General features: G+C 69.0%; 102 protein-coding genes, 3 tRNA genes, 2 pseudogenes and 1 riboswitch (1 of these 108 running past the window's edge). Of the genes and pseudogenes, 61 read left to right on the plus strand and 46 right to left on the minus strand.

The window, feature by feature from the left end; all coding sequences use genetic code 11:
- On the plus strand, positions 1-627 hold a 627-nt coding region (locus RF637_RS00005), incomplete at its 5' end, for a transposase (RefSeq protein ID WP_368843832.1).
- A 76-nt stretch (positions 628-703) separates the two neighbouring features.
- Positions 704-955, plus strand: a pseudogene (locus RF637_RS00010) (HEPN domain-containing protein); the annotation flags it as partial.
- Positions 956-1,159: 204 nt separating this feature from the next.
- Here RF637_RS00010 and idi read toward each other — a convergent pair.
- Entirely contained in the window at positions 1,160-1,702 is a 543-nt protein-coding gene (gene idi / locus RF637_RS00015) for an isopentenyl-diphosphate Delta-isomerase (RefSeq protein ID WP_144997136.1), read from the minus strand.
- A gap of 62 nt (positions 1,703-1,764) precedes the next feature.
- Between idi and RF637_RS00020 the strand changes: the two genes are divergently transcribed.
- Together RF637_RS00020 and RF637_RS00025 are read left to right on the plus strand one after the other, a co-directional pair.
- Entirely contained in the window at positions 1,765-2,763 is a 999-nt protein-coding gene (locus RF637_RS00020; protein ID WP_260850454.1) for a pseudouridine synthase, read from the plus strand.
- A 274-nt stretch (positions 2,764-3,037) separates the two neighbouring features.
- Positions 3,038-4,066 carry a CAP domain-containing protein gene (locus RF637_RS00025; RefSeq protein ID WP_368843833.1) on the plus strand — a complete coding sequence of 343 codons (1,029 nt, stop codon included), beginning with the start codon at positions 3,038-3,040 and terminating at the stop codon, positions 4,064-4,066.
- 110 nt (positions 4,067-4,176) lie between these two features.
- Here RF637_RS00025 and RF637_RS00030 read toward each other — a convergent pair whose 3' ends face one another.
- The 9 genes from RF637_RS00030 to RF637_RS00070 form a co-directional block, all read right to left on the minus strand.
- The gene (locus tag RF637_RS00030) at positions 4,177-5,283 is read right to left on the minus strand and encodes a DNA-formamidopyrimidine glycosylase family protein (protein WP_144997139.1); all 1,107 of its coding nucleotides are present in this window, start codon (positions 5,281-5,283) and stop codon (positions 4,177-4,179) included.
- A gap of 220 nt (positions 5,284-5,503) precedes the next feature.
- Complete coding sequence (locus RF637_RS00035) at positions 5,504-5,707, minus strand: hypothetical protein (RefSeq protein WP_064846562.1); 204 nt, start codon at positions 5,705-5,707, stop codon at positions 5,504-5,506.
- Between the two features lie 24 nt (positions 5,708-5,731).
- Complete coding sequence (locus tag RF637_RS00040) at positions 5,732-10,732, minus strand: DEAD/DEAH box helicase (protein ID WP_368843834.1); 5,001 nt, start codon at positions 10,730-10,732, stop codon at positions 5,732-5,734.
- Entirely contained in the window at positions 10,722-11,543 is an 822-nt protein-coding gene (locus RF637_RS00045) for a DUF4232 domain-containing protein (RefSeq protein ID WP_368843835.1), read from the minus strand. Before RF637_RS00045 ends, RF637_RS00040 begins: the two co-directional genes overlap by 11 nt.
- A 12-nt stretch (positions 11,544-11,555) precedes the next feature.
- Positions 11,556-14,432, minus strand: coding sequence for an FAD-binding and (Fe-S)-binding domain-containing protein (locus RF637_RS00050; protein ID WP_368843836.1), 2,877 nt, complete (start codon positions 14,430-14,432; stop codon positions 11,556-11,558).
- Between the two features lie 124 nt (positions 14,433-14,556).
- Positions 14,557-14,883 (minus strand): 2Fe-2S iron-sulfur cluster-binding protein, encoded by a 327-nt coding sequence (locus RF637_RS00055; protein WP_085106094.1) that lies wholly within the window; start codon positions 14,881-14,883, stop codon positions 14,557-14,559.
- A gap of 200 nt (positions 14,884-15,083) precedes the next feature.
- The gene (locus tag RF637_RS00060; RefSeq protein WP_368843837.1) at positions 15,084-15,905 is read right to left on the minus strand and encodes a thioesterase family protein; all 822 of its coding nucleotides are present in this window, start codon (positions 15,903-15,905) and stop codon (positions 15,084-15,086) included.
- Between the two features lie 331 nt (positions 15,906-16,236).
- Positions 16,237-17,355 carry a fatty acid desaturase gene (locus RF637_RS00065; protein ID WP_368835161.1) on the minus strand — a complete coding sequence of 373 codons (1,119 nt, stop codon included), beginning with the start codon at positions 17,353-17,355 and terminating at the stop codon, positions 16,237-16,239.
- Between the two features lie 78 nt (positions 17,356-17,433).
- A complete protein-coding gene (locus tag RF637_RS00070; protein ID WP_368843838.1) occupies positions 17,434-18,486 on the minus strand; it encodes a flavin reductase family protein in 1,053 nt (350 codons plus the stop codon).
- A 282-nt stretch (positions 18,487-18,768) separates the two neighbouring features.
- Between RF637_RS00070 and RF637_RS00075 the strand changes: the two genes are divergently transcribed.
- Together RF637_RS00075 and RF637_RS00080 are read left to right on the plus strand one after the other, a co-directional pair.
- Positions 18,769-20,373: a fatty acyl-CoA synthetase gene (locus tag RF637_RS00075; RefSeq protein ID WP_368843839.1), complete on the plus strand. Its 1,605-nt coding sequence runs from the start codon at positions 18,769-18,771 to the stop codon at positions 20,371-20,373.
- A gap of 14 nt (positions 20,374-20,387) precedes the next feature.
- Complete coding sequence (locus RF637_RS00080) at positions 20,388-21,161, plus strand: enoyl-CoA hydratase/isomerase family protein (protein WP_368843840.1); 774 nt, start codon at positions 20,388-20,390, stop codon at positions 21,159-21,161.
- A gap of 67 nt (positions 21,162-21,228) precedes the next feature.
- Here the strand turns inward: RF637_RS00080 and RF637_RS00085 are convergent.
- From RF637_RS00085 to RF637_RS00105, 5 genes are all read right to left on the minus strand, one after another.
- Positions 21,229-21,318: transfer RNA gene (locus RF637_RS00085), tRNA-Ser, on the minus strand.
- Positions 21,319-21,381: 63 nt separating this feature from the next.
- Entirely contained in the window at positions 21,382-21,819 is a 438-nt protein-coding gene (gene tadA, locus RF637_RS00090) for a tRNA adenosine(34) deaminase TadA (RefSeq protein WP_064845140.1), read from the minus strand.
- Positions 21,820-21,870: 51 nt separating this feature from the next.
- Positions 21,871-22,539: a hypothetical protein gene (locus RF637_RS00095; RefSeq protein ID WP_312795040.1), complete on the minus strand. Its 669-nt coding sequence runs from the start codon at positions 22,537-22,539 to the stop codon at positions 21,871-21,873.
- Between the two features lie 54 nt (positions 22,540-22,593).
- Positions 22,594-23,877, minus strand: a complete 1,284-nt coding sequence (locus tag RF637_RS00100; protein ID WP_367402670.1) for an FtsX-like permease family protein — start codon at positions 23,875-23,877, stop codon at positions 22,594-22,596.
- Positions 23,874-24,803, minus strand: a complete 930-nt coding sequence (locus RF637_RS00105; protein WP_368843841.1) for an ABC transporter ATP-binding protein — start codon at positions 24,801-24,803, stop codon at positions 23,874-23,876. The genes RF637_RS00100 and RF637_RS00105 overlap by 4 nt, the downstream gene beginning before the upstream one ends.
- A 156-nt stretch (positions 24,804-24,959) precedes the next feature.
- Between RF637_RS00105 and upp the strand changes: the two genes are divergently transcribed.
- The 3 genes from upp to RF637_RS00120 all read left to right on the plus strand — a co-directional run bounded on the left by upp (position 24,960) and on the right by RF637_RS00120 (position 27,243).
- Positions 24,960-25,595 carry a uracil phosphoribosyltransferase gene (gene upp, locus RF637_RS00110; RefSeq protein ID WP_064845136.1) on the plus strand — a complete coding sequence of 212 codons (636 nt, stop codon included), beginning with the start codon at positions 24,960-24,962 and terminating at the stop codon, positions 25,593-25,595.
- A gap of 232 nt (positions 25,596-25,827) precedes the next feature.
- On the plus strand, positions 25,828-26,628 hold the full coding sequence (locus RF637_RS00115) for a winged helix-turn-helix domain-containing protein (RefSeq protein ID WP_144997161.1): 801 nt from the start codon (positions 25,828-25,830) through the stop codon (positions 26,626-26,628).
- 93 nt (positions 26,629-26,721) lie between these two features.
- Complete coding sequence (locus tag RF637_RS00120) at positions 26,722-27,243, plus strand: histidine phosphatase family protein (protein ID WP_167318033.1); 522 nt, start codon at positions 26,722-26,724, stop codon at positions 27,241-27,243.
- Positions 27,244-27,323: 80 nt separating this feature from the next.
- Here the strand turns inward: RF637_RS00120 and RF637_RS00125 are convergent, their stop codons facing one another.
- Positions 27,324-28,493, minus strand: a complete 1,170-nt coding sequence (locus tag RF637_RS00125) for a DUF1524 domain-containing protein (protein ID WP_144997165.1) — start codon at positions 28,491-28,493, stop codon at positions 27,324-27,326.
- Positions 28,494-28,589: 96 nt separating this feature from the next.
- Positions 28,590-28,662: transfer RNA gene (locus RF637_RS00130), tRNA-Arg, on the minus strand.
- Between the two features lie 314 nt (positions 28,663-28,976).
- On the opposite strand from RF637_RS00130, the gene RF637_RS00135 reads away from it, so the two are divergent.
- From RF637_RS00135 to RF637_RS00145, 3 genes are all read left to right on the plus strand, one after another.
- The gene (locus tag RF637_RS00135) at positions 28,977-30,842 is read left to right on the plus strand and encodes a phosphoenolpyruvate carboxykinase (GTP) (RefSeq protein WP_368844079.1); all 1,866 of its coding nucleotides are present in this window, start codon (positions 28,977-28,979) and stop codon (positions 30,840-30,842) included.
- A 127-nt stretch (positions 30,843-30,969) separates the two neighbouring features.
- Positions 30,970-31,458 carry an Rrf2 family transcriptional regulator gene (locus tag RF637_RS00140; protein ID WP_368835153.1) on the plus strand — a complete coding sequence of 163 codons (489 nt, stop codon included), beginning with the start codon at positions 30,970-30,972 and terminating at the stop codon, positions 31,456-31,458.
- A gap of 56 nt (positions 31,459-31,514) precedes the next feature.
- Positions 31,515-32,705 carry a globin domain-containing protein gene (locus tag RF637_RS00145; RefSeq protein WP_368835152.1) on the plus strand — a complete coding sequence of 397 codons (1,191 nt, stop codon included), beginning with the start codon at positions 31,515-31,517 and terminating at the stop codon, positions 32,703-32,705.
- A gap of 152 nt (positions 32,706-32,857) precedes the next feature.
- Here the strand turns inward: RF637_RS00145 and RF637_RS00150 are convergent, their stop codons facing one another.
- Positions 32,858-34,267: a phosphomannomutase/phosphoglucomutase gene (locus RF637_RS00150; protein ID WP_368843842.1), complete on the minus strand. Its 1,410-nt coding sequence runs from the start codon at positions 34,265-34,267 to the stop codon at positions 32,858-32,860.
- Positions 34,268-34,346: 79 nt separating this feature from the next.
- On the opposite strand from RF637_RS00150, the gene manA reads away from it, so the two are divergent.
- From manA to RF637_RS00175, 5 genes are all read left to right on the plus strand, one after another.
- Positions 34,347-35,546 (plus strand): mannose-6-phosphate isomerase, class I, encoded by a 1,200-nt coding sequence (gene manA, locus RF637_RS00155; RefSeq protein WP_085106259.1) that lies wholly within the window; start codon positions 34,347-34,349, stop codon positions 35,544-35,546.
- A 96-nt stretch (positions 35,547-35,642) separates the two neighbouring features.
- Positions 35,643-36,194 (plus strand): TetR/AcrR family transcriptional regulator, encoded by a 552-nt coding sequence (locus tag RF637_RS00160; protein WP_085106110.1) that lies wholly within the window; start codon positions 35,643-35,645, stop codon positions 36,192-36,194.
- A gap of 199 nt (positions 36,195-36,393) precedes the next feature.
- Positions 36,394-37,056, plus strand: a complete 663-nt coding sequence (locus RF637_RS00165) for an SDR family oxidoreductase (RefSeq protein WP_167318038.1) — start codon at positions 36,394-36,396, stop codon at positions 37,054-37,056.
- A 256-nt stretch (positions 37,057-37,312) separates the two neighbouring features.
- Positions 37,313-37,651 (plus strand): acylphosphatase, encoded by a 339-nt coding sequence (locus tag RF637_RS00170; RefSeq protein ID WP_084118079.1) that lies wholly within the window; start codon positions 37,313-37,315, stop codon positions 37,649-37,651.
- A 38-nt stretch (positions 37,652-37,689) separates the two neighbouring features.
- On the plus strand, positions 37,690-38,853 hold the full coding sequence (locus tag RF637_RS00175) for a hypothetical protein (protein ID WP_368843843.1): 1,164 nt from the start codon (positions 37,690-37,692) through the stop codon (positions 38,851-38,853).
- A 203-nt stretch (positions 38,854-39,056) separates the two neighbouring features.
- Here RF637_RS00175 and purB read toward each other — a convergent pair whose 3' ends face one another.
- A complete protein-coding gene (gene purB, locus RF637_RS00180) occupies positions 39,057-40,499 on the minus strand; it encodes an adenylosuccinate lyase (RefSeq protein WP_368843844.1) in 1,443 nt (480 codons plus the stop codon).
- 173 nt (positions 40,500-40,672) lie between these two features.
- Here purB and RF637_RS00185 point away from each other — a divergent pair, with 173 nt between their 5' ends.
- The 6 genes from RF637_RS00185 (at position 40,673) to RF637_RS00210 (ending at position 48,386) form a co-directional block, all read left to right on the plus strand.
- The gene (locus RF637_RS00185) at positions 40,673-41,092 is read left to right on the plus strand and encodes a hypothetical protein (RefSeq protein WP_144997177.1); all 420 of its coding nucleotides are present in this window, start codon (positions 40,673-40,675) and stop codon (positions 41,090-41,092) included.
- Positions 41,093-41,271: 179 nt separating this feature from the next.
- Positions 41,272-43,305, plus strand: a complete 2,034-nt coding sequence (locus RF637_RS00190) for a hypothetical protein (protein ID WP_368844080.1) — start codon at positions 41,272-41,274, stop codon at positions 43,303-43,305.
- A gap of 44 nt (positions 43,306-43,349) precedes the next feature.
- Positions 43,350-44,510, plus strand: a complete 1,161-nt coding sequence (locus RF637_RS00195) for a histidinol-phosphate transaminase (RefSeq protein WP_085106116.1) — start codon at positions 43,350-43,352, stop codon at positions 44,508-44,510.
- Between the two features lie 94 nt (positions 44,511-44,604).
- Entirely contained in the window at positions 44,605-45,786 is a 1,182-nt protein-coding gene (locus RF637_RS00200; protein ID WP_368835145.1) for a thiamine pyrophosphate-dependent enzyme, read from the plus strand.
- Positions 45,783-46,757 carry an alpha-ketoacid dehydrogenase subunit beta gene (locus RF637_RS00205; protein WP_064847424.1) on the plus strand — a complete coding sequence of 325 codons (975 nt, stop codon included), beginning with the start codon at positions 45,783-45,785 and terminating at the stop codon, positions 46,755-46,757. Before RF637_RS00200 ends, RF637_RS00205 begins: the two co-directional genes overlap by 4 nt.
- 54 nt (positions 46,758-46,811) lie before the next feature.
- A complete protein-coding gene (locus tag RF637_RS00210) occupies positions 46,812-48,386 on the plus strand; it encodes a dihydrolipoamide acetyltransferase family protein (RefSeq protein ID WP_368843845.1) in 1,575 nt (524 codons plus the stop codon).
- Positions 48,387-48,389: 3 nt separating this feature from the next.
- Here the strand turns inward: RF637_RS00210 and RF637_RS00215 are convergent, their stop codons facing one another.
- Positions 48,390-49,055 (minus strand): DNA-3-methyladenine glycosylase I, encoded by a 666-nt coding sequence (locus tag RF637_RS00215; protein ID WP_098055082.1) that lies wholly within the window; start codon positions 49,053-49,055, stop codon positions 48,390-48,392.
- 220 nt (positions 49,056-49,275) lie between these two features.
- On the opposite strand from RF637_RS00215, the gene RF637_RS00220 reads away from it, so the two are divergent.
- Complete coding sequence (locus RF637_RS00220; protein WP_368843846.1) at positions 49,276-49,914, plus strand: hypothetical protein; 639 nt, start codon at positions 49,276-49,278, stop codon at positions 49,912-49,914.
- A gap of 58 nt (positions 49,915-49,972) precedes the next feature.
- Here the strand turns inward: RF637_RS00220 and RF637_RS00225 are convergent, their stop codons facing one another.
- The 4 genes from RF637_RS00225 to RF637_RS00240 all read right to left on the minus strand — a co-directional run bounded on the left by RF637_RS00225 (position 49,973) and on the right by RF637_RS00240 (position 54,067).
- Positions 49,973-50,998 carry a hypothetical protein gene (locus tag RF637_RS00225; protein ID WP_368843847.1) on the minus strand — a complete coding sequence of 342 codons (1,026 nt, stop codon included), beginning with the start codon at positions 50,996-50,998 and terminating at the stop codon, positions 49,973-49,975.
- A complete protein-coding gene (locus RF637_RS00230; RefSeq protein ID WP_368843848.1) occupies positions 50,995-52,302 on the minus strand; it encodes a sensor histidine kinase in 1,308 nt (435 codons plus the stop codon). Before RF637_RS00230 ends, RF637_RS00225 begins: the two co-directional genes overlap by 4 nt.
- A 19-nt stretch (positions 52,303-52,321) precedes the next feature.
- Positions 52,322-53,038: a response regulator transcription factor gene (locus RF637_RS00235; protein ID WP_085106122.1), complete on the minus strand. Its 717-nt coding sequence runs from the start codon at positions 53,036-53,038 to the stop codon at positions 52,322-52,324.
- Positions 53,039-53,101: 63 nt separating this feature from the next.
- The gene (locus tag RF637_RS00240; protein WP_368843849.1) at positions 53,102-54,067 is read right to left on the minus strand and encodes a hypothetical protein; all 966 of its coding nucleotides are present in this window, start codon (positions 54,065-54,067) and stop codon (positions 53,102-53,104) included.
- A gap of 156 nt (positions 54,068-54,223) precedes the next feature.
- Between RF637_RS00240 and RF637_RS00245 the strand changes: the two genes are divergently transcribed.
- The 6 genes and pseudogenes from RF637_RS00245 (at position 54,224) to RF637_RS00270 (ending at position 59,483) form a co-directional block, all read left to right on the plus strand.
- Entirely contained in the window at positions 54,224-55,933 is a 1,710-nt protein-coding gene (locus RF637_RS00245) for a long-chain-fatty-acid--CoA ligase (protein WP_368843850.1), read from the plus strand.
- Between the two features lie 78 nt (positions 55,934-56,011).
- The gene (locus RF637_RS00250; protein WP_368843851.1) at positions 56,012-56,413 is read left to right on the plus strand and encodes an AMP-binding protein; all 402 of its coding nucleotides are present in this window, start codon (positions 56,012-56,014) and stop codon (positions 56,411-56,413) included.
- A 163-nt stretch (positions 56,414-56,576) separates the two neighbouring features.
- The gene (locus tag RF637_RS00255; RefSeq protein WP_368843852.1) at positions 56,577-56,924 is read left to right on the plus strand and encodes a class I adenylate-forming enzyme family protein; all 348 of its coding nucleotides are present in this window, start codon (positions 56,577-56,579) and stop codon (positions 56,922-56,924) included.
- A 15-nt stretch (positions 56,925-56,939) separates the two neighbouring features.
- A pseudogene (locus RF637_RS00260) lies at positions 56,940-57,353 on the plus strand (MFS transporter); the annotation flags it as partial.
- A gap of 116 nt (positions 57,354-57,469) precedes the next feature.
- Positions 57,470-58,351 (plus strand): LysR family transcriptional regulator, encoded by an 882-nt coding sequence (locus RF637_RS00265; RefSeq protein ID WP_368843853.1) that lies wholly within the window; start codon positions 57,470-57,472, stop codon positions 58,349-58,351.
- A gap of 31 nt (positions 58,352-58,382) precedes the next feature.
- A complete protein-coding gene (locus RF637_RS00270; protein ID WP_368843854.1) occupies positions 58,383-59,483 on the plus strand; it encodes a mandelate racemase/muconate lactonizing enzyme family protein in 1,101 nt (366 codons plus the stop codon).
- Positions 59,484-60,185: 702 nt separating this feature from the next.
- Here RF637_RS00270 and RF637_RS00275 read toward each other — a convergent pair.
- Together RF637_RS00275 and RF637_RS00280 are read right to left on the minus strand one after the other, a co-directional pair.
- The gene (locus tag RF637_RS00275; RefSeq protein WP_368843855.1) at positions 60,186-60,794 is read right to left on the minus strand and encodes a Rieske 2Fe-2S domain-containing protein; all 609 of its coding nucleotides are present in this window, start codon (positions 60,792-60,794) and stop codon (positions 60,186-60,188) included.
- Complete coding sequence (locus RF637_RS00280; protein ID WP_368843856.1) at positions 60,791-61,033, minus strand: hypothetical protein; 243 nt, start codon at positions 61,031-61,033, stop codon at positions 60,791-60,793. The genes RF637_RS00275 and RF637_RS00280 overlap by 4 nt, the downstream gene beginning before the upstream one ends.
- A 390-nt stretch (positions 61,034-61,423) precedes the next feature.
- On the opposite strand from RF637_RS00280, the gene catA reads away from it, so the two are divergent.
- A complete protein-coding gene (catA, locus tag RF637_RS00285) occupies positions 61,424-62,308 on the plus strand; it encodes a catechol 1,2-dioxygenase (protein WP_368843857.1) in 885 nt (294 codons plus the stop codon).
- A 571-nt stretch (positions 62,309-62,879) separates the two neighbouring features.
- Here the strand turns inward: catA and RF637_RS00290 are convergent.
- Together RF637_RS00290 and RF637_RS00295 are read right to left on the minus strand one after the other, a co-directional pair.
- Complete coding sequence (locus tag RF637_RS00290) at positions 62,880-63,365, minus strand: MarR family winged helix-turn-helix transcriptional regulator (RefSeq protein WP_085106129.1); 486 nt, start codon at positions 63,363-63,365, stop codon at positions 62,880-62,882.
- 56 nt (positions 63,366-63,421) lie between these two features.
- Positions 63,422-64,297: a hypothetical protein gene (locus tag RF637_RS00295; protein ID WP_368843858.1), complete on the minus strand. Its 876-nt coding sequence runs from the start codon at positions 64,295-64,297 to the stop codon at positions 63,422-63,424.
- Positions 64,298-64,459: 162 nt separating this feature from the next.
- Between RF637_RS00295 and RF637_RS00300 the strand changes: the two genes are divergently transcribed.
- Positions 64,460-65,557: a glutathione S-transferase family protein gene (locus tag RF637_RS00300; protein WP_368843859.1), complete on the plus strand. Its 1,098-nt coding sequence runs from the start codon at positions 64,460-64,462 to the stop codon at positions 65,555-65,557.
- A 427-nt stretch (positions 65,558-65,984) separates the two neighbouring features.
- Positions 65,985-66,830: a CoA ester lyase gene (locus tag RF637_RS00305; RefSeq protein ID WP_167318053.1), complete on the plus strand. Its 846-nt coding sequence runs from the start codon at positions 65,985-65,987 to the stop codon at positions 66,828-66,830.
- A 47-nt stretch (positions 66,831-66,877) separates the two neighbouring features.
- On the opposite strand, the gene RF637_RS00310 is transcribed toward RF637_RS00305, so the two are convergent.
- Positions 66,878-67,588 (minus strand): HAD family phosphatase, encoded by a 711-nt coding sequence (locus RF637_RS00310; RefSeq protein WP_167318054.1) that lies wholly within the window; start codon positions 67,586-67,588, stop codon positions 66,878-66,880.
- Between the two features lie 126 nt (positions 67,589-67,714).
- Here RF637_RS00310 and malQ point away from each other — a divergent pair, with 126 nt between their 5' ends.
- The 11 genes from malQ to RF637_RS00365 all read left to right on the plus strand — a co-directional run bounded on the left by malQ (position 67,715) and on the right by RF637_RS00365 (position 79,913).
- Positions 67,715-69,946: a 4-alpha-glucanotransferase gene (gene malQ, locus RF637_RS00315; protein ID WP_368843860.1), complete on the plus strand. Its 2,232-nt coding sequence runs from the start codon at positions 67,715-67,717 to the stop codon at positions 69,944-69,946.
- 585 nt (positions 69,947-70,531) lie between these two features.
- The gene (gene rpmB / locus RF637_RS00320) at positions 70,532-70,768 is read left to right on the plus strand and encodes a 50S ribosomal protein L28 (protein ID WP_012397434.1); all 237 of its coding nucleotides are present in this window, start codon (positions 70,532-70,534) and stop codon (positions 70,766-70,768) included.
- Position 70,769: 1 nt separating this feature from the next.
- Positions 70,770-70,937, plus strand: a complete 168-nt coding sequence (gene rpmG, locus RF637_RS00325) for a 50S ribosomal protein L33 (RefSeq protein ID WP_012397435.1) — start codon at positions 70,770-70,772, stop codon at positions 70,935-70,937.
- 3 nt (positions 70,938-70,940) lie between these two features.
- A complete protein-coding gene (gene rpsN, locus RF637_RS00330; protein WP_064847405.1) occupies positions 70,941-71,246 on the plus strand; it encodes a 30S ribosomal protein S14 in 306 nt (101 codons plus the stop codon).
- A 76-nt stretch (positions 71,247-71,322) separates the two neighbouring features.
- Positions 71,323-71,607 (plus strand): HU family DNA-binding protein, encoded by a 285-nt coding sequence (locus RF637_RS00335; RefSeq protein ID WP_064847404.1) that lies wholly within the window; start codon positions 71,323-71,325, stop codon positions 71,605-71,607.
- Positions 71,608-71,786: 179 nt separating this feature from the next.
- The gene (locus RF637_RS00340) at positions 71,787-72,380 is read left to right on the plus strand and encodes a hypothetical protein (RefSeq protein WP_368843861.1); all 594 of its coding nucleotides are present in this window, start codon (positions 71,787-71,789) and stop codon (positions 72,378-72,380) included.
- Positions 72,381-72,487: 107 nt separating this feature from the next.
- Entirely contained in the window at positions 72,488-73,174 is a 687-nt protein-coding gene (locus RF637_RS00345) for a copper resistance CopC family protein (protein WP_144931769.1), read from the plus strand.
- Between the two features lie 412 nt (positions 73,175-73,586).
- On the plus strand, positions 73,587-74,294 hold the full coding sequence (locus RF637_RS00350) for a copper chaperone PCu(A)C (RefSeq protein WP_085106138.1): 708 nt from the start codon (positions 73,587-73,589) through the stop codon (positions 74,292-74,294).
- On the plus strand, positions 74,284-75,555 hold the full coding sequence (locus RF637_RS00355; protein ID WP_368843862.1) for a Dyp-type peroxidase: 1,272 nt from the start codon (positions 74,284-74,286) through the stop codon (positions 75,553-75,555). Before RF637_RS00350 ends, RF637_RS00355 begins: the two co-directional genes overlap by 11 nt.
- Positions 75,556-75,610: 55 nt before the next feature.
- The gene (locus RF637_RS00360) at positions 75,611-77,854 is read left to right on the plus strand and encodes a cytochrome c oxidase assembly protein (protein ID WP_368843863.1); all 2,244 of its coding nucleotides are present in this window, start codon (positions 75,611-75,613) and stop codon (positions 77,852-77,854) included.
- A gap of 169 nt (positions 77,855-78,023) precedes the next feature.
- Positions 78,024-79,913, plus strand: a complete 1,890-nt coding sequence (locus RF637_RS00365; RefSeq protein WP_368844081.1) for an NHL domain-containing thioredoxin family protein — start codon at positions 78,024-78,026, stop codon at positions 79,911-79,913.
- Positions 79,914-80,031: 118 nt separating this feature from the next.
- Here RF637_RS00365 and RF637_RS00370 read toward each other — a convergent pair whose 3' ends face one another.
- Positions 80,032-81,012 carry a hypothetical protein gene (locus RF637_RS00370; RefSeq protein WP_368843864.1) on the minus strand — a complete coding sequence of 327 codons (981 nt, stop codon included), beginning with the start codon at positions 81,010-81,012 and terminating at the stop codon, positions 80,032-80,034.
- A 171-nt stretch (positions 81,013-81,183) separates the two neighbouring features.
- Between RF637_RS00370 and RF637_RS00375 the strand changes: the two genes are divergently transcribed.
- Positions 81,184-81,834 carry a hypothetical protein gene (locus RF637_RS00375; RefSeq protein ID WP_144997231.1) on the plus strand — a complete coding sequence of 217 codons (651 nt, stop codon included), beginning with the start codon at positions 81,184-81,186 and terminating at the stop codon, positions 81,832-81,834.
- A 331-nt stretch (positions 81,835-82,165) separates the two neighbouring features.
- Here the strand turns inward: RF637_RS00375 and RF637_RS00380 are convergent, their stop codons facing one another.
- The 7 genes from RF637_RS00380 to RF637_RS00410 form a co-directional block, all read right to left on the minus strand.
- Complete coding sequence (locus tag RF637_RS00380; RefSeq protein WP_368843865.1) at positions 82,166-83,488, minus strand: ABC transporter ATP-binding protein; 1,323 nt, start codon at positions 83,486-83,488, stop codon at positions 82,166-82,168.
- A 48-nt stretch (positions 83,489-83,536) separates the two neighbouring features.
- Complete coding sequence (locus tag RF637_RS00385) at positions 83,537-84,373, minus strand: carbohydrate ABC transporter permease (protein WP_368843866.1); 837 nt, start codon at positions 84,371-84,373, stop codon at positions 83,537-83,539.
- A gap of 5 nt (positions 84,374-84,378) precedes the next feature.
- Positions 84,379-85,347, minus strand: a complete 969-nt coding sequence (locus tag RF637_RS00390) for a carbohydrate ABC transporter permease (protein ID WP_131332297.1) — start codon at positions 85,345-85,347, stop codon at positions 84,379-84,381.
- On the minus strand, positions 85,344-86,660 hold the full coding sequence (locus RF637_RS00395; RefSeq protein WP_186317148.1) for an extracellular solute-binding protein: 1,317 nt from the start codon (positions 86,658-86,660) through the stop codon (positions 85,344-85,346). Before RF637_RS00395 ends, RF637_RS00390 begins: the two co-directional genes overlap by 4 nt.
- Before the next feature lie 158 nt (positions 86,661-86,818).
- The gene (locus RF637_RS00400; protein WP_098053692.1) at positions 86,819-87,739 is read right to left on the minus strand and encodes an AEC family transporter; all 921 of its coding nucleotides are present in this window, start codon (positions 87,737-87,739) and stop codon (positions 86,819-86,821) included.
- A 60-nt stretch (positions 87,740-87,799) separates the two neighbouring features.
- Entirely contained in the window at positions 87,800-88,252 is a 453-nt protein-coding gene (gene panD, locus RF637_RS00405; RefSeq protein WP_085106147.1) for an aspartate 1-decarboxylase, read from the minus strand.
- A 148-nt stretch (positions 88,253-88,400) separates the two neighbouring features.
- Positions 88,401-88,471, minus strand: a tRNA-Gly gene (locus RF637_RS00410).
- Between the two features lie 125 nt (positions 88,472-88,596).
- Here RF637_RS00410 and dcd point away from each other — a divergent pair.
- Entirely contained in the window at positions 88,597-89,175 is a 579-nt protein-coding gene (gene dcd, locus RF637_RS00415; RefSeq protein WP_368843867.1) for a dCTP deaminase, read from the plus strand.
- Positions 89,176-89,211: 36 nt separating this feature from the next.
- On the opposite strand, the gene RF637_RS00420 is transcribed toward dcd, so the two are convergent.
- A complete protein-coding gene (locus tag RF637_RS00420) occupies positions 89,212-90,579 on the minus strand; it encodes an MFS transporter (RefSeq protein WP_206398651.1) in 1,368 nt (455 codons plus the stop codon).
- 218 nt (positions 90,580-90,797) lie between these two features.
- Between RF637_RS00420 and RF637_RS00425 the strand changes: the two genes are divergently transcribed.
- The 10 genes from RF637_RS00425 to RF637_RS00470 all read left to right on the plus strand — a co-directional run bounded on the left by RF637_RS00425 (position 90,798) and on the right by RF637_RS00470 (position 101,186).
- Positions 90,798-93,899 (plus strand): Na+/H+ antiporter subunit A, encoded by a 3,102-nt coding sequence (locus RF637_RS00425; protein ID WP_368843868.1) that lies wholly within the window; start codon positions 90,798-90,800, stop codon positions 93,897-93,899.
- Positions 93,896-94,426: a Na(+)/H(+) antiporter subunit C gene (locus tag RF637_RS00430; protein WP_085106150.1), complete on the plus strand. Its 531-nt coding sequence runs from the start codon at positions 93,896-93,898 to the stop codon at positions 94,424-94,426. The genes RF637_RS00425 and RF637_RS00430 overlap by 4 nt, the downstream gene beginning before the upstream one ends.
- Positions 94,416-96,053, plus strand: a complete 1,638-nt coding sequence (locus tag RF637_RS00435; RefSeq protein WP_144931748.1) for a Na+/H+ antiporter subunit D — start codon at positions 94,416-94,418, stop codon at positions 96,051-96,053. The genes RF637_RS00430 and RF637_RS00435 overlap by 11 nt, the downstream gene beginning before the upstream one ends.
- Positions 96,050-96,688 carry a Na+/H+ antiporter subunit E gene (locus RF637_RS00440; RefSeq protein ID WP_144931747.1) on the plus strand — a complete coding sequence of 213 codons (639 nt, stop codon included), beginning with the start codon at positions 96,050-96,052 and terminating at the stop codon, positions 96,686-96,688. The genes RF637_RS00435 and RF637_RS00440 overlap by 4 nt, the downstream gene beginning before the upstream one ends.
- Positions 96,685-96,954 (plus strand): monovalent cation/H+ antiporter complex subunit F, encoded by a 270-nt coding sequence (locus tag RF637_RS00445; RefSeq protein WP_094067063.1) that lies wholly within the window; start codon positions 96,685-96,687, stop codon positions 96,952-96,954. Before RF637_RS00440 ends, RF637_RS00445 begins: the two co-directional genes overlap by 4 nt.
- Positions 96,951-97,316 (plus strand): monovalent cation/H(+) antiporter subunit G, encoded by a 366-nt coding sequence (gene mnhG / locus RF637_RS00450; RefSeq protein ID WP_085106153.1) that lies wholly within the window; start codon positions 96,951-96,953, stop codon positions 97,314-97,316. Before RF637_RS00445 ends, mnhG begins: the two co-directional genes overlap by 4 nt.
- A gap of 127 nt (positions 97,317-97,443) precedes the next feature.
- Entirely contained in the window at positions 97,444-97,716 is a 273-nt protein-coding gene (locus RF637_RS00455; protein ID WP_098053697.1) for a DUF4235 domain-containing protein, read from the plus strand.
- A 118-nt stretch (positions 97,717-97,834) separates the two neighbouring features.
- A riboswitch (TPP riboswitch) is annotated at positions 97,835-97,941 on the plus strand.
- A 58-nt stretch (positions 97,942-97,999) separates the two neighbouring features.
- On the plus strand, positions 98,000-98,623 hold the full coding sequence (locus tag RF637_RS00460) for an ECF transporter S component (protein WP_144931743.1): 624 nt from the start codon (positions 98,000-98,002) through the stop codon (positions 98,621-98,623).
- Positions 98,620-100,386 (plus strand): ABC transporter ATP-binding protein, encoded by a 1,767-nt coding sequence (locus RF637_RS00465; RefSeq protein WP_368843869.1) that lies wholly within the window; start codon positions 98,620-98,622, stop codon positions 100,384-100,386. The genes RF637_RS00460 and RF637_RS00465 overlap by 4 nt, the downstream gene beginning before the upstream one ends.
- Positions 100,383-101,186: an energy-coupling factor transporter transmembrane protein EcfT gene (locus RF637_RS00470; protein WP_368843870.1), complete on the plus strand. Its 804-nt coding sequence runs from the start codon at positions 100,383-100,385 to the stop codon at positions 101,184-101,186. Before RF637_RS00465 ends, RF637_RS00470 begins: the two co-directional genes overlap by 4 nt.
- An 84-nt stretch (positions 101,187-101,270) precedes the next feature.
- Here the strand turns inward: RF637_RS00470 and RF637_RS00475 are convergent, their stop codons facing one another.
- The 5 genes from RF637_RS00475 to RF637_RS00495 form a co-directional block, all read right to left on the minus strand.
- Positions 101,271-102,221 (minus strand): aminotransferase class IV, encoded by a 951-nt coding sequence (locus tag RF637_RS00475; RefSeq protein ID WP_368844082.1) that lies wholly within the window; start codon positions 102,219-102,221, stop codon positions 101,271-101,273.
- Complete coding sequence (locus RF637_RS00480; protein WP_368843871.1) at positions 102,221-102,847, minus strand: hypothetical protein; 627 nt, start codon at positions 102,845-102,847, stop codon at positions 102,221-102,223. Before RF637_RS00480 ends, RF637_RS00475 begins: the two co-directional genes overlap by 1 nt.
- Positions 102,844-103,335 carry a low molecular weight protein-tyrosine-phosphatase gene (locus tag RF637_RS00485; RefSeq protein ID WP_144997249.1) on the minus strand — a complete coding sequence of 164 codons (492 nt, stop codon included), beginning with the start codon at positions 103,333-103,335 and terminating at the stop codon, positions 102,844-102,846. The genes RF637_RS00480 and RF637_RS00485 overlap by 4 nt, the downstream gene beginning before the upstream one ends.
- Before the next feature lie 40 nt (positions 103,336-103,375).
- A complete protein-coding gene (locus RF637_RS00490) occupies positions 103,376-104,272 on the minus strand; it encodes a TetR/AcrR family transcriptional regulator (protein WP_368843872.1) in 897 nt (298 codons plus the stop codon).
- A gap of 127 nt (positions 104,273-104,399) precedes the next feature.
- Complete coding sequence (locus tag RF637_RS00495) at positions 104,400-106,388, minus strand: BCCT family transporter (RefSeq protein WP_368843873.1); 1,989 nt, start codon at positions 106,386-106,388, stop codon at positions 104,400-104,402.
- 342 nt (positions 106,389-106,730) lie between these two features.
- Here RF637_RS00495 and dnaK point away from each other — a divergent pair, with 342 nt between their 5' ends.
- The 4 genes from dnaK (at position 106,731) to RF637_RS00515 (ending at position 110,920) form a co-directional block, all read left to right on the plus strand.
- Positions 106,731-108,608: a molecular chaperone DnaK gene (gene dnaK, locus RF637_RS00500; RefSeq protein ID WP_312918328.1), complete on the plus strand. Its 1,878-nt coding sequence runs from the start codon at positions 106,731-106,733 to the stop codon at positions 108,606-108,608.
- Positions 108,605-109,255, plus strand: a complete 651-nt coding sequence (locus tag RF637_RS00505) for a nucleotide exchange factor GrpE (protein ID WP_368835113.1) — start codon at positions 108,605-108,607, stop codon at positions 109,253-109,255. The genes dnaK and RF637_RS00505 overlap by 4 nt, the downstream gene beginning before the upstream one ends.
- Positions 109,256-109,338: 83 nt before the next feature.
- Entirely contained in the window at positions 109,339-110,364 is a 1,026-nt protein-coding gene (locus RF637_RS00510) for a DnaJ C-terminal domain-containing protein (protein ID WP_368835112.1), read from the plus strand.
- A 1-nt stretch (position 110,365) separates the two neighbouring features.
- A complete protein-coding gene (locus RF637_RS00515; RefSeq protein ID WP_368843874.1) occupies positions 110,366-110,920 on the plus strand; it encodes a helix-turn-helix transcriptional regulator in 555 nt (184 codons plus the stop codon).
- An 82-nt stretch (positions 110,921-111,002) separates the two neighbouring features.
- Here RF637_RS00515 and catC read toward each other — a convergent pair whose 3' ends face one another.
- The 3 genes from catC to trmB form a co-directional block, all read right to left on the minus strand.
- Positions 111,003-111,314: a muconolactone Delta-isomerase gene (gene catC, locus RF637_RS00520; protein WP_368843875.1), complete on the minus strand. Its 312-nt coding sequence runs from the start codon at positions 111,312-111,314 to the stop codon at positions 111,003-111,005.
- Between the two features lie 6 nt (positions 111,315-111,320).
- Complete coding sequence (locus tag RF637_RS00525) at positions 111,321-113,180, minus strand: BCCT family transporter (protein WP_368844083.1); 1,860 nt, start codon at positions 113,178-113,180, stop codon at positions 111,321-111,323.
- A gap of 223 nt (positions 113,181-113,403) precedes the next feature.
- Complete coding sequence (trmB, locus tag RF637_RS00530; RefSeq protein WP_368843876.1) at positions 113,404-114,396, minus strand: tRNA (guanosine(46)-N7)-methyltransferase TrmB; 993 nt, start codon at positions 114,394-114,396, stop codon at positions 113,404-113,406.
- A 117-nt stretch (positions 114,397-114,513) separates the two neighbouring features.
- Between trmB and RF637_RS00535 the strand changes: the two genes are divergently transcribed.
- Positions 114,514-114,842, plus strand: the beginning of a protein-coding gene (locus tag RF637_RS00535; protein WP_368843877.1) for a multidrug effflux MFS transporter. 919 nt of this gene lie beyond the right edge of the window; 329 of the gene's 1,248 nt are visible here — the first part of the coding sequence; the start codon lies at positions 114,514-114,516; the stop codon falls past the right edge of the window.

Here is a 114,842-nt window from a genome sequence, read left to right on the forward strand (position 1 = left end):
GCGACGCTGGACCCGTTCCACGGCTACGCCAACGCCATCCGCGACGAACTCCCTGAGGCGATCACCGTCCTCGACGCTTTCCATGTGGTCAAGCTCGGCGGGCAGGTCGTCGATGAGGTCCGCCGCCGCGTGCAGCAGGACACTCTGGGCCACCGCGGGAGAGCCGGGGACCCGTTGTACGGGATCCGCCGCACCCTGCAGATCGGCGCCGAGCACCTGACCGAGAGGCAGGTCCGCCGACTCAACGCAAAGCTCGAGGCCGGGGACCCGCATCACGAGGTCACCCTTGCCTGGCATTGCTACCAGAAGCTGCGCGCGGTCTACCACGCCCGCCCCGAGCAGGGGCGCCGGCTCGTCGCCGAGATTCTCGGTGCCTTCCCGTCCTGTCCCATTCCGGAGATCGCCCGGCTCGGACGGACCTTACGCCGGTGGAAGGCCGCGATCCTGGCCTACTTCGATACCGCAGGAGCCTCGAACGGGCCCACGGAAGCGGTCAATGGCGTCATCGAGACCATGCGTCGCGTCGCCCGCGGCTTCCGCAACTTCGACAACTACCGGTTACGGGCTCTGCTCGCCGCAGGCGGTCATCGCCCCTGGCGGAGAACCGCTACCCACACTCAGCTGTGAAGGCCCACAAAAGCTCAAGAAAAAGGCCCGTCGCACCATCGGGGACATCATCGCGAGGGCCAAGGATGAAGGGGAGATAGACGATCTCATAGCCTCCACCCTGAAAAATCGTGTCCTCAATAGCCAGTTGGGAGAACCCACACTTGAGCAGCGTATCCAGGACATCGTGGACGATGTACAGCCACTGGTGCCGATAATCTGTGGGATGGCTGCCGGGGCACATGACCTGTGGAAGAGAGAAGCGAAGAGCCTGCGGAACAACTACGCCCATGGCCTGGAGAAGCAGACCCAGCTCAGGAAAAACCTTGTGCTTTCTACCTCGCTGACCGTCTTGGTGGCCTCCCGTTGCCTCGTGTATGTCGGGTGCTCCCCGGAGAAGCTGGTGGAGTCGATCCCACTCACCGAGGGTGGAGGTAATTTGGTGCACTGGGGAAGAACACTGATGCCAGATTTCTACGTCCCGAATGACCCGAGGGACGATCAACACACAACGGCCAAAGGTGACCCGATCCAGGGTGGTGAACCTGGGCCCTCAGCCCAGCGCCTCCCGCAGCACGGGTTCGCGGATCTGGTCCGCGAGCCACGGGCTGAACGCGAACGGGGCGCTCTCCACCGCGGCCACGAGGTCGTGGGGGGCGGCCCACGAGTACTCGGCGACCTCGGACTCGGCGGGACGGGGATCGTCGTCGGCGACGGCAATGAACACCGGGCAGAACTCATTCTCAACGACCCCGGAGGCGTCCGTGGCCCGGTATCGGAACTCGGGCAGCACCACGGTGAGGTTGCGGATCTCCAGGCCGAGTTCCTGCTGGGCGCGGCGAGCCACGGCGTCCTCGAAGGACTCGTCCGGGCCCGGGTGGCCGCAGAAACTGTTGGACCACACGCCGGGCCACGTGCGCTTACCGAGCGCACGGCGGGTCACCAGGACCTGGCCGCGGGGGTTGAGCACGTGGCACGAGAACGCCAGGTGCAGGGGGGTGTCCTCGGTGTGAACCGTGGATTTCAGGGCCGTTCCGGTGGGTTGGTGCTGATCGTCCAGGAGCACCACGCGCTCCGGGCTGGTGTGCTCGCTCACGAGGCCGCCTCACGGTCATGTGTTAGGTTCCAGGCCATGGTAACCGCCGGATCGGACACGCAGTGAGACGACGCGTAAACCCTCCGCTACCCACGGTGCGCGGCGTGGGGCCCGCGCGGGTCCGGATGCCCGGCCCGGGTTCCCCGGACCCGGTCTTGCGGGCCCTGGACGGTCTCCCGACCACGGCCGCGGACTACGTCCAGCAGCGTTTCCCGAACGACGCCGCGTGGTTCGCCCACGAGGTCGCCGCCGGTCGCGTCCGCGGGGACGACGGCGCCGTCGTCACCCCGGCCACCCCTTACGAAGCGGGGGCCTCGGTATGGTTCCACCGCCCGGTCCCGGACGAGGACGCCGCACCCATCACCCTCGACGTGCTGTACGAGGACGAATGGATCCTGGCGGTGGACAAACCGCACGGGTTATGCAGCACACCGAAGGGCGAGAACGTCCGCCGCTCCGTGGTGGTGGCTGCGCGGTGCCAGTTCCACAACGACGAGATCTCCGCCTTGCACCGGCTGGACCGCTCCACGGGCGGGGTGCTGCTGCTGAGCAAGCACGCGGCGGACCGCGGGGTGTTCCACCGCATGTTCCAGGAGCGCACGGTGACCAAGACTTATTGGGCCGTGGCCCGCGTCAATGATCGGGTGGGGAAGGAGCCGGTGCGCGTGGAGTCCCGGATCCGCAAGATCCAGGGAGTCGTGCAGGCCTTCGAGGAACCGGGTGATGTCAACGCCGTCACGGACATCCGCCTGCTCGAACGCTTCACCGATGACGCGGGGCAGTGGGGTTGCTACGAGATCGCTCCGCTGACCGGGCGCACTCATCAGATCCGGGTGCACATGAACTCCCTGGGTCTGCCACTGCGCGGGGACAAGTTGTACCCGGTGCCACGGGAAGATTTCGACGTGGAGGACCCGGACAACCCCATGCAGTTGATCGCCCGCTCTCTGACCTTCACCCATCCCATGACGGGCGAGACGATCACCGTGAGCTCACGTCTGTCACCCAGCGCCCACACGGCTCGTCGATCCGGGGCGTCCAGCGAACTTCTGACACCTTGACCTGCAAGGGCAAAGTTGAACATCCGTCGAAGGATGCCGAAACGTTCCGACCGAGCGTGATGTAACACACCAAAACCCGGCTACCCCGGGGTACCCTTATCAGCGGGTCTTCCCCCCTCATCGGGCCCGTACAGGGGCTGTCGTACACACAGCCCCGAGTCGGTTGGCACATGCCACCACGAGCTGTCCCCCCACAGCGCGTACGTCTGTCACACCCTCGTGGTGTCATGCCACGGAGGTGCGGGCGCGTGCGCCCAACGACGAAATGGTCCCCATGTCACATCACCGCATTCCTGCCATCGACGGGTACTCCCCGACCCGACGAGCCTTCTCGAACCTGGCCGCGACCATCACTGCGGCTCTCATGATCCTGAGCGGGGGCCTGTTCACCGGCACCCCCGCGCAGGCCGCACCCTCCGACATCGTGTCCGTGTCCAGCAGCACGCGGGCGGCGGACGCCCAGAAGCTCCTGAACCTGATCAACCAACACCGGGCATCCAAGGGCTTGGCCCCGGTGAAGTACTCCAAGTCGCTGTCCGGCATCGCCCAGAGCCAGTCCGACCGACTGGTCAAGGAAGAGGTCATCGACCACAGCAACCTGTTCCTCACGGACCGCCGGGCCGCCGGGTACAACGCGGCGGGGGAGATCCACGCGCTGTCGTGGCAGAACTCGGTTCCCGACCTCATGAACTGGTGGAAGGGCTCCCACGCGCACAACAAGGTCCTCACGGACCCCCGGATGCAGGTCGTGGGGATCGGACTGACCTACGTGGACGGCCGGTTGTCCGGCACGGGCGAGGGCTGGCGCCTGGTGGGCACCGTGGATTCCTACGGCTACCCGGCCGGCAGCGGTCCCTCGGACGTCACCCGCACGGTCACTGCGGCAGCGCCGCGCCCGCAGGCCGACACCGTGGCCCCCGTGGCCGCGAAGCGCGTGGCACCCCCGGCCTACACCGTCAAGGGCGGCATCAAGAGCCGGTACCAAGCACTGGGTGGGGCCGCCAAGTTCGGCTACCCGACCATGAACGAACGCGGCGGCCTGGTCAACGGCGGCGTCTACCAGAACTTCAGGGCCGCGGGCGGCGCCCAGTACAAGTTCATGTGGTCCCCGTCCTCCGGCGCGCACGTGATCAAGGAGACCGGCGCGATCGGTAAGCGCTGGAAGGCAGCCGGCTTCGAGCGAGGGTGGGGCTACCCCGTCACCGAGGAATACCGCGTGGGCTCCGAGATGCGCCAGCGCTTCTCCAAGGGCTACACCGTCCATTGGTCCTCGGTCACGGGCAAGACCTGGGTCACCCGCTGACGCACCACGAACCGGAACGTCCGGATTCGCCGACGGCGTGCGCACGGGGTGCGTTCCGGTCCTGACGGGCCCGGGCGCACCCCGCAGCCGATCCCCTTTTCGTCAGCCCGTCACTCGCTCTGGCAGCGCGGGCACCACACGATCTTGCGCAGGTGCTGCACTGCGGTGCCCGGCGCCGTCGTGGTGCCGTCCGGCGCGGGGACGGTGAGCAGAGCGTCGTCGATCTCTCCGCGCCGCAGCACCGCGCCGCACCGGCGACACGGTTGGCCGTCCTTGCCGTACGCCCAGAACAGGGGGCGACCCTGCGGTGCCTGCCCCACGGTCGAGCGCATCGAGCGGTCCTTGTTCAGGTGCAGCAGCTTGTGCGCGAGCGTCACGATCTCGCGCAGCTTGCCCTCCGGCAGGGAGCCGACCGTGACCCATGGATTGGTGCGCGACATGAACAGCACCTCCACGCGGTACACGTTGCCGATCCCCGCGAGGTTGCGCTGATCCATGAGCGCGGTGCCGATCGCCCGGTCCGGTTGCGCACTCAGCCGCTCGAGGGCCTTCTCCAGGTCCCAGTCCGGTCCGAGGATGTCCGGGCCCAGGTACCCCACGAGTTGCTCGTCCTCCAGGCGGGTAGGCACCAGTCGGACGTCCTTGACGTCGAAACCCACGGCCTCGACGTCCTCGGTGCGCAGGATCGCGCGAATGGTGTGCGAGCCCTGCCCGATGGACACGTCCGCGCTGAGCCGGGTCCTCGCTTCTGCGCGTGAACGCACGCTGCCGCCCCGCCGGGCCTGCCCCCGCGGTCGGTAGGGACTCGCCCCGGGTCGGCTCGTGCGCATTCCGTTCCTTGCTCGTGACGACGACGCCGCTCGCCCGCTTCCGGCCGGAGCATCACCTTTGCTGCGTGCCGCTTGTGGTTCCCCGCCGGAGCCGGTTGTGGCGCCCCCCGCCGGTTCCCGGTCGAAGACCCGCCACGTGCCGTCCATCATGAGGTGGGAATGTAAGGTGAGGGGCTCGGCCCCGGATGTCAGCTCGGCCGCATCGGTGGCCTCGGAGAGTCGGATGAGGATGTGCTTCCCCCGCGGCACCACGGCCACGACCGTGCGCCCGGACACGTCCGATGTGGCGAGTGAGGGCACCCGGAAGTCCGAGCTCACGATCACGGACCCCTCCAGCGCCTCGCGCAGCATCTTGCACTGGCGGTAGACGGAATCACCTTCAGGCACCTGGGCCTCCTAGGTAGGGTGGGGTGTTCAGTGTCGAACGGGAGTGGGCTCGGCGGCAGTTCGCAGCTGTGGCGTCAGTGCCACCGTCGCAGCATTGCGGCGACATCATGGAGATCGGCTCGGCCACTCGCCGTGGCCTCCAGCAACCCCACATCGCGTAATGGACCGACTCCGAGATCGTTGATCACCGCGAGTAGGTCCTCGGTCGTGAGGTACCGCGTCACCGCCCGAGCCGGTCCAACACATCGGCATAGCGTGCACGTGCACGCGCCGACGCTTCGGTCACCTGCCGCTCGTGACCTCTCCGGGCCGCAACTTCGTGGATGGCTCGGATCGTGGCTTCCTGACGGCTGATGCCGTCCGCTTCGGCCAGGGCGGCGAGAGCGAGTTCGTCGTCCTCGGTCAGCCGCAAAGTCATCGCCATGCCCCTCAAGGTATCAAAGTGGTATCAGCCGGACCTGCCCCCGCCCACGGGAGCCCGCATCCGCACGCTGCGCGGGGTCTGGTAGAAGCCGCCCGCCAGCAGACCGTCCCGGACCGCGGTCACGAGGTCCTCGGAGGAGAGCACCGAGTCGCCGTTGACCTTCTCGACCACGAGCGAGTCCATGGCCCTGCGCTGCACGAGCCCGGCCACGGCCTCCGCCGCGAGGCGCAGCAGGGCCGGGTCTGACACGAACGCGAGCGCGGTCTTCCCGCCACGTTCCAGGTAGAGGATCAGCGCCCCGTCCACGAGCACCACCACGGCACCGGCCTTGCGTCCCGGGCGGTGCTTGGTGCTGGTTTCGAGAGCCACCGCTTCCGGCCAGTCCAGCGCGGCACCGTAGGGGTTGGCGGGGTCCGTGGCCGCGAGGGCGAGGACGCGGGGTTCGGCCTTGCGAGCGGCGTCGTCGTCCGTGAAACTGCGCAGCACGTCAACCGTCGCGGGTTGCGTGAACTGGGCGGCGCCGAGGCCCTCGATGAAGTACCCGCGCCGCGCGCGGCCCGCGTCCTCGAGGGCGCGCAGGACCTTGTAGACGGTGGAGAACCCGCCGGGGACGTCCTCCACCGCCACGGGACCGCGCGTGAGGATGCCGTAGCGGTCCAGCAACAGCTCCGCTTGGGCCTGCGCCCGCACGGTGGGGTTGAGCGGTTCGGGGCGCAGCACGGACCAGCGCCCGGCCGTGACACGGTCCTCACCGCCCCCCGCGGCGCGAACGACGCGAGCGCCGTCGCCGGACGCGGACGCCGCCGGATCCACACCGCCGGGGCCGCGGGACGCGGCCCGCAACCGCGCGGCGCCGCGCCGCCCGGCCGTACGGGAACGGCCCGGGCGCTTGGGCGTCTTGTGCGCGGAGTGCCCGCCCGAGACGAGTGCGCGCACCGGGGCGTAGGTGTCATTGGTGATGAGCCCCGCCCATAGCAGGTTCCACAGCGCAGTGCGCAGCTGGGCCATGTCCACGGACACGCCCGCCTCGGCGAGCGGCTGGATGAGCTGCCACGCGAAGTACGCCCCACCGGCCCGCAGCACGGCGAGCAGTTCACGTTCCAGCGTGGAGTCCAGGGCCTCGGCGGCGGCCTCGAGCTGCGGCACGGGCGGCAGGGACAGCTCCGCGGACTCGGCCAGGTGGAACGCGACCCACCCGTCCTCACCGCCCAGGGACCCCGCGCCCGAGAAGAGCACCTCGCCCGCGGCCATGAGCTCGTCCAGCATCGCGGGCCGGTAGTCCACCACGCGCTGCGCGAGCACGAGCGGTTCCCACGCGGACGCGGGCACGGGCACCCCGGCCAACTGGTCGATCACCGTGAGCACCCCGTCTAACCCGCGCAACTGGTGCCCCGGGACGGCGTGCTGCCACGCGGGCAGGAAGGTGGCGTATACCTGCGGGTCCACGGGTTCCACGTCCGCGCGCAGGGCGGCCAGGGAACGGCGGCGCAGGGTCCGCAGCACCTCCACGTCGCACCATTCCGACTCCGACGCCGCGGGGTCCCCGCTCGGGCGGAACGCCCCCTCGCTCACGCGCCGCTGCGTGGCGAGCGAGCGCAGCGCGGTCTCGACCACGGCGGGCCCCAGGCTCAGGGCCTGCGCGGCCTCCGCCACGCTGAACGGGCCGTGGGTGCGCGCGTACCGGGACACGAGGTCCCCCACGGGATCCGCGACCGGTTCCAGGAACGCCAGGGGCACACCCATGGGCAAGGGCTGGCCCAGGGCGTCCCGCATCCGCGCGGCGTCCTCCACCGCGCAGTAGACCTCGCGCCCGCCCACGCGCAGGACGATCGCCCGGTTCGTGGACACCAGGGTGTCCAGCAGCTCGCGGGCGGCGTCCGCGCTGATGGGTTGGTACTCAGGGGCCACGTCCTCGGCCGCGTCGACATCCTCGGTGTCGTCGGTTTCCGGGGTATCGGGGGTCTCCGGCGCGCTCTGCGCGGGGGGCGACGCCGCTGCGGTGCCTTCCGCGCGCAAGCGCAGTGCGGCGTCGTCGGCCGTCATGGGACCGAGCAGGCGCAGGAGATCCGCCGCGCCCTCCACGCCGCGCAACCGACGGTCCGGCGCGAGGCGCTGCAACTGCAGGACCGTGGTCTCGATGACCTCAAGATCCAGCAGCTCGCGCAGCTCGGCGCGACCGAGCAGCTCGTTGAGCAGGGAGGGGTCCAGGGACAGGGCCGCGGCCTTGCGCTCGGCCAGGGGCGAATCGCCCTCATACAGGAACTGGGCCACGTACCCGAACAGCAAGGTGCGCGCGAAGGGGGAGGGGGTGTCCGTGGTGGTCTCGACCATGCGCAGTTTGCGCCCGGCCAGATCGCGCTGCAATTGCAGCAGCGCGGGGACGTCGTACACGTCCTGCAGGCATTCGCGCACGGTCTCGAGGATCACCGGGAACTGCGGGTACTTGCGGGCTACGTCCAGCAACTGGGCGGAGCGCTGACGCTGCTGCCACAGGGGCGTGCGCTTACCGGGATCCGCCCGCGGCAGCAGCAGGGCACGCGCGGCGTTCTCCCGGAACCGGGACGCGAACAGCGCCGAGCCGCCCACTTCCTCGGTCACGGTGCGCTCGAGCTCGTCCGGGTCGAAAAGGAACAGCTCCGCCCCGGGCGGTTCCTCGTCCGTGGCAGGGACGCGTAGCACGATGCCGTCGTCTGCGGCCTGGGCACTGGCATCCAGACCCCAGCGCTCGTCCAACCGGGCGCGCACCGCGAGCGCCCACGGGCCGTGCACGGGGGTGCCGAACGGGCTGTGCAACACCACGCGCCAGTCCCCGAGTTCGTCCCGGAACCGCTCGACCACGAGCGTGCGATCGTCCGGAACGTGTTCCGTGGCCTCCCGCTGTTCGGAGAGGTAGGCCATGAGGTTGTCCCGGGCCCATTCGTCCAAGCCGGAAGCGGCCAGGCGCTCGCGGGCCTCGGTGTCCTGGGCACCGGCGAGTTCACGGGTGAACCGACCCGTGGCACGACCCAGTTCCACGGGCCGGCCCAGACCGTCCCCGTGCCAGAACGGGAGCTTGCCGGGCACGCCCGGGGCCGGGGCCACGACCACCCGGTTGTGCGTGACCTCCTCGATGCGCCAACTCGAGGCACCCAGGGCGATGATGTCCCCCACGCGGGACTCGTAGACCATCTCCTCGTCCAGTTCACCCACGCGCTTGGGGGACTTGCTGTCCTGCTCGCCCACGAGGAACACGGGGAACAGACCGCGGTCCGGGATGGTGCCACCGCTCGTGACTGCGAGCCGCAGGGCACCGGGGCGGGCCTGCAGGGTCCCGGTCTCGCGGTCCCACACCAGCCGGGGCCGCAACTGGGCGAACTCGTCGGAGGGGTACCGCCCGGCGAGCAGGTCCAGCACGGCGTCGTACGCGGAGCGCGGCAGCGAACGGAACGGGGCGCTGCGGCGCAGGGTGTCGTACCAGCTCTCCACGTCCACGTCCTCCGCGGCAACCGCCGAGACCGTCTGCTGGGCCAGGATGTCCAGGGGGTTGGTGGGCACGGACAGCGGTTCCAGGTGCCCCGCGAGCATCTGCTCAGCGATCACCGCCGCGTCCCGCACGTCCCCGCGGTGCTTGGGGTAGATCCGCCCGATCGAGACCTCGCCCACCTGGTGGCCCGCGCGGCCCACGCGCTGCAAACCGGACGCCGCCGAAGGCGGGGACTCGATCTGGATCACCAGGTCCACGTGGCCCATGTCGATCCCGAGCTCCAGGGAGGAGGTGGCCACCACGCACCGCAACCGCCCGGTCTTCAGGTCCTCCTCGATCAGGCCGCGCTGGTCCTTGGACACCGAGCCGTGGTGGGCGCGCGCGAGCACCGGGGACGCGCCCTCGTGGCGGTTGTGCTGGCGGGGGATGTCCGCGGGGGCGGAGTCGCGGGCCCGAGAAGTGCTGACCGCGCCCTCGCTGCGCGCGGCGTCGTCGGCCTGCGCGGCGGCGCCGTCCAGGAGGTCGGAGAGCGCATCACCCAGCGCCACGGGATCGCCACCGTCCAAATCCGCGGGGCTCTCTTCCGCGGCGTTGGCGAGCCGGAACTCGTGGATCTCGTTGAGTCGCGCGGTGAGTTTCTCCGAGAGGCCACGCGAGTTCGCGAACACGATTGTGGAACGGTGCGCCTCCACGAGGTCCACGATCCGTTCCTCCACGTGGGGCCAGATGGACGCGGTGGCCTGGTAGTCGGACGCCTCCAGGTTGCCGTCCAGGTCCCCGGACGACGGCGACGCCGCCGCCCCGCCCAACACGGTCATGTCCGGGATGGGCACGGACACCGTGAGGTCCCAGTCCTTCTCGGACGGCGGGCGCACCACGTCCACGGGCTGGGAGCCGCCCAGGAACCCGGCCACGGTGTCCACGGGTTCCACGGTCGCGGAGAGCCCAATCCGTTGCGCGGGACGTTCCAGGAGGTCGTCGAGGCGTTCGAGGCTCACCGCCAGGTGCGCCCCGCGTTTGGTCCCGGCCACCGCGTGCACCTCGTCGATGATCACGGTGTTCACGTGGCGCAGGGTCTCCCGCGCCTTGGACGTGAGCATGAGGTACAGCGATTCCGGGGTCGTGATGAGCACGTCCGGGGGATGCGCCAACAGGGCGCGGCGGATCGCCTGCGGGGTGTCACCTGAGCGCACACCCACCGAGATCTCCGGGGGCTCCCCGCCGGCGGCCTTGGCGGCCTGGGTGATCCCGATCAGCGGTGCGCGCAGGTTGCGTTCCACGTCCACGCCCAGGGCCTTGAGCGGGGAGATGTAGAGCACCGAGGTGCGGTCCTCCGCGTCGTCGGGCCCGTCCGCCTTCTTGTCGGTCAGCAAGCGGTCGATCGACCACAGGAACGCCGCGAGCGTCTTACCGGAACCGGTGGGGGCCACCACGAGAGCGTGGCGGCCCGCCGAGATGGCCTCCCACGCGCCGCGCTGGGCCGCCGTGGGCCCGCTGAACGCGGCGTCGAACCACTGCGCGGTCGCGGGGGAGAAGAGGTCCAGGACGGGGTCAGGACCCAAAACCCTTGACCTGCAACTGGGAGACCTTGGGGTTGCCGCACGCCTGACCCGAGTAGGGCACCACGAGCGACTCGTAGCTGTCCGGCGGGTACACGCGCACGCCCGCGGCCTGGTGCGGGTTGCACACCTGACCGATCACACCGGGCTGGGTGATCCGCACCCCGGCGCTCGCGGACGCGCCGGGCTGTAGGGTCACGGTGCCCGCACCCGAGGCGTCCCGGGAGGCCGGCGCACCCACGGGAGCACCGTTCGCGTCCACGAAGGACACACCCGGGTAGCCGCTCAGGGTGCACGGTGCGGAGCCGTTGTTGGTGAGCGTGAGGGACGCAATGACCGAACCCGCCGCGCCCTGCTGCGGCGTGAGCGATCCGGAGAGCTGCCCGGCACTGCACGTGCCGCCGGCGCGCTGGGCATCTGCCTTCGCCTGGTCGAACGGGCTCGCAGTGGGCATGCCCAGCTCGGGAGCGGACGCGAGGCGATCGGGCTCGGCGGACGGCTGCGCCGACTCCGCGGCCTGCCCCTCCTGTCCACCGGACGCCGCGGCGTCTGTGGCTTCCGTGGCCTCGGCGCTCGCGGACGGGCTCGCGGACCGGCTGGCCGACGGGCTCGGGGACGTGGACGAGGCGCTCGGGGACGCCGTGGCGCTCGCGGAGACGGAGGCGCCGGCGGGTGCGGTGTTCTGCTCCTCGGACGAGGCGCCGTCCGAGGAACCGCAGGCCGAGAGGACCATGAGAGCGCTCAGCGCGGTGGCCGCGAGCAACGGACGGGTGGCGGTGTGGGTGCCCCGGGGGACGGGCAAGTGACTCCTCATGGCAACAGTGTGCTACTTTTCCGCGCGTAATGCGGCATACATCACCTGTGCCAGGTGAACTCCTTCCGCGTCGGTGCCCTGGGCGATCTGCGTGCGGCACGAGAAACCGTCCGCGAGCACGATCGAACCGGGCCCCGCGGCACGGATCGCGGGGAACAGGTTGCGTTCCCCGAGGGTCTGGGAGATCTCGTGGTGACCTGGTTCGAAGCCCCAGTTCCCGGCGAGACCGCAGCAGCCACCGCCCACCACGGCGGTGTCCACCCCGAGCTTCTCGAGCACGCGTAGTTCCGGCGTGAAGTCGCCCTGGGCCTTCTCGTGGCAGTGCACCTGGCACACCGCGGTGCCCGGTCCCGCGTGGGTCTCGAGCGTGTCGAACGGCCAGTCCCCGCCGTCCTCGGCGTGGCGCGCACTGAACTCACCGAGCGTGACCGTGAGGGCCCGGACCTTGTGGGCGCGCGGGTCATCCGGGAGCAGCTCGGTGATGTCGTGCTGGAGCATCACCGTGCAAGACGGTTCCAGCCCGATGATCGGGTAGCCAGCCTCGAGCAGCGGCTCCATCACGTCCAGGGTCTGCAGCAGGGTCCGGCGGGTCATGTCCAACTGCCCGGTGGAGTGCCACGTGAGCCCGCAGCACACGTTTCCCATGGGCATGAGCACGCGGTAGCCCATGGCCTCTAGCACCGCCACGGCGGCCTTGCCGGGCCCGTCCGCGGAGAAGTTCGTGAACGTGTCCGGCCACAGCACCACGGACGGTTTCTCCGCCGACGACGCCGCGCGGCCGCCTCCGCGCGCCACCGCGCCCTGTGGGGTGCGGGTCTTGAACCACGACGTGAGCGGGGTGTCGTTGAAGCGGATCATCCGCCGCTTCGGTTCGATGCCGCCGAGCTTCTTGGTCAGTTCCTCGATGGGACGGAAGCGTTCCAGGAAGTTCACCGCACGCAGCGAACCGGGGACCCTGGTCACGAGCTTCATGAGCCACGGCATCCACCCCATGGTCAGGTGCGCCATGGGCCGGCGGTCCTTGCCGACGAACGAGCCCAGGCCCTGGCGGAAGTGGTGGTGCAGGAACTCGGCCTTGTAGGTGGCCATGTCCACGTTCACGGGGCACTCCGTGGCGCACGCCTTGCACGAGAGGCACAGGTCCAGGGCCTCGTAGGTCTCCTTGGACTTCCACCCGTCCGTGATGTGCTCGCCGCGCAGCATCTCGGCGAGGGACCGCATGCGCCCGCGGGTCGAGTGCACCTCGTCGTGGGTCGCGTGGAAGGACGGGCACATGGCCCCCGAGTCCGAGCGGCATGCGCCCACGCCCACGCAGCGGTTGATGGCCTGGCCGAACGAGCCGTCGTCCGCGGAGAACGCGTGGACCGGGGTCAGCTCGAACGTGCGCGCGCCGGGACCCGGGCGGATGCCCAGGTCGAGGGGTTCGGGATCCACCACGACCCCGGGGTTGAAGAAATTGTCGGGATCGAAGATCCGCTTGAATCGGGCGAAGGCGCCGCGTGCCTCGTCGGAGTAGATGGTGCTGAGCAGCTCCGAGCGGGCACGGCCGTCCCCGTGCTCCCCGGAGACCGAGCCGCCGTAGCGGTGCACGAGTTCCGCGGCCCGCTCGATGAACCGGCGGTAGTGGGCCACGCCCTCGTCCGTGTTGAAATCGAAGGAGATCCGAATGTGCACACAGCCCTCGCCGAAGTGGCCGAACGGGATACCGCGCAGGTCCATCTCGTCTAGCAGCGCGTAGAGGTCCTTGAGGTAGGCGCCCAGGTGCTGCGGGGGCACGGCGGAGTCCTCCCACCCGGGCCACGCCTCGCCGCCGTCCGGCAAGCGGGTCACGATCCCCGCACCGGCCTCGCGGATGCGCCACAGGGCGCGGGCCTCGGCGGGATCGCCCACGACCACGGAATCCACCACGGTCTCCTCGACGAGTCCCGGCAGCGCCCGGGCGGCCTCGAACGCGGCCTCCTGGGTGTCCGCGCCCACCTCGCAGTAGAGCCAGCCGCCGCCCTCGGGGAGCTCACGGCCCGCGTTCTCCTGACCGGGACGGGTGCGCAGGGCGTCCAGCAGGTCCGAGCCCATGCCCTCGATCGTGGTGACGCCCCGGACGCGGAACTTCGGGGCCGCGGTGGCCGCCGCGATCGCGTCCGTGAAACCCAGTACCGCGAGCGCTGTGAAGCGCGGCTTGGCCACGAGTTTCACGGTGAGCCGGGTGATGATCCCGCACGTGCCCTCGGTCCCGGCGAACGCCTTGGCCACGTCGAAACCGTTCTCGCTCAACAGGTAGTGCAGTCCGTACCCGGAGACCTGGCGGGGGAACTGGCCCAGTTCGGTGCGCAGCATGGCCAGGTGCCGGTCCCGCAACTGGGTGAGCTGGGAATCCAGTGCGGCGTCCGAGGTGCCGCCCGCGTCCAGGGTGACCTCGCGCCCGTCGGCGAGCATGACCGTGAGCGAGACGAGGTTCTGCGCACTCGTACCCCACGCGACCGAGTGGGAACCGCATGCGTTGTTGGCGACCATCCCGCCCACGGTGGCCCGCGAATGCGTGGAGGGGTCCGGTCCGTAGGTCAGGCCGAACTCGCTCGCGGCGTCCCGCAACTGATCGCAGATCACACCGGGTTCGATCGTGGCGGTGCGGGCGTGCGGATCGATCTCCAGGATGCGGTTGAAGTACCGGGAGGTGTCGATGACCAAACCGTCACCGATCGCGTTGCCCGCCACGGAGGTGCCACCACCGCGGGAGATCACAGGCCAGCCGTTCTCCCGGGCCGTGGACAACAGCTCACGGATCTCCTCGACCGAGCGCGGTTCCGCGACCGCCGCCGGCAGCCGGCGATAGATCGAGGCGTCCGAGACGTAAGCGGCGCGTGTGGTGAGGTCATCCCGGAGAGCAGTCATGCTCCAACTTTCACCCACGCGGCGCCGCGTTACCAACTCGTGTCACCGGTCACGAGGCCGCCGGTGACGACACCGCCGGGCCGGGGCGGCGGTGTCGTGCTGCCACCGCGTCAGCGGCGGACGATCACCACTCGGGGGCGATCGTGATCTCCGCGCCCGCGAGGTCCTCGGACCACTCCACCTGGCACGTGAGCCGGGAGTTGTCGTGGCGGGTGTCGTCCAGCATCTCCAGGAGGTCTTCCTCCTCCTCGTTGGTCCCGCCCGTCTTCACGAACGTGTCCTGGTCCAGGTACGAGTGGCACGTGGAGCACGAGGCGTTGCCGCCGCACGTGGCGAGGATCGGGAACTTGTGGCGGGTGAGGCACTCCATGAGCGTCTCGTAGTCCTTCCACTCGACGCCCTCGGTGCGCTCGCCCTCGCGGTTGGTCACATTGATCAGGATGCTGCTCACGCGGCTGGACCTCCTGGGGTTCTACCCCGTCCGGATGTTGCGGATTACTGGGAACTAGCGGCCATTCTATGATCGGGCGTCAACTCCGGGGACATCGCGTGGCGAAGTGTGATGAGACCCGTACCCGCCCGGCCCCTGCTCAACCCCCGGCGGAGCCGGGCGGTTCCGGCCCGCCCAAGTCCTGGCGGGCCACCAGCTTCTCAGCTCGTCCGGCGCAGGGTCAGCGCCTGGGCCACCCGACCGATCGGACCGTGCTCGTCGAACAGCTCCGAATGAGTCAGGCCCGCGCCGTCCCCGCCGAACTCCACCCGGGTGTCGAGTCCCACCCACGAGGACACCGGGGCGCGGAACATGTGGATGCTCAGGTCCACATTGGGGAACGCCCACGGTCCGATCTCCGCGCGCGGAGCGATCCCGTTGGCGGCGTCGACCGAGCTGATGAACCGGGCGGTGGGGGAGGACTCCTCGCCCTCGACCACCGACTTGGTGATCCGCAGCCAGCCCGCGCCGTTGCCGGGTCGGGGCCGCCGGGCGGTACGTGCCTCGACGGAGCTGATGAACCCGCCGCCCCACGCCTCGGACATATTGACCGGCTCGCACTGCTCCACGGGGGTCAGCGGCTCGATCTCCCCACCGGCCACGTCCTGGGTGTCCGAGGTCTTCAGCCGCCACAGGCTCAACCGGATGCAGTCCCGCCCGCCGGCGCTCATGGTCGCCTCGACCAACTCGATGGTCCTGCCCGGGCGCAGCACACGCGTGTGCACCTCGATCTCACCACCGGGGATGACCCCCAGAATGTCGAAGGAGAAACGCACCGGCAGCACGTCCTCCCGCGGGTGGTTGCGTTCGATCTCGTGTACCAGCAGGCCGGACGACGCCGCCATGTGCTGTTCCAGGGGGCTCCACGCTCCCTGCGTGTACACCGTGGTGCGGAAACCATGATCGCTCGTGCGCACGTAGTGGGCGTTCGGGACGTCCTCGCCGTTGGCGCCCAGGTGCCCGGGGGCTTCTTCGGTACTCATGCGTGCTCCTGCCTGTCCTGACCGCGGGCGGGGCCGCGTCCGGTTCCTGGAACATGGCCGCCCGCGATGCGAGTGTGTGCCGGAATACACCCTAGGGGAGCGCCGCGGGAACACCTATCGGACTTGCGACGCGTGCCGGGCAGGACGAGTTGCCCGCCCACCCGCGGGCTCACGACCCGCGCACCCGCCCGGCAACCGCCCGCCCGGTCCTCCCAGCGGGTGGCTGCTCCAGTGGTGTAAAAGCAGAATCCGGGCACCCCGAGCTGCTTCTACTCCACTGGGAATTCGGAGCCGGTAGATGCGAGCGCCGGGGCCGAGAGTGGCGGCGTCGTCAGGGCAGCGCGAGCCGGCACACCTTGCGCCACGCCTGGAAGACCTGCCGGGGCAGGGGGCCGGAGGTGTAGCGGATGCCGTACTTACGGCAGATCTCCCGCACGCGGGGTGCGATGCGCGCCAGGTGGTTGGACGGCATGTCCGGAAAGAGGTGGTGTTCGATCTGGAAGGAGAGGTGCCCGCTCATGAAGTGCATGAGGCGTGAACCGTCGATGTTCGCCGAGCCCATGGCCTGGCGGCGGTACCAGTGCCCCCGAGTCTCGTCGCGCACGTCCTCCTCCGTGAAGGTCTCCGCGCCGTCCGGGAAGTGGCCGCAGAAGATGACCGCGTGCGCCCAGACGTTGCGGATCACGTTCGCCGCCAGGAACCCCTTAAGCGACGCCTTCCCCGAACCCGTGAGGGACGCCAGCAGCGGAGAGAACACGAAGTCCTTGGCGGACTGGCGGCCCAGCTTCTTCATCACGCGCTTGAAGTCCTCGAACGTGGCCCGCCCGGACTTCCTGCCGGCCCGGAACTGGTCCAGTTCGATGTCGTAGATCGCGATGCCCCACTCGAATGCCGGTGCCAGGCCCAGGTTGATCACCGGGTTCAGCAGGTTCACGGGCTTCCATGGCTGATCGGGGTCCATGCGCAGCACGTTGTACCCCACGTCCCGATCCTTGCCGAGCACGTTGGTCCACGTGTGGTGCGTCTCGTTGTGGGTGCGCTGCCAGCCCGCCGACGGCGCCACGAAGTCCCACTCCCACGTGGTCGAGTGGATCTCCTTGTCGTTCATCCAGTCCCACTGCCCGTGGAGCACGTTGTGGCCGATCTCCATGTTATTCAGGATCTTGCCCACACTCAGGCACCCCACACCGGCCCACCACAGGGGTTTGTGACGGGAGAAGAGCAGACAGGCCCGCCCCGTCATCTCCAGGCTGCGCTGCAGTACCACCACGCGGCGGATGTACTGGGCGTCGGACTGGCCGCGGCGGGAGAAGACCTCGTCACGCACGGCGTCGAAATCGGCCGCGAGTTCCGCGAGCTCGGCCTCCGTGAGGCGCAGCGGATCGCGGCGCGGGGGTGAACTCGTCACGGCCGTGGTGGCCGTGTGGTGGGCGGCGGGTGCGAGTGTCATGGGGTTCCTTCGTGGGAGGGGGTTGCCGCCGGGTGGATCGTTCCCGGAGGGCGAGTCGAGTGGCGCCGGCTGTGGGCGTCAGGCGTCGAACGCGGCGTAGGGAGCGGGTCGGGTCACGCACGTCTGGACGGGACCGGGTTCACGGTGCAGCTCACCGGTGCGGATGTTGGTCACGGCCCCGTCCGTCAAGGGAACCAGACAACTGTGGCAGATGCCCATACGGCATCCGTGGGGCAGCTGGTGTTGCGCGCGTTCGGCGGCCTCCAGGACGGTTTCGTCCGGGCCCACCTCCAGGGTCATCTCGGAACGGGTGAACCAAACTTCCCCGCGTTGGCCGCCGCTGAACTGCCTGGTGACATCGAAGCGTTCCACCACGGGGGGGCCGCCGTGGCTGCGCGAGAGGTCCTCCACGGCGCTGACGAACGAGTCCGGGCCGCTCGCGTACGTCACCCGGTCCGCGTGATCAGGACACAGCTCGGCCAGGGCATCGGCGTCGGAGGCGTCGAGGCGGCCGCGTTCCTCGGTGAACCAGAAGACCGGCCGCAGACCCGGGAACTGGTCCGCGAGTTCCAGGATCTCGTCGTGGAAGATGCACGACTCCCGGCTCCGGGACACGTAGACCAGCACGACGTCGTGGTCCGGCCTGCGCGGCATGAGGGTCCGCAGCATGGACATCACCGGGGTGATCCCGGAACCGGCCACCATGAACAGCAATTCTGTGGGGGTGTCCGGGAGCAGGAACTGTCCTTCGGGGCGTTCCAGGTAGAGCACGTTGCCCGGGGCGGCGCGCTCAACGATGTGTTCGGACACCAGGCCCTGCGCTTTGACGGTGATCGACGGGTCACCGTGTTCGGGGGCGCTGATGGAGTACGGACGCCAGATCCGCTTCCCGTCCACTTCCACGCCGATCCGCGCCCACTGCCCCGCCCGGTGCGGGATCCACCCCTCACCCGCGGTGAAGAACAGGGTCACGGTGTCGGGGGTCTCGCGCCGCACGTGCGTGATGCGGCCTCGTGTGTAATGTGCGCTCGTCAGGGAGCCGAAGACCTGCGCGAAGGACCGCGGGTCCTGGGGGTAGCTCAGGATTCCAGCGGCTGCACGAAAGAATCCCTTGATCCCGGTGTGGCCCATACCCCAGTTTTACCTATTAGTAAGTAAACGTGCAATATGCGTCCAGCATGTGGGCGCCCCTGCACCCCTCTGCTTTTACCGAGTAGAAGCAGCATCCGAGCACCCCGAGCTGCTTTTGCTCCACTAGATATTCGAGGAGGGCGGATGTGGCGCGGAGCTGACGTGATCTGGACAACACCCCCACACTTGGGCACTGTGGCTACTACGCGCGCGGACCCGGGGGCGCCGTCGTCCCCGGATCCGCGCCGACTCCGAGGACCCGACCATGAGGGGAACCCCGCCATGACCGATCCCGCACCGCATACGCCGCCATCCACCGAGGACGAACCGCAGGGCGAGGCCCGCGCCGACACCGTGGGGGCTCTGCTGCAACGGGCCGTGTCGCGCAACGGCGGTGCCACCGCGTTGCTCTTCCAGGACCGGTGCTGGTCGTACCGGGAGCTGGAGGACGCGGTCCGGCGGGTCGCCCGCCGCCTGGCCGATGCGGGCCTGACCCCGGGGACGCGCGTCGCGGCGTTCGGCGTGAACTCGGACGTCTACGCGATCCTGTACCTCGCGTGCGCCCAAGCGGGGCTCGTGCACGTCCCCGTCAACTTCGCGCTGAAAGGGGACGAGCTCGCGTACGTTCTCGAGGACTCCGGGGCCACCACGGTGATTGCCGATCCCGAACTGTTGCCGCTCGTGGCGCAGGTCCGGGACTCCGGGAGAGCACGCGCCGTCGAACGCGTCCTGCCCATGCTGCCCGGCGGCGAGGACGACGACACCTCGCTTCAGGAGACCGCGCTCGATCCCCGGGCCGACGACGCTGCCGTCCGGGTGACGGTGCGCGGCCACGATCTGCTGCAGCTGCTTTACACCTCCGGCACCACGTCCGCGCCCAAGGGCGCCATGATGACGCACGCCGCTCTGTTGGCCGAGTACACGTCCGCGATCATCGCGCTGGACCTGACCGCGGAGGACCGTCCGCTCGTGGCCATGCCGCTCTACCACTCGGCGGGCATGCACGCGTTCCTGCTGCCCTACCTCGCTCTGGGGGCGGCGGTGCGATTGACCCGGAAACCGGATATCGCCGAGATCCTGCAGCTGGTCGAGGAGGAGCACGTGGGTTCGCTGTTCCTGGCGCCCACCGTATGGGTGCCGCTGAGCAATCACCCCGACCTCGAGACTCGGGACCTGTCGTCGTTGCGCAAGGCGCAGTACGGCGCGTCCATCATGCCCGTCACGGTGCTGCAACGGTTGCGCTCCCGCTATCCGGGCATCGGGTTCTACAACTGCTTCGGGCAGTCGGAACTCGGGCCCCTGTGCACCGTCCTGACACCCGCCGAGCACGACGCCCGTCCGGCGTCGTGTGGGCGTCCCGTGTTCAACGTGGAGGCGCGGGTGGTCACGTCCGAGGGCCGGGTCGCTCAACCCGGGGAGCCAGGGGAGATCCAGTACCGCTCCCCGCAGCTGCTGACCGACTACTGGAACAAGCCAGAGGCCACGGCGGACGCGTTCGTGGACGGCTGGTTCCGTTCCGGGGACCAAGTGGTGCAGGACGAACAGGGGTACATTCAGGTGGTGGACCGGATCAAGGACGTGATCAACACCGGGGGTGTCCTGGTGGCTCCTCGCGAGATCGAGGACTGCATCTACGAGCTGCCCGACGTCGCCGAGGTCGCGGTGGTGGGGCTCCCGGACGAACGGTGGATCGAGGCCGTCACGGCGGTGATCGTCCCCAAGGAGGGATCGGAGCTCACCGCGGAGTCGGTGCGCTCCCATGTGAAGGCCCACCTGGCCGATTACAAGGTGCCCAAGCGTGTGGACTTCGTCGCGGAGCTGCCCCGCAACCAGTCCGGCAAGTTGCTCAAGCGCGAACTGCGGGCGGAACGGACGAACCCGGTATGAGGCAGGAGGACACCGTGGAACACCCCGATGCCGTCCGGGTGGAGCACAGAGCCGGCGTGGTGCGGATCGTGTGGGACCGCGCGGCCACCGGCAACGCCGTGGACCTGGACCTCGCGCGCGAGACACTGTCCGCCCTGCGACGGGCGGAAGCCGATCCCACCGTCCACGTGCTGACCCTCACGGGTTCGGGGCGGTTCTTCAGCGCGGGCGGTGACGTCAAGGGCATGGCCGGTCGTCCGGCCCCCGAGCGTCCCGGGTTCCTGCGGGAACTCGCCTCCGCGGCCCGGGATCTGGCCCTGGCCATGGTGCGCTCGCGGCTGCTCATCATCGCCGGGGTCAATGGCACGGCGGCCGGGGCCGGACTGGGGCTGATCCTCAACTCCGACTGGGCGCTCATCCGGGAGGACGCCACCGTGCTCGCCGCCTACGCCGCGATCGGCCTGACGCCGGACACCGGTGTGTCCTATCTCCTGCCCCGCGCAGTGGGTCATCAACGTTCGGTGGAACTGACCCTCGGGGGTCGCCGGCTCACCGGGACGGAAGCGGTCGAGTGGGGGATTGCTGCTGAATCCGTTTCGGCGGAGGAGTTCGCCGAGCGATTGACGGAGGTGGAGGACCGTTTCATCGCGGAAACCGCCGGTTCCTACGGGTCCACGAAGCGCTTGCTGCGCCGCGGCGTCGTCGCGGAGTACGAGACCCACCTGGCGGAGGAGATCAGCGTGATCGCCGAGCGCTCCGGGACTCCGGAGTCCGTGGCCCTCGTGGACGGCTTCGCGGGCCGGGGGTGAACCGGCTCCGGTCATGAACGAGGCCCCTGCTCCCCCGGAAATTCGGGGAGGCAGGGGCCTCGACATTTGGCGGTGACGGTGGGATTTGAACCCACGTTGGCTTTGACACCAAACATCATTTCGAGTGATGCACCTTCGGCCGCTCGGACACGTCACCAACTCCCAGCACTTTACAGCCCGGGGCGCAACCCCTCCAAACCAGGGCTGGGCGCGGCCCGGTTCAGGGGTTGCGGTGGCCCCGGAAGAACTCGTGCAGCAAGGCGGCGCACTCGGCCTCGCGAACCCCGCCCGTGACCTCCACCCAGTGGTTCAGGCGCGGATCACGCACGATGTCGAACACCGATCCGCACGCCCCCGCCTTGGGGTCCCATGCCCCGAACACCACGGTGGGCACCCGAGCCAGCACGATCGCCCCGGCGCACATGGCGCACGGTTCGAGCGTCACCACCAGGGTGCAGCCTTCCAGCCGCCAGGACCCCAGCGCGCGGGAAGCCTTCCGCAGGGCCAGGACCTCGGCGTGGGCGGTGGGATCGCCGTCGGCCTCGCGGCGGTTGTACCCGCGCCCGATGACCCGGCCGTCCGGGTCCAGGACGACGGCGCCGATCGGCACGTCCCCCGTGCCTTCCGTGGCGCGAGCCTCTGACAGAGCCAGGTCCATCCAGCCCGAGAGCTGGATGGACCTGGCGGTGTGCGGTAATGCCACGCTGTGTCAGCGCTGGACGCGGTTCTGGTTGAACCACGCGGAGGTAGGGGCGCGGAACGCGGTCACGATCCACAGGATGTCCACCACGACCTTCACGATCATCAGGATGGCCATGATGATGTTCCACGGCGCGGGGTAGATGAAGACACCGAACAGGCCGAAGATTCCGCTCAGGATGGCGATGGCCGCGAGGACGGTGCCCAGGATGCGAGCCCAGTTCTTGCCCTTCTTCAGGCCGTTGTAGACCAGGAAGTACAGCGCGAGTCCGATGATCAGGCTGATGATGCTGGCGACGGGGCCGGTGGTCATGGCCATCTGGCTCGCGCTCTGATCGGCCATTTCCGTGCTCAGGCCCATGTCGCGGTACATCTGGGTGTAGTCCACGCTGCTCGCCGCGATCAGGCCGATGATGCCGTTGAGGACGTAGAGCCCCAGGGACGCCAGGGTCAGCTTGAGCAGCTTGTCCACCGTGGAGGGGCGGCCCATGGTGCCGGTGTACTGGTTGGGGTTGTACTCCGAGGTGCCGTACTTGCCGCCGGTCATGCCGTACTGCTGCCCCTGGGGCGAGCCGTTGACTGCGCCCTGCCCGAGGGGCTGGGGCGGCACGGGCTGGGTCGCGCCCGGGTCACCGTACGGAGGGTTGTGCGGGTTGTTGTTGGGGGTGTCGTTGCTCATGAGGACTGTCCTTCCTGTGCATCGTGCGAGTGATACTGCGTGAGTGTGGGGGGATTACTCGTATCGAAGGGCATTGATGGGATCCTGCCGGGCCGCCCGCATGGCGGGGATGGTCCCGGCGAGGAACGCGATGAACATCACCGCGAGGATGATGATCACGATCTTGAGCGGGTCGAACAAGAACAGACTCAGCCCGGGCAGCGAGGAAAGCAACCCGTTGGAGAGGACCCCGCTGAGGATGCTGCCGGTGGCCACGCCCACGGCGGCTCCGATCGCGGAGCCCAGGAAACCGATGAAGATGGCCTCGAGGGAGAACAGGCCGAAGACCTTGCCCCCGCTCATCCCCATGGCCTTCATGAGCCCGATCTCGCGGGTGCGTTCCTGGACGGACATGAGCAGCGTGTTCACGATGCCGAATCCGGCCGCGAGCAGCGCGATGATCGCGAAGGAGTTGAGGATCCACACGATCCCGTTGATCACGGCCCGGAACATCCCGAGCTGGTCCTCGACCGTTACGCCCAGCATGTCGTCGTCCGCGAGCTGGGACTTGATGGGGCCCACCTCGGCGTTGTCGCTCAGGTTGGCCGTGGCGGTGAAGTACGTGTTGGGCATCTCCCGGGGTGAGCCCGAGGTCTGGTACTCGTACAGCTTCCTGTTCAGCTCCGACGAGGGAATGGGGCTGGTGGACGCGCCCGCGAGGGAGGCCTGGCTGATGCCGGAGACCCGGACGTCGAAGGCTCGGGTCTCGCCGGCGGCGTTGCGCATGGCGATCGTCACGGTTTTGCCCACGGCGTCCTCGTTGGAGTCGAAACCCAGGGGCGCCACCCAGGAGGCGGGCAGCAGGATCTCGTCCGCGGACCGGTCCGGGGTCTCACCGGCCTCCAGCTGCAGCCCTTCCGCTTCCGCCGGGGAGCCCAGGCTCAGCTGGAACTTCTTGCCGTCGGGGGCCTCCAGGTAGGTGGGCGTGACCATGTACATGGGGTCCACGGACTCCACGCCGTCGATATCCCTGATCTTGTCGATGTCGGCGTCCGTGAGCCCTGCGATCGAACCGAACCCCGTCTGCACATTGGCCCGCTCGGGGTCGTACTCGGTGGGCCCATCCTCTTGGCCGGAGCCGGGGGTGGAGCGCTCGGACACCTTTTGGACGTACAGGGCGTTCTGGTTACCGAACGCGGCCACGGTCTTGTCGATGTAGTCGTTGACGCCGGTGCCGATGCCCGAGGTCAGCGTGAGCGTGAAGGAACCGATGAAGATGGCGATCACGGTCAGGATGGTGCGGGCCTTGGACCGGAACGTGTTGGCGATCGCCGTGCGCAGCAGATCGAGGAATTTCACGCGGTGGCTCCTGGCTGGTCGGTCGGGCGGTGTGGGGTGTTGGTGGCCCAAGGGGCGGCGTGCTTGCCCGGCCGCGCAGGTTCCTGGGCGGCGCGGGTGAGCTCGGCGGCGTCGGCCTCGCTGAGGGTGATCATCTCGCCGGTCGTGGGCTCGGTGATCCGGACGGTCCCGGTGGCGTCGTCGGCGCCCGCCGGGTGCGCGGCGCGGCGCGGCTGCCGATCGACGACGTCGTTCGTGGCCGCCTCCGGGGTCGGTACGATCCGCCCGTCCACGAGGTAGATCTGCCGGGAGCACCGCTGCGCGAGGTCCAGATCGTGGGTCACGACCACCAGGGTGATGCCCTTGTCCCGGTTGAGCCCGAAGAGGATATCCTCCACAACCCGGGACGTTGCCGAGTCCAGGTTCCCGGTGGGCTCGTCCGCGAAGATCACGGAGGGTTCGTTGATCAGGGCTCGCGCGATCACCACGCGCTGTTTCTGACCACCCGAAAGATCGGTGGCCTTGTTCTCGGCCTTGTCCGCCATGTCCAGTTGGTCGAGGACTTCCATGCCGCGGCGTTTGCGCTCACCGGCCGGAACACCTGCGATCTTCAGAGGGAGCGTGACGTTTTCCAACACGCTCTGATTGGGGGTCAGGAAGAACTGCTGGAACACGAAACCGAACGCGGAATTGCGCAGTTCGTTAAGTTCTTTGGCATTCAGATCTCCGGTGGGCTTGCCCTCCAGGGCCACGACGCCGTGCGTGGGGGCGTCCAGCAACGCCAGCAGGTGCATGAGAGTGGATTTGCCCGAACCGGATTTTCCCACCACCGCAACGGACTCGCCCTTGCCGATCTCCAGGTTGATGCCCTTGAGGGCGTCGAAGCGGGTTTCTCCTCTGCCGTAGATCTTGACCAAATTCTCTGTTTCGAGAACCGGAGCCGTCATATTCAGGTGTCCCTTCCGAGGATTGCCGTGCGCAGAACCATGTCGAGTCTCCCGTATGACCCTATGGCACGTCCTCGTCCCCTCGGCTGATCTTCCCCGGCGTGTGATGAATCCGTGACGTCCGCGGGCCCTGCGGCGGCTGCTAGATTCTGAGGTATGCGAGTCACTGTCTTGGATCACCCCCTGGTCGCCCACAAACTGAGTGTGCTGCGCGACAAGGACACCTCCTCCCCGGTGTTCCGGTTGTTGGTGGAGGAACTGGTCACCCTGCTGGCGTACGAGGCGACCCGGGACGTGCGCGTGGAGCCGGTCACGGTACGGACCCCGGTGGCCGAGACCCAGGGGATCGCGCTCGCGTACCCGCGGCCGCTCGTCGTGCCCATCCTGCGCGCGGGGCTGGGCATGCTCGAGGGGATGACCCGGTTGATCCCCACCGCGGAGGTCGGGTTCCTGGGGATGGCGCGTGACGACACCACGCTGGACATCATCACGTACGCCGAACGGCTGCCGGACGATCTCACGGGCCGTCAGGTGTACGTGCTCGATCCCATGCTCGCCACGGGTGGCACGCTGAGCGAGGCCATCAAGTTCCTCTACCGCCGCGGTGCCGAACAGATCACGTGCGTGTGCTTGCTGGCGGCGCCCGAGGGCCTCGACCGGTTGACCCGGGAACTGGACGACAGCGAGGTCAATGTGGTGCTGGCGTCCGTGGACGAACGACTGGACGAGAACGCGTACATCGTTCCCGGCCTCGGGGATGCGGGCGACCGCCTGTACGGCGTCGCGCACTGAGGCCCCGCTCGTCGGCTCTCGGAAAGCATCTCGAGCGGGGAAGTAGCCCCTCATCTCGGCGAGAATGCAATCCATTTCGCCATGGGATCGCATGAATCAAGAGTAGGTCTCACTATGTGAGAAAAAAACCCATATATTACTTGCCAGTCCAGCCGCGCGTCGCAGAACATGATGATAATGCCGTTTTCCAGGGAATTCATGGGAACGGGGGCATCACGAGGCAGGGGTTCGAATGTCAGGCGCACCGGGTTACGTCCACATCTCGCAGCGACACCGACTGGGTGGAGCCCAGTCCACGGCCCGACCCCGCGGGGCGCATCGCATGGTGGGGACCGCTGAGGATTTCCGACACCTGCGTTCCGTCGCCGCCGAACACGGTGCCGATTCACGCCTGGAACGTCAACCGGGCGCGGGGCAGCAGCCCACCGAGGCCCGCGGCTTCGTGATCTACGTGGGCGTGGACGAGCAAGCCGCCGCCGACCGCGGGATCAACCTCGTGCAGCTCGTGCAGGACGTCCGCCAGTTCATCAGCTCCGCGGTCCCCGAGTCCGATTCCTACGCCGCCGTGGCCCTCGCCCCGGTGCACGCGGAAGGTACGGACCTCGAAGTCGTGCGCAGCGCGTTGGGTGACCCCACGTTCTCGGACCCGGTGATCGAACCCATTGCGCCGCTGCCCGCGGCCGGTGCCGGGAGCGCGATTGACTGTCAGCGGGTGGGCGTGCTGATCGACCTCTCCCGCCGCGAAGTGTTCCTGGACGGGGAGCTGCTGAACCTGACCCACCGCGAGTTCGAACTGCTCAACTACCTCGTGGAGAACGGCACCCGCACCGTGGGTCGCACCGAGCTGCTCGACAGCCTGTGGGGCGACGCCGAGGAGGTCCCCTCCGAGCGCACGATCGACGTGCATGTGCGGCGGTTGCGTTCTAAGCTGGGTCGCTTGGCCAACACCGTGCGCACCGTTCGCGGTCAGGGGTACCGGTTCTACGACCACCCCGAGGTCGTCGTGTGGGCCGCGCCCGAGTACTCCATCTGATCCTCCTCAGTCGCGAGACCGCGCTCACCCGGGAGCGCGCCGTCGCGTTGCTTCCGTGACCGGGCTGCACCCCGCCGTGACACACTGGGGCCCATGGCACCCCACGACCTCAAGCACCTGGTGATCATGCGGCACGGGGAAGCGGACTTCCCGCGGGACGTCCCGGACCACGACCGCCCCCTGGCGCCGCGCGGTGCCCGTGAGGCCGCGGACGTGGGACGGTGGCTGGCCGAACATGCCGCGCCGGACATGATCCTGGTGTCCCCGGCGCTGCGCACCCGCCAGACCATCACGTGGGTGTGCCATGAACTCGGGGAGAAGGCCCCCACGCCGCAGTTGTGGGACGGGCTCTACGACGCCACCGACGCGCAGATCATCGCGGCCGTGAACCACGCCCCGGAAACCGTGCGCACCCTCATGGTGGTCGCCCACATGCCCGGGGTGCTGGACACCATCCTGCGCCTGGCCTCTCGTGACTCGGACCAGGACGCCATGATGGATGCCGCCACGGGTTTCCCGACCGGGGGCACCGCGGTGCTCGAGGTCCCCGGGGACTGGGCCGTGCTCGACGGCGCCGACGCCCGCCTCACGCGCTTCCACACCCCGGGGGTTTAGAACCCGCACGGTTCCATGCGCCGCGGGCATGGGGCTCATGCGGAGCCCCCTCGGGTGTGGAGTTCACCCCGAGCCGGTGCTCAGCTCCTGGACTCGCAGGCCACGCCGTCGCCGTCGCCGTCCAAGCCGGGACGGTACCCCGGCGTGCCGGCGTAGAGCGGGGCCATCCCCGCCGTGCGCGCCTCGGCGCACCGCGAGAAGTAGACGTCCGCACCCGGAACGCCCGGAGCTCCCGCACCGGGCGCCTCGGCCTCCGCGACGGCACCGTCCGCAGGATCGGATCCCGCGCCCGCACCGGGTGCGGCCGGAGCTGGTGCCACAGGAGCCGATGCCTCCGGAGTCGAGGGCGCCTCGGCGGCTGCCGCTTGCGCAGCCGGCGCCTCGGTCACGGGAGCCACGGGTGAGTCCGCGGGATCCGGGATGGGACGCGCTTCGGGCAGCGGCTGCTCGGGGCACGTGTCGAGCACGCGCACCATGGCGTTCTTCTCGGCGTCGGTGACCCACAATTCGTAGCGCTGCTTGACCGCGATCTGGGTGGCCACGTACTCGCAGCGCTCGCCGGTGCGCGGCGGCAGCCACGTGGCGGCGTCCGCGTCCGACTTGGTGTTGTTGCTCGGCCCGTCCACGGCGAGCAGGTTGAGCGGGTCGTTCGCGAGTTCGGTGCGCCGCGCGGCGTCGAGCTGCTGCGCGCCCTTCTGCCACGCGTCCGACAGTGCGACCACGTGATCGATCTGCACCTGTGAGCTCGTGGTCTGCCCGGCCACGAAGTCGATCGTCTCTCCGGTGTACGGGCTCTCGAGCGCCCCGGAGCTCACGTTGCACCCGTGCGTCCCCGGCTTGACGGCGATCCCCGTGAGGTCCCGGCGCAGGATGTCGTTGCGAGTGTCGCAGCCGTTGTGATCGGTGTCCGCCCAGCGCGGGCCGAACTGGTCCCGCGAGTAGTCGGTCTTGGGCGCGCGCCCCTTCACGGGCAGGTCCCCGAGCGCGGCCAGCGCGGTCCCGGCCGCCGCGTGATCGGTGGCGTCCTGCGGGGACGCCGCCGCCGCGGGGGACGTCGCGTCTTCCGCGCCCCGGGTGGGGGACGGTGACTGCGCGGCGGGCGTCGTCGTCGGGGCCGCAGCGCTCGTGGTCGCGGAGGCGGACGGGGAGGGTGCCGCCGAATCGGTGGGAGCCGCGCACCCCGTGAGGGCCAGCGCGAGCGCCGCGGCGCCCAGGGTGAGACGACGAACGGGGGTCGTGAGAGGGGACACGGCGGTACCTCGATCCTGGAGCCGATCCTGATACCGAGGCGCGGCGGTGAATGAGAAGGACCCCGCATCCTGGGGGATGCGGGGTCCGACAAGAAGTGCGCCCGATAGGATTCGAACCTACAACCTTCTGATCCGTAGTCAGATGCTCTATCCGTTGAGCTACAGGCGCTCCTGAAGCAACGACCGAGGCCCTTGCAACGGGTAATAACTTACACCCGCCGGTGCCCGGCGACAAATCGCGCCGGAGTGGTGCCCGCGCGGTGCCGGGGCGGCTGGGCGGTGCGAGCCGTATGGTCGGGGCCGCGATGTGGTGTAACTCGCGTTCCGGAAGGGCCCCCCGCGATAGACTCCAGGCACACCCGCGCGCAACCCCCTGCGAGGTCGGCCCCCGGAACCGTTCCACAGTGACGTGGCAAGCATGAACGGACGGCGCACCTCGGCGGGAAGCGGCACGTACGACGGCCTCAACGAGGAGACATGTCAATGGCTGACAACGGCACAGCAACCACCGGGACCACCGCCCTGAACCGCGAGGTCCAGCAGTCCCTGGACAATCCCCCCACGGATTACCGGGAGCTCGTGGACTGGGTGCGTGGGATCGCCGAGCTGGCCCAGCCGGATCACATCCACTGGGCAGACGGTTCGGAAGCCGAGTGGACCCGGCTCACCGACCTCATGGTGGAGGCGGGCACCCTGGTCCGGCTCTCGGACGAGAAGCTCCCCAATTCCTTCGCGGCGTTCTCGGACCCCGAGGACGTGGCCCGCGTGGAGGAGCGCACGTTCATCTGCACCAAGACCGAGAAGGGTGCCGGTCCCACCAACAACTGGGAAGACCCCACGGCCATGAAGGAGACGCTGACCAAGCGTTTCAACGGGGCCATGCGCGGTCGCACCATGTACGTGATCCCGTTCGTGATGGGCTCACTGGACGCTCAGAAGCCCCAGTACGGCGTGGAGATCACGGACTCGCCCTATGTGGTGTGCTCCATGCGGATCATGGCCACGATCGGCACGCCCGTCCTCGAGAGGATGTCCCGCGACAAGGCGGAGTTCGTGGAGTGCGTCCACTCCCTGGGTGCCCCGCTGCAGCCCGGCGAACAGGACGTGCCGTGGCCGTGCAACCCCGCCAAGTACATCGTGCAGTTCCCCGAGGACCGGGCCATCTGGTCCTTCGGCTCCGGTTACGGCGGCAACGCGCTGCTGGGCAAGAAGTGCTACGCGCTGCGCATCGCCTCGGCGATCGCCCATGACGAGGGCTGGCTGGCTGAGCACATGCTCATCCTCAAGATCACCGACCCGCAGGGGGAGTCCCACTACATCGCGGGGGCGTTCCCGTCCGCGTGCGGCAAGACCAACTTCGCGATGCTCGAGCCCACCATCGAGGGTTGGAAGGCCGAGATGGTCGGGGACGACATCGCCTGGATCCGCTTCGGCAAGGACCACACCCCGCGCGTGGTCAACCCCGAGGCCGGCCTGTTCGGTGTGGCACCCGGCACCGGGTGGTCCACCAACCCCAACGCCATGCGGGCGATCGAACGCGGCAACACCATCTTCACCAACGTGGCGCTGACCGACGACGGCGGCGTGTGGTGGGAGGGTATGACCGACGACATCCCCGAGCACCTCACGGACTGGAAGGGCAACGACTGGACTCCCCAGTCCGGCCGCCCCGCCGCGCACCCCAACTCCCGGTTCTGCACCCCCATCAAGCAGGTCGAGATCCTGGCCCCCGAGTACGACGACCCCGAGGGTGTGCCGCTGTCCGCGATCATCTTCGGTGGCCGCCGCAAGACGACCGTGCCTCTGGTCTCCGAGTCCTTCGGGTGGGAACACGGCGTCTTCCAGGGAGCCACGCTGTCCTCCGAGACCACCGCGGCCGCCAAGGGCGCCGTGGGCGTGGTGCGCCGTGACCCCATGGCCATGCTCCCGTTCATCGGCTACAACGCCAATGACTACCTGGAGCACTGGCTGGATACCGGCGCCCGCGTGGGCGAGGAGAACATGCCGCGGATCTACTACGTCAACTGGTTCCGCCGCACCCCGGAGGGCGGTTTCGCGTGGCCCGGCTTCGGGGAGAACTCCCGCGTGGTCAAGTGGATCGTCGAACGCCTCAAGGGCACCGCGGAGGGACACGAGACCCCCGTGGGTGTGGTCCCGGGCAAGGAGGACCTGGACCTGACCGGCCTGGACATCTCCGACGCCGATCTCGAGGCCGCGCTGCGCGTGGACAAGGACGAGTGGCTCAACGAACTGCCCGGGATCGACGAGTGGTTCGCGCGCCTCGGCGACGTGCCGGAGGTGATTCTCGAACAGCGCGCCGGGCTCGAGGACCGGTTGCGCAACAGCTGACGCCGGTCTTCCGATCCGCGTTGTCACGCGGCCGGGGCCATCCTGTATGATCACGCCGCGCGGCCAGACCGGCCGCGCGGCGTCGTCATCGGTGGGCTGAGGACGGGCCGGTGACGAAGGGACAACTGTGCGGCTGACAGCTTTTTCGGACATCGCGCTGCGGGTGCTGCTGCTCATGGGAGGGCTGCCCCCGGACACCATGATGTCCACGCAGCGCATCGCGGACGGCGTGGGGGCGCCTTACAACCACGTGGCCAAGACGGTGGCCAAACTGCGCGGGATGTCCCTGTTGTGCTCGCAACGCGGGCGCGCTGGCGGGGTCATACTCACGGACGAGGGCCGGGAGGCCAGTGTGGGCCAGGTGCTGCGGATCCTGGAGGCGGACACCGCGATCGTGGAGTGCGAGGCGGACGAGGTCGCATGCCCGCTCAACCACGGCTGCCGGCTGCGCCGGGCCCTGGCCGGGGCGCGTGAGGCCTTCTACCGGGAACTGGACGGCATCACCATCGCGGACCTCGTGAATCCCCGCCAGGTGGGCCCCATCGCAGTGCAACTGGGGCTGCGTCCCCCGAGCGTGCGAACCCCCGCCGCCAGGGATGGCGCGTCGGTTCTTTAACGTGCATTTCAAATGCTAAATTGACTCTCGTCACACCGCGATGAGAGGAAATCATCATGCTGTCCCAGAAGTCCCGCCCGGTCATCGAGCAAACCATCGGCGTGATCGCCGATCGGATCCCCGCGATCACCCCCGAGTTCTACAAGTCCATGTTCAACGCCCGCCCCGATCTGCTGGACGGCATGTTCAGCCGTTCCAACCAGAAGAACGGCACCCAGCCGCAGGCGCTTGCCGGTTCCATCGTGGCCTTCGCCTCGCACCTGCTCAACCACCCGGACTCCTACCCGGACGAGGTGCTCTCGCGCGTGGCCCACAAGCACGCGTCCCTGGGGCTGCTGCCCGAGGAGTACCCCACCGTCCACGAGCACCTGTTCGGGGCCATCGCCGCGGACCTGGGTGACGCCGCGACCCCCGAGGTTGTGGCCGCGTGGGACGAGGTGTACTGGCTCATGGCGGATGCGCTGATCAAGCTCGAGAAGGGCCTCTACGGCCAGCAGGCCAACGACGTCATGTTCGCGCCCTTCAAGCTCGTGTCCAAGGAGGACATCGCCGAGGGCGTGGTGGCGTTCGAGTTCGAACCCGCGGACGACACCCCGCTGACCCGCCCCATCCCCGGTCAGTACGTGACCATCCAGGTCAAGGTCAAGGACGGGATCCGCCAGCCCCGCCAGTTCACGCTGGTGCCGTCCCAAGAGGGCCATCGCCGCGTGGTGATCCGCAAGGATCCCCAAGGCGAGGTCACGCCCATCCTGCACGAGGACATCAACGAGGGCGACGTCCTGGAGATCTCCAACCCCTACGGTGACGTGGTGTTGGACGAGGGCCACGGCTCGCTCGTGCTGGTCTCGGCAGGCATCGGCACCACGCCCATCGTCGCGTTCCTGGACCGCCTGGCCAAGGAGGGTTCGCAGCGCAAGGTCACCGTGCTGCACGCGGATCATTCCAAGGAGCGCTGGCCCGGCCGCCAGATCATGGAGCGTCTCGTGGACAGCCTGCCCAACGCCACGATGATCACGTGGATGGAGACCCCCGGTGAGGGCGACCACGAGGGCTTCATGAACATCACGGACGTGGACCTGGACGTGGACGAGGACACCAACGCGTTCATGTGCGGCCCCCTGCCCTTCATGAAGGCGCTGCGCTCGCAGCTCATCGAGAAGGGTATGCCGGGGCGCAACATCCACTACGAGATCTTCGGTCCCGACCAGTGGATGCTCCACGACGAGGCGCGCGCCGCGAACGCCTGAGCCTCCCTGACATGACGGCGACGCCGCGTGGCCACCTGGGCCGCGCGGCGTCGTCGTGTTCTCCGGGCCGTCCCGGGCAGCCCGCGGCGGGTGCCCGGGGACGGCGTTTCGAGCGGGGGCGCCGCAGGTGGGACCCGCGGCGCCCGGCGGGCTCAGTCCTGTCGCACGAGCTGCAGGACGGTGTCCCGCACCGACTCCATGGTGGCGGCGTCCGGGGCCTCCACGTTGAGCCGCAGGAACGGCTCGGTGTTGGACGGACGCAGGTTGAACCACCAGCCCTGCTCGGGGTGGGTGAACGTGGTGCCGTCCATGTCCTCGACCTGCACGGCGGGGTCCGTGGCCGCGAAGTGGGCTCGGACGCGGTCCACCGCGGCGGCCTTGTCCTCGATCTCGGAGTTGATCTCCCCGGAGGCCACGTAGGGGTCGTACGTGCGCATGAGATCGCTCAGCGGCGCGTCCTGTTCACCCAGCGCGGCCAGCACGTGCATCGCGGCGAGCATGCCCGTGTCCGCGTTGAAGAAGTCCTTGAAGTAGTAGTGCGCGGAGTGCTCACCGCCGAAGACGGCGCGCTCGGAGGCCATGACCGCCTTGATGAAGGAGTGGCCCACGCGCGTGCGCACGGCACGCCCGCCCGAGGCCTCGATCCGCTCGGGGACCGCCTTGGACGTGATGAGGTTGTGGATCACCACGGGCCGGTCCTCACCTGCGGCGCGGGCCCGGGTGATCTCGCGCTCGGCGACGATCGCGGCCACCGCGGACGGGGAGACGGGATCACCGTTCTGGTCCACCACGAAGCAGCGGTCGGCGTCGCCGTCGAACGCGAGCCCGATGTCCGCGCCGTGCTCGCGCACGGCCCGCTGCAGGTCCTCGAGGTTGGCGGGCTCGAGTGGGTTGGCGGGGTGGTTGGGGAATGTGCCGTCTAGCTCGAAGTACAGCGGGACGATTTCGAGCGGCAGCGGGTCCAACAGTGCGTCCCCGAGCACCGCCGGAGTGGTCAGCCCGGCCATCCCGTTGCCCGCGTCCACCACGACCTTGAGGGGGCGGATCCCGGAGAGGTCCACCAGGCTGCGCAGGTAATGGGCGTAGTCACCCAGTACGTCCCGACGCGAGACCTGGCCGCGGTGCTCGGAGGCCGGGATCTCCCCGGCGTGCAGGTAGCGCTGCGCGACGTCGCGGATCTCGTACAGGCCGGTGTCCGAGGAGACGGGGACGGCTCCGGCCTTGGCCATCTTGATGCCGTTGTACTCGGCCGGGTTGTGGCTCGCGGTGAAGGTGACGCCGGCGCTGTCCAGGGTGCCGCACGCGAAGTACAGCTCGTCCGTGGAGATGCTGCCGATCACCGTGACGTCCGCACCGCGGCGAGTGGCGCCAGCCGCGAACGCCTCCACGAACTCGGGGGAAGAGGGGCGCATGTCGCCACCCACGACCACCCCGGAGCCGGCCAGGCCCAGGACGTCCACGAACGCGGCACCGGTGGCGCGCACGCTGTCCGCGGTGATGCTCTCGCCCACGATGCCGCGGACGTCGTACGCCTTGAATGATGAGGAAAGATCTGTGGTCACCGTCCCGATTCTACGTGAGCGGGATCGGTGAACCCCGGTAGTCCGGCGTTTTCCGGGGCGCTGTGGTTACATGTTCGACATGGCCGAGTTCTTGAGGATGACCAATCCGATCCAGCACTACGCGTGGGGATCGCGATCGGTCCTCGCCGGCATGCAGGGGCGCTCCGCACCCACCGAGGAACCCGAGGCCGAGCTGTGGATGGGTGCCCACGCGAGCGCTCCGTCCCGGGTGACCCTCGACGGGGTCCAGCGCGGCCTGGACGAAGTGGCCCCCGACCTGCCGTTCCTCCTGAAGATCCTCGCGATCGCGGCGCCGCTGTCCATCCAGGTGCACCCGTCCGAGGAACAGGCCCGTGAGGGGTTCGCGCGGGAGAACGCCGCGGGCGTCGCGCGGGACTCCGCGCACCGTAATTACAAGGACGAGCGCGCCAAACCGGAGACGGTCGTGGCGCTGTCACCCATGTGGTTGCTCGCGGGTCAGCAGGATCGGGCCGACCTGAAGCGTCTCTCCCGGGAACTAAACCTCCCGTGGCTCGCGGACGCCGCGGCGTCCGAGTGTCCCGTGCAGTACGCGCTCGAGCTCGCCGACGACGCCGCTGCCGCCGCCGTGCGCGCGTGCGTTACCGCTGTGGATACCACCCCGGCCACCTCGCCCCGCGGCGAGGACGCGGACAAACCCCGGTTGTCCGCGGAGGCGGATCCCGTGGAACGCGCGACGCACCTGATCCGGTTGTTGACCCACCACTACCCGGGTGACCGGGGTCTGCTCGTGGCTCTGTGTATGAACATGGTGCACCTGGCCCCCGGCCAAGCCCTGTTCACCCCGGACCGACAGGTGCACGCGTACCTCAGCGGCACCGCGGTGGAGATCATGGGGTGCTCGGACAACGTGCTGCGCGCTGGTCTGACCGCCAAGCACGTGGACGTCCCGGAACTGCTGAGGGTCATGGCCACCGCCCAGCAACCCGTGAGCGTCCTGGAACCGCGCGAGGCCGAGGACGGCGTGGTGCGGTACACGCTGTGGGACCCCGCTCTCTCCCTGGCCGCGGTGCGCGTGAGCCCGCAGCGCCCCGTCACCCGGGAGCTCGCGGGGGTGTGCATGGTGCTCGTGACCGAGGGGGACGTGGAGGTCTCCGCGCGCTCTGCTGGTGACGCGGACGCGGAGGGTGCGCGAGCGACATCGGGCGAGTCCCTGATCTGCCTGGAGACCCCGAGCACGGTGACCCTGAGCGGGGACGGGCGCGTGTTCCTCGTGGAGGCGGTTACGCCCGCGCGCTGAGGTTTTCGGGTCTCACCCTTTAGGTTGTCGCGTAATTTCCTGTTTGAGCGTTCAATGGATGGGCACCCTTTCTACGACCCTGACATTGGAGCGCACATGGACCGGCGGATCGAACGCACCCGTGCGGCCGTGGTGGAAGCCGCCGTCGAACTGGTCGCGCGCCGGGGCTCCCAGGTGGGGATGACCGAGATCGCGCAGGCCGCGGGGGTCAGCCGCAAGGCCGTGTACGAGAACTTCGGCTCGCGGGACCAGGTGCTGCTCGGCGCCACGCAATCCTTGCTGGCCCGCCTCCCCCTGGCCCCGAGCGCCCTGCAGAACCGCGAGGCCAGTCCGCTGGACCTGGTCCTGCCCCCGCTCGTGGCGCACCTGGACGAGCACCAGGAGTTCTACCGGGCCATGCTGTGCGGGCCCGGTCCCTCCCTGGCACGTGGGGCGGTCGCGGAACACGCCATGACGGGTCTGCGCAGCCTCCGGGAGGATCGCGAGAGCGGGGAGGACCGCGGCGTCGTCGAGATCCGGGACCGGTTCGTGGTCCACGGCCTACTGGGCGTGCTCGCGGACGCACTCGCCGAACAGCAGGACGCAGACCTGTCGACCCTCGCCCGGGTGCTCAACGCGAGCCTCGCCAACGGCGGCCTCGAGAACTGAGGTCCCGCAGGGTGTGACGGGCCCGTGAGGCCGAGGCGTTCCGGCCCCGCCGGGCGCGGAGGACCCCCATATCGCGCGGCGGCAGGGGGACCGGGTGGGCCCCGGGGGTTCGGAATAATCCGCCGCTGACGCATGCTGTACTGGATGTCGGGGGCACGCGCTGTCCCCGCGACACCCGTTCCGACAGGAAGGACCCGCAATGTCCGAGATCACGATCATCGGTGGCCACGGCAAGGTGGCGCTGCAGCTGAGCCGATTGCTGTCCACGCAGGGGGACACCGTCAACGCGGTGATCCGCAAGCGGGAGCAGAGCCAGGACGTGGAGAACACCGGGGCAACACCGGTCGTCGCGGACGTCCAGGAGTTGGATGTTGAGGCCATGACGGAGCTGTTCTCCGGCCAGGACGCCGTCGTGTGGTCCGCGGGCGCGGGCGGGGGCGACCCCGAGCGCACGTATGCCGTGGACCGGGACGCCGCGATCCGTTCCATGGATGCCGCGCAGGCCGCCGGCGTCACGCACTACGTCATGGTGTCCTACATGGGCGCCGGGCAGGACCACGGGGTCCCTGAGGACAACGACTTCTACTCCTACGCGCAGTCCAAGGCGGACGCGGACGACCACTTGCGCGCGAGCTCCCTCGAGTGGACCATCCTGGGCCCCGGGGCGCTCACCGACGACGACCCCTCGGGGGAGATCACGCTGGGCCGCGCCGGCAGCGACGACGAGAAGAAGACGGCACGCGGCAACGTGGCCCTCGTGGCCGCCCGGGTGCTCGCCGATCCGCGGGGTACCGCCAGGAAGTTCATCGAGTTCTCTGACGGTGACACCCCGATCGCACAGGCGCTCGAGAACCTGGGCTGATCTGCAGCCTTTGTCAGTCGTGATCGCCCGGTCCGTGGCGGGCCCCACCGGGGTCCGCGTGGGCCGGGCGATTTTTCACGCCCGGTCGCGGCAGATCGGGCCCCGCGAATCAGGCCCTGATGGTTCGGGCTCCGGCAGCTCGGCCCGACAGTCGGCCCCGGTGCCCGGTCGTGATAGCCGCTCCCGACCTGCGGGCCCTGTCTGCCGGGTGGCTGCGACCGGGGTCTTCCAGGCTGGGGTCTTCTAGGCTGGGCGCATGGAGATGCCGTCGATTCATCCCGCCGCGTCAGCCGGCCGCAATCAGGACAAGCTGGACCTGAACGGGACCCTCGCCCTCACCGCCGTGGTGCACGGGACCGTGCAGGGCGTGGGGTTCCGCTACTGGTGCTGGCGCCAGGCCGAGAAACTGGGACTCGTAGGAAGTGCCACCAACAACCCGGACGGCACCGTGACCGTTGTGGCCGAGGGTCCGCGCTGGGCCGTGGGTGAGCTGCTGCAGGCGCTCATCTCCCGGGACACCCCTGGTGCGGTGATCACCGTGGACGAGCACTTCGGCCCGCCCACGGGGGCGTTCACCGACTTCAGCACGCACTGACCCGCGGGCGGAGTTCACCTGCCGTTGATCTGCGTTTCGTGGCGCGGCACGCGGACCTCTTGAACATGTCCTTCGTGCGCAGCGCGGACGATGTCGCGGATCTGTTGGAACAGCTGTCCGAGCTCGATGCCACGTCCAAGGACGTGACACTGAAGATCGAGACGGTGGGCGGTTTCGAGCAGCTGCCCATGATGTTGCTCGCGGCCATGCGGTGGCAGGACTCCGGTGTGAGCCGCGCGTGGGACGGGGCCGTGGCGGCGTCGTCGGCCGCGCGCATGATAGGCGCCGGGGGTCGGGCACGCCGAAAGCGCTGCGCGCTGTGGAATAGTAGTGCTGATGTGTTCGGCGGTACCCGCCGAACACCCCCAACCCGTTTCGAGGAGTGGTCGTTGATGGACTTGAACCCCCTGAACAAGGCGTTCGATGAGAACGGCAAACCCAAGCCCGGTGTCAACAAGTTCCTGGACCATGTGCTGCGCATCCAACAGCCGTGGGTGGTCAAGGCGCTCAAGCGGGAGCGTGCGCAGCACCCCAAGGAGACGCCCGCCCAGATCGCCAAGCGCGCCGAGAAGCTCTACCTGCGCTCCGTGACCGTGGGCGGCGGCGCCGTGGGTGCTACCGCGGCGGTCCCCGGGATCGGCACCATCGCGTCCCTCGGGCTGTCCTCCGCCGCCGTGGCGGGTTACCTGGAGGCTACGGCCCTGTACGCGCAAGCCATGGCCGAACTGCACGGGGTGGAGCCCAAGGACGAGCAGCAGAACCGGACCATGATCATGGCGCTCATGCTCGGCGAGGACGGGAGCGCGCTCATGGGCCAGTTGCTGTCCAGCTCGTCCGCGAGCAAGAGCCTCACGAGCAAGTGGGGCCTGATGCTCGGCAAGTCCCCGGACAGCTCCCAGCGCTTCGACGTGGGCCGCTCGATCCGCAACATGTTCGTCAAGCGGTTCCTGGCCCGCCAGTCCGGCGCGGTGCTGGGCCGCGCGCTGCCGTTCGGTCTGGGCGCCGTGGTGGGGGGCGGCGCCAACCTGGCCATGGCCCGCCAGGTCATCAAGGCCTCACGCGAGGCCTTCGGGGATTTCCCGGACGAGTTCCCGCCCAACCTTGCCCTGGGTGAGCGCGCGGAGAAGTTCGAGGACGGTTCCCCCGACGGTGATCGGAAGGAACTGGAGTCCGACACGAAGGGCCGGAAGAAGCGCAAGTAGGGCGCACAACCCCGGGCGCGGTCATGCGGTGCCCGGTGGCCCTCGTGAGTTCCGCCGGGCCCCCGAATACATCTGTGTCCCGGAACAGCACGTGATCACGCGTGGAGCGTGCTGTTCCGGGACACAGGTGTTTGGTGCTGCCTCGGCCCTGCCCGGAGCCGCTCCGGGGGCGGGACCGGGCGGCGTCGGGCCGGGCCGACGGCTCAGTCCAGGTAACGGTCCACGAGCTGCTCGGCCAGGCCCGTGTACTGCCCGGGGCCCAGCTCGCTCAAGCGCCGGGCGGTGTCCTCGGAGAGGCCGAGGTCCGCGATGAACTCGCGCATCCGGTCGGCGTCCACGCGGTGGCCGCGGGTGAGTTCTTTGAGCCGCTCGTAGGGGTTGTCCATGCCCTCGCGGCCCGCAATGGCCTCGGCACGCATGGCGGTCTGCACGGCCTCGCCCAGGACCTCCCAGTTCTGGTCCAGGTCCTCGGCGAGCACCTCCTGCGCCACGTCCAGGCGGTCGAGGCCCTTGAGCACGTTGGACACCGCCAGCAACGAGTGACCGAACGCCACCCCGATGTTGCGCTGGGACGAGGAGTCCGTGAGGTCCCGCTGCCACCGCGAGGTTACGAGGGTTGCGGCGAGCGTGTCCAGCAGCGAACACGAGATCTCCGCGTTGGCCTCCGCGTTCTCGAAGCGGATGGGGTTGACCTTGTGCGGCATGGTCGAGGAGCCCGTGGCACCCTCCACCGGGATCTGGTGGAAGTAACCGATCGAGATGTAGGACCACACGTCCGTGCAGAGGTTGTGCAGGATCCGGTTGAACCGGGCCATGTCCGCGTACAGCTCGGCCTGCCAGTCGTGGGACTCGATCTGGGTGGTCAGCGGGTTCCACGTGAGCCCCAGGTGGCTCACGAAGGACCGGGAGGTCTCGGGCCAGTCCGTGTTCGGGGCCGCGGCGGTGTGCGCTGCGAACGTCCCGGTGGCGCCGTTGAGCTTGCCCAGGAACTCGGTGTCCGCCACGCGCTGCACCTGGCGGCCCAGGCGGTGCGCGAACACTGCGAGTTCCTTGCCCAGGGTCGTGGGCGTGGCCGGCTGGCCGTGGGTGTGAGACAGCATGGGGGTGGCCTTCGCGTTCCGCGCCATCGTGGCCACCGCCGCGACCAGTTCGCGCGCCGCGGGCAACCACACGTGGTTGATCGCATCGCGGATGCCGAGCGCGTAGGAGAGGTTGTTGATGTCCTCGGACGTGCACGCGAAGTGCACGAGCGGCGTCAGGTGCTCGAGGCCGAGCCCCGGCAGCCTGCGCCCGATGTAGTACTCCACCGCCTTGACGTCGTGCACCGTGACGGCCTCGATCTCAGCCAGTTCCGCGACCGACGCGGCGTCGAAGTCCGCGACGATTGCGCGCAGACCGCTCTTTTGCTCATCCGAGAGGGGTTCCAGACCTGTGAGCGCTCGCTGCTCGCACAGGTGGATGAACCACTCGACCTCCACGTGCACCCGTTCGCGGTTCAGCGCCGCTTCCGAGAGGTAGTCCACCAGCACGGCGGTCTGGGGGCGGTAACGGCCGTCCAGCGGTCCCAGCGCGATGGCGGGTGACTGCTGGCTCAGGGCCACACGTCCGGAGGGGAGGGTCTGCGCGGTGTTCGACATGGCCCTCATTCTTTCACGCGCCGGGGCGCCCCTCGCCGCGGTGAACGTCCTGCACCGCGGTCCTCGGGATGGCCGAGCAGGGCGTGGATACACATGCTTCCGGGGCCGCCCGAGCACAGGATCGCCGTTCCCTAGCCTGGTCGCGTGGCGCCCGCGTGGTGGGGCGCGGGAAGGAACCGGTCATGTCACAACTCGCGAGCCCGGTGTTCCCGGGAACGTCCCCATCGGCGGTCTCGGCGCTGGTCCACGAACGGCTCTGCCTCGTGGCACGTCATTACGACGACGCCGCGGAGCACCTCGCGGGGCTCGCCTCCCGGATCGCGTCCCTCGCGGAGACCCACGGTGCGTGGGAGGGCCCGGGTGCCAGGTCCTTCCGGGCCCGCGCCGATCGCCACGAGCAGGAACTGCGAGACGTTTCGCACCGCTGTCGTGAAACTGCTCAGCTCGTGCGGACGGGGGCGGCCGCGCTCGCGGAACGGGTCGCGGCTGTCGAGAGCATCGCCCAGATGGGAGCTCCCATGGCCGCGGCACTGAGCACGGTGCTGGGCGTGGGACTCGCGGCGGGTCACGCTGCGAGCGCGTCGTGGGGCGGGTCGCCGTGACCGCGGCGGCGCGGACGGTGCTGGGCTCGAGCACCGGATCTTCGGAGGACGCAGCTGTGCCGGCCGCGGGTGAGGAACAGGCCGGGAGGTCGGCCGTGCCGGTGGCGGGAGGTGGCCCCGCCGCCGTGCCGGTTGCGGATGATGCGGCCGCCTCGTCTCCGCGGGACACTGCCGTGAGCATGGAACACGGCGTGACCGAGGTCCACGGGCGGGCCGAGGACCTCCAGAGCGAACTGTTCACCCCTGGTTCCGGGGAACGCCCCACGCCGGACGGCCACGCGGACCCGGAACGGGTCGCAGCCGCCGTCGAGGGCGCGAGAACCAGCATGGAGGTCTCGGGTGGCGTCCCGGGCGGCACCGCGGTCATGGTGGACACGGACGTCATCTCGGGGATCGAGGGCTCGCTCACCGCGGTGGTCGAGACCGTGGGCGGCGTCCTCGCCGGGCTCGTCCCGGTCACCGCCGAACTGCACCTGTGGTCCCTCACGGGGCAGCCGTCCCTGGCGGGTGCGGGGGCGCTCGCCGATCTCGTGAGCCGCGACCTGCTCGCGCAGATCGCCGCACTGGAGGCCTCTGCCGCGCGACTGGTTCTCGCGCGGCAGAACTACGAGACCGTGGAGAGGGCATTGACGTCCCTCCTGGCGGGGCGGGTGTGGGGTTTGCCCCTGTACGGTGTGACCCGCCCTCTGGCCCGGGATGGCGGTCGGACCCTGGAAGACCTGGACGTCGCACTGGCTCGCGCGGGGATCGACTCACCGCACGAGTTCCTCGAGCGGGTCCAGCCGTGGCAGTACGGACTCCTCATCCGGGGAGGTGGTCCGCGCGGGACCGACGCCCTCATCCGCGGGCCTGGCCTGGACGATCTCATGGATGGGCTGCTTCAGTACCCCGTCGTGCCCGGCGGGAGTGCCTCCGGGTCCCACACCGTTCCGGGAGCCGGTGCAGGCACCCCGGGAGCCGGTGCGGACGCACCAGGGCCCGGCGTCGTCGCGGCGGAGCCGGACGGGAGAACCGGCGGTGCGGCGTCGTCGGCGCCGAGGCCCTTAACGCTGGGCCAGCACGCGCGAGCGCTGGCCGTGGGGTTGCTCACCGCGCACGGCAGGTCCGAGAAGACCACCGGGGGCGCGGGCGACCCGTGGAGGGATGCAGCGGGGGAGGAACCCGGGGTACTCGGTGCCATGCTCGCGCCCGCCTCGGCCGCCGTGCTGTCGGCTTCTCTGGCGGGCGTCGCGTGGTACACGCCGTATCGCAAGGGGCGCCGGTTGACCCCGGCAGAGGCCTTCGACCGCGGTGTGTCGGCTGCCCTACGACCGGTGCTCGCCCCGCGCGCGTTACGCGAGGCACGCCGGGAGGTGTTCACCGGGGTGACCGCCGCGAACGCGGCCCGCCACCACATGACGGGCATGCCCGAGCGACCGCTTCCGGCCGGGGTGCGGCACGCGGGAGCCGTGCCCACCACGATCGCGGGGACCGCCGCGGCGCTCAAGGACGCCAAGAACATCGTCTCGGGCGTGGGCCCGGACGGGGCGCAGGTCGAGAACAGCACGGTCATGGTGCAGAAGGCCACGGACGGGAACGGGAGGACGGCGTACTCCGTGGTGCTGACCGGGACTGAAAAGTGGGAGGACAGTCCCGGCGTGCATGATCTGAAGGGGATCGGGCAGGGCATCACGGCGCAACCGGACGCCGCACTCACCGAGCTGCCCCAGGCGCAGCGCATGGCCGTGCAGGCGCTGCAGGACGCGGGCATCCGCTCCGGGGACACCGTGGTGCTCACGGGCCACAGCCTGGGCGGGATCGACGCCGCGGGGCTGGCTGCCAACCGTGCGTTCCGTGAGCGTTATGACGTCGCCGCGGTCACCACGTTCGGTTCGCCCGTGGGGGACTTCGAGATCCCCGAGGGCACGTCCGTGATGGCGGTGGAACACGTGGACGACGTCGTGCCCACCCTGGACGGCGTGCCCAACCCGGACGCCGACCACCGATCCACGGTGCGCGTGAACACCCCCTATCAGGATGCGCTGACCCTGAAGCAGGGGTTCAGGGGGATCGGGGCGCATGAGATGTACGTGTACACGGTGGGCGCCCAGGGGATCACCGATTCGCGGCACCCGGTCGTGGTGGCCCACGAGCAGCGGCTCGCGGACGCGGTGCCCCATGGGCCCGGGACGCGCACCGAAACGTACGTCTACCAGGGACGGGAGGAACACTGACGCACCGACGAAGTGGGGCGGTCCCTGGCGTTAGCATGGCAGCTATGGAAACTTCCACGCCCGCTTTCGGATCGCAGGGGTTACCGCAGCGGACCACGCGCGTTACGCCGCGGGCGGTACTCGGCAAGCTCCCCGCGTACGCCGCGGGCAAGTCGGCCGCCGAGATCCCCGGTCTCGTGGCCTACAAGTTGGCATCCAACGAGAACCCCTTCGGTCCCGTTCCGGCTGTCCGGGAGGCGCTCGCGTCCTTCGACGCCTACAACCGCTATCCGGATCCCGCCGCGAGCGCCCTGCGTGAGGCCCTGGCGCAGTACCTGGACGTCCCCGCGCAGGACGTCGTGGCCGGTGCGGGCAGCCTGGGCGCACTCAACCAACTGCTCGCGGCCTTCGCCGGTTCCGGGGAGGACGGTCGCCCGGACGAGGTGATCCACGCGTGGCGCTCGTTCGAGGCGTATCCGATCTCGGTGGGTCTGGCCGGCGCGCTCGGCGTGCAGGTGCCCAACCTCCCGGACGGCTCGCACGATCTCGACGCGATGGCCCGCGCCGTCACCGACCGCACGCGGGTCATCCTGCTGTGCACCCCCAACAACCCCACGGGCCCCAGCCTGCGCGACGACGCCGTGCGCGAGTTCCTGAAGCGGGTCCCGTCCCACGTGGTGGTCGTCGTGGACGAGGCGTACTGGGAGTTCCAGCGCGCCGAGGGCCTGGCCGACGGCATCGAGCTCTACCGTGATCACCCCAATGTGGTCTCCCTGCGCACGTTCTCCAAGGCCCACGGTCTGGCCGGGCTGCGGGTGGGTTACACCGTGGCCCAGCAGGAGGTCACGCAGTACCTGCGCCAGAGCGCGCCGGCGTTCAGTGTCACGGAGGTGGCCCAGCTCGCTGCGATCGCGTCCCTCACGAACATCGACCAGGTCGAGGAACGGGTCCAGCGGGTCGTGGACGAACGGGAGCGCGTGCTGCGCGGACTCGACGACCTGGGGTGGCAGTACCCGCCCACCCAGGCGAACTTCGTGTGGCTGCCCCTCGGGGAGCACGGCGAAGCGTTCTCCCAGCTGTGCGATCAGCACGCCCTGTCCGTGCGGCGTTTCGGTGCGGAAGGGGTGCGCGTGAGTTTCGGGGAGCCCGAGGCGAACACCCGGTTCCTGGAACTGTGCGCCGCGTTCCCGCACCCCAGCACCATGCCCCTGCCTGGGCAGCCCTGAGACCGTTACGAGTACCGAGAACCCCGCGCACGCCCGGATCGCCGTGACGGTGGCGAGACGGCAGGCGAGGACAGCGGAAGGACCGACACCACCCATGGCATCACGCACCCACGCAGGCGCCGTGCCCAGCACGCTCCCGCGTCACCAGATCCTGGACGAACAGGGGGCGATCGCGGACGATGCCCTGTTGTCCCCGTACGTCGCGGACGTCACGGTCGAACAGTTGCAGCACCTCTACCGTTCCATGACCGGGGCGCGGCGCGTGGACGAGGAGGGTACCTCGCTGCAGCGTCAGGGCCAGCTCGTGCTGTGGGTGCCCCTGCGGGGTCAGGAGGCCGCCCAGGTCGGTTCTGTGTGGCCCACGCTGCCCACCGACCGGATCTTCCCGTCCTACCGCGAACACGCCGTGGCCTTAGAACGCGGTGTGGCGCCGTCCAATCTGATGCGGTTGTTCCGCGGCATCACGGCCGGGGGCTGGGACCCGGAGAAACACAACCTAAACCTCTACACCATGGTGCTCGCCTCCCAGGTCCCGCATGCGGTGGGTTACGCCATGGGAACCGCCCTGGACCGCAAGGCCGCCCAGGATGCGGGCACTCCGCCGGAAACCGCCCCGGAGGCCGTCATCGCGTACTTCGGGGACGGTGCGAGCACCGAGGGTGAGATCCACGAGTCCATGGTCTTCGCGGCGTCCTACGACGCCCCCGTGCTGTTCTTCATCCAGAACAACCAGTGGGCCATCTCGGTCCCGTTCGCGACCCAGTCCCGCGTGCCCCTGGCCACGCGCGCGGCCGGTTACGGCTTCGAGGGGTTGCGTGTGGACGGCAACGACATCCTGGGCGTCGTCGCGGCCACGCGGTACGCGCTCGAGAAGATCCGCGCGGGAGAGGGGCCGGTGCTGATCGAGGCGGAGACCTACCGCATGGGGGCCCACACCACGGCGGACGATCCCACCAAGTACCGCGAACGGGACGAGGAAGAGCAGTGGGGTCACCTGGATCCCGTGGACCGGCTGCGGGCCCACTTGCGGGACGCCCACGGGGTCGAGGAGGAGTTCTTCGAGACCGTGGCGCGCGAGAACGACGAGATCGCGCAGCGCATGCGCGCGGACGTCCTGGCCATGACCCCGCCCCGGTTCGAGGACTCCTTCGCCAAGGCGTACGCCGAGCAGCATTCACTGGTGGATGCCGAACGCGCCGAATACCTGGACTACCAGGCGGGCTTCGCACCCCAGGACGAGATGGACGACCACGACACCCGAGGAGCCTGCGCGTGACACAGCTGACCGTGGCCAAGGCCATCAATGCCGGGCTCGCACGGGCCATGGAGGAGAACCCCAAGGTCATGCTCATGGGGGAAGACATCGGCTCCCTGGGCGGCGTGTACCGCGTGACCGAGGGGCTAAAGTCCAGGTTCGGTGCGCACCGCGTGCTGGACACACCCCTCGGTGAGGCGGGGATCGTGGGCACCGCGGTGGGCCTCGCCGAACGCGGGTACCGGCCCGTGTGCGAGATCCAATTCGACGGGTTCACGTTCCCGGCGTTCAACCAGATCACGACCCAGCTGGCCAAGATCCACGCCCGCTCGGACGGGCAGCTCACGGTTCCTGTGACGATCCGCATCCCGTACGGAGGTGTGATCGGCTCCGTGGAACACCACTCGGAATCCCCGGAGGCGCTGTTCGCCCACACGGCGGGACTGCGCTTGCTCGCGCCGTCGAACGCGCAGGACGCCTACTGGATGTCGCAGCAGGCCATCGCGTGCGACGACCCCGTCATCATCTTCGAACCCAAGCGCCGGTACTGGCTCAAGGGCGAGGTGGACGAGAAGACTTCCCCGGGGGACCCGTTCAAGGCCTCCGTGATCCGCGAGGGTGAGGAAGCCACGATCGTGGCGTGGGGACCGCTCGTGCCCGTGGCGCTCGCCGCCGCCGAGGCCGCCCGGGAGGACGGGCGCAGCGTGGAGGTCATCGACCTGCGCAGCCTGTCACCCATCGACTTCGACACCGTCACGGCGTCCGTGCGCAAGACGGGTCGCCTGGTGATCGCCCACGAGGCCCCCACGTTCGGTGGTCTGGGCGGGGAGATCGCCGCGCGCGTCACCGAGCGTGCGTTCTACTCGCTCGAGGCTCCCGTGCTGCGCGTGGGCGCTTACCATCTGCCCTATCCTCCCGCAGCCGTGGAGGAGAACTACGTTCCGGATCTGGACCGGGTGCTCGAAGCACTCGACCGGTCCTTCGCCTACTAGAGCATCCACCCCACCGTGATCCGGCGCGGACACGGTGGCCCGGAGGGAGAAGTCATGTCCCAGGTATTCACACTGCCCGACGTGGGTGAGGGTCTGACCGAGGCCGACATCGTGGCCTGGATGGTGTCCGAGGGGGACACCGTGTCCGTCAACCAGGTGCTCGTGGAGATCGAGACCGCCAAGTCCGTGGTGGAGCTGCCCTCGCCGTTCGAGGGCACGGTCCAGGAGATCCTCGTCGCGGAGGGGGACACCGTGGAGGTGGGCACGCCCATCATCTCCGTGAGCTCCGCCGACGACGCTCCCGCCGGTGCCACTGACCCCGGCTACACGGGTTCCGCCCCGGAGGACGGTCTGGCCGACGCCCCCGCGCCCGACACCGCCGCGTCGACCGGTGAGGACGCGACGTCCGGTTCGGGGCGCAGCATGGACTCCGCCCAGGGCAAGGCCCTCGTGGGCTCGGGGCCCAAGGCGGACCCGGTGCGTCGGCGGCGTCGTACCCGCGTGGGCATGCGCACGGACGCCGAGGCGCCCCAGGGTCTGAGCGCCTCGACCTCCCGCGCCGACGACGCCGCGGGGCCGGCCGACGAGCGCAAGCACGGTTGGGCGGACCGGTTGTCCCGCACGGGACTGGGAAGTGCCGCCGTGGACCTCGCGGAGAAGGCCGGGAAGATCCGGGACCGCGGGGAGTCCTGGTTGAAGTCTCGGGACGAGGGTGCCGAACAGGGGCCCGCCTCTGCGTCGATCCCGCGCCGTCCGAACCTGGCCAAGCCTCCGGTGCGCAAGGCGGCCAAGGAGATGGGCATCGATCTCGCGGACGTGCAGGCCACCGGCGACGGCGGCCAGGTCACCAAACGCGACCTGCTCGCCTACGCGGCACACCTGCGCGAGGTGGAGGACGGCCCGGACACGTTCTGGACCCACACCGGCCAGCCGGCCACCGCGCGGGAGGAACGCATCCGCGTCAAGGGCGTGCGCAAGGCCACCGCCCAGAACATGGTCAAGTCCGCCTTCAGCGCGCCCCACGTGTCGATCTTCGTGGAGGTGGACGCCTCACGGACCATGGAGTTCGTCAAGCGGCTCAAGCAGTCCCCGCACTTCGAGGGTGTGAAGGTCACGCCACTGTTGATCCTGGCCAAGGCCGTGATCTGGGCGGCCGCCCGCAACCCGCAGGTCAACGCCACGTGGACCGACACCGAGATCATCATCAAGCGCTACATGAACCTGGGCATCGCCGCGGCCACGCCCCGGGGTCTGCTGGTTCCCAACATCAAGGACGCGCAGGACCTCAGCCTCCGGGAGCTGGCGATCGCGCTGCACGAGCTGACGCAGACCGCGCGCGCCGGGCGCACCCAGCCGGGGGACATGCAGGGTGGGACGCTGTCCATCACGAACATCGGTGCGCTAGGCATCGACACGGGAACCCCCATCATCAACCCCGGTGAAGCCGCCATCGTGGCCTTCGGGACCATCAAGCAGAAGCCGTGGGTCGTGGACGGGGACGTCATCCCGCGGTGGATCACGACCCTGGGGGGTTCCTTCGATCACCGCGTGGTGGACGGTGACCTCTCCGCGCGGTTCATGGCGGACGTGGCCCGCATCCTCGAGGAACCCGCTCTGCTGCTTGACTGATGCTCAGCCGCCGTCGCCCGGCTCCGTGCGGAAGCACCCGGCGAGGTGGCCCGGTGCCCGGCCGATGCGCTGCAACCACCGGTAGGCGGTGACCGGGCCCACCAGCACGATGCCGTGGGATCGCAGCACCTGGGACAGTCGGCGGGACTCCGTGGAACTGTCCGGGAGTTCCAGCGCGTTGTCCGGCGCCGCTTCCGGGGCGTCACCCGGGAAGGGCACCCCGGCCTCCTCGAGCAGCGCGAGCCACCGGTCCATGTCCCAGTCCCGGCACACCTCCGCGTTGTGGATCACGGCCTCGATCTTGGCGCGGTTGCGGATGAGTTCGGCGTTGACGAGGAGGTCGTCCACGTCGTCCTCGTCGAACAGGGACACGCGGGCGGGTTCGAGATCGGCCATGTGGAGGTACCACGAACCGTGGCGCGCGGACTGCGACCACCGGGCCAGCCCCGAGTCCACGAGTTCCAGGGTGAGCGTGGCGAAGTACTCGTCCGCGCTCGAGGGGGCCGTCCCCCAGTCGTGATCGTGATCCGCGAGCGCCCCGGGTGTGCTCACGGCCCACGGGCAGCGCCGCAACCCGTCCCCGCAGTGCACCACCCGGAAGGCGGTGTGGGGCGTGGAATGTGAGGTGTCCTGGGCATCTGCCGAGGTGGTCTCCGATGAAGTCGTCATGGCAGCACGCTAGGGCGGATGGTGTCCTGTGATCCGCGCTCGCGGGCCCCCGGGTATCACCGGCGTGTGAACCCGCCCGGCGGGCGCGCTGTGCAGGGCGATTGCCGCGGGGCGGGACCGTCGTGGATGAGGCGGGTACATGGTGGGCGGGGCCGGTCCATGGCGGGGTCCGGCCGGTGCGGGGGGGGGGTGCTACAACTACAGCTTTTCCCAATTCGCGGTGGGTACGGACGCGAACGGGCTGACGGGCACAGCCATCTCGCAGGTGAACGCGCCGTCCGCCACGGTCACCACGAGAGTTGTCCGTGGCGGCAAAGCTGGGGCGGTGAATCCGCGCAGTGTCGGCCCGTCAACCGGGATGTACAGTTCGAAGTTCAACGGCAAGATGGATTACCAAGGCGAGCAGAACGGCTACCCGACGAGCACAGCCCCTTATCCCATCTCGGGGCTCACCCAGGCATCTCCCGGGCTCGTGCTGAACATCGGGTACAACACGACCACCAGGGTGACGTTCGAATTCCCGGTCCCACTGACGTCGGCGAGCATCACCATCCTGGACATCACCCGGTTAAACAGCACCCTGTCGAGTGGCGCATACCAGTACACAGACACCGTGACGATCGATCAACCCTGGGTCATGACGGGGGACTTGACGTCCGCCAACGCGACGAGGGGTGCTGCGGGCGCCACCTTTTTTCGTTCGGCGGAGTACGTGAGTTCACAGACGAAAACGGTACGGAACGTCAGGAGCACGAATACGACATCGCGGTTCTCGTCCCTGACCTTCACCTATACGGCGCCGGTCGCGGGCGGGTGGGAATTCCTCGCCATTCCCAGCATCAGCTTCTGCGTGGCCTGACCGGGAGACGCAGCGCCGCGGCGTCGTCGTGCGGAATGCACGCTCGAGGCATCCGGGTTCAGAAAACGGAAACGGCCCCCGTGCCGTCTGCGATCTCCACGGCCACGGGATCGGCGTCCGGGTCCTGGGAGTCGTGGACGATGAACACCGCGGTGGGGTCACCCGGGGGCAGGGCCCGCACGGTCACGGCGCCGGAGCGGGCGTCCGCGAGGATCGCCGAGAGCTGCTGCATGGTGGCTTCCAGAACCTCGGGCGACGGAGCACTGCCGCGCTCGTCCAGGATGTCCACGGTGATCCCCCGGGCACGTGCCGCGCGGGTGAGCTCCAGGATGTAGGGCGTCGCGATGGAGCGACCGCGGATGCTGTCCCGCAGTTGGGCCTCGGTGAGGCGGAACTGCTGGACGTCGTAGTCGGTCACCTCGGAGGAATCCTTGGCGATCTGCTCCAGCAGCCCACCGGCCAACCGGCGGACCTCGTCCACCCGCCGGTTGGAGGCGTAGCGCATCCCCTTCTCGGCCTCGTCGCGGCTGCGCGCGGTGGCCAGTAGGCGCTGGGTGTCCTGTCTGCGCCGCATGAAAAAGTCGTACTGCCGCTCGACCATCCACGTCACGAGCACCACGGCGATGCCCACCACGTGATATGCCTCGATGGGCATGATCACCCCGTTGACCACGGGCCACCGGCTCACGGACAACACCGTGACACCGAGCCACACCGCGAAGGCCCAGCCGGGGCGGCGTCGCATCCCCAGGCCGAACAACAGGGCGATAAACCCGAGATGGAACCACGGGGTCTGTCCCGCCTGCAGCGTCACGGGGGTCGCGGCGTAGCCCTGCTGGGCGGCCGCCAGGAACAGGACGGACGTCAACGCGGTGGGGATCAGGGGGAACTGGGAACCGTCCCAGCGGGGTAGCGCGATGATGGACCCGGCCAGCGCGTAGTTCACCACGGACACGGCCAACTGCTCGGGTCGGATGGAATCCTGGAGGTAGCCCACGGTGGCCACGAAGGGTGCGCAGAATGCCGCCAGCAGGATGAAGCGCATGTAGCGGTGGGCGAAGACCGCGCGCGTGGACCCGCTCATGCCGTCACATCCTTGGGCCACACCAGCGTCACACGCGTCCCACGCCCCGGTGTGGTGTCCAGGGACACTCGTCCGCCGATGGACTCAAGGTTCTCCACGATGGACACGCGCACCCCGAGCCGCCGGTTGGGGACGTCGTGGTAGTTGAAGCCCCGGCCGTCGTCACTGATCGTGAACCGCAGGAAGAAGCCCTCGGGATTGGTCCCGCTGGCGGGGCACAGCTCACCCTCCATCGACACGGTCGTGTACTCACTGCCCGAGTGCCGGGCGCTGTTGGACACCGCTTCCGTCACGGCCTGGGTCAAACCGTGCGCCACGTCCGCGGGGACGAACACCCGCGGTTCGCCCACGGGCCGCATGGGTGCCCGCAAGTTGGTGAATCGCACACGTGCGCGCCACGGGGCGAGGGCCTCCATGAGCTCGTCCATGAGCACGTGGACCATCACGGTGTGGTTCGCGGAGGAGCGGTCGGACTCCTCGGCCAGGATGTCCAGGGCCCGTGCGGCGAGCTGGCGCGTGCGTTTGGGTAGGACACCCCGGGTGCGGGACGCGTCCAGCAGGGCGGCCATCACGTTGTCGTGGATCAACCGGTCGATCCGCTCCTGGTCGGCGGTCTCCGAACGGCTGCGCCGCAGCGCGAGCGTCTGCGACAAGGCCTCGGCGTAGGCGATGTCCATGCGCTCGACACCGTGCTTGCCGACGGTGAGGACCACCACGAGCATGAGGCTGAACACCATGCGGGAGAGTCCCGCCGTGAGCCATGACTCCGGGATGGGCTCCGCGGTGATGAGCAGGGCGGAGATCAGGGCGTACACGCCCTCGTTCATGATCATGTACAGGATGGCGGCTGTGGGGCTCCACAGCACCGCCGCCGCTCCCACCGCCAGGATGATGAACCCCGAGATCCAGGGGTTCTGGGGCATGGGCTCACCCGTCCACGCGAGCGGCAGGGCCAGGATGGCCGCGGAGACCACGGCCGTGTAGGCCAGGAACACCCAGGGGCGCACGGAATGGCGCAACCCGTAGAACAGGGTGAGGCCGGTGAGCACCGCGAGCGCCAACAGGAAGATCGTGTACCACCCGTGGAGGGAGTGCTGCTGTTGCGCGAAGATGGGCAGCGCCTCGATCAGATGGGTCACGGCGAACACGCCGAAGCCGATCATCGCGAACCAGTGGGCGCGGTAGGTGTTCAGCCCGAGCTCGTCCGGGGCGGTGGTCGCGAAGAAGCGCTTCCACCGCAACCGTGTGTTGACCGTCCGGTAGGAGCGGGCCCGGCCCTCCGGTGGCCTCCCCAGCAGGATCACGGGGTGTCCGGTGGGGGAATCACAGCTTCTTCTCGGCGCTTGTCACGTCGTCCTCGGGGTCCACGAGACCGTCCTCGATCGCGCGGATCCGCAGGTCGATCTTGGTGGGGGCCGGGCGCCCGATCCGCGCGTACTTCTCACGGATCCGGTCGATGTTGGTCTTCACCGCGGACTGCTTGATCCCCATGCGGCGGGCGACCTGCACCTGGGCGAACCCGGAGGCGTACAGGCGCAGGGTCTCGCGTTCGCGCGGGGACAGGGCGGCGCGGGAGAACTCGACGTCCCCGTCGATGGCCGCGGCCAGTTCTTTGGTGATCACGGGTTTGCCGTCCGCAATCGCCCGCGCCTCCTCGATGGCGTGCTCGAGCGGGTCCGATTTGCGCACCAACCCCAGGGCGCCGGCGCGCAGCGCCTCGCGGATCAACCCGGCGTTCTCGCCGATGCTGAAGATCAGCACCTTCATCCCGGCGCTGCGCAACCGTTCCACGTTGCCCGCCGGGCGTGACTTGTCCGCCAGGGACAGGTCCAGCAGGACGACGTCGCACTCGATGCGTTTCGAGCCCTGCGCGGTGAGGGCGGGATTCTCCGGGTCCCGGCCCAACTGGTCCAACAGGGTGGACACGGAATCCGATGATCCCACGAGCTTGACGTCCGCGAGCGATGTCATGGACACCAGGCGCACGCCTTCACGGACCACTTCATGATCGTCGACTACGGCGACGAGTGTTGAAGGCATAGAAAGTTCCTCCGTACTCCCCAGTGAGGACCCAGCCCAGACCCTCGACAGAACGGAAGTCTACTAGCTTATTGCATTCGAAACCGTCCAGGCGTCCACTTTACGGTGGTAGCGCATGCCCCACACCCCGCCCAGGATCGAGCCCGCGAGTCCCAGCAGCACGAGACCCGCGAGCGCGATGAGACCCATTCCCACATCGCTCCCGATCAGCTCCTGCGCGACCCAGCGGGGACCGGCCGCCGTGGCGGCGTCGGCCCACAGCAACACCACGACCGAGGCGACGGCGCGCGCCAGCAGGGACCACAGCCACACGCTCATGCCCTGGGCGACCCCTGAGAAGCGCGCCATGCGCCCGGCCACGTACCCTCCCGCGATCATCGAGAGCAGTTCCACGACGCCCAGGACGGCGACGGCGATCCACGACTGCGCCGCCCCCGGCGCCTGCCATGCCCGGGCCAAGGTGTCGCCCGCTCCCCGGGTCACGTCCAGGCCCAGCTGGGGTCCCAGCAGCCCGGCGAGCGTGAGCAACAGGCCACCCAGTGAGATGGCCGTGAGCAGTCCCAACACCCCGGGGATCAGTTGCATACCGCCGAAGTGCTGGCGCTGCCGCCGCCGCAGTTCCTCCACTGTGGGCCGGGCCGCGGTGGTGGAGCCCTCCGGGCGCACCGCGGGGCGCATGGAGTCCCACGCGGCCTCGGCCGAGATCCGCTCGTTCGGGGGTGTGAGGTGGTCGTCGCCCACGGGGTCCGTGTTGCCGGAGCGCTCGTCCCGCGGGTGCAGGCGTCCGGAGGCGACGCCGGTGCGTCCCGTGCGCGGTGCCGTGTCCCGGGCGGGGGAGCGGACGTCGTCGTACGGGGAGACCGACGGCAGGGCGGCGGTGTCGCCGGCCGCGGCGTCGTCGTGCCGGACCCCGGGACGGGGGAGGGGGCGCGTGGCCTGGGCATCGCCGGCGGGGCTCACCCGGGAGGTCGGCTCGGTCCAGGGTGCGTTGCCGTCATCGAGAGGATCGCGAGCGGTGGAGGGGGACATGGAGGGCCTCGATTCGGCGGGGATTCCGGTGGCGGGTCCCCAGAAGTCTATCGAGACCGGGTCCGTGGGACGGGTCCGGGGCGCCGGGTGCGACGTCGTCGTGGGACGCGGGCGAATGTCCCGCGGCGGGCCGGGCGGGACGGTAGCCTCGCTGACATGGCTGAGACGAATTCCCGAGACTTCCTGGCGACCCGCCCGTGGACGGCGAGCTACGACCCCGGCGTTCCCCGAGACCTGGAGCTGCCCGAGACCTCCCTGGTGCACATGCTCGAGAAATCGGTGGCCCGCCACGGCGCGAAGACGGCGGTCGAGTTCTTCGGCGCGGGAATGACGTACGCGCAGCTCGGTGACCAGGTGCGACGGGTCGCGGAAGGACTGCGGCTGCTGGGCGTGCAGGCCGGGGACCGCGTGGCCATCGTGCTGCCCAACTGCCCCCAGCACATCGTGGCCTTCTACGCCGCCCTGCGGCTCGGGGCCATCGTGGTGGAACACAACCCGCTGTACACGACCCCGGAACTGCGCCACCAGTTCGAGGACCACGGTGCGCGCGTGGTGATCGCGTGGGACAAGGTCGCCGCGAGGATCACCGGGATGCCCAAGGACCTGGCCGTCGAGCACGTCGTGGCCGTGGACATCACCGCGAGCATGCCCACGATGATGCGCGTGGGACTGCGCCTGCCCCTCAAGAAGCTCGCCGAGCAGCGCCGAGAGCTCACCCAGCCGGCCCCGGGGACCATCGCGTGGAAGTCCCTCGTGGACTCCGACCCGATCCGTGAGGACCACCCCCGGCCCGCGGCCACGGACATCGCCCTGCTGCAGTACACGTCCGGGACCACGGGCCTGCCCAAGGGCGCCATGCTGAGCCACCGCAACCTGGAGTCCAACGCCGTGATGGGCCAGCACTGGTTGGACAGCTCGTCCGACGAGGTCGTCTACGGCGTGCTGCCCCTGTTCCACGCCTTCGGGCTGACCCTGGGTGTCACGTTCGCGATGTCCCTGGGCGCTAAGCTCGTCCTGTTCCCCACCGTGCGCGCGGACCTCATCCTGCGGGCCATGAAGAAGAGCATGCCCACGGTGCTGCCGGCCGTCCCGCCCGTGTACCAGAAGGTGCTCGACGCCGCCGCTGAGCAGGGGAAGGATCTCACCGGCATCCGGGTGGCGGTGTCCGGAGCCATGACCTTGCCCGTGCCCCTGGTCGAGACGTGGGAGGACGCCACGGGCGGGGTGCTGATTGAAGGCTACGGCCTCACCGAGTGCTCCCCGTTGGTCGCGTGCAACCCCCTCAACGAGCACCGCCGTTCGGGTTCGATCGGCATCCCCTTCCCCAGCACGGACGTGCGCATGGTGGATCCGGAGACGGGTGAGGACGTTCCCGAGGACGCGGAGGGTGAGCTGCTGGTCAAAGGCCCCCAGGTCACGCAGGGCTACTGGAAGCGCCCCGAGGAGACCGCGAAACTGTTCACGGGGGACGGCTGGCTGCGCACCGGTGACATCGTGACGGTGGACCAGGACGGCTTCCTGCGCGTGGTGGACCGGATTAAGGAAGTGGTGATCACCGGCGGCTTCAACGTGGCCCCCTCCGAGGTGGAGACCGCCCTGAAACTGCACGACAGTGTCGCGGACGCGGCCGTGGTGGGCATCCCCAACGACGACGGCAACGAGACCGTGGTTGCGGCGGTCGTGCTGGAACCCGGGGTCACCCTAGATGAGGACGCCCTGCGCAAGCACTGCTACGACAAGGTCACCCGCTACAAGGTGCCGCGCCGGATCGTGGCCATGGACGACCTGCCCCGCACGATGCTCGGTAAGACCCTGCGGCGAGCGGTCAAGCAGGACATCATCAAGAACAACCTGTTGGACTCCTGACACCTCTTCGGCCGGGATCAGCTCGGTCGGAACAACTCCTGCCGAACGGGCGTGCGCCACGGGGGCCGGGTGGCCTACATGGGGTTCAACCACCCCGGCCTGCTGGAGACGTTCTTCGCCGCGGGATCGCTCGGGGCGGCCGTAGTCCTGGTGAACCCCCGGCTGCGGCAGGCGGAAGTGGAATACATTCTGGGCGACTGCGGTGCCACCACCGTGGTCTTCGGGCAAGACCAACGCGAGAATGCTGCGGGTCTGGAGGCCGAACTGACCGGCGTGCGCTCCTGGGTGAGTGTGGACGGCCGCGGACCCGGGGAGGAGTACGAGCGGTTCCTGGCCTCCGGTTCCGAGGAGCTCGTGGACGAACCGGTGGAGCAGGACGACCTGGCCCTGATCATGTACACGTCCGGGACCACGGGCCGGCCCGAGGGTGCCACGCTCACGCACCAGACAACCTCTTCTACCAGTACGTCAACACCCTGATCGGTCAGGACCCGCGCCAGGACGAGGACCACCTGGCCGTGGCGCCCCTGTTCCACATTGCCGGGCTGACCATGATGACGCTGCCCACATTCATGCTGGGCGGGACCATCATCATCCACCGTCAGTTCCGCACCCCGGACGTGGTGACTCCGGGGGCATCGCCGTGGAGGACGAGGACGGGTACCTCTACATCAAGGACCGCATGAAGGACGTGTACATCTCGGGCGGGGAGAACGTGTACCCCGCGGAGGTGGAGAACGCCCTGCCGGGTCTCGAGGAGATCCAGGAAGCGGCCGTGATCGGTGTGCCGGACGGGCGTTGGGGCGAGACCGGCCGCGCGTTCGTCGTGCTGTTCGAGAACGCCCCTGAGCTGAGCGGGAACGAGATCCTCACCCGGCTGCGCGAGGGGCTGGCCACCTACAAGCTTCCCGCTCGGGTGGAGGTCGTGGCCGAACTGCCGCGCACTACCACGGGCAAGATCCAGAAGAACGTCCTGCGCGAACGCGCCTGATCCCGAGGAACCACCATGTCATCAACCACCGCCCCGGGGACCGAGCTGCGGTCCATGGATCGCAGGTCGCAGGACAGGGAAGCGCGCCGCGTGATCCTCTCCAGCTACCTGGGCTCCACCACCGAATACTACGACTTCCTGCTCTCCGCCTCCGCGCTGGTGTTTCCGCACGTGTTCTTCCAGGACCTGGACCCGGTGGCCGGCGTGATCGCCTCCTACGGGACGTTCGCCGCGGGGTACCTCGCGCGGCCCCTGGGCGGTGCGATCTTCGGTCACTTCGGGGACAAACTGGGCCGGAAGAAGATGCTCATCCTGCCCATGTTCGTCATGGGTATCGGCTCCACGCTGATCGGGCTGATCCCGTCCTCCGCGAGCATCGGTTCGCGGGGTGCGATCCTGCTCATCCTGCTGCGCGTATTCCAGGGCATCCCGGCTTCCGCCGGTGTGCACTTCGGCGTCGTCGAATTCTGACAATATCTATTTCTAATCCCTGTGATTATGGCTAAACTCCATATCAAGGTGGCGGACGGGGACCGGGGAGAACCATGGAGCTTCGACAACTCAACTACTTCATCGCAGTGGCGGAGGAGCGGCACTTCGGCCGTGCCGCCAAACGCTTGCACATGGCGCAACCGCCGTTGTCGCAACAGATCCGTCAGCTCGAGGAACAGCTCGGCGTCAAACTGCTGGACCGCACGACCCGGCGCGTGGACCTGACCCCGGCCGGACAGGAGCTGCTGGACCGCGGACGCCAGATCATCAACGAGGTGGAGACGCTCAAGGCGGACGTCTACCAGGTGGGCAACGGCGCCACCGGGGTGCTGCGCGTGGGCTTCTCTGGCTCGGCCACCTACAGTGTCATGCCGCGGCTCGTGCGCCACGCCAAGGAGCAGCTGCCCGGAGTCTCCCTCACCCTGCAGGGCGAGATGTTGACGCCAGCCATGGAGGCAGGACTGCGGGACCACACGCTCGACGCCGCGATCCTGCGCCCTCCCGTGGCATCCCAGGACATCGAGTACCGGATCGTGGGCCGGGAGAAGCTCGTGGTGGCCATGCCCAGCGACAGCCCCCTGGCGTCCGGGCGGCCCGTGGCGGCGAACGAACTGCAGGAGCAGAACTTCGTGTCCTACCCGCCGGGATCGGCCGTGCACCGCACCGTGTCCGAGATGTGCCGCCGGGCGGGCTTCCAGCTGCGCATCGCGCAGGTCACCCACGAGACCTCCACCATGCTCTCGTTTGTCGCGGCCAGCAGCGGGATCGCTGTGGTCCCCGAGTCCGTACGGGCGCTGCAGCTCGAGGGCGTGCTCTACGCGGGCCTCGAGGATTCCCCCGTGACCGAGATGGCCGTGGCCTGGCGGCGGGACGACCGCTCGGCCCTGCTGGGCAATTTCCTGGACCTCGTCATGGACGTCACCGACCACGACTGACCCGAGCACCACCCGCTCAAGAAAGGCGACCATGAACATCACCCGCATCGAGGCGATCCCCTACTCGATCCCCTACGTGCACCCCCTGCACTTCGCCTCGGGTTCCGTGACGGAAGCGGACCACGTCCTCGTGCGGGTGCACACGGACGAGGGCATCGTGGGCACCGCGGACACCCCGCCCCGGCCGTACACCTACGGTGAGACCCAGAAGTCCATCGTGGCGGTGATCGAGGACATCTTCTCCCCGCAGCTCAGCGGTCTGGACGCCTTCGCCCGGGAGCGGATGCAGACCGTCATGGACCGCACCTTCCACAACCAGACCGCCAAGGGCGCGGTGGACATCGCCGTGTGGGACGCGATTGGCCAGCTGCTCGGACAACCCGTGTCCACGCTGCTGGGCGGGTACACCGACCACATGAGCGTCTCCCACATGCTGGGGTTCAAGCCCGCGGAACAGCTGCTCGAGATCGCCCTGGAGTTCCGGGAGACCTACGGGATCACCACCTTCAAGCTCAAGACGGGGCGCCACCCCGTCTCGCTCGACGTCGAGGCCGCCCGCGTGCTGCGCGAGGGCCTGGGTCCCGAGGCGCGGATCTACATGGACGCCAACCGCGGGTGGAGCGCCAACGAGGCCTCCGAGGTCCTGCGCCTCACCGCGGACCTCGGCATGGAGTTCCTTGAGGAGCCCGACGACGCTCGGGAAGTCATGGGCCGACGTCGCCTCGTGAGCACCTCGCCCATCCCGATTGCCGCGGACGAGTCCGCCCCGAACCTGGGCACGGCGGCCAAGGAGCTGCTGAGCGGGGGAGCGAACCTGCTCGCGATCAAGACCGCGCGCTCGGGCTTCACTGAGGCCATCAAGATAGTGGGTCTCGCGGAGGGCCTGGGCGTGGACGTCTACGTGGGCAACCAGATCGACACCCAGGTGGGGACCATCGCGTCCGTGACCTTCGGCGCGGCCTTCTCCCACACGTCCAAGCGCGCGGGGGAGCTGTCCAACTTCCTGGACATGGCGGACGACCTGTTGGCCGAGCCCCTGCGGATCGTGGACGGGAAGATCCACGTGCGGGACGTCCCCGGGGTCGGCACCGTGATCGACGAGGACAAGCTCGCCTACTACCGGGCCCGCTGAGGCGGCCCGCCCCCGTCCCTCGCGCGGGGCGGGGGCGGGCCGCATCCTGCGTGCGGTCGTGGGCGGGTGGCGACACCCGGGTCGTCCCGGCTCTCGACTCCCGGCCCAGCAGGGCCCGTCATTCCTGCTCCGGTACAGGGCCGCGAGCTCGCCGCGGGAATAGATGCCGAACTTGGCATAGATCCCGGCCGCGGCTTCCTCGGCGTCGAGTTCGCTCACGGCCTTGTCCATGACCTGCTTCCAGTAGCCGTGCTGGACGGGGTGCAGGCCCTCGTCCTCGGTGCGCACACCGGAGGCCAGGACGTTGGTCACGCCGAGCGCGGTGGCCTGCTCGTCCGGGCCCTTGATCTCGTGGGCCATGCCGCGGCTCATGTCGTTCCACGGCGCGGAGGTGGCCTGGTACGTCTTCTGGCAGGAGCGGAACTCCTCGAGATCGTCCGGGGTGGCCATACCGGTGGCGTTGAAGAAGTCCTCGTACTGGCGGATCCGGTGGGCGCGGGACTTATCCGACTCACCCTTGGGAGCGATGCAGTAGATGGTGACCTCGGTCTTGTCCACGGCGATGGGGCGCACGTGACGGATCTGGGGGGAGAACTGGTCCATGAGGTACACGTTCGGGTACAGGCACAGGTTGCGGGAGATGTTGATCATGAAGTTAGCCATCTCCTCGCCGTACTTCTCCACGAGCTCCTCGCGGCGGTCTCACAGGGGACGGTCCTGGGGGTTGCCCCATTCCTGCCACAGCAGCAGGTGGCCGTGCTCGAACGAGCAGAACCCGCCCTTGGCCTTGCCCCACTTGCCGGCGTCCATGGCCTTGGTGCTGTTGGTCGAGTCACCCGCGGCACGGCGGGAGGTGGTGGCGGCGTAGTTCCAGTGCGTGGCGGTCACGTGGTAACCGTCCGCGTCGTTCTCCATCTGCACCTTCCAGTTGCCGTCGTAGGTGTAGGTGGACGCGCCACGCAGCACCTCGAGGCCCTCCGGGGACTGCTCCACGATGAAGTCGATCATTTTGGTGGCGTCACCCAGGTGCTCCTCGAGGGGTAGGACATCCGGGTTCAGCGATCCGAACAGGAAGCCCTTGTAGTTCTCGAAACGGGCTACCGTGGTGAGGTCGTGGGAGCCGTCCTTGTTGCAGTTCTCCGGGTAGCCGGCGCCGCGGGAGTCCTTGACCTTGAGCAGCTCACCGGAGTTGCGGAACGTCCAGCCGTGCAACGGGCAGGTGAACGTGGTGCGGTTGTCGGTCTTGCGGCGGCACAGCATGGCACCGCGGTGGGCGCACGCGTTGATCAGGGCGTGCAGTTCACCGTTCATGTCCCGGAGATCACGATGGGCTGACGGCCGATGTACGTGGCGGAGTAGTCGCCCACGTTGGGGATCTGCGAGTCGTGGGCCAGGTACACCCAGTTGCCCTCGAAGATGTGCTTCATCTCGAGCTCGAAGATCTCGGCGTCGGTGAAGATCTCGCGCTTGGCGCGGATGATCCCCTCCGCGCGGTCGTCCTCGACGGCGCCGTCGAGGACTTCGTGCAAACGGCTCAGGGTCTCGGTCATGGCGTAACTCCTTGAACATTGGGCGCCGACGTCAGCCGACGAGGTGGTGCGGGTGCGGGACCGAGGGGCCTGAGGGGTGCGATCCCGCAGGTGAACCAGCAGGTGCGTATCCCTCATGCTGGTGGAGGGTGATCCCACTCACATCAGAGGGAACTTTAGGCTGAACCTGGGGTCATTTTTTCGCGTTATAGAATAAGTGACACTCGATTGAATATTTGTTGAATATAGATTCGCCGCACTAATCTGAGACGGACGTCACGGATTGCAGTTTCGTGCCTCACGTTCGCCATCCGGCCAGGGATCCGATCGACAGGTCCGGAGTGCGGAGCGAGGGGCAGCTGCTATCACCCCCGGGCGTCCCCATCTGCTATGAGAACCGTGGAGGTCACCATGACTGACAACCCTTTCGCCGCACACCTCAAGGAGAGCCAGGGCACCGCCGCCGAAGCCGGTACCAAGGCCACCGAGCGTTTCGCCGCTTCCGGCAAGAAGTCCAAGCTCGACGTCCCCAAGGAGCGCGTCTCGCTGCTCGCGGGTGCGCTCATCAAGGCTGCCAACGACATCGTGGAAGAGCACGAGGTCACCTATGAGGAGTACAACGCCCTGAAGGCCTGGCTCATCAAGGTGGGCATGGATGGTGAGTGGCCGCTGTTCCTGGACGTGTGGCTCGAGCACACCGTGGAGGACGTCAACTCCAAGGAGCGCCCGGGCACCGTGGGCACCATCGAGGGCCCCTACTACGTGTCGAACGCCCCCGAACTGCAGACCCCTGCCACGCTCGAGATGCGCGAGGATGAGGAGGGCACACCGCTACTGTTCCACGGTGACTTCACCGACACCGACGGCAACCCCATCAAGGACGCCCAGGTGGAGATCTGGCACGCCGACGCCGCCGGGTTCTACTCCCAGTACGCGCCGGACATGCCCGAGTGGCTCTTCCGCGGCACCGTCAAGGCGGACGAGAACGGGCACTTCGAGATCCACACCATGCAGCCCGCTCCGTACCAGATCCCCACGGACGGTGCGTGCGGTCAGCTGATCGCCGCCGCCGGTTGGCACGCGTGGCGCCCCGCGCACATCCACATCAAGGTCTCTGCTCCCGGCTACCAGCTGGTCACCCAGCAGCTCTACTTCCCGGGTGACCCGCACAACGAGGACGACATCGCCTCGGCTGTGAAGCCCGAGCTCATGCTGGACGTTCAGGAGCGCGCGGACGGCTCCGGCAACGAGGTTCAGTACGACTACGTGCTCGCCAAGGAAGGCGAGAGCCGCTGAGTCTTTCGCTCGGTCCCGTTACGACGGCGCACCCCGACCCCGTGTTCGCGCACGGCGGTGGGGTGCTTTCGTTGGCGTGCCCACCGGTGGCATCGGTCAGCGATGCCAGCTGGAGGTGGGTCACCGGCAGCGGCCAGTTGCACCGGTCAAGGGTGCCGAACCTCGGAGGGAAACAGGCGGGGATGATCACACCTGACCGGGGGACAATACAAAGCATATGAATATAACGAAATAAGTCTACTTGTGATGCAGAGGACCCCCGGATTTCCGGGGGTCCTCGTCGATTCCGGGGATCATCAGTAGCTTTACTTGCGTATCAATGTAGTTGCTGCATAAAATCGGGTTGTCGGCCGAAGTGGCCCGGGCGCATCCCCCCAAATACGCGCCCGGATGATCCCCCGGCTGGCCGGCGTCCCGATCTCCCCCAGATTCGGGATGTCCGACGGGTCCTGCCGATCCCCCAAGTGGCAGGACCCGTCCCCTGTTAACGGGTTTTTTCTGGAAACCCGCGGGGCCCGTCGGCTGCGGCAAGCCCCGGGGTCCACCGCGAGGACCACGGCTCGAAGGCCCGTCAGGCGAGATCCATGGACCGCAAGCGCGGCAACACCTTGTCCGCGATGCTCACCAGGGCCGTCTGTTCCTCCTCGCTGAGCCGGTCCATGAACGCGGCACGCACCATCTCCAGGTGGGCGGGGGCCGCGCGCGCGATGACCTCGCGCCCGTGCTCGGTGATCCCCACCACGAGCCCGCGGGCATCGGTGGGGCTGGGGGAGCGGCAGATCATGTCCCGCCGTTCCATACGGGAGAGCATGTGGGATAACCGCGAGCGTTCCCAGCCCAGTTCCCGGAGCAAATCACGCGAAGGCAGTTCCCCCGAGTCGCTCTCGGACAGCGGGACGAGGACCTCGTACTCGGATCCGGACAGTTTGCTGTCACGTTGCAGCTGCCGGTCCACCGCGCGCTCCATGCTGCGGGACAGGGTCAGGAAGCTGCGCCACACCCGGTCCTCGGTGTCGCTGAGCCACGGCGTGTGCCGGGTGCCGGTCGTGCTGTCCATGGGTGTTTCCTCGTGGTGCGCCGCGCGGGGCGGGGGCTGGCGGGTGGGCGGGGGTGTCAGTCCCGGGGGTCGTGTCTGATCCAGTCCGAATCGTAATAGTTGCCTTCGTCCCGCCGGTCCCGGTCACGCAGTCGCTCGGCGTAGTCCGTGGGACGAAGGGGCGAATCGTCGTCGTCGGGCCGGGTGAGCCGGGACGTGGCCACGAGGCCGAAACCGAGCCCGGCACCCACGATCATGGTCATCCCACCCACGATGAACGCCAGGATGTAGTCGTCCAGCAGGTCCGCGGGCACGGAGGACCCGAGCCACGAGGGGACTACGAAGGCCGTGGCGATGCAGCCGAGGCCCAGGAGCAGCAGGGCCGCAGGGATCAGCCACAGCTTGGACCACGCACGGCGCACGGGTTGCGTGGGATCCCGGAAGATCGGCAGCGCCCGGGTCTGCACGAGCGCGTACCCCGCGACCCCGGCCACCGTGAGGACCGCCCCGATGACCCAGCCGAGCCACGCGCCCTGCGCGATCAGACCGAGGCCGACGAGCAGCCCCAGCAGGACCACGGTGAAGGACAGCCCGCGGCCCATGCGCCGCGCCGCACGCGACGACGCCGCGCGGGCCTCCGCTGACGGGGACGCAGCCAGGCGCGGGGTCGCGGCGGACGGGGACCCAGTGGACGGCGCCGCGGTCGGGGAGCCGGGGGAGGCGGCCGAGCCGGGCGCCGTCGTTCCGCCCGAAGCAGACTGGGTGTCCCGGTCAGCGGAACCCTGCGGGCCCCCGGGACCCTGCGCATCCCCGGGACCCGTGGTGCGGATGCCGTAGGTCGGGCGTTCGCGGGGAGCGGGCACGGGTGACCGCGCGCCGCCGCGTGACGGTGCGTCCTGGGAGGGGGAATCGGACGGGTCGTGCTCGTCCCGTGGGTGTGGGGCAGAAGTCATGGGCAAGTTCTCGGGTGAGGGGACAACGGGCTCACGCGGGGTGTTTCGACAGGGCCACTGTAGCCCTCCGCGCGAGTCCTCCGCGCGGTCCAGGGCACCCCGGGGCTACCCCACTCGAGGATTGGTGACGTATCATCAAAATATATTCACGGAAGGTACAGCATGTTGGATTCCACGACCCAGAACATCGAACAGGCCGAGGACGGGCGCTACTCCACCGCCGGGGCCTACGTCCACAAGGGCGAGGAGTACAACCGCGACACCACCTACATCGAGGACCGCATCGTGGCGGACCCGGAGCACGCGGAACTGGCCGAAGGCGCCCGGGCGTGGCCCGTGGAGGCCGGTCGGTACCGGTTGGTGGCCGCGCGGGCGTGCCCGTGGGCCAACCGCACGCTGATCGTGCGCCGCCTGCTGGGCCTGGAGGACGCCATCTCGGTGGGCCTGCCCGGACCCACTCACGATTCCCGTTCGTGGCGTTTCGACCTGGACCCGGATGGGCGCGACCCCGTGCTGGGCACCGAGCGGCTGCAGGAGAACTACTTCAAGCGCTTCCCGGACTACCCCCGGGGGATTACGGTGCCGGCCATCGTGGACATCCCCACGGGCCAAGTGGTGACCAATAACTTCCCGCAGATCACCGAGGACTTCAGTACCGAGTGGAAGCAGTTCCACCGGGAGGGCGCCCCCGATCTGTGGCCCGAGGAGCTCGTGCCCGAGATGCGCGAGGTGATGCACCGCATCTACACCGAGATCAACAACGGTGTGTACCGCTGCGGTTTCGCGGGCTCGCAGGAGGCCTACGAGTCTGCGTACGAGCGGTTGTGGACGGCCATGGACTGGGTCGAGGAACGGCTCTCCGGCCAGCGCTACCTCATGGGCGATCACATCACCGAGGCGGACGTGCGCTTGTTCACCACCCTCGCACGTTTCGACCCGGTGTACGTGAGCCACTTCAAGGCGTCCCGGAACAAGCTCACGGAGATGCCCAACCTGTGGGGTTACGCGCGCGATCTGTTCCAGACCCCGGGCTTCGGTGACACCGTGGACTTCCAGCAGATCAAGGAGCACTACTTCGTCGTGCACCGGGACATCAACCCGTCCGGCATCGTGCCGCTCGGCCCGTCCCTGGAGAACTGGACGAGCCCCCACGGTCGCGAGTCGCTGGGCGGCTCGCCGTTCGCCCCCGGTGCCACGGCATCGGGTCCCGTGCGGGACGACGAGCGAGTGGACCCGGACCACACCCCGCTCGCCTCCTGATCACCTCACGCGGCCCCCGGACGATGCGCAGGACCCGTCCGGGGGCCGCGCGGTGCCGCGTGCGCCCGTGTGGTGTTGAGCGCCCTCACCGGGGGTACGCCATGCCGTACGGAGGTCGCTTCTCATCGCGCGACGCCGGGGTGGTTCACGCATCCTCGTGGGATCCCCACAAACCCCCGGCGGGGGCTTTTGTGCCCCGGCCCGACGGCGCTCGATGGCCCCTCGTACTAGGGTTGATGTCGCGTGTCGGGTGACTTCACCCGCGCGGCACCGCCGCCGTACCGCACCCGATGGGCGCTCGCCGCGGTCCCGGACGACACCCCGATCCCACGGTTACGAATCGCGCCCTGACGCCGTCGTCCCGCGGGGCGCGACGAGCCGCCCCGAACGCACCCAGACCGATCCCACCCACTTCCCCAGGAGACCCATGGCCCCGTACCGTAACCAACGCGCCGCTGCACTTCCCGCGCGACTCTCCCGCTCGTGGTTGCTGACGTCGGCGGCGGACACGTCGCTGTTCGCGCCCGCGCTGGCCTCGGAAGCGGACTCCGTGATCCTGGACATCGAGGACGCGGTGCCGGAGGAGGACAAGGATCGCGCCCGTGAGGACATGATGGAGGCCATGCACCAGGGCGTGAGCGCATGGGTGCGGATCAACGACATCACCACCCCGCACTGGGAGAAGGACCTGGCCGCGCTGAATGAGGTCGACAACCTGCGGGGCATCGTGCTCGCCAAGACCGAGCACCCGGACCACATCACCAAGACCGCCATGATGAGCCACGCGGGAATCCCTGTGGTCGCACTGATCGAGTCCGCCGTGGGCCTCATGAACGCGTACGACATTGCGCGCGCCCCGGGCGTGTTCCGGCTCGCGTTCGGTGTGGGCGACTTCCGCCGTGACACCGGTGCCTCGGGGGACCCCATGGCCCTGGCGTTCGCGCGCTCGACCCTGGTCACGGCGTCGCGCGTGGGTGAGCTGCCCGGTCCCATCGACGGCCCCACCAACGGGGTGTCCGGGGCGGAGCTCGAGGCCGCGTGCAAGGTCACGCAGTCCATGGGCATGACGGGCAAGCTGTGCCTGAACCCGGACCAGACGGACGGCATCAATCACGCGTTGGCCCCGAGCGATCAGGAGATCCGCTGGGCCCGTGAGATGATCGAGCAGGCCGAGTCCGGTCACGCCGGTGCGGACGGTTCCTACCTCCCGCGCCTCGCGCGCGCCAAGAAGGTCTCGGAACTCGCGGAGACCTACGGCCTCTGGAACAGCTGATCCGCCGCGGGGTCCGTCCAGCGGGCCCAGCTGCGGACTCCCCGCACCTACAGCGGCAGTCCCCACACCCGCAGCATGTCCCCGACCGCGGGGTCGGCCAACGACTCCGCCCGGAAGTGGGACGTGATGGGTTCGTCGTGGCCGTGGGGCACTCCCAGCACCCACAGTCCCGCGGCGACCGCGGCTGCGGTGCCCGCGGGGGAGTCCTCGACAGCAAGCGCGTCCGCGGGCTCCACTCCCAGGCGCCGCGCGGCCTCCTCGTAGATGTCCGGGGCGGGTTTGCCGCGGGGTACGTCCTGCGCGCTGACCCACGTCACGACGACGTCCGCGAGGCCGATCGCGTGCATCTTCCGATCCAGGATCCCGCGGGTGGAGTTGCTCGCCACGGCTACCGGGACCCGCTGGGCGCACGCCCGCACGGTCTCGATCGCGCCCGGTAACGGTTCCAGGACCTCACCGACCACGTCCTCCTCGGTGCGCACGAGCCGCTCGTACACGGCGTCGAACCCGGGAGCGGGCTCGTCCCGCTGCTCGGCCACGGCTGCCGCGCGCCGCGAGATGTCCCGGGCCACGTCCGCGGCGGACAGCCCCATGAGGGACGTGCCCGCGCGCTCGTCGAGCGTCACGCCGAACGATTCGGCGACCTGGGCCTGCACACGCGCCCACGCGCTCTCGGTGTCCATGAGCACGCCGTCGCAGTCGAAGACGACGGCGCGCGGGCGCCAGTGCGGGCCCGGGCCGGGCAGGGTGGTATCCATGCCCCCAGTCAACCACGTGCCCCCGACGTGTCCGGCGTGTCCGCGCGGCGCTCCGGGCGTGATCCCGGTGGGCAGCGGCGTCGTCGTCGACCGAGGGGACCCGTCCCCGGTGGCTAGAGTGGGGGCATGGCGGAGAACGCAGGAACTTCAGGGGAAACGACTGTGCAGCGCTTGGCCACTGAGTACGGGGTGGCCACCGAGTACCGGGGCTTCGACGGGGGAGTCGAGACCGTGCCGGAGCGGACGCTGCGCCGTGTCCTCACGGCGCTCGGCGCGGACGTCTCGGACGACGACGCCGCGCGGCGCAGTCTGCGCGACCGCGAGCTGGCGCCGTGGCGCGAGCTGCTGCCGCCCGTGGTGATCGCGGAGGAGCAGTGTGAGGCCATCGTGCCCGTGGCTACCGCGCAGGGGGACACCGTGCGGGTGCGGTTGTGGCCCGAGGACGATCCGGACGCGGTGCGCGAGTTGCACCCGGCGCCCGACGTGGCTCCCGAGACCCGCGAGGTCGATGACACGGTCCGCGAGCGCGTGCCCTACGAACTGCCCCGAGACCTCCCGCTGGGCTGGTACCGTCTCGAGGCCCGGACGGGCTCGGGGCAGCGCAATAGCATCGACGTGGCGGTGACCCCGCAGCGCCTCAGCACCACGGACCGGCTGCGCGGGCGCCGCCGGTGGGGCTACATGGCCCAGCTGTACTCGGTGATGTCCTCCCGCTCGTGGGGCGTGGGGGACCTCTCGGACCTCGCGTCCCTGGCCGCCATCAGCGGTGTGCAGGGCGCGGACTACGTGCTCATCAACCCCCTGCATGCCGCGGAACCCACGCCTCCCGTGGAGCCCTCCCCGTACCTGCCCTCGAGCCGACGCTTCTTCAACCCGCTGTACCTGCGGATCAGCGACATCGCGGAGTTCCCGTACCTGCGTCCGGGGGACCGTGAGGTCGTGGCCCAACTCGCCGCGGTGCAACGCAAGGCCGTGCTGGACCCCAGCACGATCGACCGCGATTCCGCCTACGCCGCGAAGCTGAAGAGTCTCGAACTGCTGTTCACCGTGCGCCGTTCGCCCTACCGCCAGCAACAGCTCGAGGCGTTCGTGGCGCATGCCGGGCAACCCCTGCAGGACTTCGCGCTGTGGTGCGCCCTGCGGGAGGAGCTCGGGGAGGACTCACCCCTGTGGCGGGACGAGGCGAGTTCCCCGGAGGCGCCGTACGCCCAGGAGGCGCGTACCCGGTTGCGCCACCGGATCAGTTTCCATGTGTGGTTGCAGTGGCTGCTCGACGAGCAGCTCGAGGCCGCGCAGCGTGCCGCGTACCGGGCCGGGATGGACATCGGTGTGGTGCACGATCTCGCGGTGGGGGTGCACAAGCAGGGCGCGGACGCGTGGGCGTTGCAGGACGTCCTGGCCCCCGGGGTGAGCGTGGGTGCCCCCGCGGACATGTACAACCAGCTGGGTCAGGACTGGAGTCAGCCGCCGTGGGATCCCCGCAAGCTCGCCGAGGCGGGGTACCGGCCGTGGCGGCAGATGCTCGGCAACATCTTCCGTCATGGCGGGGGTGTGCGGATCGACCACGTGGCGGGACTTTTCCGGTTGTGGTGGATCCCCGATGGCAACCAGGCCTCGGACGGGACCTACGTGTACTACGACCACGAGGCCATGGTGGGCGTCCTGGCCCTCGAGGCCGAGCTCGCCGGCGTGGTGGTCGTGGGTGAGGACCTCGGCACCGTGGAGGACAGTGTGCGCGAGTTCCTGGAGCGCAGGGGCGTGCTGGGAACCTCCATCATGTGGTTCGAGATGGACGGGGACGTCCCCCTGGACCCCTCCCGCTACCGCGAACTGTGCATGGCCTCCGTGAACACCCACGACCTCCCGCCCACGGCGGGCTACCTCGAGGGCGTGCAGCTGCAACTGCGCGAGGACCTGGGACTGCTCGCGCGCTCGCCGGAGGAGGAACGGGAGGAGGCACGCCGTCAGCTGGACACTTTCTTCACCGCGGTCGCGGATGCCGGCTATCTGCCCCGGGATGAAGACCCGGGGGAGCAGGCCAGGATCGAGGCGATCCACCGCTACCTGTGCGACGCGCCGTCCGTGTTGATCAACGTCTCCCTCGTGGACGCGGTCGGGGAGAAGCGGATCCAGAACCAGCCCGGCACGAGCGACGAGTACCCGAATTGGCGGATCCCGCTCGCGGACTCGGATGGCCGGCCCGTGATGCTCGAATCCCTCCCGGGGTCCGAGCGGGTCAACTCGCTCGTGGACGTGGTCAACGGCGCGCTGGGTACGCATCGCCGGGATCCCAAGGCCAAGGCGCCGGAACAGCCCGAACACCGGGACGTGGCGGACCCGTTCACGGGCAAGTTCTGAGCACTCACTCCGGCACGATCCTGTCAGGGGGTTGCCCCGCCCGGGGGATTAGGTAAGAATTGCCTTACCTAATCCCCTGGGTGAGGGGATGGGGCCGAAGAAAACGTGTCGGGGTGGCGGACCGGGTCATGGACGGACCGCCACCCTCGCGTGTTTCCCGTTGTGTTCTTCGACGGTTTTTCCGGGGGCTCTTCCCGGAGGGATTCTCCCCTGGGTGCGCCGTTCGTGGGGCCCGTCACGGCGGGGCGGACGAGTTGGTCCGTTGCGAGCCAGAGGCTAGGATCGAGGGGCGCGCAATCGCACCGTTTCCGCCTTCGGATTTGCGAGCGAGTCCGTAGAAGCCTAGAATCTAAGGCTGTCGTGTGGTGGAGTCCATCTACCGGCGCCTTGATCTTCACCGTCTTCGTCGTAGCGAGTGCCCTGACCGGTACTGCCGCGGGGTAAACCCATCACGCCCGGCGCGCGAACGGTGGCATTTTCTTGAGGTGGCGGACCACTCTTGGCTATGGCTGCCGGCGGGAAACCGCTCGGCGGCGACCATGCGTGCCGTCATTTCGTCGACATTGGACATTGGAGGAGAACACTATGGCAGCGCACTGCCAGGTGACCGGGGCCCAGCCGGGCTTTGGCCACAGCATCTCGCACTCGCACCGCCGCACCAAGCGTCGGTGGAACCCGAACATCCAGAAGAAGCGTTACTGGGTGCCCTCGTTGCGTCGCAACGTCACGCTCAACCTGAGCGCCAAGGGCATCAAGGTCATCGATGCGCGCGGCATCGACGCCGTGGTCAACGAACTCATCGCACGTGGGGAGAAGATCTGAGATGGCCAAGGACAAGGACGTACGTCCCATCATCAAGCTCAAGTCCACGGCCGGTACCGGGTTCACCTACGTCACCCGTAAGAACCGCCGCAACAACCCCGATCGCCTCGTCATGAAGAAGTACGACCCGGTGGTCCGCAAGCACGTCGATTTCCGCGAGGAGCGCTGAGACATGGCCAAGAAGTCAAAGATCGCCAAGAACGAGCAGCGCAAGGTCGTCGTCGAGCGTTATGCCGCCAAGCGCGCTGAACTGAAGAAGACCCTCGTGGACGAGAACGCGTCCCCCGAGGCTCGCGAGGAGGCCCGCCTGGGTCTGCAGAAGCTCCCCCGTGACGCTTCCCCCGTGCGCGTGCGCAACCGCGACCAGATCGACGGTCGCCCCCGCGGCACTTTCCAGCGCTTCGGGATCTCCCGCGTGCGCTTCCGCGACATGGCTCACCGCGGCGAATTGCCCGGTATCTACAAGTCCAGCTGGTAATTTCTGCACCGGAAGGACCCGACCCCCGGTCGCCCCTTCCCCAGCGAATGCCAACCCAGTCCAGGAGGACAAGCACATGGCTATGAACCGCAGCGAACTCGTTGCAGAGGTTGCCGAGAAGTCCGGTAGCACCCAGGCCGCCGTCAACGGCGTTCTCGACTCCCTGTTCCAGGTTTTCGAGAGCTCCGTTTCCAAGGGCGAGAAGATCACCATCCCCGGCTGGCTCTCCGTGGAGCGCACCGACCGCGCCGCGCGTCAGGGTCGCAACCCGCAGACCGGCGAGGCCATCCAGATCCCGGCTGGACACGGTGTCAAGCTCACTGCGGGCTCCAAGCTGAAGGCTGCTGTTTCCTCCAAGTGAGGTAAGCCCAGCGGGTCCCAGGACCCGGTGCTCGAAGGGACCGTTCACGCACTCCGTGAACGGTCCCTTCCGCATGCGCGCCACCCCACCCCTTCCGCGGGGCCGCCGGGTTCGTGGTTCCCCGCGCGGTGGCGCATAATGGAATCCCATCCTTTCCCCGTGAGTCCCGGAGGTGTTCGGTGTCCCCTCGCGCGCGCCGACTTGCCCGGGGCTGGGTGGCCGCCTTCGTGGCCACCACTCTTGCGGCCGGTTCGCACGCCGCGGTGGACGGGACCTGGCCCTCCCCGCTGATCATCGCGCTGTCCATGTGTCTGGCGGCCCCGCTGTGCATGCTGCTCGCGGGACGGGTGCTCTCACGCTGGAGCGTGGCCGGTAGCGTCCTGCTGAGTCAGGCGCTGCTGCACACCCTGTACGCCCAGTCCGGCGGGATGGCCCACGCGATCGACTACACCCACCACCACGCGGCCCCCACGGCGGACGGTCCCGCCGTGGTGATCTCGGTGTTGCCCGCGGCGCATCACGGGTGCGGCATGCTCGCCGCCCACGCCGTGGCGGCCGTGGCCACCTACGCTCTGCTGCGCCACGGCGAGACCGCGGCATTTCGCCTGCTGAACGCCGTGTCCCTGCGCGTGCTGCGCATCCTTGTCCTGGCCCTGCGCCCGGTCACCACGGCCGTGCCGCGGCGGACCTCCTGGACCTCGCCGCGCGCACTGGCCGATCAGCTCCTGCTCTCCTCCGTCTGCGGATACCGCGGACCGCCCGTCCTCGCCTAGGCATCGGCGGGGACACCCCTGGATCCGATGCCGCCCCGAGCATCCATCGCATCCATCGGCAGCCCACCTCGCGGCCCCCACGCCCCAGGGCGCAGGAGAGAACACCCATGAACCCTTCGTACTCAACACCACATCAGCCCCAGCCCACTCTGCGGACCCCGGCGCGGACGGGTGACACCGCGGCGTCGTCGGCCGCGCCGCACGCCCGCCTTTCGCAACGTTCGGCGACGTCGCTCGCGGCCCTGTTCGCCGCGCTGCTGGCCCTCGTGCTGGTCGTCACCACGGCGGGGCCCGCGAGCGCCCACGACGAACTCGTGCGGACCAACCCGCAGGCCGGCGCGAAGCTCGAGAAGGCCCCCACGGCGCTCGAACTGACGTTCTCCGGGAACATCCAAGACATCGGCAGCGAGGTCCGGGTCACCGACTCCCACGGCACGGACATGACGCGCGGCACGCTGGCCGCGCAGAACACCACGGTGTCCCAGCCGCTGCGCGAGGGCGGGGGCGAGGACGAGACCTACACGGTCACGTGGCGCGTGGTCTCCCAGGACGGGCACCCCATCGAGGGCACGTTCACGTACACCGTGGGCGACGGCGCCGCGACCGCTGCGTCCCCGGCCCCCGTGGCCTCTGCGGACGCCTCCCAGGGCGCGGCCCAGGACGCGAACGGAGCCCAGGAGGACGTGAGCGGCACGGGCATCCCGAGTTGGGTACTGCCCGTGGCCGGTGGCGCCATCGCGCTAGTCCTGCTGCTGGTGATCCTGGCCTTCGCCACCCGCCCCAAGCAGCGCTGATTCCCTGACCCGGGCGGCCCGCCCGGATCATCCTTTTCCCGTCAGGCTCCCGCCGCCGCGCTCACGCGTTCCGGCACGCCGCAGATGCGGCTCGACAAGCGCTCGGCGCGCCGCTGATGCGGCCCGTCACTGACTCGGCCCACCGCTGACTCGATACCGGCTCGATGTGATCGACGGACGTGACCGCGCCGCCGCTCGGACGAGCACCGTCCGTACGACACCGGCTGCTCTGGCACCCCCGGTACTCAGGGCGCGGCCCGCGGCCCCGGCATCGAGTGGGCACAGTCCGTCTGTCGAGCGGGCATGGTCCCGGTGTCGAGTAGGCACAGTGCCGCGTCACTCGACGCCGCGTCCGACGACACGCGCAGCGGACGGGCGAGCCGGAGCACGATTCACTCCTAAGGACTCACATATGAACTACAACCTGAACACCACGTCCGTTCCCGCCCCGCGCCGTGCGCTGGCCGCTGTGGCCGTCTTGGGCCTCGGCCTGGCTACGCTGAGCGGGTGCTCGGCGCAGGGTGGGGAGGCGGCGTCGTCGCCCGCGGGGACGGACTCCGCGACGCACAGCACCGCCGCTGCGCCCCTGGAACTGAGCGACGGCTGGGCCAAGGCGGCCGACTCCGGGATGACCGCCGTGTTCGGCAAGCTCACAAACACCTCCGGGCAGGAGGTCACGTTCACCGGGGCGGGCGCGGACGGCGTCGCGCGCTCGGTCGAGCTGCACGAGACCGTGGCGGACGGCGGCTCCGGCGCCACACAGATGCGGCAGAAGGAGGGTGGCTTCACCCTCGCACCGGGGGAGAGCCTGGACCTGAAGCCGGGCGGCAATCACATCATGCTCATGGGGCTCACGTGCTCGCTCAAGGCCGGTAGTGACCTCACGCTGCAGCTTCGCACCGACAGCGGGACCCGGGACGTCACCGTCCCGGTGCGCGACTTCACGGGCGCGAAGGAGCGGTACGCGCCCGGCGAGGACGAGCACGCGGGCCACGGAGGCGAGCACGGCTCGGGGGCCGGACACTCGTCGTCGTCGGATGCCGCCCACGACCACGGGTCGCACGAGGGCATGAGTACGAGCCCATCCTCGAGCGCACTGCCCACGTGTCATGACCACTGATCGGGGCCCTTCCGCCTCGGGGTGGAGCCGGCGATCGTTGCTCACGGGCGCGGTCGCCGGCGCCGGCGCCACGGGACTCGGGGCGGTTTCCGCTGCGGCCCTCGGCGCCGTGGACCCCCGGCTCGCGGCGGCGGGACAGGACAGCCAACGGCCCGGGCTGCGGACCGAAGCTTTCCACGGCCCACGACAGGCGGGCGTGGCCACGCTGCCGCAGGCGTTCTGCGTGTTCATCGCCCTGGACCTGCACCGGGACGTGGACCGGGACGCACTGCGGCGGTTGCTGCGCGTGCTCACGGACGACGCCGCGGCCCTCACGCAGGGCACCGCCCCCGTCAACGACCAGGAACCCTGGCTCGCCCAGAACCCCTCGCGGCTGACCGTCACGGTGGGTTTCGGACCGCGGGCCATAGCCGTGATCGACGCCGACCGGGCCCCGCAATGGCTCAAGCCCTTGCCCGCTTTCACGATCGACAAACTGCAGGACCGGTGGAATCAGGGGGACCTGTTGCTGCAGCTGTGCTGCGACGACAAGCTGACCATGGCCCACGCCCAGCGGGTGCTGCTCAAGGACGTCCGGTCCTTCGCGACCGTGCGCTGGGTGCAGGACGGGTTCCGCAACACCGTGGGCGTCACCCCGGACGGTCAGACCACGCGCAACCTTTTCGGTCAGGTGGACGGCACCGTGAACCCATACCCGGGGGAGGCTGATCACGAGAAGGTCGTCTACGGTCAGGGCGGGTTCACCCCGTGGATCGAGAACGGGACATCCGTGGTGATCCGGCGGATCCACATGAACCTGGACACGTGGGACGAGGCCGACACCCCTGCGCGCGAGGACTCGGTGGGGCGCCGGTTGTCGAACGGCGCACCGTTGACGGGCGCCGCCGAGCACGACGAACCGGACTTCGAGGCCAAGGGTCCCCTGGGATTCCCGGTCATCTCGTCCTACAGTCATATGCGGCGTTCGCGCAGCGACAACCCGGACGAGAGGATCTTCCGCAGGGTGTACAACTACGATCTGGCGGTGAGTGATGCGTCCGGGCACAGCCGCTCCGGGGACGTCCGGGGCGGGGTGTCCAACACGGGGCTGATCTTCGCGTCCTACCAGTCGGACCCCGTGAAACAGTTCGTGCCCATCCAGCGGCGGCTGGCGCAGTTGGACATGCTGAACACGTGGACCGTGCCCATCGGATCCGCCGTGTTCGCTATCCCGCCGGGCTGCGAAGTGGGTGGGTTCATCGGGGACACGTTGTTCACGTGACCCCCGTGCGCGGAGCAGCACAACGAGAGAATCAACGGGCCGGAGGAATGCCACGATGAGTACCAGCGCACGCACCAGGGACACCGGCCCGCGCCGGGACGGTTCGCGGGGCGACGTCGCTCCCGGCCGTGAGCGCGATAGCGCGCCGGATGCCGGGCGCCCGCTCGGCGCCGGCTCGTCGAAGGGCGCGAGCTCGTCGAACGGCGGGACCGCTCCCGCGGGAGCGGTGAGTGTGAGCCCGTGGACCATCACGGTCGTGCTCGTCGCGGCCATGATCGGGATGACCGCGGCCCTGGTCTACGGGGGAGCGGCCGCCCCCCGGCAGGTCGCGGACCCGGGAACGCTCGTGCGCTGGGGGCTGCCCGTGGTAGAGACCGTCCACAACATCGCGATAACGGTGGTGATGGGCGGGTTGCTGCTGGCGATCGGCGTGGTGCCCCGTTTCGCGGACCGCTCCCGGAAACGGCCACCGCGCAACAGCAAGGACCAGGCGGGCGAACCGGAACACCCGGTCTTCCGCAGCGTCATGCAGCTCGTCGAGGCCGCGGCCGTGGTGTGGACCGTGGCGGCCGTGGCCGTGCTGATCTTCACGTACTCGGACGTCTCTGGATCCGGTATCGGCACGGGGGGCAACTACACCCAACAGTTGCTGCACTACATGACCGGGATCTCCACGGGCCAGTCCCAATCGGTGATCGTGATGGTGGCCGCCGTGGTCACGACCCTGGTTTTCGGCGTGCGGGCGCTGCTGGGACTGTTCTGCACCCTCGCGCTGTCCTTCGTGGCGATCGTGGCGCTGGCACTCAACGGTCACGCCGCGGGTGGTGCGGACCACATGGGTGCGGTGAACTCCCTGGGGCTGCACCTGCTGGGAGTGTGCCTGTGGGTCGGCGGGCTACTGGTGCTGATCTGGGTGGGGCCGTTGCTGTCCCGTGAGTTCACGGTCAGCGGCCGCGGGGGCTCCCGCCACACCGAACCCCTGCTCGCGGTCGTACTGCGGCGCTACTCCGTGGTGGCTCTGGGTTGCTACCTGCTGGTGTTGCTCTCCGGGATCATCAATGCCGCGGTGCGTATCGGAACGTGGGAGCAACTGACGTCCTCCTACGGGATCCTGGCGCTCACCAAACTCGTGCTGACCCTGTTGTTGGCGCTGGCGGGTTTCGCGCACCGGCAGTGGCTGATCCCCGGGGTCGCGGACGGCTCCCGGTCCCGCGCGGCCACCATGTGGCGCGTGCTCGTGGTAGAAGTGGTGCTCATGGGGCTACTCATGGGCATCGCCACGGCCCTGAGCCGCACCGCCCCGCCCGTCCCGGAGGAGCTTGCACCGGACGCCTCCCCGGCGCGAATCCTCACGTGGTACGAACTGCCCCCGGAGCCCACGTTCGCCCGCTGGTTCACCACGTGGCGCCTGGACTGGTTCTGGGTGGCCGTGGTCGTGTTCATGGCCGTGGTGTACCTGTGGGCCGCGATCAAGGTGTGGCGCCGCGGGGACTCGTGGTCCGTGCTGCGCACCGTGTCCTGGTTCAGCGGGCTGGCTGCACTGCTCTACGCGACGAGCGGCGGGGTGGCGGTCTACGCCCGCGTGCTGTTCTCCGCCCACATGGTCGAGCACATGAGCCTGACCATGATCGTGCCGCTGTTCTTGGTCTCGGGCGCACCCGTCACCGTGGTGCTCAAGGCCCTCGAACCACGAGGGGACGGTACCCGCGGTCCGCGTGAGTGGATCCTGCGTCTCGTGCACTCCACGTGGGGCAGGATCGTGACGCACCCGATCTTCGCGGCCGCGAACTTTGCGTTCTCGATCGTGCTGTTCTACTTCACGGACCTGTTCCGCTTCACGCTGCGCTACCACGTGGGCCACGAGTTCATGATGGTGCACTTCCTGTTCACGGGGTACATGTTCGCGCTCGTGCTGATCGGCATCGACCCCATCCCGCGCCGGCCCAGCTACCCCATGCGTCTCGTGCTGCTGCTCGCGACCATGGCCGCGCACGCGTTCATCGGCATCAGCATCATGAGCCTGACCACGGTGCTGCAGGCCTCGTGGTTCGGCAACATGGGCCGCCCGTGGGGTCCCAGCGCCCTGGACGACCAGCAGCTCGGCGGCATGCTCATGTGGGGGATCGGCGAGTTCCCCACATTCCTGCTCGCCGTCATCGTGGCCGTGTTGTGGGCCATGGAGGGCGCCAAGGAGAACCGCCGGGTGGACCGGCAGGCCGATCGCACGGACGACGCCGAACTGCGCGCCTACAACGAGATGATGGCCGAGCTCGCGGAGCGGGACGAGCGGCGTCGTTGACATCCGCCGGGACGGGCGCCGGCGAGGCCGGGCGGTTGGCGGACGGGTCCGCGGAGTGTGCGGGGGCGTCACGTAACGCACGGGAAGCTCTGCCCCGCGGATAACGTTGTCCCAGGAAGAAACCCTTGACCCCCGGTGGAAGGACCCAGACACCGTGACCTCCGCACGCATGAACACACCAGTCCGCGCCTCGGAACTTGAGGGCAGAGCCTGGCTGAACACCGGCGGTGAGCGACTGGACCTGCAGGCGTTACGGGGCAAGATCGTGATCCTGGACTTCTGGTCCTTCTGCTGCATCAACTGCCTGCACGTGCTGGACGAGCTGCGCCCCCTCGAGGAGAAGTACGCGGACGTGCTCGTGACCGTGGGCGTGCATTCCCCCAAGTTCGAGCACGAGGCGGACCCGGACGCACTGGCCGCGGCGGTGGACCGCTACGAGATCACCCACCCGGTGCTCGACGACCCCCGGTTGAGCACGTGGGACGCCTACACGGCGCGCGCGTGGCCCACCCTGGTGGTCGTGGACCCCGAGGGGTACATCGTGGCGCACCTCTCGGGTGAGGGCCACGTCCAGGGGCTGGAATCCCTCGTGTCCGAACTCGTGGCCGAGCACGACGCCAAGGGCACCCTGCACCGCGGAGACGGCCCCTACGTCCCGCGCCCGCAGCCCGAGGGGGACCTGCGCTTCCCCGGCAAGGTCGTGGCCCTTCCGGACGGTTCCTTCATGGTCAGCGACACCGGTCACCACCGCCTGGTCCATCTCGAGGAGGACCTCACCACGGTTCGTCGGGCCATCGGTTCCGGCACCAAGGGCTGGGCGGACGGCCCCCGGGACGCCGCGCGGTTCAACGAACCCCAGGGCATCGCGGTGCTCTCCGAACGCGTGCGTGCCGACGTCGGCTACGACCTCGTGGTCGCGGACACCGTCAACCACCGGCTGCGCGGCGTGGAACTGGGCACCGGCGCGGTGCGCACTTTGGCGGGCAACGGCGTCCAGCGCCTGCTCGACGACGCCCGCGCGCGCGGCGTGGACCCCAACGAGATCCCGCAGGACGCCTCGGCCACGTCCGTGGCGCTGTCCTCCCCGTGGGACGTGACGTGGTCCGACGCCGCGGACACCCTGGTGGTCGCGATGGCCGGGACGCATCAACTGTTCTCGTTCGACCCGCGCACCGGGGCGCTCGCCGTGCTGGCCGGGACCGGGGACGAGGGACTGCGCGACGGTTCCGCGCCCGAGAGCTGGTTCGCCCAGCCCTCCGGCCTGGCTCAGGACGCCCACGGGGCCGTGTGGGTCGCGGACTCCGAGTCCTCCGCGCTGCGCCGCGTGCGCTTCGGCGAGGACGGGTCCACATCGGTGGAATCCGCCGTGGGACTCGGACTGTTCGACTTCGGGTTCCGGGACGGGCCGGCCGATCAGGCACGGTTCCAGCACTGCCTGGGGGTGTGCGTGCTCCCGGACGGATCCGTGGCCGTGGCCGACACCTACAACGGTGCGGTGCGCCGGTTCGACCCCGCAACCGGTGAGGTCTCCACGCTGACCCGCGGACTCGCTGAGCCCTCCGACGTCCTGCTCGACACGAGCCACGACGAGCCCGTCCTGGTGGTCGTGGAGACTAATGCCCACCGCCTCGTGCGGGTGGCGGTGCCCAAGCAGGCCCAGACCGTGGACGAGGGTGCGGCCAGCATGCAGCGCAAGCGCACGCCGGTGGCCCCCGGGGAGCTCGAGCTCACGGTGCGGTTCTCGGCCCCCACGGGTCAGAAGCTCGACACCCGGTGGGGTGATCCCACGCAGCTGAAGGTGTCCTCGTCCCCGGAGGATGCACTCGTGCAGGGTGACGGGACGGCCCAGGGGCTGACCCGCGCCCTGCGGATCGCGGACGGTGTCACGGAGGGGGTCCTGCACATCACGGCCCGCGCGGCGGCGTGCGACGGCTCCCCGGACGGGGAGATCCCGGAGCACGCGGCGTGCCACCTGTACCAGCAGGACTGGGGGATCCCGTTCACGGTGGACCCGCAGGCCCCGGCAGAACTCACGCTGGACCTGCGCGGAACGGACTGAGCGGGGCCCACGGGCACCACGGCCCACCCTTCTCCCACGCCCCGCCCAATCCGTCGCCCACCACCCGCCCCGGGCGCACATGCACCCGGGGCGCACCCGTCAGCGCGGCGCCTGCCCGTCAGTGCGGTGTGAGGGTCACCTCGTCCCCGGTGACCCTCACGTCCGCGCTCAGCAGGAACGGGACCTCATCGGTGACCTGGGATGTGGTGCCGTCATAGAGGTCCACCGCGGTGAACTCGATGCGCGCGATCCCCCGGCTGTCGGACACGTGCCAGCGGCCCGCGGCAGCGTCGTCCAGGGAGACGTAGGGCGTGGGGTAATCCTTGATGCTCCAGGAGACGCGGCCCTGGATGCGCCCGTCGAACTGGTAGGAGAAGGGGCATCCCGCGGGGTAGAGGCTGTCCTGCGCGGCACACTCGTCCAGGTGCTCGTGGATCTGTTTGTCCACCTGGTGAGTGAGGCGTTCGGACGGCTCGGCCTCGAGCTTCATGGTGGTGTTCTCCCGGGCGTCGCTCACGGCCGCCTCCTGCGGCTCGGCGCGCACCATGGGGGAGGCGTAGGAGCCCGTGTAGATCCCGGGGTAGAAGACCGCGAACTCACGGGAGGACCCGGGGAGCGCCACGGACGCGCCGTTGATGTCCACCGCGGTGGAACCCGGCATGGCCACGTTCATGGTGGGCAGCGTGGAGGGATCGAAGTCCCACACCGTGAAGAACCCCCATTGCGTCTCCGCGGGGTGGAGCGTGAACTCGGAGGACGCCTCATGACCGTTCAGCGTGTAGCTTGCCCGCACCACCGCCCGGTCCCCGGACAACGCGACGGTGCGCACGGATACGTTCTCGAGTCCCTTGCTTGCCTCGGCCAGGGGTTCGCCGTCCAACAGGGCCGCGTTGGAGTCCGGGACCTGGGCGTTGAGCAACCCCAGGGCCTTGCCGCCGTCGCCGGTCTGGAGGGCCTGGAAGTAATCGCGCACGTCCGTCTCGGGCCCGTACGCGTACTTGTTCACGAGCGCAATGGTCACAGCCGCACCTGCGAGCGCCAGCAGAATCAGGACGAACCATGCCCCCACGGCCCTGACGATGCGTTCACTGCGTTCCATGAGTCCCCACGTTAGTGGACGTCCCGGGGAGCGGGCCCCGCGTGTCCCGGCGATGACCCGCCCGCTGCCGGGCCGCTAGGCTGAACCGGGCGGCCCGGGGGCACCGCCCCCGGACGGCGCGATCGCCCACTCCGGTGTGATCCCCGAGGACGGCAGGCACGAGGGCGGCTCATGGCGGAAACCATCCGACAGATCCCGGCGAAGTACGGGGCACCGGAACACGTGTTCCACCCCCGAATGGGGTCGTACGGCCGCCGGCTCGGCGCGGCACTTCCCCCGCTGTTGCTCGTGGTCGTCGCGGTGTTCGTGATCGGGTACCGCCGCCCGGCCGGCCCCGCGATGGGCGTGCTGCTCCTGCTCGCCCTCGTGGGCCTCGTGACGGCCTACGCTTACCTGCGCCCCGCGCTCGTGGTGCTCACCGCGCACCACGTCCTGCTCTCCCGCTGGGTCGGTTTCCGGGCCGTGCCCCGCGAGCGGATCGCCCAGGTGGTCACGGTCCGGACGCTGCTCGCGGCGCGCCCGCGCAGCGGCGGGTCCCGCGGTCGACCCTGCCTCTGGTTCGTCACCCCGGCCGGGCGCTCGGCACTCTTCCTGGACGGGACGGTCTGGGACGCGCGCACCCTGGACGAGCTGGCCCGGGCGAGCGGCGCCCAGCACGTCAACTTCCAGCGGGCCACGCCGGCGCAACTCACGGAGCACTGGCCCCGGCTCGTCGCATGGCGGGTGCGCTACCCGCGTGTGCGCTACGTCGCGGCGTCGTGCGCGTTGATCGCAGCGGTCGCCCTGTTCGCCTGGTGGGCTTTCACACGGGGCCCCGCCTAATGCACCCGCCCCAGTCGGCAGCAGAGCCGTCCGGGTACGACGGCGCTCGGTTCCCGTGCAGGGGCCAGGCGGCGGGGCCCTGACCCCCGGCTTCGGGTCCCGCCGCGGGCCGTGGTGCCTCCAGCGCTGCCCTGGACCACAACGACGCTCGGTTCCTTTCGGGGGTCGGGCGGAGACGTGCCCCGCACCCTCCGACTTCCGGCCCGGCCGCGGACCAAAGCGCCCGAGCGGGCCCGGGCGGTTCCGGGTGCGACGACGGCCGGTCCCCTTCTCGGGAACCGGCCGTCGTACGGTCGGCGGGCCGCGGTGTGCCACGGCCCGTGCCGGACGCTCAGCGAGCAGCGGTGCTGCCGTCCATGTGGTTGCCGGTGACCGCGCCGTCGGACCGTTCGGTGGAACCCGCCGAGCCCACGTGTCGACGCGAACGCTCGATCTCCGCCTTGCGCTCCTCGTTGGCCTCGCGGGTCAGCTCCGCACCGGCCTCCGCGTCACGCGTGAGGTTCTCGCCCGTCTCCGGGTTGAACACGTGCATCTTGCGGCTGTCCAGCCAGATCTTTGCCGTGGAGCCACCGCGGATGCGGGAGGACGCGTCCAGGGAGACGACCACCTGGGCGGGCATCTCGTCAGCGTCCAGCTCTTGGGCCAGCTCGTTGAGTTTGTGCTGCACGGCGGCATCCTGCTGGTAGTGGATGTAGCCGTACTGCTGGTTGCCCAGCCACTCGGTGTGCGTGAACTCGGAGTCGAAGACGGTCCCGTGGGGGATTTTCGTCTCGTCCACGAACTTCGCGTCCTCGAAGTGCTCCGGGCGCAGGCCCAGCAGCACGATCTCGGGGGCGTTCGTGAGCTTGCCCTGCACGCGCTCCGGAACCTCGATGTCCCCGATCGGGGTGTGGAACACCGAGCCGTTCACGCGCGCCGGGATGAAGTTCATGGACGGAGCGCCGATGAACCCCGCCACGAACAGGTTGACGGGCTGTTCGTAGAGCTCCCGCGGGGACGCGATCTGCTGGAGCTGACCACGCTTGAGCACGGCCACACGGTCACCGAGGGTCATGGCCTCGGTCTGGTCGTGGGTCACGTACAGCGACGTGATGCCCATGCGGCGCTGCAGCTGCGCGATCTCCGTGCGCATCTGGCCGCGCAGCTTGGCGTCCAGGTTGGACAGGGGTTCGTCGAAGAGGAAAGCGTCCGCGTCACGCACGATCGCGCGCCCCATGGCCACGCGCTGGCGCTGACCGCCGGAGAGGTTCGCCGGCTTGCGCTCGAGGTGCTCGTTGAGGTCCAGGGTGTCCGCCGCCTCGCGCACCTTGCGGTCGATCTCCTCCTCCCCGAACTGGCCCTTGGCCAGGCGCAGCGGGAACGCGATGTTCTCGTACACCGACAGGTGCGGGTACAGCGCGTAGTTCTGGAACACCATGGACAGGTTGCGATCACGGGGTTGCTTGTCGTTGACGCGCTCGCCGTCGATCAGCAGATCGCCGCTCGTGATGTCCTCGAGACCCACGACCATGCGCAGGAGCGTGGACTTACCGCAACCGGACGGGCCCACGAGAATCAGGAACTCGCCGTCCGCGATGTTGATGGAGATGTCGTTGACGGCCGGGAACCCGTCGTCGTACTTCTTGACGAGGTGTTCCATGGTTATTGCTGCCATGTCTACTCAGTCCTAACTGTGTCTAAGCGTGAAGGATGGGACGCGGGCTCAGCCCTTGACCGCGCCCTGGGTCAGACCCGAGACGATCTGTCGCTGGAAGGCCAGCACGAGCAGCACCACGGGGATCGTGACGATGATCGCCGCCGCGGAGATCGCACCGGCCGGCTCCTCGAACTGCGAGGCGCCCGTGAAGAACGCGAGCGCCGCGGGGACCGGGCGAGCGGCGGACGTGGACGTCAGACCGATGCCGTAGACGAAGTCGTTCCATGCGATGAAGAACGCGATGATCGCCGTCGTGAAGACCCCCGGGAGGGTCAGCGGGACGATCACCTTGCGGAACGCCTGCCACGTGGTGGCGCCGTCCACCTGGGCCGCGCGCTCCAGGTCCCACGGGATCTGCTGGAAGAACGCCGCGAGCGTCCAGATGGAGATCGGCAGGGTCAGCGACAGGTAGGGGATGATCAGACCGAGCCACGTGTCGTACAGACCCACTTGCCGCCACAGGTTGAACAGCGGCGTGACGATGGAGATGACGGGGAACATGGAGACCATCAACGCGGTGGTCAGGATGATCTTCTTGCCAGGGAAGTCCAGGCGTGCGATCGCGTAGGCGCACAGTGTCGCGAGCACGACGGCCACGAACGTGGAGATCAGTGAGATGCCGATCGAGTTCCACAGGGCCGGCAGGAACAGGTCCTTGGCCTCGCCCACGAAGATCTGCTCGTAGTTGCTCGTGACGAACTTCGTGGGGATGAACTTGCCGGAGTTCAGGTCCGAGGAGGACTTGAAGGACGTCATCAGGATGGACAGGACGGGGAAAAGCGCGTAGACCAGCACCGCGATGCTGATGACGGTCCAGCCGATTTTCTGCTTGGTGCTCAACATGGCGGTTACTTCCCCTTCCCAGAGCCACCGGTGAGGTCCACCTTGAAGACCTTGATGGCCACCAGCGCGATCAGCATCACGCAGATGAACAGGATCACCGAGATGGCCGAACCAAGGCCGATTTCCAGACGACCGATGGACGTGCGGTACGCGAGCAGCGAGAGCGTCTCGGTGCCGTACTGGCCCTTGGTCATGATGAAGACGTTGTCGAAGATGCGGAAGGCGTCCAGGGCGCGGAACACCACGGCCACCATGATGGCGGCCTTCATGTTCGGCAGGACCACCTTGCTCAGGCGTTGCCATGCCGAGGCGCCGTCCACACGGGCGGCCTCGGTGAGCTCACCGGGGACCTGTGCGAGCCCGGAGAGCAGCAGCAGCGAGATGAACGGGGTGGTCTTCCAGATCTCCGAGGCCATGATCACGAACAGGGATGGGCCCGCGGAGGCAAACCAGTTGAAGTCCGGGCCGATCATGGGCAGCCACGAGAGCCAGTTGTTCACGTAGCCGGTGGTGATGTCGAAGGCGTAGAACCACGCGAACGCGGAGACCACCGTGATGATGCCGTAGGGCACCAGGATGGCGGTGCGCAGCAGGCCGCGCGTGGCCTTGATCGCGCTGTGCATCACGAGCGCGAGGGCGAGGCCCAGGACGAGTTCCACGACCACCGTGACCACGGTGATCAGCAGGGTCACGCCCAGGTCCCGCCAGAACACGATATCCGACAGGGCCGTGGAGTAGTTGCCCAGGAACACGAACTCCTTGTCACCGGGTGCGGTGAGCCGGAAGGAGAACAGCGAGTCCCACAACGCCTGGACGATGGGGTACAGCGTGACCAGGAGCATGATCACGAACGCGGGGCCGGCGAGCAGCCACCCCAGTTTCCGCTCCGAACGGGCCCGGTCCGAGAGATGGCCTCTACGGCGGGACTCCTCCGGCGTGGACGCGCGAGCGCGCGAATCGACGGTGCTACTCACAACAGCGCATCTCCCTTCAGGACTTCCTGGATGAATTCGGTGGTCTCACGCGGAGTGTCCTCGGTGACTTCCGCCGGCGGGGTCCAGTTCTGCTGGATGGCCGTGGAGATCTCGTTGTAGTACGGGGTCTGCGCGCGGGGCTTCGCGGCGTCGAGGGACTTCCGGATGGTGTCGGCCATGGGGTACGCCTTCTTGACCTCGGGGTCGTCGAAGGCCTTCATGGAGGACGGCGGGTTGCCGTTGGTCGCGAAGTACTGGGCCTGGTGCTCGGGGGAGACGATGCACTGCACGGCCTCCCACGCGAGGTCCTGGTTCTCGGACTTGGCGCCCACGCCCAGGTTGATGCCGCCCAGCGGCGGGTGCGCCTCGGTGTCCGCGTCGACACGGGGCCACGTGGTCCACTTGATGTCGTCCAGCACCGACTTGTCGAGGGTGCCCTCGTCCACGGAGGCCTTCGTGGCCGAGTAGATGAACGGCCAGTTGACCATGAACGAGCCCTTGTCCCCCTGGAACTGGATCATGGAGGCGTTCTCGTCCTGGGTGGCCAGGCCGGGTCCGCCGAGGCCCTCCTTGCCGATGGTGCCGATGATCTCCGCGGCCTTCTTGCCGGCGTCGGAGTCTAGCGTGATCTTGGCGTCCTGACCGTCCTGGCCGTCCGAGACCACCTGGCCGCCAGCCGACTCCACGAGGCCGTTGACCCACACGGACATGGCCTCACCGCGCACGCCCTGCACGCCCAGGTACTTGTCCTGGGACTTGGCCGCCTTGATGAGCTGGTCCCACGTGACGGGCTCGGCCATGTCCAGACCCGCCGCCTTGGCCGCGGACTCGCGGTACCACAGCAGCTGCGTGTTGGCCCAGAACGGGATGGCCACGATCTCGCCGTTCCATTTGGCGCCCTCCAGCGGGCCCTCGAGGGTGTCCTTGGTGGTCGCCTCGACGACGTCGTGCGGGGGCTTGGCGAGGAAGCCGGGTTCCGCGAGCTCTGGGACGTAGGGCGGGTCTAGGCTCATGATGTCCATGGACGTGTCGCCCGCGGCGAGGCGGCGGGCCAGCTGTTCGCGCTGGGACGCCGCGTCACGCGGGAGCAGCGACGTCTGGATCTTGTACTTGCCGCCGGACGCGTCCGAGCACTGCTGGGCGAGGACGTCCTGGCCGCCGTCATCCGGGTTGATGTACCACGTGAGCGTGGGCGGGCCGGACTCCCCGCCGCTGCACCCCGTGAGCAGCATGGCGGACGCCGCCGCAGCGGCCGCTACGCTGCGGACCGTGCGAGGCTTGCCAGCCCTGCGAGAGTGGTGAGTGGACTTCACAATGGTTCCTCCCCTGATGAGCGCCTGTGCTGACGGAATGGGTCCGGCGCTCCCCGTAGGGATACCGGTCATTTCAGCATCTGCTCAGTGTAGGCGTGGCGTGGGTCACGGACCGTGTGTTACCCGCTTTCGGGGATGGTGGCGTGGCGGCCGGTGTGTCAGGAGAGGAAGACCGCGGCCACCGCCATCGTGGCCATGGACACGACCGTGGTGAGCAGGACGGTGTCCCGGCACACCGTGGTGGCCCGGTCGTAGCGCACGGCCGCTACGTAGAGGTTCTGCGCGGTGGGCAGCGCGGCCATGATCACGGCCGCGTACAGGGCGTGCCCGGTGAGCCCGAGCGCCCACGCGAGCAACAGCGCGAGCCCGGGGTGCACGACGACCTTGGCCCCGGTCGCGAGCAGCGTGTCCACCCGGGCGCCGGGGGAGGCCAGGGGGCGGGAGCCCACCAGCGAGAGACCGAAGGCGAGCAGCATCGCGGGAACGGCCGCACCCGCCACAATGCGCACGGGCTCCATCGCGAGGTCGGGCAGGCGGATCCCCGTGGCCGCGGACATGATGCCCAGGGCGGAGCCCATGATGAGCGGGTTCGTCACGATGTTCTTGAGCACCGAGCCGACCGTGGGGCGCCGCCCGCCAGTGAGGGTGTCCATGATCGTGAGGTACAGCGGCGTGTTGATCGCCAGCTGAAACAGCATCACCGGGGCCACCTGGGACGCGTCCCCCAGGACGAACAAGGCGATGGGGATCCCCAGGTTGGCGGCGTTGACCTGCCCGGCGGCCTGCGCGCCCATCACCACGGTGGCGGCGTCCCGGGAGAACACGAACCGGGAGAGCAGTGCGTACGCGATCATGGTGAGCCACGCGGACGCGGCCGCCACGAGCAGCGGCGCGGAGAAGATGTGGTGGATGTCCGCTTCGGAGATGGTGGTGAACAATAGCGGCGGGGACGCCACGTAGAACGCGAGTTTGGACAGCACCCGCTGGCCGTCCGGGCCGAGCACCCCTGCGCGCCCGATCACGTAACCCAGCCCGATCACGGCCCATACGATGAAGAACCCGGAGACGACTCCGCTCATGAGCTCATCTCCTCACGTCGGCGGGTCCGCGCGCCCGGGTGCACCGGGAGCGCGGCAGGGTCACAGGCCCGCGACGGCCGCGTCCTCCTGGGCCTGCAGGTGGGCGCGGGCGTGCGGCGGGCGGAGCATGTCCCCCACCACGGCGTCCGCGGGGTCCGAACCGAGCGCCACGATCCTGTTGTGCTCGTCCACGTGTACCACGTGGGGCTCGTAGTTCTGCGCCTCGGCGGTGTCCATGAGACCGTACGCGATCAGGATTACCAGGTCACCCGGGTGCACCAGGTGCGCCGCGGCGCCGTTGATGCCCACGACGCCGCTACCGCGCTCGCCCGCGATCGTGTACGTTTCGAGCCGCGCACCGTTGGTGACGTCTACGATCGCCACGAGCTCGCCGGGCAGGATGTTCGCGGCGTCCAGCAGGTCCTGGTCCACCGTCACGGACCCCACGTAATGCAGGTCCGCCTGGGTCACGGTGGCCCGGTGGATCTTCCCGGTGAACATGGTGCGCAGCATGATCGCTCCTGATGCGATGGGTGGTGTGGTTCGCGGTCCAGACCCGCCGGCCGCCCGCCGTGGGGGCCGAGGTGGTGTTCGGGGCGGGTCCTCGGCGCGAAACGCCCCGGAACCAGATGGGTCCCGGGGCGTTTCACGATTCGTGCGGAGCGGCTGACGGGAATCGAACCCGCGTATCAGGCTTGGGAAGCGTGCGCTCTACCATTGAGCTACAGCCGCATCGTTCGTGCGGGACCGTGTGGTCCACGTTTGAACGCCCACCACTCTACAACACCTTTCGGTGCGTGGTTGTTCCGAGGCGTCGTGACCGGGGAGCGGGCGGGGCCGTGGGCTACCGTGGACACGTGCTCATCTCAGATCGCGACATCCGCCGCCACCTGGATTCCGGGCGCGTGCACCTGGAACCGTACGATCCCGCGATGGTCCAACCCGCGAGCGTGGACGTGCGCCTGGACCGCTGGTTCCGGCTGTTCGACAACCACAAGTACGCGCACATCGACCCCTCCCAGGAGCAGCCCGATCTCACGCGGCTCGTGGAGGTGGCCCCGGACGAGCCGTTCGTGCTGCACCCGGGGGAGTTCGTGCTGGGGGCCACGTACGAGAAGGTCACCCTGCCGAACGACGTCGCGGCGCGCCTCGAGGGCAAGTCCTCCCTGGGGCGGCTGGGCCTGCTCACGCACTCGACCGCCGGGTTCATCGACCCGGGGTTCAGCGGGCACGTGACGCTCGAGCTGTCCAACATGGCCACGCTGCCCATCAAACTGTGGCCAGGTTCCAAGGTGGGGCAGTTGTGCTTCTTCCAGCTCTCCTCCGCGACCGAGCACCCGTACGGCAGCGGCGCCTACGGTAACCGCTATCAGGGCCAGCGGGGCCCCACCGCGTCGCGCAGCCACCTGAACTTCCACCGCACGATCATCGAGTGAGTTCGCGCATCGAGTAAGCCTGCGCGTGGGTGCGGCTCACACGCGGGCCGTGGTGAACCCCTCGGGAGGGCGGGGCGTGAGCAACAACAGCACGAGTCCCGCGGCCACGACCACCAGGATCCCCAGGATGCCCCAGATCTGGGCGCCCATCAGGGTCACGAACATCCCGAACAACCCGGGGGCCATGAAGCTCACCGCGCGGCCCGTGGTGGCGTACAGACCGTAGATCTCCCCGTCACGGCCCGGGGGGATGAGCCGCCCCAGGTACGTGCGCGACGCGGCCTGTGCGGGTCCCACGAACAGGCACAGTGCCAGCCCGCACACCCAGAACGCGATCTTGCCGTGCCAAAACAGCAGGGCCGTTCCCGCCACGAGCACACCCACGAGGGACGCGGTGATCACCGCGCGCGGGCCCACGGCGTCGTCGAGGGCGCCGCCCACGAACGCGCCCAGCGCCGCGATGAGATTGGCCGCGACCGCGAACATGACGACCTCGGTGAGCGAGAACCCGAAGCTACCCGCGGCCAGGACCCCGCCGAATGTGAAGACCCCGGCCAGTCCGTCCCGGTAGACCGCGGAACTGAGCAGGAAGACGACCGTGGCACGCGAGACCCGCCACAGGGCCGCAATGGTGCGGAAGAGCTCGGCGTAAGCGCCCAGGATGCCGCGGTGGCGGGGCTGTGCGGGGACCGCAGCGGCGTCGTTGATGGATGCTCGGAACGGCATACTTCGCGCCTTGAGCATGAGGGGTAGGCAGAACACGAGGATCCATGCCGCGCTGAACAGTGCCACGGCGCGGTAGTTGAGGGCGTCGTCGGTGGGGATGCCCAGGAACCCGGGTGTGACGAAACCGAACAGGACGAAAGCGAGGGCGAAGATCCCGCCCACGTACCCCGCGCCCCAGCCCCACCCGGAGACCTTACCCATGCGCTGGGGACCGGCCAGCGCGGGGAGCATGGCGTTGTAACTGACCGTGGCGAACTCCTGGGCCACGCTGCCCACGGCCACGAGCCCCACGCCCAGGAACAGGAAGGCGGGATCGGGTCGGGCGAGGAACGCGAGACCCGTGCACAGGACGAGCACCACGGTGTTGCCGGTGAGGAACGTGGCGCGGGACCGCGGGGAATCGCTGCGCTGGCCGATCAGCGGCGCCGTCAACGCGATCGCGAAACCCGCGACGGTCATGGCAACGCTCAGCACCGTGGACGTGTACTCGCTCGACCCGAACGCCGGGCTCGTGAGGTACACGGTGAACACGAACGTGAGCATCACGGCGTTGTACGCGGACGTGCCGGTGTCCCACAGGCACCACATGAGCACGCGGGCGCGCGAACTGCCCTCGCCGGGGCGTGGGGCGCGCGGGGGACGTCCAGGGGCCGCCGTGGACGGGTGCTGACCGGTCATGGGCTCACCCTACGGGCCCTGTGCCCTCCCGCCCAGGGTCCGGCGCCCCTGGGCAGTGGGGGCGCCGAGTGAGGGGCCCGTGACGTGCGGCGAAACGGACAGTCACCCTGCTTTGTTATGCTGGGGACCTCGAAACTGACACCCCATTTCCGCCCGGATCCCCGTGGGCCCATTTACAGGTACTCGTGGGTAATCCGTGGCTCGAGAGGTAAGGTCCTATGATCGCGGTGCTGCTTGTCCACGGGCTCGCGGCCCTGTGTGCACCCGCGATCCTCAAGCGCACCGGACGCTCCGGCTTCTATCTCGTGGCCCTCGTCCCACTCGCGAGTCTGATCTGGCTTTTCACCCAGACATCCCGCGCCCACGCGGACGTGGACGGGTGGACCACCACCGTGGAATGGATCCCCCAGCTGGGGATCTCGCTGTCCTTCCGGATGGATTCCCTCGCGTACATGATGTGCCTGCTGGTGCTGGGCGTGGGAGCGCTCGTCCTCGCGTACTGTGCGCGCTACTTCAAGTCGGACGCCCAGGGCATCGGCCCGTTCGCCGCCCAGCTCGTGGCCTTCGCGGGCGCCATGTTCGGTCTGGTCACCGCGGACGACCTCATGGTGCTGTTCGTGTTCTGGGAGATCACCTCGGTGCTCTCCTTCCTGTTGATCTCCTATTCGCGCACCAAGCTCGCGGCGCGTCGAGCGGCCCTGCAGGCGCTCATCATCACCACCGCGGGCGGTCTGGCGATGCTCGTGGGCCTGGTCATGCTCGGCAACGCCGCCGGGACCTTCCGGATCTCCGGGGTCCTGGAGGCGGCCCCCGAGCTCCTGGGCTCCACCATGGTGGACGTGGCGCTCGTGCTGATCCTGGCCGGCGCAGTCTCCAAGTCCGCGCTGTTCCCCACCCACTTCTGGCTGCCCGCCGCCATGGCGGCGCCCACCCCGGTCTCCGCCTACCTGCACGCCGCGGCCATGGTCAAGGCCGGGATCTACCTCGTGGCGCGGCTCGCTCCCGGGTTCGTGGACACCCAGTGGTGGCTGCCCGTCACCCTGACCCTGGGCCTGGGCACCATGATCTTCGGCGGCTGGGTCGCGCTGCGCCAGTTCGACCTCAAGCTGATCCTCGCGTACGGCACGGTGAGCCAGTTGGGTTTCATCACCGCGGTCGTGGCGTTCGGCACCGCGGACACCGCGATGGCCGGCATGGGCATGGTCATCGCGCATGGTCTGTTCAAGGCCACCCTGTTCCTGAGCGTGGGCATCATCGACCACCAGGCCGGGACCCGTGACATCCGCAGGCTCTCCGGTGTGGGTCGGACGGCGCCCATGCTGTTCGTGGTGGCCATGATCGGTGCGGCGTCCATGGCCGGGATCCCGCCGCTGCTCGGCTTCGTGACCAAGGAAGCCGTCCTCACTGCGTTCGTGGACCACGCCTCGGACCCGCTCGCCATGATCGCGCTCGTGTGCGTGGTGCTCGGCTCCATCCTCACCTTTGCGTACAGCGCGCGGTTCCTGTGGGGCGGCTTTGCGCGCAAGCCCGCGCAGTTCTCCGATCTCGACGCCGCCGAGGACGGTCAGTCGGTCATCGGTGAGTTCACTCCGGTGCCGTGGGCCTTCCTCGTGGCGCCCGCGGTGCTGGCCCTGCTCACGGTGGTGTTCGGCCTGTGGCCCGCTCCCGTGGAGGCCGGGATCGTGGGCTACCAGGAACAGTTCCCGGACGTCGCCGAATCCCATGTGCACCTGGTGCTGTGGCACGGGTTGACCCCGGCACTGGGACTCTCCGCGCTGATCATCGGTGTGGGCGCTCTGTTGTACGTCGCGCGCCGGCCCGTGGGCTCGTTTCAGGACCGGTTGCCGGAACTGCCCACCGGTGACTTCGTCTACCGCAAGATCATCAACGTGCTGGACATGGTCGCGGTGTGGCTCACCGGCCGGACCCAGCGTGGTTCGCTGATGTTCTACCTGTCCGTGATCCTCGTGACCGCGATCGTGGTGCCGCTCGTGGCCCTGTTCTGGAACGAGACCCCGCCGCTCGCCGGGTTCCGCTACGCGGATTCCCCGGCCCAGCTGGTCACCGGGATCGCCATGATCGTGGCGGCCCTGCTCGTGCTCACCGCGGGCAAGCGGTTCCTGGCCGTCCTGCTGGTCTCGGTCACGGGCTACGGCCTGGCCCTGACCTTCGCGCTCTACGGCGCGCCGGACCTCGCCCTGACCCAGACGCTCGTGGAGACGATCTCCCTCGTGGCGTTCGTCCTGGCCCTGCGTTCCCTGCCCGGCCCGCTGTGGAACCGCCGGCCCACCGGGCACCGCGTGTTCCGCGCGGTCTTCGCCGTGGTGTTCGGACTGTTCATGATGGCGCTCGCGGTGTTTTCCATGTCCTCGCGGTCGGCGGAACGGATCTCCCTGGAACTGCCGCGGATGGCCTACGAGATGGGCGACGGCGCCAACGTGGTCAACGTCCTGCTCGTGGACATCCGCGCGTGGGACACCATGGGTGAGATCACCGTGCTCGCGGTGGCCGCCACGGGCATCGCGTCCCTGATCTTCGTCAAGGGACGCGGGGACCGCTTGCGCAGCGACCGTCACGAGTTGGACACCCAGCAGCTGAAGATCGTGCGTGGCGCGGACTCCGCAGCCCACTTCCCGCACGCGAACACCCGCCAGCTCGAGGTCGCCCGCCGGTTCACCTCCCGCCCGGACGCGGACCCGTTCCTGCTCGCGGGGCGCACGCTCGCCCCGGAGCGGCGCTCGATCATCTTCGAGGTCGTGGCCCGGCTGCTGTTCCACACCTTCATGCTCGTGTCCTTCTACCTGCTCATCGCGGGGCACAACATCCCCGGTGGTGGCTTCGCCGGCGGCCTGATGGCCTCCCTCGCCCTGACCCTGCGCTACCTCGCGGGCGGACGCTACGAGCTCGAACGCGCGACCCCGGTCAACGCGGGCTGGATGCTCGGCGCGGGCCTGGCGATCGCCTCCCTGTACGCGATCGTCCCCGTGTTCTTCGGCGGGGCCGTGATGGAGAGCTACACGTTCGAGTGGGACATGCTCGTCTTCGGTCACGTCAAGTTCGTCACCGCCGTGATCTTCGACATCGGTGTCTACCTGATCGTGGTGGGCCTGGTGCTGGACATCCTGCGCTCCCTGGGCGGGCGGATCGATGAACGGATCGAGCGTTCCGCCGTGGAGTCCCGGAAGAAGCGCGCGGGCCGCGGCGCCCGGATCCGCCTGACCCGTAACGGCCCCGAGGTCACCGCGCACAGGGTGGACGACCCCGACGCTCCCGAGGGCTCCTTGGTCTCCGGGGACGAGCCTCAGGAGGCACAGCGATGACCGTGAATCTCACACTCCTGGTAATCATGGGTGTGCTGTTCTCCGTGGGGGTCTACCTCCTGCTGGAACGCTCGCTCACCCGCGTACTGCTGGGCATCATGCTGCTCACCAACGGGGCCAACCTGCTGATCCTGCACACGAGCGGCACGCCCGGCATCGCGCCGTTGTACGACGCCGCCCGCGACCCCTCGGAGTACTCGGACCCGCTGCCGCAGGCGCTCGTGCTCACCTCGATCGTGATCTCGCTCGCCACGACCGCCTTCATCCTCAGCATGATCTGGCGTTCGTGGATCCTGGCCCGCCGGGACGAGATCCAGGACGACCTCCAGGACCGCCGCGTGGCGCAGCAGTCCTCGTACGACGCTGAGGACGACGACGCCCTGCCGCAGGACACCTCCGAGTTCAACCACGCGGACGCCCGGTTCGCACCGTCGCGTCACAACGAGGAAGAGGCCGCCGAATCGCCTGGTCACTACAGGGCCGAGAAGTTCTCCGAGGCGCGAGGGAGGAGCCCGCATGACCACTGATCCGGCACAGTTCGCGCCGCTCGCGGTCCTGATCCCGTTCCTCGGCGCCGCCCTGAACTTCATCATCGTCCACCGCAACCGGCTGCAGCGCGGGGTGACCGTGGGCGCCATGGTGCTCACGCTGATCCTGAACGCGTTCATGCTCGCGAACGTATGGAACCAGGGTCCGCAGGTCGTGCACCTGGGGGACTGGGCCGCCCCGTACGGCATCGTGATGGTCGTGGACCAGTTGTCCGCGCTCATGCTCGTGGTCTCCGTGGTGGTGTCCCTCGCGGTGTTGATCTACGCGGTCAGTGAGGGTGTGGCCAGCGGGGACGACGAGGGCCCCATCTCCATCTTCTACCCCACGTTCCTGTTGCTGGTCGCGGGTGTGTCCCACGCGTTCCTCGCGGGTGACCTCTTCAACCTCTACGTGGGCTTCGAGATCCTGTTGACCGCCTCCTACGTCCTGCTCACCATGGGTGGCACGGCGCAGCGGATCCGCGCGGGCGTGACCTACGTGGTCGTCTCGGTGATCTCCTCGATCCTGTTCCTGATCTCCCTGGGGATGATCTACGGCGCCACCGCCACCGTGAACATGGCGGACCTGTCCGTGAAGCTCGCGGACCTGCCGCAGGGCACCCAGATGCAGTTGCACCTGATGCTGCTGATCGCGTTCGGTGTCAAGGCCGCGATCTTCCCGCTGTCCTTCTGGCTGCCCGACTCCTACCCGACCGCGTCCGCACCGGTGACCGCGGTGTTCGCGGGCCTGTTGACCAAGGTGGGCGTCTACTCGATCATCCGCACCGAGACCCTGTTGTTCCCCGGGACGCAGATCAAAGATCTGCTGATGTGGGTCGCGTTGCTGACCATGATCGTGGGCATCCTGGGCGCGCTCGCCCAGATCGACATCAAACGTATGCTCTCGTTCACGCTGATCAGTCACATCGGCTACATGATCTTCGGCATCGCACTGGGCACGCAGGCCGCCCTGGCCGCGGTGGTCTACTACATCGCGCACCACATCGTGATCCAGACCAGCTTGTTCCTGGTCGCCGGGCTGATCGAGCGCCGCGGTGGCTCCACCAACGTGGACCGCCTCGCCGGGATGCTCAAGATCTCCCCGCTGCTGGGGGTGCTGTACATGATCCCGGCCCTGAACCTGGGCGGCATCCCGCCGTTCTCGGGCTTCCTGGGCAAGGTGGCCCTCCTGGAGGCCGGTGTCGAGGCCGGGACGTGGCTGAGCTACCTACTCGTGGGCGTGTCCGTGTTCGTCTCGCTGCTCACGCTCATGGCCCTGATCCGCGTGTGGAACCGCGTGTTCCTGCGCAACGTGGACGACGCCGAGTACCCGGACCCCGTGCTGCGCGCCACCACCGCGGAGGGCCGCCGCCCCCGCACGTCCCGCGCGGTGGCGGGCAAGTCCGGCAGCCGCTTCTCCGGCCGGTCCCCCGTGGTGCTGCTGCCCGGGACCATGGTGGGCGCGACCACCGCGCTCGTGGCGGTGGGTGTGGCACTCACGGTCTTCGCCGGGCCGCTGTTCGATCTCGCGGACAACGCGTCCGAGAACCTGATCAATCCGGATCGATACGTCAATGCCGTGCTGGCCCCCGTGGGTCCCGGTGGCGTGAGCGAGGAGGGCCGATGAGTACGTCCCCGATGCAGCGACGCTCCCGGAACTCCTTGCGGGCCGAGCTGCCCCTGATCCTGTGGCTCGTGGTCGTGTGGGGTGCCCTGTGGGGTGACTGGAGCGTGGGCAACCTGGTCTTCGGGTTGATCCTCGCGGTGTTCGTGACCCGCACGCTCACGCTGCCCCCGGTGCGGTTGTCCGGGCGGTTCAACGTCTTGCATTTCGCGCTGTTCGTGGTCACATTCATCTGGCAGGTGGCCCGGGCCAGCATCCACGTGTTCGGTGTCGCGCTCATGCAGGGCCCCAAGGTGCACAACGCGGTGCTGCGAGTGAAGCTGCGGCAGAACAACGACCTGCTCATGACGGCCGTGGGTCACACCATGGCGCTGATCCCGGGCTCGCTCGTGGTGGAGGTGGATCGCGGCAACGGGATCCTGTACTTCCACGTGCTGGACGTCTCCACGCCGGAGGAAGCGGAGTCGTTCCGGGAGTCCGCGCTTAATATCGAGGCGGCGTGGATCAAGATCATGGGCTCCAAGGAGGACCTCGCGACACTGGAGGCCTCGGGTGGCGCGGACGCCTCCGGCGCCGTCGCGTCGCCGACCACCAAGATGAACAAGGCCCTGGACGGCCGTGGGGAGGAGCGGCCATGACCATGTTAGACGTCGCCGTGTGGGTGTGCGGTGCGATTCTCACCGTGGCGGCCGCGGGCACGATCTACCGGCTGGCCAAGGGCCCGTCCCTGTTGGACCGGGTGATCGCCACGGACGTGTTGCTCGCGATCGTGGGTGCGGGTCTCGCCATCGAGATGGTGTACAACCACCACTCCAGCAACATCATCCTGCTCGTGATCATCTCCCTGGTGGGCTTCCTGGGGTCTGTGACGGTCGCGCGCAATGTGGGGTTGGAGCGCTCATGAACTGGCACACCGTCCTGGACGTCATCGCGCTGCTGTGCCTCGTGGGGGGGTCCCTCATGTCCCTGGCCGCGGCGGTGGGTCTGGTGCGCTTCCCCGATCTGCTCTCGCGCATGCACGCCGGCACCAAGCCCCAGGTCCTGGGGTTGCTTTTGCTGCTTACGGCCGTGGCGATCGAGAGCGGCAATCCCGGCATGATCCCGCTGATGATCCTCGCGTGGCTGTTCCAGCTGCTCACGGTGCCCGTGTCCGCGCACATGGTGGGCCGCGCCGCCTACCGCTCCAAGCACCTGAACCAGAAGAACCTCGTGGAGGACGAGCTGCGCGAGGTCGTCGCTCGCGCCGGCGAGGAAGAATCTCGCTGAGGACGTAATTCTCGGTTGGACCGGGTTCCTTCCGCCCCGTCGCGCCCGGCGCTTCGTATGCTGGGCAACGAGCACGACGTCGTCGGCCGCCCGGTGCCGACGGCACCCACAAGACAAGGAGAACCTCATGAACAAGGTAATGGACATTTTCGGCACGGTGGCGTCCCTGGGTGGCGTGGCCCTGGCCAACAAGGGCCTGTCCGCGGTGTGGAAGCAGGTCACGGGCAACGAGCCCCCCGCCAAGAACCCGGACCCGGACGAGGCATGGACCGACATCATCATCTGGGCCGTGATCACCGGTGTGGTGGGCACCGTCATCAAGGTGGGGATCTCCCGCCAGGTGGCCAAGTTCGAGTCCAAGGACTCCGATCCCTCCCGTAGCTCCCAGAGCGAGATCTGAGCCGCGGGTACCGCGCCCCCCGTACGGGTGGGCCGGGGCCGCGTAGGACGCACGTACGACGGCGGGTGGCCGGGCACGCGAGATGCCCGGCCACCCGCCGTCGTGGTCTAGACTGGCGTCTCAACGACAGGGGAGCGCCACCGCGGCGCTGAGAGTGCGCGTGAGCGCAGACCCTCGAACCTGATCCGGCTCGTACCGGCGCTAGGGAGTCGAGTATCTCAAGGACCCGCTCGCAACGGCGGGTGGTGTTCTTCCCCTCCTGGGATCTTCAGGAGGATTCAGCATGACGCAGGTCGGTAACACCCCCACCCGTACACCGCGCGCAAGCGGCAACCGCAGCTCGTCGTGGCGGGTCGTGGACATCGTGGTCACCGCCGTATTGGCCGCGGTGTGCGCCGTGATCTTCTGGATGTGGTCCAACCTCCTGTACCCGGCGGTCTCGGCGGGCACGGTGGCCTACCCGCCGTCCGCGGGGCTCATCGCGGGGGGCTGGCTCGTGGCGGGTACCCTGGGCGCCCTGATCATCCGCAAACCGGGCGCGGCTCTGTTCTGCGAGTTGCTCGCGGCCGTGATCGAGGGCTTCCTGGGAACGCATTTCGGGTGGCTCGTGGTGCTCTCCGGTCTGGTACAGGGCCTCGGTGTGGAGGTCGTGTTCCTCCTGACCCGTTACCGCCGGTTCGGTCCCGTGACCGCGGCGATCGGTGGGGCGGTATCCGGGCTGTTCCTGGGCGTGAGCGAGAACATCATGTACAACTTCGAGTGGGCTCTGGATCAGCAGGTCGTCTATGCGGCGCTGACCACGCTCTCCGGGGCCGTGATCGCAGGGTTGCTCATGTGGGCCGTGATGAGGGCCCTGCAGGCCACGGGTGTCCTCGGAGCACTGGCCTCCGGCGCCGTGCGCCGATGACCGCGGAACCGACCGTGCAGCTCACGGGCGCGCGGGTGGTCCTGGAGGGGTTCGGATGGCATCACCCCGGCCGCGAGACGCCCAGTCTGGTGGACCTGGACCTGATCATCGAGCCCGGTGAACGTGTCCTGCTCCTGGGCCCGTCCGGGGCGGGCAAGTCCACGCTCCTGCAGGCGCTCGCCGGTGTGGACCAGGACCCTGACGGCCGCTCCGCATCGGGCGGGTTGACCGTCGGGGGTGTCGACCCGCGCGACGCCCGCGGCACGGTGGGCTTCATGCATCAGGACCCCGAGACGCAGGTGGTCCTCTCGCGCGTGGGGGACGACGTCGCGTTCGGCCTCGAGAACCTCGCCGTCCCCCGCGAGCGGATCTGGCCGCGCGTGCGGGAAGCGCTCGCGCGCACGGGTCTGGAGCTCCCGCTCGACCACCCCACCACGGCGCTGTCCGGGGGGCAGAAACAACGTCTCGCGCTCGCCGGGACCCTGGCCATGTGCCCGCGGCTGCTGTTGCTGGACGAACCCACGGCGAGCGTGGACCACGAGGGGGCGCAGCAGCTGTGCCGCGCCGTGGCCGATGCGGTGCGCGAGGACGGGGCCACCCTTGTGGTCGTGGAGCACAGGGTGGCCCTGTGGGAACCGGTCGTGGACCGTGTGATCGTGCTGGGCGACGACGGTCGGGTGGCCTTCGACGGCCCCGCGCAGCAGACCCTGCAGGACGCCCGGGACCTGCTGCAGCACCAGGGTACGTGGGTCCCCGGCTGGGTGCCGCGCACTCGCACTCCCGTGCATGCCTCGAATGGCATGAATCCCGCGGTACGGCAGACGGCTGCCTCCGCGGGGCCACACGGCATCACGCCGCCCGCTGTGCCTACGGAGAATGTGCCGGCCGCGTCGTTCGTGAGGGCTTCGGATGTCACGCAGTCTGCGCAGGATACGGGTGGTTTCACCACCGTGCCCGCCGCCGTCGCACCGGGCACCACCTTGTTGAGCGCACGCGATCTTGCCGTGTCCCGGAGCCAACCGGGACGGCGGGCGCTCGCGCGGCGGCGTCGTCGGGCGCTCGCCGCGTGGCGGCGCGGGGAAGCGTACCCGGAGCCGGACGTGCGCACGGGGGCGGCGCCGGCGGCCGAGAACATCACCGTGGACGTCCGCGCGGGGCACGCGCTGGCCGTCACAGGCGTCAACGGCGCGGGGAAGTCCACCCTCGCGCTGACCCTCGCCGGACTGCTGCTGCCCGTGCGCGGCACCGTGTGGGCCACGGACGCCCTCGCGACCGACGCGCCCGCTGATCCCTCCCTGTGGGACGGCGCGGAACTGGTCTCCCGCGTGGGCACCGTGTTCCAGCATCCCGAACACCAGTTCCTGCGCCCCACCGTGCGCGAGGAACTCGAGTTCGGTCCCCGGCAACGACGACGCCGCGTGGGCCGTCGCGATGCGCGCGTCACCGACGCGATGGCGGACGCGGACGACGCCCGGGTGGCCGAGCTGCTGCGACGGCTGCGCCTCGAGGAGCTCGCCGAGGCCAACCCGTTCACCCTGTCCGGCGGGCAGAAGCGGCGGCTGTCCGTGGGCACCGTCCTGGCGGCGTCCCCGCGCGTGCTGATCCTGGACGAACCCACATTCGGTCAGGACGCCCGGACCTGGAAGGAGCTCGTGGACCTGTTGGTCGAGGAGCTGGACGGGGGAACGGCCGTGGTGGTCGTGACCCACGACCGGGATCTGGTCGCGGCCCTGGGTGCGCACGAGCTGAGGCTCGGCTCATGAGCACGGTCGCGAGCGTGCTGCCCGCCGTGGCCCGCACGGGATTGCTCGCCCGGACGAATGCCGTGGTGAAACTGCTCGGGGCTCTCGTGATCACGGCGGTGCTCGTGGTCAGCGCGGACCCCGTGACGAGCGGCGTGGCGCTCGGGGGCCAACTGCTCCTGCTCGCTGCCGCCGGGATCGGTCCGTGGCGGCTGCTCACGACCCTATGGCCGATCGTGGTGGCCGCCCTGATCAGCGGGTGGGGGACCGCGGTGCTCTCCCCGGAGGGCGGTCTCGTCCTGCTACACCTGGGGTGGATCACGATCACCACGGGGTCGCTCGCGGCCGGTGGGGCGATCGCCCTGCGTGGTCTCGCGATTGCGCTGCCCGGGATCACCGTGTTGCTCACGACCGACCCCACGGACCTCGCGGACGGTCTCGCCCAAACCCTCAAGCTGCCGGCACGCTTCGTGCTCGCGGCGCTCGCAGCCCTGCGGCTCGTGGAGGTCATGGTCACCGAGTGGGGTGTGCTCGCGGCGGCCCGGCGCGCCCGCGGTGCGGGGGGAACGCGGGGCCCGTGGGCCGCTCTCACCGAGTTCGCCGGTCTCGCGTTCACGTTGCTCGTGCAGTCCTTGCGCCGGGCCACGCGCCTGGCCATGACCATGGAGGCGCGCGGTTTCGGGGCGGGTCCGCGCACATGGGCGCGCGTGCCCCGTTTCGGCCGCGTGGACGTGGTCGTGGGGTGTGCCATCGTGCTCATCGCGGTCGCCGCGGTGACGCTGTCCCTGCTCACGGGGGCGCACCGCTTCATCTGGCAGTGATGCGCCCAAGGTGACGGGGGAGCACTCGCGCCCGGGCATGTCGAGATGGGACGGGCGGTGCGGGCGCGACCACCCATGACGCGCTCAGCGACCCGGGCGGCCTAGCAGGAAATCCGTGAGGGTGCGGGTGAGTTGCGGGTCCGAGGCCACGGGCCGCCCGTCCACGCTCGTCACTGGGACCGCGAGCCGCACCGAGGACGTGAGCCACACGGCGCTCGCTGCGAAGAGGTCCTCGGGGTACAGCGGTCCGTAGTCCACGGCCCAGCCGCGCTCGCGGGCGGCGTCGAAGATCCTGGCTTGCGAGGTCCCCGGCAGGACCCCGCGGGACGGTTCGGGCGTGAGCAGGGTGGGCGCAGCGCCGTCGTCGTGCCGTGCACACACCACCGAGGACGTGGCGCCCTCCAGGATCCTGTGGTCCGTGGAGGTCATGAACACGGCGTCCTGCGCGCCGTGGGCGTGGGCGTAGCGCACCGCGGCCATGTTGACCGCGTAGGACAGGGTCTTGACCCCCGGGAGCAGCCACGGCAACCCGGTGTCCTCCGCGGGGTCGTGGCCGCGCTCGAGCAACACCACGGACACCCCCGTGCGCCGGGCGGCGAACGTCCGCTTGGGGACGGGCGCGACCGTGAGCCACGCCCACGGCTGGTCACCGGGGACACCGCGGCTGATGCTCAACTTGACCGTGTGCTCCGCCCCGAGATCGGCCAAGGGGTCGCGGGCGCCGGGACCGGCCGCCGCGAGCGCCGTCGTCAGGGCCTCACGCCACACATCCGCGGACGGTGCGGGCAATTGGGCGGTTCCCGCGGAATGCCCCAGCCTGACCAGGTGGGCGTCGAGCTTGTACGCGGTGCCGTCCAGGACGTGGAGGGTCTCGAAGACGCCGTCCCCGCGGGTGAGCCCCTGGTCCTCGAGGCTCACGTGGGCCTCATGCGGGTCCACGAGCCGCGGCGGGGCACCGATCGGGGAGATCAGCACGGCCGCGGCGGGTCCGGGTGCTGCGGGGGACGGAGCGGGTGTCCCGGCACCGGGCGACATCACGGGGTGTCCCGCTGTTCCGTGCCCGGTTCCTGGGGTGAGGGTCCGGGGTGGAGGATCTCGGCGGACTCCCACACGGGGTCCTCACCGAGGTACTGCTCCTCCTGCTCCGCCCACACGTCCCAGTACTTCTCGTACGTGGCGCCGTCCCGGTCCAGGGCGCGCTGTTTGCGCTGTGAGGCGGGAAGTTCGACCCACACCGAGACGTCCAGCAACGCCCGGGCCTCGCGGTGGCACGCCCCGACGCCCTCCACGAGCACGATCTGAGCGGTGCGTGTCAGACGCGGGGTGCCGGGCTCGTTGGTCAGCCAGTCCCACGCGGTCCAGTGGGCGTCCTCCTCGCGGCGCAGCGGTTCGAGGATCTCACCGCGGTACCGTTCCATGCCCTTGAGCAGTCCGTTCCACCCAGGGTAGATGTCCTCGAGGTGGAAGCTCACGACGTCGTGCGAGCGCTCCAGCACCCGCGAGAGTTGCTCGGTCAGCGTGGTCTTGCCCGCTCCGGAACGGCCGTCGATGCCCACGATGAACGGCTTGCGCGTGGGTGGGGGCAGCAACCGTGCGAGGTTGACGCCTTCCGGGTACTGGGCGATCTCGTCGTCCTCGAAACCCTCGTCCGGGGAGATCACCGCGCGTCGATCCGATCCTCGACCCACGAGACCACGCCCGGGGTGGCGGCCGTAATCTGTTCCCACGCGGTGTCGAAGTCGTCCGAACCGCCGTACCACGGGTCGGCGATGTCGAGGTCCGCCTGTGAGTCGGCCACGGCCGGGTCGAAGCTGCGCATGAGCCGGACCTTCCGGGCGTCGTCCGTGGGCAGTCGGCGCTGCAGCTGGTCCCTGTGGGACCGGGTCATGGCGAGGATCAGGTCCGCGTCCGCGAGCTCGGCGTCCGTGATCTTGTGTGCCTGATGCTCGGGCAGTTCCAGGTGGTTCCTGTTCAGGACGGTGCGGGCGCGGGGATCCACGGGGTTGCCGTGTTCCTCGTCACTCATGCCCGCCGAGCTGACGCGGACGCGCTGCGCGAGACCGGCGTCGGTGAGCTCGGATCGCAGCAGGGCCTCGGCCATGGGCGAGCGGCAGATGTTGCCCGTGCAAACCGTGACGATGGAGAACATGACCTCCACTGTACGAAAAATCCGTTCCCCGTGAGTGGCCTCAAGGTGTCGAGGAGCCACCCCACGTCTGACGTTCGATGCCCGCGAGCAGCAGTTCCAGGCCCGCGATGTATTCCGAGCGGTCGTCGTGGTCACCGAACGAGCCCAGCATGGCACGCACCACAGGGAGCATCCCCGGCCCCGAATGGCCCGCCCGTTCCAGCTTTTCGTGCACCTGCCGGGCGGATTCCTCCGCGGCGGGCCGGTTGTGACGGTGGGCGATTCCCGCGCCCGTTCCGAACGCGTAGTTGGCCACGGCGAGGGATGCGTAGAACCGCTGTTCGGCGTCGAGCTCCATGCGCTGCAGCAACTGTCCCGCGCACTCCCACGTGCGCAACGCGTTCTCCTCGCTGCGGGCGGTACTGAGCAGCTGCCCGGCGAGCCACGGGTGCTCGCGCATCTGGGAGAACAAGCACAGGCACAGGCACCGCAGTTCCTCGAGGGCCTGCGCCGTGGCCGCGCTCGTACGGGGATCCGCCCTGGGTGCCGGGAAGGCCTCGAACTCCTCCGGCCCCGGCTCGCCGTCCCCGCACAGCGCGTGGAACTGGCCCAGCGCGCGGCCCAGGACCTCGCTCGTGACCAGGGCCATGAGGTCGTCCTTGCCGGTGGTGTACCAGTAGAGACTCGCCACGCCGCTGTTGAGCTCGGTCGCGAGCCCGCGCAGGGTCAGGCGCCGCGACCCCTCGCGGTCCAGTACCGCGATCGAGGTGTCCACGATCGTCTCCAGGGACAGCGACGCACGACGCTGCTGGGTCCCCTTCCCGCTCGCCCCGCCCGTGCCGGGGGCGCCGGGCGCGTGCTCGCGCGCGGCGTCGTCGGGCCCGTCTCCCGATGGGCTCATGGGCCGGGGCCGGGAATCGGGATCCGGATCGGGGGATCGTGGTGGGCCGTCGTTCATGCGCACCAACGTACGCAGCGTGGCCGTGCGGGACCAAACGGTGTCCCGGTACGCGAACGCGGGGTGCGCGTCCCATGACGTGCACCCCGCGTTCGGGAGGGGGGCCCGGTTCAGCGGGCCATCGGTGTCACTGGTCGTTGCGGTGCTTCGGCGTGGTCTGTTCCCACGGGGCCTCGCCCTCGGGGGTGCCGTCCGCGATGTCGTCGGCGGCCGAGGAGACCCACGCCGACTTGTACGCGAAGTCGGTCTCATCCCCGTTCTCATCCGTCTGGCGATACCACTCGGTGATCGCCGGATCGTGGGAGTCGAATGTGTTGCCCGCGGCGCGGTGACCCTCGGCGTGCTCCACCTGCAGGGCGAAGTTGTCGCCGTGCTCGGCGAGACCCGCGGACACGGCCTTCTCCACGGCGGACACCGCGAAGCGGGTGCGCAGGGTGGCCGGGTCGTTGCGCAGGTCCCGGTAGAGGGCGACCATCATCACGGCCATGATGACCGCGAACGGCAGCGCGGAGACGATCACGAGGTTCTGCATGCCGGCCAGGGCGTCGTCGCCACCCACGAGGAGCATCACGATCGCGATGCCCGCGAGGCACGCACCCCAGAAGATCACGATCCACTTGCTGGGGCTGGGCCGCCCGCGCTGGGTCATGGTGCCCATGACCACGGACGCGGAGTCCGCGCTGGTCACGAAGAAGATGCCGATCACGATCATGCCTAGCACCGAGGTGACACCGGTCAGCGGAAGCTGGTCGAACAGTGCGAACAGCATGGACTCGGCGCCGTCCGCCACGGAGAGGTCCGCGCCGTTCTTGGAGAAGTACATTGCGGCGCCGCCGAAGACGATGAACCACAGGATGCACACGGAGGCCGGGACCACGAGGACCACGGTCACGAACTGGCGGATGGAACGCCCGCGCGAGATCTTGGCGATGAACATGCCCACGAACGGGGACCAGGAAAGCCACCACGCCCAGTAGTACACGGTCCAGGTGTTGGAGAACTCGGCGCTGTCAGGACCCCACGCGGCCGACTGTCCGGTCATGAAGAGGTACTCGGAGATGTAGGTGGAGAACGTGGAGGGGATCAGCGTGAGCAGGAAGACGGTGGGGCCCACGAAGAACACGAACAGCGCGAGCACGAAGGCCAGCGTCAGGTTGATGTTCGAGAGGTAACGGATACCCCGGGAGACCCCGGACACGGCCGATATGACAAAGCACACGGACAGCGCGGCGATGATCCCGATTAGGGCGTTGTTGCCCAGCGGGCCGACCCCGCCCAAGATCGTGATGCCCGAACCGATCTGCATGGCGCCCACGCCGAGCGAGGCGGCGGTGCCGAAGAGGGTTGCGAAGATCGCGAAGACGTCGATGAGCTTGCCCAGGGGCCCGTCCACGCGCTTGTGGCCGAGCAACGAGGTGAACACCCGCGAGATCAGGGGTGCGCGGCCGCGGCGGTAGGCGCCGTAGGCCACGGAGACACCGACGACGGCGTAGATCGCCCACGGGTTCAGGGCCCAGTGGAACGCGGACTGCGCCAGGGAGTAGACCACCATGGAGTCCTGGCCCGGCTCGGAGACGTGCGAGAAGCCGGGGATGCCGCCCTCGAAGTAGGACATGGGCTCGAACGCCCCGTAGAACATCAGGCCGATGCCCATGCCCGCGGCGAAGAGCATCGCGAGCCACGAGAAGAACGAGTACTCGGGTTCCTCGTCGTCACGGCCGAGCTTGATCCGCCCGGTGCGCGTGAAACCGATGAACAGCATGAACAGCACCGCCGCGGTGGACAACAGGATGAAGAACCACCCCGTGTTGGCTGTGACCCACGCGAGCGCGGTGCTCGACACGCTCGTGAGGCTGTCGGTGTCCAGGATGCCCCACAGGATGAAGCCCACGATCAGCAGGGCGGTGATGATGAAGACGGCCTTGTCGGTGCCGAAGCGCACCTTGCGGTCCTCCACGCCCACACCGGGGACGAGCGCGGGGTGGATGCCGTGCGGGTAGGTGAGCTCGTCAATGATCTGACGGGACCTGCTGCGCGCGGTCGACCCCTGGGTGGTGTGGTCTTCGGGCGGGGTGGACGATGGGTCTCGTTTCGTGGAATGCGGTGGCGTGCTCAAGACAGTTCTCCTGACTGCGGCGGTGGGTGATCGGTGAGCTCGTGTGGTGTGGTGGCGCTCCTGGAGGGGTCGGGGGCAGTGCGGGCCCGGCATGTTTCGCCCTGGGCGTACAAACCCCTCAGTGTAACGCGGCTAAGTGTCCACCCCCGAATTGCTGTGGAATTCCCGGCAGCTCGGGCGAGACGCGGTGTGCAGATACTTGAGCCGTTGCGACTCAACTTAGGTTGACAAGAGTAGCTCAAGGTGTAAACTTGAGTCTCGAAAGCTCAAGTCTTGAAGGTTCACGGACGGGCCGCATCGGTGCCCGTCCCGGACCGCATCGGAACAACGAAGGGATAGAACATGTCTCGTGCAGTAGGAATCGACCTCGGTACCACTAACTCCGTGGTATCCGTACTGGAAGGCGGCGAGCCCGTCGTCATTGCGAACGCCGAGGGCAATCGCACCACCCCGTCCGTTGTCGCCTTCTCCAAGGACGGCGAGACCCTCGTGGGCGACGTGGCCAAGCGCCAGGCCGTGACCAACGTGGACCGCACCGTGGCCTCCGTGAAGCGCCACATGGGCACGGACTGGACCACCGAGATCGATGGCAAGAAGTACACCCCGCAGGAGATCTCCGCCCGTACGCTCATGAAGCTCAAGGCGGACGCCGAGTCCTACCTGGGCGACACGGTCACGGATGCCGTGATCACTGTTCCCGCGTACTTCAACGACGCCGAGCGCCAGGCCACCAAGGAGGCCGGTGAGATCGCCGGCATGAACGTGCTGCGCATCGTCAACGAGCCCACCGCCGCGGCCCTGGCATACGGTCTGGAGAAGGGCAAGGAGGACGAGCTCATCCTGGTCTTCGACCTCGGTGGCGGCACGTTCGACGTCTCCCTGCTGGAGGTCGGCAAGGACGAGGACGACTTCTCCACCATCCAGGTCCGCGCCACCGCCGGTGACAACCGCCTCGGTGGCGACGACTGGGACCAGCGCATCGTGGACTGGCTGCTGGAGCAGGTGAAGTCCAAGACCGGTGCGGACCTGTCCAAGGACAAGATCGCCCTGCAGCGCTTGAAGGAGGCGGCCGAGCAGGCCAAGAAGGAACTGTCCTCCGCGTCCTCCACGACCATCTCCCTGCAGTATCTGTCCGTGACCCCCGAGGGCCCCGTGCACCTGGACGAGAAGCTCTCCCGTGCCAAGTTCGAGGACCTCACCAAGGACCTGCTGGCCCGCACCGAGAAGCCGTTCAAGGACGTCATCTCCGAGGCCGGGATCAACGTCTCCGACATCGATCACGTGGTGCTCGTGGGTGGTTCCACCCGTATGCCCGCCGTGGTCGAGAAGGTCACCGAGCTCGCGGGTAAGGCCCCCAACAAGGGCGTGAACCCGGACGAGGTCGTGGCCATCGGCGCCGCGATCCAGGCCGGTGTGCTCAAGGGCGACCGCAAGGACGTGCTGCTGATCGACGTGACCCCGCTGTCGCTGGGCATCGAGACCAAGGGCGGCGTGATGACCAAGCTCATCGAGCGCAACACGGCCATCCCCACCAAGCGGTCCGAGACCTTCACCACCGCGGAGGACAACCAGCCGTCCGTGTCCATCCAGGTCTTCCAGGGCGAGCGCGAGTTCACCCGGGACAACAAGAACCTGGGCACGTTCGAGCTCACGGGCATCGCCCCGGCCCCGCGCGGCATGCCGCAGATCGAGGTCACGTTCGACATCGACGCGAACGGCATCGTGCACGTGTCCGCCAAGGACAAGGGCACGGGCAAGGAACAGTCCATGACCATCACGGGCGGTACCTCGCTGTCCAAGGAGGACATCGACCGCATGGTCAAGGACGCCGAGGCGAACGCCGACGCGGACAAGCAGCGCCGTGAGGCCGCCGACCGTCGCAACAACGCGGAACAGCAGGCGTACTCCGTGGAGAAGCTGCTCAACGACGACGAGGGCAAGATCCCCGAGGACGTCAAGACCGAGGTCCAGGCCGACGTCGACGCCGTGAAGTCCGCCCTCGAGGGCGACGACGACGACGCCGTGAAGACCGCGTTCGAGAAGTTGCAGGCCTCCCAGACCAAGATCGGTGAGGCGCTGTACGCCCAGGCCCAGAGCGAGGGTGCCGCCGGTGCCCAGCCGGGCGCCGAGGGCGCTCAGGGTGCGCAGGCCAAGGACGACGACGACATCGTCGACGCCGAGGTCGTGGACGACGAAGACGGTAAGAACGGGAGGAAGTGAGCATGAGCGATTCCGAGAACACCAAGGGTCACGGCGAGTCCGTGCCGGAGGACCCGGATCATTCAGCTCAGGACTCCACCGGCACCGAGCGTTCCGAGGGCGGTGAGGGGCTGACCGTGGACGACATCCTGGACACCCCTCAGTCCCAGGACGCCCAGGCCGGGGACACGCAGGCCGCGGACGCGGCGTCGTCGCAGGACGACGCCGCCCCGGCGGGCGAGTCCGCCGCGCAGAAGCTCGCGGACGAGCGCCTCGAGGACCTGCGTCGGCTGCAGGCGGAGTTCGTGAACTTCAAGAACCGCACCGCGCGGGAGAAGGATCAGCTGCGGGACTTCGTCTCCGGCGAGATGATCACCGCGCTGCTGCCGGTCCTGGACGACGTCGACGCCGCCCGCAAGGCGGGGGACCTCGAGGAGGGCCCGTTCGCGGCGATCGCCGCGAAGCTTGAGGAGGCCCTCACCAAGAAGGGGCTCACGCGGATCGGCGAGGTGGGTGAGGTCTTCGACCCGAACATCCACGAGGCCGTTCTGCAGCAGCCCACGCAGGACGTGGCACCGGATCATGTGTCCATGGTGCTGCGCTCGGGCTTCAAAGTGGGCAACAAGGTCGTCCGAGCGGCCCAGGTGGCCGTGGCGACGCAGCCGTAGCGACACCATGAACTCGGGGCGGGTCCACATGACGGGACCCGCCCCGAGCCGTATCACAGCACATCGAAGAGAAAGGAGGCGTCATGGCCAGTCAGGACTGGATTGACAAGGACTTCTACAGCGTCCTGGGCGTCTCCAAGGACGCATCCCAAGCCGACGTCAAGAAGGCGTACCGCAAGCTGGCCCGCAAGTACCACCCGGACCAGAACCCCGGGGATGCGGCTGCGGAGAAACGGTTCAAGGACATCACCGAGGCGAACTCGGTGCTCTCGGACCCCGAGGAGCGTGAGCAGTACGACGCGATCCGGGCCATGGGCTCCGGCGCGCGCTTCACGGCTGGCGGTCCGGGGGGTGCCGGCGGCGCCGGCGGAGCGGGCTTCGAGGACATCTTCGGAGACATCTTCAACGGCGGTGGCGGCCGACGGCGCTACACCACCTCCAGCGGCGGTGGCCGCGGTTTCGAGGACATCTTCGCCCAGTTCGGCGGGGGCCAGGGCGGCGGCTTCGGCGGCCAGTCCGGGTTCGGCGCTCAGGGTGGCTTCAGCGGCTACCAGGCCCCGCCCGCCAAGGGCGAGGACATCCACACGACCACCACCATCCCGCTGCGCTCGGCGTACAACGGCACCACGGTGAAGCTGCGCCGAGGCAACGGTCAGACCACCACGGTGCGCGTGCCCAAGGGTGTCAAGGACGGTCAGCGGCTGAAGATCGCGGGCAAGGGCCACACCGGCCCGGGCGGCAACGGGGACCTCTTCGTGACCGTCAAGGTCAAGGAGCACCCGTTCTTCACCCGCGAGGGCCAGGACGTGCACGTGGACATCCCGGTGACCGCTGCGGAGGCCGGACTCGGGACCACCGTGCAGGTGCCCACGCTGGACGAGGGCCATGTGACCGTGCGGGTCCCCGCGGGGACGTCATCCGGGCACCGGATGCGTGTCAAGGGCAAGGGCTTCACGTCCGGGTCCACCACGGGCAACATGATCGTAACGGTGCAGATCCAGTTCCCGGCAGATCTGGACGATGCCGCACGGGAAGCACTGCAGGAGTTCGCGCGGGCCACCGAGGACTTCGACCCCCGGGCGAACCTGAGCGAGGAGGCGGCGCTCTGACATGGCCATCGACTTCACCCAGCCAGTGTTCGTGATCTCGGTGGCCGCGGAGCTCGCGGACATGCACCCCCAGACCCTGCGCCAGTACGACCGCATGGGTCTCGTGACCCCGTCCCGGGCCTCCGGGCGGGCCCGCCGGTACTCCCAGCTGGACGTGCAGAAACTGCGTCAGATCCAGGAGTTCTCCCAGGAGGGCGTGTCCCTCGAAGGGATCAAGCGCATCATCCAGCTCGAGAACCAGGTGCAGGCGCTGCAGACCCGGGTCACGGAACTGTCCGAGGAACTCGAACGGGAGCGCCGGGCGCGGCAGGAGCGGGACATGATCTTTACCGCCGGTTCCGCCGGGGATGTGGTGCGTATGGCCCGTGGCACCCGGCGCTCACCCCGCAAAGTGTCCCAGGCGCTCATGCTCTACCGCCCGGCCAAGCCCGAGGCTGCGGCCACCGGCCGGGACGCCATACTGGGCCGGGATACGGCCCCGGGCCGGGACGCGGCGTCCGCGCGGCGGGATGCGACGTCGTCGTCGACCACGAAGCGGCGCGGCTCGCAGAAGTAGACGACCCGCGAACGGCGAGATCCCCGCGGCTCCTCTCGGGAGGGGCCGCAGGGATCTCGTCACCCGGGGGTACCGCGAAGGACTACTCCTGGATCGTGTTGCCGTCGAAGAAGTCGTCCGTGGTGGCATTGGGGTGCTTGGCCAGCGGGGTCACCTTGACGTCCATGTACGCGAACATGGGGAACCCTGACAGGACGGTCTGCAGCTCGTCGTTGTCCTCGACGTCGTAGATCGAGTAGTTGGCGTACTCGCCCACCACGCGCCAGATGCCCTTCAAGACACCCGTGCGCTGGAGTTCACCGGAGTAGGCCTTCTCGCGGTGCTGGTAATCAGCCTTGGTCTCGTCGGTCATCGATTCCGGGAAGACCACGTCCATGCGGGCCAGGAACAACATGCGGGGCTACTTTCTCTCGGGGTCCGTGGAGGGTGCGTCGGGTTCCACCCTAGGCGCTGCCGCGCGCTCGCCGGGGTGTACGACGTCGTGCGAATCGGTGAACTCGCCCGTCTCGTAGTCGTAGGCCACGGGGTTGCCGTCCTCGTCCGTGCGCCGGTACCACTCGGTGACCTCCGGGGCGCTCGAGTCGAAGTCCGCGCCCGCCGCCCACTTGCTGTCCGGGGCGCGTTCCACCGAGAACGTGAAGTCGTCCCCGTACTCGTCGATGCCGTGGCGTACGGACTTGTCCACCGCCCAGCGCGAGTACTGCTCGCGGATGACCATGGGGTCCCGGCGCAGGTCCTTGTGGAAGGCCACGGCCATGGCGAACATGATCAGCGTGAACGGCAGGGCCGTGACGGTGATCAGGTTCTGCAGACCCGTGAGTGCGTTCTGTCCGCCGATCAACAACATCACCACGGCGATCCCGGCCATGCACAGTCCCCAGAACACGGTGATCCGCCGCTTGGGGTTCGGGTTGCCCCGCTGGGACATCTGGGACGTCACCACGGAGGCGGAGTCCGCGGTGGTGATGAAGAAGATGGCCAGCATGAGCACCACGATTCCCGCCATGATGCCGGCCGCGGGCATGCCGTCCAGGACGGTGAAGAAGATCTCTTCCGGGGCCGGCAGGGTCTGCGCGGTGCCGTCCGGGGCGACCGCGTGGTCCTGCATCTGCTGGTGGATGGCGGTCCCGCCAAGCACCGTGAAGGCCATCACCACGATGGACGAGGGGATGAACAGCACCCCCAGGATGAACTGGCGGATGGTGCGGCCCCGGGAGATCTTGGCCACGAAGACCCCCACGAAGGGTGCCCAGGAGACCCACCAGGCCCAGTAGAACGTGGTCCACGAGGACAGGAACGCCTGCATCTCGGGGCCGTCCGACATGGACGCGGACAGCATGGTGGGCAGCTCGGCGAAGTACGTGACGATCACGGAGGGCACGAAGTTGAGCAGGAACGTGGTGGGTCCCAGGACGAAGAAGAACAGTGCCAGACCCACGGCGAGGACCATGTTGATGTTGGACAACCATCGGATCCCGCGGGCCACGCCCGAGACCGCCGAGGCGATGAACCCCGCGGTGAGCACCGCGATGATGACGACCGCCGCGGCGTTGCCCGAGGGGCCCAGACCCGTGAAGATCTCCACACCGCGCCCGATCTGCAGGGCACCGATGCCCAGGGACGCCGCGGTGCCGAACAGGGTGGCCAGGATCGCCAGGATGTCGATGATCCGGCCGGCCAGGTTGTCGGTGTTGCCGTTGTGGAAGAACGGTGCGAACACGGAACTCATGAGTGGAACGCGTCCGCGCCGGTAGGACGTGTAGGCCACCGCCACGCCCACGAGACCGTAGATGGCCCACGCGTTGAGCCCCCAGTGCAGCGCGGCCTGCGCGGAGGCCTTCTTCATGGCGTCCACCGTGCCGGGGTCCGCGGAACCCGGGCGCGGGGACAGGAAGTAGGTCATGGGCTCGAAAGGGCCGAAGAAGATGATCCCGATCCCGATCCCCGCCGCGAACAGCATGGCCGCCCACGACGCCGTGGAGTACTCGGGCCGGTCCCCGTCCAGGCCCAGCGGGATCCGCCCGTAGCGGGACACCGCGATGTACAGCAGGTAGAGCAACAGCCCGATCGCCAGGACGTTGAACGCCCACCCCATGTTGAGCATCGTCCAGTTCAGCGCCGCACCGGACACGGCCGTGAGTGACGCGGTGTCCACGACACCCCACCCGATGAACGCGACGATCAACCCGCCGGCCACGCCCACCACGATCTTGTCGATTCCGTAGCGCACCTTCTGGTCCTCCACGGACACGCCCGGCACCACGGCCGGGTGGATGTTGTGGGGGTAGTTGATCTCGTCGAGGAACGAGCGCGTGGCGTCCTTGCGGTTCGCCGGTTTGCGGGCGCCCCCGCGTGGCGAGGGCTCGGGCTCCGCGTCCGACGGGTGGGACGGTCGTGTACTAGAGGACACCGGGACTCCTGCGGGTCGGTCGGTCAGGGACCTTCCCACAGTAGGCCCCCGGACCGGTTCGCCCCGGGTCTGGCTAACGACGGCGGTAGGTCAGGTCCCGCGGGATCCGCCCGGCTTCCGTGGCTTTGCGTTCGAAACTCGTGAGGATCCGGCCCTCCCAGCGCGGGGCCCACCCGGCGTCCGGGTGCTCGTCGTCCGCGAGCGGACCCGGATGCACGTTCTCGAAGTCCGCGTCCGCGCCGTCCAGGACCTCGCGCATCACCACCGCGTACTCCTGCCAGTCCGTGGCCAACCGCCACAGTCCACCCGGTTCCAGGACGCGGGCGGCCAGTTCGGCGAAACCGGGGGAGACCAGGCGCCGCTTGTGGTGGCGGGTCTTGTGCCACGGGTCCGGGAAGAAGACCCACAGTTCGTGCACGGAACCGGGTTCCAGCATGTGCTCGAGCACCTCGGGGGCGTTGGCCTGCGCCACGCGCACATTGGTCACGCCGGCCTGGGCGGCCTTCATGAGTAGATCCGCCACACCGGGCTTGTAGACCTCCACGGCCAGGTGGTCCAGCTCTGGGTGGGCCGCCGCATGGGCCACGATGGCCTCGCCCAGGCCCGAGCCCACCTCCACGACGACCGGTGCCACACGGCCGAACACGGCCTCCCTGTCCAGTCGGTAGGCCGGATCCACGGAGGTGTCGGTCATGACGCGGGGGATGTCCAGGACCCACTCGTCCGCATGCTCGCCCCACGCCTTCTGGCGCTTGGGGGACAACCGGTCACCGCGGCGCACAAACGAGTACGGCTGCCGCGGGAACGCCACGCCCGCGGGGGCACCGCCGGTCGCCGCGGCGGGACCCGTCGGAGCGCCGGCGTTAGTCGGTGCGCCGTCGTTCGTCGGGGTGGCATCGGCATCGGTGTGCTCGGATGACGACGGCGCGGCACCGGCCGCACGGGCCTCGGCGGGCTGTTCGGTGCGGTGTTCGGGGGCCGGGGACGCCTCCGGGGCGCTGCCCGGGGAGTCCGGGAGGGCCGCGTCGTGCGCGGACGTGTCAGGGGTGCGATCGCTGGATTCCATCGTGGATCATCCTAGGCGCGGGGGGCGTTACAGGAGGGGATCGGGTGACCCGCGGCACCTACTATTTGAACAACCCGCCCACCCCTCAGCGCCCAGGCGCGTGCCAGGAGAGCCCGCATGACCCAGAACCCCGCGTTCCCCGAGCCCGGTCGCAGCAGACTGGGATTGAGCCCGCGCCTGGACTGGATCGTGCTCGTGGGCGCCCTGGGCATCCTCTCCGCCGTGAGCCCGCTGGCCACGGACATGTACCTCGCGTCCATGCCGGAGATGGGCGAGTGGTTCGGCTCCCCGGCCAGCATGATCCAGCTGACCCTCACCGCGTACATGGTGGGCATGGCGCTGGGGCAATTCCTGCTGGGCCCGCTCTCGGACGTGCTGGGGCGGCACAGACTCATGGTCACGGGGAACCTGATCTTCCTGCTCGCGTCCGTGGGGATCATCGTGGC

This window comes from Kocuria sp. CPCC 204721 (assembly GCF_040980945.1).
Taxonomy (GTDB): domain Bacteria; phylum Actinomycetota; class Actinomycetes; order Actinomycetales; family Micrococcaceae; genus Kocuria; species Kocuria marina.

What these genes read in the sequence shown, in the direction of transcription:
- RF637_RS00025 (WP_368843833.1), top strand. Translation starts at nt 3,038, where the DNA reads ATGTCACATCACCGCATTCCTGCCATCGACGGGTACTCCCCGACCCGA.
- RF637_RS00035 (WP_064846562.1), bottom strand. Translation starts at nt 5,707, where the DNA reads ATGGCGATGACTTTGCGGCTGACCGAGGACGACGAACTCGCTCTCGCC.
- RF637_RS00045 (WP_368843835.1), bottom strand. Translation starts at nt 11,543, where the DNA reads ATGAGGAGTCACTTGCCCGTCCCCCGGGGCACCCACACCGCCACCCGT.
- RF637_RS00050 (WP_368843836.1), bottom strand. Translation starts at nt 14,432, where the DNA reads ATGACTGCTCTCCGGGATGACCTCACCACACGCGCCGCTTACGTCTCG.
- RF637_RS00060 (WP_368843837.1), bottom strand. Translation starts at nt 15,905, where the DNA reads ATGAGTACCGAAGAAGCCCCCGGGCACCTGGGCGCCAACGGCGAGGAC.
- RF637_RS00065 (WP_368835161.1), bottom strand. Translation starts at nt 17,355, where the DNA reads ATGACACTCGCACCCGCCGCCCACCACACGGCCACCACGGCCGTGACG.
- RF637_RS00070 (WP_368843838.1), bottom strand. Translation starts at nt 18,486, where the DNA reads ATGGGCCACACCGGGATCAAGGGATTCTTTCGTGCAGCCGCTGGAATC.
- RF637_RS00075 (WP_368843839.1), top strand. Translation starts at nt 18,769, where the DNA reads ATGACCGATCCCGCACCGCATACGCCGCCATCCACCGAGGACGAACCG.
- tadA (WP_064845140.1), bottom strand. Translation starts at nt 21,819, where the DNA reads ATGGACCTGGCTCTGTCAGAGGCTCGCGCCACGGAAGGCACGGGGGAC.
- RF637_RS00095 (WP_312795040.1), bottom strand. Translation starts at nt 22,539, where the DNA reads ATGAGCAACGACACCCCCAACAACAACCCGCACAACCCTCCGTACGGT.
- RF637_RS00105 (WP_368843841.1), bottom strand. Translation starts at nt 24,803, where the DNA reads ATGACGGCTCCGGTTCTCGAAACAGAGAATTTGGTCAAGATCTACGGC.
- upp (WP_064845136.1), top strand. Translation starts at nt 24,960, where the DNA reads ATGCGAGTCACTGTCTTGGATCACCCCCTGGTCGCCCACAAACTGAGT.
- RF637_RS00115 (WP_144997161.1), top strand. Translation starts at nt 25,828, where the DNA reads ATGTCAGGCGCACCGGGTTACGTCCACATCTCGCAGCGACACCGACTG.
- RF637_RS00120 (WP_167318033.1), top strand. Translation starts at nt 26,722, where the DNA reads ATGGCACCCCACGACCTCAAGCACCTGGTGATCATGCGGCACGGGGAA.
- RF637_RS00135 (WP_368844079.1), top strand. Translation starts at nt 28,977, where the DNA reads ATGGCTGACAACGGCACAGCAACCACCGGGACCACCGCCCTGAACCGC.
- RF637_RS00145 (WP_368835152.1), top strand. Translation starts at nt 31,515, where the DNA reads ATGCTGTCCCAGAAGTCCCGCCCGGTCATCGAGCAAACCATCGGCGTG.
- manA (WP_085106259.1), top strand. Translation starts at nt 34,347, where the DNA reads ATGGCCGAGTTCTTGAGGATGACCAATCCGATCCAGCACTACGCGTGG.
- RF637_RS00160 (WP_085106110.1), top strand. Translation starts at nt 35,643, where the DNA reads ATGGACCGGCGGATCGAACGCACCCGTGCGGCCGTGGTGGAAGCCGCC.
- RF637_RS00165 (WP_167318038.1), top strand. Translation starts at nt 36,394, where the DNA reads ATGTCCGAGATCACGATCATCGGTGGCCACGGCAAGGTGGCGCTGCAG.
- RF637_RS00170 (WP_084118079.1), top strand. Translation starts at nt 37,313, where the DNA reads ATGGAGATGCCGTCGATTCATCCCGCCGCGTCAGCCGGCCGCAATCAG.
- purB (WP_368843844.1), bottom strand. Translation starts at nt 40,499, where the DNA reads ATGAGGGCCATGTCGAACACCGCGCAGACCCTCCCCTCCGGACGTGTG.
- RF637_RS00185 (WP_144997177.1), top strand. Translation starts at nt 40,673, where the DNA reads ATGTCACAACTCGCGAGCCCGGTGTTCCCGGGAACGTCCCCATCGGCG.
- RF637_RS00190 (WP_368844080.1), top strand. Translation starts at nt 41,272, where the DNA reads ATGGAACACGGCGTGACCGAGGTCCACGGGCGGGCCGAGGACCTCCAG.
- RF637_RS00195 (WP_085106116.1), top strand. Translation starts at nt 43,350, where the DNA reads ATGGAAACTTCCACGCCCGCTTTCGGATCGCAGGGGTTACCGCAGCGG.
- RF637_RS00200 (WP_368835145.1), top strand. Translation starts at nt 44,605, where the DNA reads ATGGCATCACGCACCCACGCAGGCGCCGTGCCCAGCACGCTCCCGCGT.
- RF637_RS00210 (WP_368843845.1), top strand. Translation starts at nt 46,812, where the DNA reads ATGTCCCAGGTATTCACACTGCCCGACGTGGGTGAGGGTCTGACCGAG.
- RF637_RS00215 (WP_098055082.1), bottom strand. Translation starts at nt 49,055, where the DNA reads ATGACGACTTCATCGGAGACCACCTCGGCAGATGCCCAGGACACCTCA.
- RF637_RS00225 (WP_368843847.1), bottom strand. Translation starts at nt 50,998, where the DNA reads ATGAGCGGGTCCACGCGCGCGGTCTTCGCCCACCGCTACATGCGCTTC.
- RF637_RS00235 (WP_085106122.1), bottom strand. Translation starts at nt 53,038, where the DNA reads ATGCCTTCAACACTCGTCGCCGTAGTCGACGATCATGAAGTGGTCCGT.
- RF637_RS00240 (WP_368843849.1), bottom strand. Translation starts at nt 54,067, where the DNA reads ATGTCCCCCTCCACCGCTCGCGATCCTCTCGATGACGGCAACGCACCC.
- RF637_RS00245 (WP_368843850.1), top strand. Translation starts at nt 54,224, where the DNA reads ATGGCTGAGACGAATTCCCGAGACTTCCTGGCGACCCGCCCGTGGACG.
- RF637_RS00250 (WP_368843851.1), top strand. Translation starts at nt 56,012, where the DNA reads ATGGGGTTCAACCACCCCGGCCTGCTGGAGACGTTCTTCGCCGCGGGA.
- RF637_RS00265 (WP_368843853.1), top strand. Translation starts at nt 57,470, where the DNA reads ATGGAGCTTCGACAACTCAACTACTTCATCGCAGTGGCGGAGGAGCGG.
- RF637_RS00270 (WP_368843854.1), top strand. Translation starts at nt 58,383, where the DNA reads ATGAACATCACCCGCATCGAGGCGATCCCCTACTCGATCCCCTACGTG.
- RF637_RS00275 (WP_368843855.1), bottom strand. Translation starts at nt 60,794, where the DNA reads ATGAACGGTGAACTGCACGCCCTGATCAACGCGTGCGCCCACCGCGGT.
- RF637_RS00280 (WP_368843856.1), bottom strand. Translation starts at nt 61,033, where the DNA reads ATGACCGAGACCCTGAGCCGTTTGCACGAAGTCCTCGACGGCGCCGTC.
- catA (WP_368843857.1), top strand. Translation starts at nt 61,424, where the DNA reads ATGACTGACAACCCTTTCGCCGCACACCTCAAGGAGAGCCAGGGCACC.
- RF637_RS00290 (WP_085106129.1), bottom strand. Translation starts at nt 63,365, where the DNA reads ATGGACAGCACGACCGGCACCCGGCACACGCCGTGGCTCAGCGACACC.
- RF637_RS00295 (WP_368843858.1), bottom strand. Translation starts at nt 64,297, where the DNA reads ATGACTTCTGCCCCACACCCACGGGACGAGCACGACCCGTCCGATTCC.
- RF637_RS00300 (WP_368843859.1), top strand. Translation starts at nt 64,460, where the DNA reads ATGTTGGATTCCACGACCCAGAACATCGAACAGGCCGAGGACGGGCGC.
- RF637_RS00305 (WP_167318053.1), top strand. Translation starts at nt 65,985, where the DNA reads ATGGCCCCGTACCGTAACCAACGCGCCGCTGCACTTCCCGCGCGACTC.
- RF637_RS00310 (WP_167318054.1), bottom strand. Translation starts at nt 67,588, where the DNA reads ATGGATACCACCCTGCCCGGCCCGGGCCCGCACTGGCGCCCGCGCGCC.
- malQ (WP_368843860.1), top strand. Translation starts at nt 67,715, where the DNA reads ATGGCGGAGAACGCAGGAACTTCAGGGGAAACGACTGTGCAGCGCTTG.
- rpmB (WP_012397434.1), top strand. Translation starts at nt 70,532, where the DNA reads ATGGCAGCGCACTGCCAGGTGACCGGGGCCCAGCCGGGCTTTGGCCAC.
- rpmG (WP_012397435.1), top strand. Translation starts at nt 70,770, where the DNA reads ATGGCCAAGGACAAGGACGTACGTCCCATCATCAAGCTCAAGTCCACG.
- rpsN (WP_064847405.1), top strand. Translation starts at nt 70,941, where the DNA reads ATGGCCAAGAAGTCAAAGATCGCCAAGAACGAGCAGCGCAAGGTCGTC.
- RF637_RS00335 (WP_064847404.1), top strand. Translation starts at nt 71,323, where the DNA reads ATGGCTATGAACCGCAGCGAACTCGTTGCAGAGGTTGCCGAGAAGTCC.
- RF637_RS00345 (WP_144931769.1), top strand. Translation starts at nt 72,488, where the DNA reads ATGAACCCTTCGTACTCAACACCACATCAGCCCCAGCCCACTCTGCGG.
- RF637_RS00350 (WP_085106138.1), top strand. Translation starts at nt 73,587, where the DNA reads ATGAACTACAACCTGAACACCACGTCCGTTCCCGCCCCGCGCCGTGCG.
- RF637_RS00355 (WP_368843862.1), top strand. Translation starts at nt 74,284, where the DNA reads ATGACCACTGATCGGGGCCCTTCCGCCTCGGGGTGGAGCCGGCGATCG.
- RF637_RS00360 (WP_368843863.1), top strand. Translation starts at nt 75,611, where the DNA reads ATGAGTACCAGCGCACGCACCAGGGACACCGGCCCGCGCCGGGACGGT.
- RF637_RS00365 (WP_368844081.1), top strand. Translation starts at nt 78,024, where the DNA reads ATGAACACACCAGTCCGCGCCTCGGAACTTGAGGGCAGAGCCTGGCTG.
- RF637_RS00370 (WP_368843864.1), bottom strand. Translation starts at nt 81,012, where the DNA reads ATGGAACGCAGTGAACGCATCGTCAGGGCCGTGGGGGCATGGTTCGTC.
- RF637_RS00375 (WP_144997231.1), top strand. Translation starts at nt 81,184, where the DNA reads ATGGCGGAAACCATCCGACAGATCCCGGCGAAGTACGGGGCACCGGAA.
- RF637_RS00380 (WP_368843865.1), bottom strand. Translation starts at nt 83,488, where the DNA reads ATGGCAGCAATAACCATGGAACACCTCGTCAAGAAGTACGACGACGGG.
- RF637_RS00385 (WP_368843866.1), bottom strand. Translation starts at nt 84,373, where the DNA reads ATGTTGAGCACCAAGCAGAAAATCGGCTGGACCGTCATCAGCATCGCG.
- RF637_RS00400 (WP_098053692.1), bottom strand. Translation starts at nt 87,739, where the DNA reads ATGAGCGGAGTCGTCTCCGGGTTCTTCATCGTATGGGCCGTGATCGGG.
- panD (WP_085106147.1), bottom strand. Translation starts at nt 88,252, where the DNA reads ATGCTGCGCACCATGTTCACCGGGAAGATCCACCGGGCCACCGTGACC.
- RF637_RS00420 (WP_206398651.1), bottom strand. Translation starts at nt 90,579, where the DNA reads ATGACCGGTCAGCACCCGTCCACGGCGGCCCCTGGACGTCCCCCGCGC.
- RF637_RS00425 (WP_368843868.1), top strand. Translation starts at nt 90,798, where the DNA reads ATGATCGCGGTGCTGCTTGTCCACGGGCTCGCGGCCCTGTGTGCACCC.
- RF637_RS00430 (WP_085106150.1), top strand. Translation starts at nt 93,896, where the DNA reads ATGACCGTGAATCTCACACTCCTGGTAATCATGGGTGTGCTGTTCTCC.
- RF637_RS00435 (WP_144931748.1), top strand. Translation starts at nt 94,416, where the DNA reads ATGACCACTGATCCGGCACAGTTCGCGCCGCTCGCGGTCCTGATCCCG.
- RF637_RS00440 (WP_144931747.1), top strand. Translation starts at nt 96,050, where the DNA reads ATGAGTACGTCCCCGATGCAGCGACGCTCCCGGAACTCCTTGCGGGCC.
- RF637_RS00445 (WP_094067063.1), top strand. Translation starts at nt 96,685, where the DNA reads ATGACCATGTTAGACGTCGCCGTGTGGGTGTGCGGTGCGATTCTCACC.
- mnhG (WP_085106153.1), top strand. Translation starts at nt 96,951, where the DNA reads ATGAACTGGCACACCGTCCTGGACGTCATCGCGCTGCTGTGCCTCGTG.
- RF637_RS00455 (WP_098053697.1), top strand. Translation starts at nt 97,444, where the DNA reads ATGAACAAGGTAATGGACATTTTCGGCACGGTGGCGTCCCTGGGTGGC.
- RF637_RS00460 (WP_144931743.1), top strand. Translation starts at nt 98,000, where the DNA reads ATGACGCAGGTCGGTAACACCCCCACCCGTACACCGCGCGCAAGCGGC.
- RF637_RS00465 (WP_368843869.1), top strand. Translation starts at nt 98,620, where the DNA reads ATGACCGCGGAACCGACCGTGCAGCTCACGGGCGCGCGGGTGGTCCTG.
- RF637_RS00470 (WP_368843870.1), top strand. Translation starts at nt 100,383, where the DNA reads ATGAGCACGGTCGCGAGCGTGCTGCCCGCCGTGGCCCGCACGGGATTG.
- RF637_RS00475 (WP_368844082.1), bottom strand. Translation starts at nt 102,221, where the DNA reads ATGTCGCCCGGTGCCGGGACACCCGCTCCGTCCCCCGCAGCACCCGGA.
- RF637_RS00485 (WP_144997249.1), bottom strand. Translation starts at nt 103,335, where the DNA reads ATGTTCTCCATCGTCACGGTTTGCACGGGCAACATCTGCCGCTCGCCC.
- RF637_RS00490 (WP_368843872.1), bottom strand. Translation starts at nt 104,272, where the DNA reads ATGAACGACGGCCCACCACGATCCCCCGATCCGGATCCCGATTCCCGG.
- dnaK (WP_312918328.1), top strand. Translation starts at nt 106,731, where the DNA reads ATGTCTCGTGCAGTAGGAATCGACCTCGGTACCACTAACTCCGTGGTA.
- RF637_RS00510 (WP_368835112.1), top strand. Translation starts at nt 109,339, where the DNA reads ATGGCCAGTCAGGACTGGATTGACAAGGACTTCTACAGCGTCCTGGGC.
- RF637_RS00515 (WP_368843874.1), top strand. Translation starts at nt 110,366, where the DNA reads ATGGCCATCGACTTCACCCAGCCAGTGTTCGTGATCTCGGTGGCCGCG.
- catC (WP_368843875.1), bottom strand. Translation starts at nt 111,314, where the DNA reads ATGTTGTTCCTGGCCCGCATGGACGTGGTCTTCCCGGAATCGATGACC.
- trmB (WP_368843876.1), bottom strand. Translation starts at nt 114,396, where the DNA reads ATGGAATCCAGCGATCGCACCCCTGACACGTCCGCGCACGACGCGGCC.